The organism is Bacteroides sp. AM23-12 (assembly GCF_003434395.1).
Classification (GTDB): Bacteria; Bacteroidota; Bacteroidia; order Bacteroidales; family Bacteroidaceae; genus Bacteroides; species Bacteroides thetaiotaomicron.
Map to the genome: position 1 here is coordinate 1 of NZ_QTLF01000019.1, position 110,882 is coordinate 110,882.

Below are 110,882 nucleotides of genomic sequence, written 5' to 3' on the forward strand. Positions count from 1 at the left end.
CAGTTATAACAAACGAAGTTGTCAACTAAAACCAGTACACATCAATGGCTTAGAGTTTCCATGAATTTCCTGCTTTGGAAACTGCCGTTTCCCGGTGTGGGAACGATCGTTTCCTTTAAAGGTAACTCTCGTTTCTCGGTGAGGGAACGCCCGTTTCCTAACGGGAAACATATCAAGAGAAGGGACCCAATGAAAATCATCTATTATAATGATAATATTATTTAGGCACGGATTGCACGAATTTCACGGTCTTTAATTGTAGAACCGTGTTAATCCGTGAAATCCGTGCCTAAATGAAAATAAATAGTGTTTTGATTACATATTCGTGCAGTCAATTCTTTATTTATATCCGGCAGCTTTAGCTATCCGTTTCGGAATTTCCGTATTGTCAATCTTCTCACCGAACAGTTGAGAACCGGCACCGATGGCAAATACCGGCACATAACCGGCAGAGTGACCGCCGCTTACCCAGCCTACCATAGATATCTGGTCCATTACTTCTTTAGCGCGTGCAGCCATCGGCTCGCTTTTAGAGTACATGCTTTCGGCAAATACCACCTTATTTCTGACAAAGGATTGTTCGAACTCGTCACGCAGCTTCTTTTCCTGTTCCCAAGAAATAGGGAACTGTTTCCAGAGGCCCATTTCTTCACCCAGGAATTCTTTCATGTCTTCCCAAGTCACTTTGTTGCCTTTTGATTTTCTCAGTTCGCTGATACGTTTGGACAATCCGTCAGCAGAATGTTTCTGATATTGCAGTGCTTTCAGATTCAACGCATATTTGCCTGTACCCAGTACGATACCACCGGTTTCGTGGTCGGCGGTAACAACGATCAGCGTTTCTTTCGGATGTTTCTTGTAGAATTCGTAAGCTACTTTGATAGCGTCATCCATATCCTTTACTTCATTGAATACGGTAGCGGCGTCATTAGCGTGGCAAGCCCAGTCGATCTTTCCACCTTCTACCATTAAGAAGAACCCTTTGTTCTTGCCTTTGGTCAGGAAGTCGATTGCGCTTTCTGTGATTTGGGCGAGAGTCAAGTCGTCGCTTTTACGGTCGATAGCATAAGGCAGGCAGGATGGATCTTTGCCTTCTTCCTGTATCAGGATCATTTTGCCGGCATCCTTGCTTTTGGCTTTATAATCGCTGTAGCCACGTGCTACGGTGTAACCTGCTTCTTCGAAAATAGGGAAGATGTTGGGAGCGTCTTTCTTGTCATACGTCTTGTCCGGTTTCAGAAAACCACCGCCTGCATAGAAGTCAAAGTTTGCTTTTGTCAGGTCGACAGCGATTTCATAATTCATATTACGGTCTGCCTGATGAGCGTAGAAAGCGGCAGGAGTGGCGTGGTCTACGCTGACGGAAGTAGTGACACCTACTTTCTTTCCGGCCTTCTTGGCTTTTTCGGCTACGGTTTCAATCGGGTTTTTGTCTTCTCCTACAGAGATGGCACTGTTGTAGGTCTTCTTTCCGGTAGCCAGTGCAGTACCCGCAGCGGCAGAGTCGGTAACAGAGTTTGTCGCGGAGAAAGTGGTTGCCATCGTTGCTACCGGAAATTGGGTGAACAATAAAGGTTCAACGCCGATGCGCCCGTTTTGCAGTTCTGCCTGATACATCTCTGTACCATTTACCTGATTGACTCCCATTCCGTCTCCGATGAAATAGAATACGTACTTTGCCTGCTGACCGTTGGCTGCAACGGAAATAAGGACAAAGAGCAGTGTGTAAATCAACTTTTTCATTCTTTTGTATCTTAATATTAGGGTTAGTGATGGACAAAGGTAATAAAAAACGGTGGAAGTGCCGAAGCAAATCCACCGTTTCTTTATGTCATTTGTATGACATTTATGCTTTTACGCGTCCTACGTAAGAACCGTCACGAGTGTCGATTTCAATTGTTTCACCTTCGCTGATGAACAAAGGCACACGTACTGTTGCACCTGATTCTACGGTAGCAGGTTTCAGTGTGTTGGTGGCTGTATCACCTTTCATTCCCGGTTCTGTATAAGTAACCTTCATCTGAACTTTGATCGGCATGTCTGCATAAAGTACAGTTTCGGTAGAAGCGTCAGAAACAACGTCCAGCACTGCACCTTCGAGCAAGAAGTCTACACCATTGATCAGGTCGTGAGCGATGGGGTGTTGGTCAAAAGTTTCCTGGTTCATGAAGATATAGTCTTCTCCTTCTTTATACAGGAATTGGTATGGACGACGTTCAACGCGTACATCTTCCAGTTTTTCACCGATATTGAAACGGCGTTCGAGAACATAACCGCTTACTACGTCTTTCAGCTTGGTACGCATAAATGTGTTACCTTTACCTGGTTTTACATGCAGGAATTCTATACAGAAATAGAGCTTTCCGTCCATACGGATACAAGTTCCGTTTTTGATGTCTTGAGCATTAATCATACTGCTGTTTTTCTTATTATATTATTGTTATTTAATTGTCTTCGTCGTAATTCGAGTGCAAAAGTAATCTAAATCAGTAAAAAACACAAAAACTTTTGAGCAAAAATGACTTATCGCTTGGTTAATTTAAAAAAAGTCTCTATTTTTGCAGCCCGATTACGTAGAATAATAACATAAAAACAAGATACAGTAATGAAAAGAACATTTCAACCCTCTAACAGAAAGAGAAAGAACAAACACGGTTTCCGTGAGAGAATGGCATCGGCTAATGGTCGTAGAGTATTAGCTGCTCGCCGTGCGAAAGGCAGAAAGAAACTGACTGTTTCTGATGAGTACAACGGACAGAAGTGGTAATCATCACTCAGAAACAAAAAAGGCGGAGTTTTAAACTCCGCCTTTTTTGTTTGCTTCTATTTTCATTAAAGTTGGTTATAACTTCCTTTTTATGATAAAAAGTACAGGACTCTTGGCACAGTAGTTAAATAGAGTATTAAATAATGTTTAATGGAATGCTCTTTGTCACTTTTTAGCTTTCTTTGTCACAGATCATAGACGGAATATATGCGACAGACGGTTGTGCTCAGAGAATCCGGAAGCCGCATCCTAGAATATTAAGGTTGTTGAAATCTATAGGAGTGGGGAATATAGTTGCAACAATTGTGGTGATGACAGGTGTCCTTGCATTTATGCAGGGACATTTTCATTGCCCACTATTCCGAAATTCAACTAATTTGTAGTATCTTTGGCGCGGATTAACAGCAAAGCGTATGACAATCAAAGAATTCTTTTCTTTTAAAACAAATAAATATTTCTGGGTGAATATCCTTGTCATGATTGTGGCAGTGGTGCTGATTGTGTTCGGCGTGATGAAATGGCTGGATGTTTATACTCGTCACGGTGAGGCGGTGGTTGTGCCCGATGTAAAAGGGATGACTGTGGATGAAGCTTCAAAAATGTTCCGCAATCACGGATTGGTATGTGTCGTTTCCGATTCTAATTATGTGAAGAATATGGCAGCTGGCATTGTACTTGATGTCAACCCGGGAATCGGACAAAAAGTGAAAGAAGGCCGCACCATTTACCTGACTATCAATACACTGAGTATTCCTTTACGTGCTGTTCCCGATGTGGCGGACAACAGTTCTCTGCGCCAGGCACAGGCGAAAGTGCTTGCTGCCGGATTCAAGCTGACCGAGATTCAGTTGATGAACGGTGAGAAGGACTGGGTGTACGGCATTAAATATCAGGGGCGCTCATTGAATGCGGGAGATAAAGTACCTTTGGGAGCTGCATTGACACTGATGGTAGGAAACGGAGAAAACGAACCGTTGGAAAGCGACTCCATGGAAAATGTTGAAGGGGCAGATGAACCTGTTTCCTCAGAATCCCCTTCAAGTCAGGCTGATAGTTGGTTTTAATTGATAAATAACGAAACAGATTCACATGATCGAGGAAGAACTTCCGGATGAACTGGAGAATGATTTGGATGATATAGAACCTGTCGGTGACGAATCCCAGCTTTACGAACATTTTCGGGTGGTCGTAGACAAGGGACAGGCGATGGTCAGAGTCGACAAATATCTGTTCGAACGTATTGTCAATGCTTCGCGCAACCGTATTCAGAAGGCTGCCGAAGATGGATTCGTCATGGCTAACGGTAAGCCGGTGAAGAGCAGCTACAAGGTTAAGCCGCTCGATGTCATTACCGTCATGATGGACCGTCCTCGTTATGAGAACGAGATTATTCCCGAAAATATCCCCCTTAATATCGTTTACGAAGATCCATATGTAATGGTAGTGAACAAGCCTGCGGGACTGGTAGTACATCCGGGACACGGAAACTATCACGGTACGCTTGTCAATGCGTTGGCATGGCACATGAAAGATATTCCTGAATATGATGCCAATGACCCGCACGTCGGCCTGGTCCACCGGATTGATAAAGATACGTCCGGTCTGCTGGTGATTGCCAAGACGCCGGATGCCAAGACCAACCTCGGAATACAATTCTTTAATAAGACGACCAAACGCAGATACCGTGCCCTTGTTTGGGGAAATGTGGAACAGGATGAAGGCACGATTGTAGGCAGTATCGCCCGTAATCCGAAAGACCGGATGCAGATGGCGGTTATGTCCGACCCGTCGATGGGCAAGCACGCGGTCACTCATTATCGGGTGCTTGAACGGCTGGGATATGTCACGCTGGTAGAGTGCATACTCGAAACCGGACGTACTCATCAGATTCGTGTCCACATGAAACATATCGGGCATGTACTTTTCAATGACGAACGCTATGGCGGTCACGAAATTCTGAAAGGTACTCACTTTAGTAAATACAAACAATTTGTAAATAATTGCTTTGACACTTGTCCCCGGCAGGCTCTGCATGCCATGACATTGGGGTTCGTACATCCCGTCACAGGCGAAGAGATGTACTTTACTTCCGAACTTCCGGATGACATGACCCGGCTTATCGAGAAGTGGCGAGGCTATATAAGTAACAGAGAAATAGAATGAAACGCACAATTGCTATCGTAGCCGGAGGTGACACCTCCGAATTTCATGTATCCCTGCGTAGTGCACAGGGAATATATTCCTTCATAGATAAGGAAAAGTACACACTGTACATTGTCGAGATGCAGGGGACCCGTTGGGAAGTACAATTGCCGGATGGTGCAAAAGCACCGGTAGACCGCAATGATTTCAGCTTTATGCTGGGAACGGAAAAGATCAGGTTTGACTTTGCCTATATTACCATTCACGGTACTCCGGGCGAAGACGGCCGTCTTCAGGGATACTTTGACATGATGCACATACCATACTCTTGTTGCGGGGTGCTGGCTGCGGCGATCACCTATGACAAGTTTACCTGCAACCAATACCTGAAAGCCTTCGGAGTGCGTATTGCAGAATCGTTGCTATTGCGTCAGGGACAATCGGTTTCCGACGAAGATGTGATGGAAAAGATCGGTTTGCCTTGTTTCATCAAGCCGAGTCTGGGCGGTTCGAGCTTCGGTGTAACAAAGGTTAAGACGAAAGAACAAATACAGCCGGCCATTGTTAAGGCCTTTGAAGAAGCCCAGGAAGTGCTCGTAGAAGCATTTATGGAAGGAACGGAGCTAACCTGCGGCTGCTATAAAACCAAAGACAAGACCGTCATCTTCCCGCCTACGGAAGTGGTGACACATAATGAGTTCTTTGATTATGATGCAAAATACAATGGTCAGGTAGACGAGATTACTCCTGCACGCATCTCGGACGAACTGACGAATCGCGTGCAAATGCTGACCTCGGCCATTTATGATATATTGGGCTGTTCCGGTATCATCCGTGTGGATTACATTGTGACAGCCGGCGAAAAGATCAATCTGCTGGAAGTGAATACGACTCCGGGGATGACCACTACAAGCTTTATTCCCCAGCAAGTGCGTGCTGCCGGTCTGGATATAAAGGATGTGATGACTGATATAATAGAAAATAAATTTTAAGTAATAGGTAACAGGTAATAAGTAATAGATATTAAATATTAAATTTGTGTGGGCATAGCGCAGCCTATTACCTATTACTTATTACCTATTACCTGCCTCTAAACTTCATAGCTTATGGATACTACAGAGTTTGATGAGATTCGTCCTTACAATGATGAGGAACTTCCTCAAATCTTTGAGGAGCTGATTGCTGATCCTGCTTTTCAGAAGGCGGCTACTGATGCGATACCGAACGTCCCCTTTGAACTTTTGGCGCAGAAAATACGCGCTTGTAAGAGCAAGCTGGATTTTCAGGAAACATTCTGTTATGGTATTTTATGGAAAATAGCGGCGGACCATACGGATGGGCTGACTCTGGATCATACGGCTGTGCCGGATAAAAGCAAGGCTTATACATATCTCTCCAATCATCGGGATATTATATTGGATTCGGGCTTCCTCTCTATCTTGCTGATTGATCAGGGAATGGATACGGTAGAGATAGCGATTGGTGACAATCTGCTGGTTTATCCGTGGATCAAGAAGCTGGTTCGTGTCAACAAATCGTTTATTGTACAACGGGCGCTGACCATGCGGCAGATGCTGGAATCTTCGGCACGGATGTCCCGTTATATGCATTATACCATTAGTGAGAAGAAGCAGTCCATCTGGATTGCCCAGCGCGAAGGGCGTGCCAAAGACTCGAACGACCGTACTCAGGATAGCGTACTGAAGATGCTGGCGATGGGTGGTGAAGGCGACTTGATCGACCGTCTGATGGAGATGAATATCGCTCCTCTTGCCATTTCATACGAATATGATCCCTGTGACTTCCTGAAAGCGCAGGAGTTTCAGTTGAAAAGAGATATAGAAGGATATAAGAAAACCACTCAGGACGATTTGATCAGTATGCAGACTGGTCTTTTCGGATATAAAGGGAAGGTTCATTTTCAGACGGCTCCCTGTATCAATGACAGGTTGGCACAGCTGGACCGTTCATTGCCGAAGCAGGAACTGTTCTCCAGCATATCTGCCTGCATCGACCAGAGGATTCATAGTAACTACCGGATCTATTCGGGTAATTACGTTGCCTATGACTTGCTGAAGGGTACATCCGAGTTTGCCGGTCATTACACCCCCGAAGAGAAACAACGATTTGTTACCTATATCGAGCAACAACTGGGCAAAATAAAGATTCCGAATAAAGACGAAGACTTTTTGCGTGGAAAATTGTTATTAATGTATGCCAATCCGTTGGTGAACTATTTAGCTGCTTGCCAATGAATAAAGTAAAGTTACATACACTCTGGCTTTTGGGTATGCTTTTCCTGATGACTGCCTGCGGGGATGATGATGATTACTATTATCCTTCTGTGAAGTTGGAATTTGTCACAGTGAAGGCTGGGGCGGATGGTCTGATACAGAGTCTGCTTCCTGACAAGGGAGAGCTGTTGACTGTTGCGAGAGACCGTACCGGATCAACCATTTCTCCGAACTCGGCTAGGCGTGTAATCAGTAACTATGAAGTAAATCCGGAGGATGCTACGGCTGTCATATACTCATTGCAGTCGGTGGTGGCACCGGAGCCAAAGGGGGCTGACGACCCGGCTTTTGAAAGCGGACTGAAGTATGATCCGGTAGACGTGACCAGCATTTGGCTGGGGCGTGACTATTTGAATATGATTCTGAACGTGAAGATCAATATCAATAGTGGCAAACAGCACGTGTTTGGTATGATAGAAGAGAGCGTTGAGGCGGAAGGGGATGAGACAGTCGTTACTTTGTCTCTGTTTCATGATGCGAATGGGGATGAGGAGAACTATAATCGTCGTGCTTACATTTCTGTTCCTCTGACGAAATATGTGGATGAAGAAAATCCTCATCAAACCATAAGGATAAAATTCAAGTATCATACCACAGATAAAAATGGTGTGGTGGTAGAATCAAGCAAGTATTGTGATCCGGGATTTGAATATGTTCCGGGCGTGAACTGATTAAGATAGTACATATGTTTAAAATGAATCAATTAGTCGTGGGATTATTTTTATTTCTCTCTTCTCTTTTCTCCTGTCAGCAGAAAGGAGACTTTAAAACGGTGAATGTAGAGGATTTCGATTCTATCATTCAGGATGAAGAAGTGCAGCGTCTGGATGTTCGTACACTGGCTGAATATTCAGAAGGACATATTGCAAAAACGATTAATATTAATGTGATGGATGACTCTTTTGCCTCGATGGCGGATTCATTGTTGCAAAAGAGCAAACCGGTTGCATTGTATTGCCGTAGCGGTAAACGGAGCAAGAAAGCTGCGGCGATCCTTAGTGAAAAAGGATTTAAGGTTGTGGAGCTTGGTAAAGGATTCAATGCCTGGCAGGCGGCAGGAAAGGAGATAGAATACTAAGGTTGTTGCTGTACGGCTTTTTTCTATCTATTCTAGAATAAATGGTTGCGCTTTACATAAAATTCTGAAGGGACGCAATCGTTATCGTGCTAGTATACGGTTAAATAGATGTTGCTATATTCTCAATGTATTCTCATGCTTATGAGAAAAAGTTCTCACCACAATGAGAAAAAATTCTCAAAGGCATGAGAATCTTTTCTCATAGGTGCGAGAATAAAAGCAAGGTTTCATTCACAGATGTTCCGTTTATTCCAATCCCTCAATCAATCTCTTCAAAACCACCGTAGCCGAGATTTCACGGTTGGCAGCTTCGGGGATAACGATAGACTGGGGACTTTCGATTACATCATCCGTGACGATCATATTTCTGCGAACAGGCAGGCAGTGCATAAAGAAAGCATTGTTGGTTACTGCCATCTGTCGGTCGCTGACTGTCCATTCACGGTCTTTGCTTAATATCTGGCCGTAATTGTCGCCTGTATAGGCAGCCCAGTTCTTGGCGTATATAAAGTCTGCTCCTTCGAAAGCCTTCATCTGATCATATTCTACCTTGGCATTTCCTACGAATTGAGGTGCCAGCTCATATCCTTCCGGATGAGTGATAACGAAATCATAGTCAGTGGCATTCATCCACTCTGCAAAGGAGTTGGGAACAGCCTGTGGCAATGGACGGGGATGTGGCGCCCAAGTCATTACGACTTTGGGACGTGCCGTCTTTTTATATTCCTCAATGGTGATTAAATCGGCAAAGCTCTGCAATGGGTGGCGGGTAGCTGCCTCCATCGAGAAGACAGGACGTCCGGAATATTGGATAAATTGATTCAGAATAGTCTCCTGATAATCAAAATCGCGATCTTCGAAACGGGCAAAGGAACGTACTCCGATGATGTCACAATAACAACCCATCACAGGAATCGCTTCCAGCAGATGTTCCGGTTTGTCACCATCCATGATGACGCCACGTTCTGTTTCCAGTTTCCATGCACCTTGGTTGATGTCCAGCACCATTACATTCATTCCCAGATTAAGAGCTGCTTTCTGTGTGCTGAGGCGGGTACGGAGGCTGGAATTAAAGAAGATCATCATCAATGTCTTGTTTCGTCCCAACTCTACATATTTGAAGCGGTCTTTTTGAATTTCAAATGCTTCTGCAAGGGCTGATTTTAAATCGCCGATGTCCTGTACACAAGTAAATTTCTTCATTTTATCTATCATTAATCGTTATTGTCCAATTGATCATTTGTCGTTTCCTCACTTTACCATCTGGTCTGTCCGTCGCCTTCGATCACCCATTTGTAGGAAGTGATTTCCTCTAATCCCATAGGACCGCGGGCATGCAGCTTTTGAGTACTGATGCCTATCTCGGCTCCCAGGCCGAATTGTGCACCGTCGGTGAAAGCGGTAGATACGTTAGTATATACGCATGCCGCATCTACTATCTTAGTAAACAAGGCGGCACGCTCTTTGTTTTCGGTCACGATACATTCGCTGTGCCTTGAACTGTTTTCCTGTATATGCCCCAGTGCGTCTTCAAAACTTTTCACCGTTTTGACAGCCATTTTGTAATCCAGAAACTCTCTTCCGAAGCTTTCCGGGGTGGCAGGTTGCAGCAATTCAGCCGGATAATGTCCTTCCAGTGCCTGATAAGCCTGTGTATCTGCATAGATAGTAACCTTGCTTTCTTTCAGTTGATCGCAGAGCGCAGGCAAATCCCCCAGACGTTTCTCATGAATGATGGTACAGTCGAGCGCATTGCAGACACTGACACGGCGTGTCTTGGCATTATGGATAATATCCGCTCCTTTCCGGGTATCTCCGAACTCATCAAAATAAGTGTGACAGATACCTGCTCCTGTTTCAATGACAGGAATCCGCGCATTCTCGCGCACGAAATTTATCAGATTGCTGCTTCCTCTCGGAATAATCAGGTCTACATAGCCTGTCGCATTCAGTAATGCTGCCGTAGCCTCTCTGTCTGCCGGGAGCAGTTCTACTATATGCGGGTTGACATGAAACTTTTCAAGTACCTTGTGAATGACGCTGATGATGGCACGGTTGGAATCGTCCGCATCACTTCCACCTTTCAGGATGCAGGCATTTCCGCTTTTCAGGCAAAGGGAAAAGACGTCGAAGCTGACATTAGGACGCGCTTCATAGATGATGCCTATTACTCCGAAGGGGACACTGACTTTGGTCAGCTTCATTCCATTGGGGCGGGAGGTTTCCTTTAATATCCTTCCCAGCGGGGAGGGGAGAGTGGCTACATTACGTGTGTCGGCAGCGATGCCTTTCAGCCTCTCTTCCGTCAGTTTTAACCGGTCGTACTTCGGGTTACTCTTGTCCATCCGTGCCAGGTCCTTTTCATTTTCTGACAGGATAAAGGGTGTTTCGGCAATGGCAGCATCAGCGACCGCATTCAGTATCTGATTGATGGTGTCGTCACTCAGCAACGCCAATTCCCGGCTGGCAGCTTGTACAGCAGCGAAAGTTCCGTTTAAATTTGTAGTCATTTGCTCCTTTTTACGTTTTATATTTTTTATTCGATATACAGATAGTCGTAATGTACTACAGGCTTTTTGCCATGTTTGCCCATTGCTTCCCTGGCCTGTGCGGAATCGCAGTTCGCTTTTCCTACACCAACCTGATTGCCCAGGAAGTCCATGATGCGTACAATATCGTCCTTCTCAAATTCGCCTTCGATGTGGGTGATTCCGACCGGAAGAATGCTGGCTGCCTTCTCCGAACTGAGTATATCCGTGGCACATTCGTTAATATGAATTTCCCCTTTGGCGAATCCTTCGCTGTGGGCAATCCATTTCTTTACACTGGATACCGCCTCGGTGGAAGGGATAAAGCGCGTGCAAACCGTATCGTCCGGTTGTTGTAACAAGTCTACGAGAATATTATCCCGTTTTCCGTTGGCGATAATGACTGTAATCCCTTCGTCGGCTACCTTGCGGGCGATATTCGTTTTCGTCAGCATACCGCCACGACCGAAACTCGATTTGGTAGCCTGGATATAGTTGGATAAATCCTTTCCATGCTCGATCTCCCGAATGACAGCGGAGGCAGGATCGGAGGGTGAACCGTTGTAGATTCCGTCTATGTTACTCAGGATAATCAATGCCTGCGCATCCATCATGGAAGCGATCAGTCCGGAAAGCTCGTCATTGTCCGTGAACATAAGCTCGCTGACCGAAATCGTATCATTCTCATTGACGATGGGGATGACGCCGTTTTCGAGCATCACCGTCATACAGTTCTTCTGATTCAGATAATGGCGGCGGGTACTGAAGTTCTCTTTGGTAGTCAGTACCTGACCTACCGCAATGCCGTGTTCACGGAAAAGCTCATAGTAGCGGTTTATTAATTTAGCCTGTCCTACGGCGGAGAATAACTGGCGCTGGTCTACACTGTCGAGCTTTTTCTGCGGGTGTATCTCGCTGCGTCCCGAAGCAACAGCTCCCGAAGAAATAAGAATGATCTCTACTCCGGATTTATTTAATTCTGCTATCTGGTCAACGAGTGCCGACATACGGGTGACGTCCAATGTACCGTCACGGCGTGCCAATACGTTACTGCCTACTTTTACTGCTATTCGTGTAAACTCTTGTTTCATCCTTACTAACGATTTGAAAGTACAAATATAGAGCTTTTTGTCGATATGTTACAAAAACAGGCTGAAAAGAATTATCTTTGCAGCCTGACAGATAAAAGAAAAACAATGAAACATACGAATCCCCAAGTAGAACAAATGACCTCCTTTATCGTGATGGATGTATTGGAGCGTGCAAATGAATTACAGAAACAAGGTGTGGACGTTATCCACCTGGAAGTCGGTGAGCCGGACTTTGACGTTCCGGCTTGTGTGGCGGAAGCTGCTAAGGCTGCCTACGACCGGCACCTCACACATTATACTCACTCTTTGGGGGATCCGGAGTTGCGTCGTGAAATAGCCGCTTTTTATCAGCGTGAATATGGAGTCACTGTCGATCCGGATTGTATTGTCGTCACTTCCGGCTCTTCTCCGTCTATCCTTCTGGTCTTGATGTTGCTTTGTAACTCGGACAGTGAAGTGATTCTCTCCAATCCGGGGTATGCGTGTTATCGTAACTTCGTTTTGGCCGCTCAGGCAAAACCTGTCTTGGTGCCTCTGTCCGAAGAGAATGGTTTGCAATATGATATAGAAGCGATCCGTAAGTGCGTTACTCCGCATACGGCTGGTATTTTTATTAATTCGCCGATGAATCCGACGGGTATGTTGCTGGATGAGAGTTTCCTGAAAAGTGTGGCATCTTTAGGTGTTCCTATTATTTCGGATGAGATTTATCACGGACTTGTATACGAAGGATGTGCGCATAGTATTCTGGAATATACGGATAAGGCTTTTGTCCTGAACGGATTTTCCAAACGATTTGCGATGACAGGGTTGCGTTTAGGTTATCTGATAGCACCGAAATCCTGTATGCGTTCTTTGCAGAAGTTGCAGCAGAATCTGTTTATCTGTGCGTCCAGCATCGCCCAGCAAGCGGGGATTGCCGCATTACGGCAGGCTGACTCGGATGTGGAACGGATGAAGCAGATCTATGATGAACGCCGCCGGTATATGATCAGTCGTCTTCGGGAAATGGGATTCGAGATCAAAGTTGAGCCTCAGGGTGCCTTTTATATTTTCGCTGATGCACGTAAGTTCACTACCGACTCTTATCGCTTTGCATTCGATGTTCTCGAAAATGCGCATGTCGGCATCACTCCCGGTATAGACTTTGGAACGGGAGGCGAAGGATATGTCCGTTTCTCCTATGCGAATTCGCTGGAGAGTATCCGGGAAGGACTGGACCGTATCAGTCAGTATCTTTCTCGTTGCGGCTTCTGATCAGTTCAGTAGCGGCTTCGTACTGGTCTTCAGTGACCAGAACAGATACAGATGGAGCAATATAGGGGGCTAATGTCCCCATGATACCATCTTTAATGACGCAGCGGATGTCATTACTTTCCAACAATCCCTTGATAATTTCTGCTTCCCATGGAGAACCGGAGAATACTTCTATGGCCCTGCTATAATCTTCTTCTTTCATAATCTTATGCTATTTGAGGTTATGTATACAAATATAACAAAAAAGAAGGAAAGATTGATCTGCTTTCCCATATTTATTCGAGAGAAATTCTTTTTACGTCGATTTGCTGGTTCAGGAAGGAAGAGGCCGATTCGACAAACTTCTCTTCCGCTTCTGTGGTGTAAAACAGACAACTGCCGTTTTGGGTACATTTAGCATTCATCTCCGGATGTCTGCTCAGGTAGTCCTTCAGACTTTCGGCTACATATTCTCCTTGTGCGACAATACGGATATGCTTCGGAGTGTATTTTTGTATCTTAGGGAGCAAGATAGGATAATGCGTACAGCCCAGAATCATCGTGTCAATTTCAGGATCTTTGGATAGCAACTGGTCAATGTATTTCCGGATGAAATAATCGGCCCCTTCGTTCTGTGATTCATTATTTTCCACTAGCGGCACCCACATGGGGCATGCCATTCCGCTCACTTGAATATCCGGGAATAGCTTATGTATCTCTAATGGATACGATTCGGACTTGATGGTACCTGCTGTTGCCAGTACTCCGATATGACGGCTTTGAGTAATGTCGCCTATACACTCAACGGTAGGGCGGATAACTCCGAGTACACGGCGTTCAGGGTCAATGCCGGGCAAGTCATTCATTTGTATGCTGCGCAATGCTTTGGCAGAGGCTGTATTGCAGGCCAAGATAACGAGATGACATCCCATTTCAAACAATTTATTGACTGCCTGCAAAGTGAATTCGTATACGATTTCAAAAGAACGTGTGCCGTAAGGAGTGCGTGCATTGTCTCCCAGATAGATATAATCATATTCCGGCAGCGCCTCTCTTATCTTGTTGAGGATAGTCAGCCCACCGTATCCGGAATCGAAAACTCCGATTGGCCCGGGTGTATGAGATAGATGTTGCTTCATGACGAGTGCGGTTTTATATACGCAAAGTTACATGAAAAAAGGGAAAGAGAAAGAAGTATGATCTTCTTTTCTCTTTCCCTTTCGGTATTTTATAGCTTATAGCTTCTTATTTGATGCCGAGCTGTGTCTTTACCTTAGGAGTCAGATTAATACTTTGTGACTCATTAACGTAAGCAACCGGTGTTCTTGCAAGGTCGAAGATGTAGATTACGCCTTCGGCAGCACCTACAGCTTTAATTGCGTCGTCCAACTTTTTGTAGATAGGAGCCATTGCGTCAGCCTGAGCTTTTTGCATCTGCTGTTGAGCTTCCTGTTGGAACTGCTCTTGTCTTTGCATCATATCCTGCAGTTCTTTTTGTCTTCTCTCAGCGATGTTAGCAGGAAGAGAGTCCTTAGCGATAGCTTGCTGGAATTCCTGATATTTCTTGTTGAATTCTTCCTGAGTTCTTTGTAATTCGCTGGTCAGTTGTTTGTCTAGTGCTTCAATATCAGATTGTGCCTTAGCAAATTCAGGCATTGCTGAAACGATTTCTTGGGCATTAATATGACCGAATTTCAGATTTTGTGCAAATACACCCATTGGGAGTGCAAGCATCAATACAAGTGCAATTTTTTTTAGCATAGTTCTATAATTTATTTGAATGATTTTTAGTTATTTTCGATGCAAATGTATGAAATTAATTTGAATATCCTAATTTTCTCAGCACTTCATCACTAATATCAATACGTGGATTGGCAAAAATGATGCCTGCAGCAGAGGCTCTGTCGAGTACAAGGTCGTATCCGTGTAGTTGCGACAGTTCCTTTACAGCACCATATATTTCATCCTGAATAGGATTAATCAGCTTCTCCTGCATCTTAGCCAGTTCGCCTTCCGGACCGAAGTATTTGCGCTTCAGTTCGGCAGCGGATTTCTCTTTCGCTACAATCTCATCTTCCTTCTTAGTCTTCTGAGCCGCAGAGAGAGTAGAGGACTGAGCTTGATAGTCCTGGAACATCTTCTGTGCTTCCTTGGCAATTACCTCCACTTCGCTTTGATATTTCTTTGTAGCTTCCTGCAATTGCTCATTAGCGCTTTGATATGCCGGAATATTTTTCAGAATATATTCCGTATCGATCAATGCAAATTTTTGTGCACTAGCTGCCATACTGATGGCAAACAGTAACATAATGGATAGAACAGACTTTCTCATGACGTTTAGTTTTTAGTTTTTATATTAGAATTCTTGTCCTAAAATAAAGTGGAATTGACTTCCGCCGTAGTCTTTGGTACTGCCTATTCTGTCGAAACCATAACCCCAGTCGATACCCATCATACCAATCATCGGCAAGAAGATACGAACACCGACACCGGCAGAACGTTTCAAATCAAACGGATTGAATTTAGAGATATCATGCCAAGCATTACCGGCTTCCAGGAAACCTAACACATAAATGTTAGTACTTGTTTCCAGCATCAACGGATATCTTAATTCGATACCAAGACGGGCGTAAGCATATCCTTCTTCTCCATACGGTGTCAATGAACTGTTTTCATAACCACGCAAGGCGATACTTTCCGTTGCATAGCTTGAGTAACCTGTCATACCGTCACCACCTACGTCGAATGTACCGAACGGTGATTTCTTGTATTTATTATAGTGACCTAACAAACCGAACTCTGTACGTGTCATCAATACCAGACACTTAGGATGTGCTATATAATCCATCAACGGAGTATATGTTTTGGCTTTAAATTTCCATTTGTGGTACTCAACCCATCTATGAAGTTTATTCATATTATCCTGAGTGATGCCTCTGTCGCTTTCGGGATTATAGAAATAACCTTTATAGTCTTTACCATCAAACAATGAGTACGGAGGAGTAAGCTGAACTGACAGCGAGAAGTCCGAACCTGTACGTGGGAAGATCGGGTTGTCAATAGAGTTACGTGCCAAAGTTAGTGAAAGGCTGAGGTCATTACATTTACCGTTGGTTACCGGGAAATACTGCCAGTCTTTCAGGTTGTAGCGTTGGTAAGCCAGCTCTGCAGACAAAGTAAAGTAGTCATCCGGCCATTTCAGACGCTTACCCCAACCCAGAGAAAGTCCCCACATCTTGATAGACTTGTCGGGGTCATAGTAGTTCTCATAGTTGTTGTAGTTACCGTAGTTGTATGAGCCGTAGCCACCATAGCCTGCATAATAACTATTGTAATAGTTGTTGAAATAGCTTGAGTTGTAGTAACGGCTGCTGATGTCAGTCTGAACTGAGAAGAAAGCCGATACGGAAAGTGAGTTCGGGCGTTTACCTCCAAACCAAGGATCGAAGAATGAGATGCTATATGACTGATAGTATTTAGCATTCGTCTGACCGCTGATGGTCAATGTCTGTCCGTCACCTTGCGGCAGGATACCACGGTAGTTTTCACCCGGACGCAGCAAGTTGGCAACAGAGAAGTTGGTAAATTTCAGACTCAGCTTACCGATGATACCTGTTTGTCCCCAACCGGCAGAGAATTCTACCTGGTCATTGGCTTTAGATGTCAAAGGCAGACCTATATCAACTGTTCCGTTTACAGGGTCCGGCTGAATATCCGGCTGCAGTTTTTCAGGGTCAAAGTGTCCCATCTGCTGGATTTCACGTAATGAACGCATCAGGTCATCCTTGCTGAACAACTGTCCCGGACGAATGCGAAGCTCACGACGAACTACGTTTTCATACAGACGGTCGTTACCGCTGATGTTGATCTTATTAATCGTAGCCTGACGGCCTTCATAAATTCTCATTTCGAGGTCGATGGAGTCACCGACGATATTTACTTCTACCGGATCAAGATTGTAGAACAAATAACCGTTATTGTAATATAAGTTACCGATTGCGTCGTCATCTGTAGAGGTACGTTCTCCCAGCAACTTCTGGTTGTAAACATCACCCTTCTTCATGCGGAGCAGGAAGTTCAGCTGTTCTGAAGGATACAGTGTGTTACCTACCCATGTTACATTACGAAGGTAATATTTCTGACCTTCGTCTATATCCATATATACATCTACCGTCTTTGCATCGTACTGTGCTACACTGTCTTTTACGATCATTGCGTCACGATATCCCAGCTCGTTATACTTATCTATGATCAGCTGCTTATCTGCTTCAAAGTTTTCCGGAACAAATTTCTTGGTGCGGAACAGGTTCAGAAGTTTGCCTTTTTCATTGGTCTTCTTCATCACTTTCTTCAGCTTGGATGTTTTGATGGCCGAGTTTCCGGTGATATGGATAGCGTGCACTTTAATCTTTTCCTTCTTGTCGATATCAATGTCAACAATCACCTGATTTTCGTTAGATGGATCGTCCTTTTGCGCGATAATCACTTCTGCATTCTTAAAGCCTTTATCGTCAAAATAACGTTTGATCAATGTCTTTGCACGGTCAACGGTATTCGGAGTGATCTGCATACCTTTTACCATACCCAGTTTGCTTTCAAGGTCTGTACGTTCTGACTTCTTCACACCATGATAGCGTACATCCGCAATACGGGGACGTTGTGTCAGACTGATTTTTAACCAAATCTTGTTGCCTTCTATCTTTTCGGCAGTAATCTGTACGTTAGAGAACAAACCATGTTTCCAGTAGCGCTTGATTGCTCCGGTAATCTCATCACCCGGCACGGTAATCGTCTGTCCAACGGACAGTCCGGATAATCCGATTAACACATAGTCTTCATAATTCTTCACGCCTTCAACCTTGATGTCTGCTATCTCATACTTTTTAGGCGTTCCTGAGTATAAGATGACTGGCTTAGAGTCTTCGTCAGTGTTGGTATTCTGCGTAAAGCCCGTGGCTGCAAAGCAGAACAGGCCGATAAACGTTACGAATATAAAGGAAATACGATAATGCATTTATGTTATAATTTGAAGTTTCGAATTATGTTAGCTGATTTGTTCACTCGTTTTGCCGAACCGGCGCTCTCTTTGCTGATACTCATAAATGGCTTTACAGAATTCTTCTTTATCGAAGTCCGGCCAGAATGTATCACAAAAATAAAGCTCCGAATAAGCACATTGCCATAGCAGGTAGTTGCTTAGTCGGATTTCTCCTCCCGTGCGGATCAGTAAATCCGGGTCGGGCATAAAGTTTGTGGTCAGATGAGCAGTTATGTATTCATCTGTTATTTGTTCAGGAGATATTTCTCCCGTTTTCGCAAGCGTTGCAATCTGTCGGACTGCTTCAGTCATTTCCCAGCGGGAAGAGTAGCTGAGTGCCAGTACCAGACAGGTTCCTGTATTATTAGCTGTGTGTTCTATACATCTTGACAGACCTTCCTGTACTTCGGCAGGTAATTTCTTTATATCGCCAATAATGCGGAAACGGATATTGTTCTTCATCAGAGTTTCTTCTTCGATAGAATCCAGCAATAGATTCATCAAAGCTGCTACTTCTTCCTGCGGACGGTTCCAGTTCTCAGTGGAGAAGGTATATAAAGTCAGATATTTGACCCCCAGACGTGCAGCATCCTCGATAATTTTATGTACCGTTTCTGCGCCTGCCTGGTGACCGTAAGTTCGTTCTTTTCCCCGCTGTTTAGCCCATCTCCCATTCCCATCCATAATGATGGCTATGTGCTGGGGAATCCGATTTTTGTCTATTTTCTCTATATAGGACATGTTTTGATTATAAGGTTCGTATTTAACTACTTCTTATTATTGTATTAGAAATCCGAGTTTATTAACTCTACCACGCCAGATTTTGTCAATACCTTGACCGCCTACCATCCATATATAATGGTTTCTGTCAACTACCATTGTGTAGTTTGCTTCTTTTCCCTTGAAGCTAAACTCGGAATAAGGATATTGTATTACTCCTCCTTCAAGTTTCACCGGAGGAAGAATTCCGGGAAGCATGAACATTCTGTCTACCCCTTTCCATACAAGTAATGTCGGGGAGGTATAGAATTTCTGGAATCCCTTAGCATCATCTTTTGTCTCTTTTCCGCAAATGTAAAATGCGTCATTATAATGTATAATAGACGGGTCTACTAATTTCGGACAGTTATTATTTGATGGAATCTCCATTGGAATCCAGGCTTTACCATCTTCTGAAGCCCAAACGACTGTAGCTGTGTCATTGTCTAAACCGTCTTCAGTATTACCTACAACGATTGCATTCAACGTTCCGCTTTCAGTTGCATATACATCGGCTGACAGATTGTTTATCGGGAACTCAGCAGGGACAGCTGTTAATTTGTCTATATCTTTCTCCCATGTTGCATCTTTCTTTGCAAAACTGAAATATTTCTTTCCATTAATCTCTACTATACCTGCTATTCCATTTATCTTTTTATGGTTACTGCCATCACTGTCAGAAAAGCTGGTTATCAGATTAGTAACGGAAACACCATCGGAATTGAGTACTTCATCTTTTGTCCAAGTCAAACCGTCATTAGAATTATATACTTCCTTATTCTCAGCAAGTAAATATAACTTGTCAACGAATCGGATAATGGATGTAATATCAGCACCAACAGGAAGTTTTCCTGTCGTTTCTTTATCCCATTTTTGACCATAGTTTAAACGATCAGTAGGAGAGCCTGCCGGTATTGCTGTGCTATAAATATCATCACTGTTTTGAGTGAATAGTAATATCTTATCCCCAAGCGTTACTATCTTTTGTTTTTCAGTAGTGTTGCTCATAGGATTATTCGCTATCGGCTCTTTTCCCCAACTGAGTGAATCGGGAACCATCGTATGCATCCGTATATTAACTTTGTACTCATTCTGAACCTCCATATTCGGTGCCCATACCTTCAGTACCAGAAAGTTGTTTTTCTCGGTTGCATTTACATACTTAGTCAGGTCAATAGAGTCGTTAATATTAACGATTGAATCCTGATCGTTCTGATCTTTCATCGTCACGATACCGGATGCTGTTGTCAGCGTCTTGATCAGAATACTATTAATGATCGTGTCAGCATTGACAGGCAGTGAATCCACATTATATATTAAACGACTAACTTGGTCAATTGTGAATTTATAGTTTACCCCATAACCTATAGTGTCAAGTTCAAATGCGCGTATAGTCGCATCCGGACTATAATTGACTTCGTTATCATTGTCAAGGCAAGACGTAATAACGAATGACACCATGAAAAAACTCGCAATGATTGATAAAAACTTTATTCTCATTTGAAAGATTGTGTTTATTTACAAGTTGCAAAAATAGGAACATTTTTTCCGATATAGAACATTAAGGGGAAGTTTTATATAAAATTATAGATAATAACGCTGTTTTTATCGACGTAGAACCCCTTGAATAGAACTATTTTAGCTATTTCTCGAAAACATAATGCCAAATCTGTCTGTCGAAGTGTTTTTCAGTCGAATAACTAAAATTATCGCTTATTTCAGGTGCTTTAACACCGGAATTCAGCTTGCACGGACATTTCTCAATATATACTTCATCCCATAGTTCGGCATCAATAAATGATTGGAGCAGCTGACTTCCTCCCTCTACCAGTAAGGACTGTATTTTTTGTTGATATAGCACTTTCATGATCTGTGGCAGAATATCCTGTGTGAATTCAATCGTGCGGTATGTGACGTTCTTCTTGTCCGGATGTTTTTCTGCTGTAAATACGATGGTGGGTACTTCTCCGTCAAACAGACGCAGGCTGTGGGGAAGAGACAATGCACGGTCCAAAACGATGCGTTCCGGATTCCGGCCGTACCAGTTGCGGACTGTCAGCGACGGATTGTCCAACAATGCTGTCCGCCTGCCTACCATGATTGCATCAGTTTCCGCTCTCTTTTTATGTACAAGCATGGAAGTAAGAGGGGAGGACAGTACTACGGGATTGCCGTCTGTTCGTTCTACATCAATGAAATGATCAGCCGATTCTGCCCATTTTAGTGTGATAAAGGGGCGGTGCAGCGTATTGAAAGTAATGAAGCGCCGGATCAGATACCTGCATTCTTTCTCCAGTACGCCTACTGTCACTTCTCTTCCGGCGTCCCGCAACTTCTGAATTCCTCGTCCGGCGACCTGTGAGAACGGGTCTTGACAGCCAATTACAATACGGGGAATCTGCTTCTCGATAATCAAGTCGGCACAAGGAGGCGTCTTTCCGTAGTGTGAGCAAGGTTCCAGGCTGACATAAATGGTGGAACGGCTCAATAAAGACTTGTCTTTGACGGAACGAATCGCGTTTACTTCGGCATGCGCCTCTCCGCAGCGGATGTGATATCCTTCGCCGATAATAAGTCCGTCACATACGATAACAGCCCCTACCATCGGGTTTGGAGCGACATTGCACAGTCCGTTTTTTGCCAGTTCAATGCAACGTCTCATGTATTTTTCTTCTTCCATTTTGGTGCTCTTCGCTATATTATTCTTACTTTTGCACTCCGAAATCGTAAAATATGAACCGCATCACTGCTTACATTCGTCAGTCACTACAGGATATTTATCCGCCGGAAGAGGTCAAAGCTCTTTCGATGTTGATCTGTTGCGACATGTTGGGGGTGGATGCGCTTGATATTTACATGGGCAAAGATATAATTTTATCTGCATGCAAACAGCGTGAATTAGAAAACATTATATTCCGTTTGCAGAAAAATGAGCCAATACAGTACATTCGGGGATATGCTGAGTTCTGTGGAAGGAACTTTCGGGTAGCTCCCGGCGTGCTGATCCCTCGTCCGGAGACTGCCGAACTGGTGGACCTGATTGTAAAGGAGAATCCGGATGCTCGTCGCCTATTAGATATAGGTACAGGAAGCGGATGTATCGCCATCTCTCTGGATAAAAATCTGCCGGATGCGAAAGTGGATGCCTGGGATATTTCGGAAGAAGCGTTGGCTATTGCCCGTAAAAATAATGAAGAGTTGGATGCTCAGGTCACCTTCCGTCGACAGGATGTTTTTTCTGCTGACGGAATACAGGGGGCATCTTACGATATAATTGTCAGCAATCCGCCCTATGTGACGGAAACTGAAAAAACAGAGATGGAAGCCAATGTGCTTGACTGGGAGCCGGAACTTGCCCTGTTTGTTCCTGATGAAGACCCTCTGCGTTTCTATCGCCGGATTGCGGAACTGGGACGAGAACTACTTCGTCCGGGTGGCAAACTCTATTTTGAAATCAATCAGGCATACGGACAAGACATGATACGCATGATAGAAATGAACCAATATCGGGACGTTCGTGTTATAAAAGACATATTTGGAAAAGATAGAATACTTACAGCTAACCGATGAGTGCACAATTAACAGATGAAGAGGCGTTGAATCGTGTTGCCTCTTATTGCTCCGCTGCAGAACATTGCCGGGCAGAAGTAAATGAGAAATTACAGCGTTGGGGTATAGCCTATGAGACCATAGCGCGTATCCTTGAACGGCTGGAAACCGAAAAGTATATTGATGACGAGCGCTATTGCCGTGCTTTTGTGAACGATAAGTTTCGTTTTGCCAAATGGGGTAAAATGAAAATAGCACAGGGACTCTACATGAAGAAGATTCCTTCCGATGTGGCATGGCGTCATCTGAACGAAATTGATGAAGAGGAATATCTCTCCATCCTGCGTGACTTGCTGGCTTCCAAACGGAAAAGCATTCATGCGAAAGATGATTATGAACTGAACGGAAAGCTGATGCGATTTGCGGTGAGCCGTGGTTTTGAACTCAAAGATATACGTCGTTGTATCGAAATTCCGGAGGAAGAGGAACAATTCAGTTAAAAAATAAACGGATTCTTCTTTCTATTCTCGTTCAATTTCTGTACTTTTGCGGCAAATAATTAATAGTTAGTTTAGTTATGAAAAACTTAGAGAGACTATTTGGGGAGAAACTTTTGAAGATTAAGGCTATTAAACTTCAACCCGCTAACCCTTTTACATGGGCTTCTGGATGGAAATCCCCCTTTTACTGTGACAACCGTAAAACTCTGTCCTATCCTTCTCTTCGTAATTTTGTGAAGATTGAGATTACACGTCTGATATTGGAACGATTCGGACAGGTGGATGCGATTGCAGGTGTGGCTACAGGTGCTATCCCTCAGGGAGCATTAGTGGCTGACGCGTTGAATCTGCCGTTCGTGTATGTTCGTTCTACCCCGAAAGACCACGGATTGGAAAACCTGATTGAAGGAGAACTTCGTCCGGGTATGAAAGTCGTAGTGGTTGAAGATTTGATTTCTACAGGTGGTAGTAGTTTGAAGGCTGTGGAAGCAATTCGTCGCGATGGTTGTGAAGTGATCGGTATGGTAGCTGCCTATACGTATGGCTTTCCCGTTGCCGAGGAAGCATTCAAGAATGCTAAAGTACCTTTGGTGACGTTGACCAATTACGAAGCAGTACTTGATGTAGCACTTCGTACCGGTTATATCGAAGAAGAAGATATTGCGACATTGAACGATTGGCGTAAAGACCCGGCTCATTGGGATGCAGGGAAATAATATTGTATTATTTGATCGGAAATTTTAGTAAGAAAGAACCATTCGGACAATATCTGTTCGGATAGTTCTTTCTTTGATTTTATACGAATAAAGAATTATGGCTAATTTTGAAAGTAGTGTAAAGGTAATACCTTACAGTCAGGAACGTGTGTATGCCAAGCTGTCGGACTTGAGCAACCTGGAATCAGTGAAAGACCGTTTACCGGAAGATAAAATACAGGACTTGAGTTTTGATTCGGATACACTGAGCTTTAGCGTTTCGCCTATCGGTCAGCTGACGTTGCAGATTGTTGAGCGTGAACCTTGCAAATGTATTAAACTGGCAACTACCAACTCTCCGCTACCTTTTAATATGTGGATGCAGCTAGTCTCAACAGCAGAGGAAGAGTGCAAGTTGAAAGTGACTATCAGTATGGATATCAATCCGTTTATGAAAGCGATGGTACAGAAACCTCTTCAGGATGGTCTGAAGAAGATGGTTGAGATGCTGTCGATGATTAACTATTAAACAGGTAATAAGTAATAAATAATAGGTAATACCCGCGGAGTATCAACGTAACTACGATTATTACTTACTACTTATTACCTAATACTTAAATATTATGGCGCAGAAACTTTGGGAAAAATCCGTGCAGGTAAATAAAGACATCGAACGTTTTACGGTGGGACGTGATCGTGAGATGGATCTTTATCTGGCTAAACATGATGTACTCGGTTCTATGGCTCATATTACGATGCTCGAAAGTATCGGTCTGTTGACCAAGGAAGAACTGGAACAGTTGTTGGCTGAGTTGAAGACTATTTATGCTTCGGCCGAAAGAGGTGAGTTTATAATAGAAGAAGGAGTAGAGGATGTGCATTCGCAGGTAGAATTGATGCTGACCCGCCGTTTGGGAGATGTCGGTAAGAAGATTCACAGTGGTCGTTCACGGAATGATCAGGTTTTGCTGGACCTCAAACTCTTTACCCGTACACAGATTCGCGAGATCGCGGAAGCGGTGGAACAACTCTTTCATGTGTTGATTCTTCAGAGTGAGCGATATAAAAATGTCCTGATGCCGGGATATACCCATTTGCAGATTGCGATGCCTTCATCCTTTGGATTGTGGTTCGGTGCTTATGCCGAAAGCCTGGTGGATGATATGCAGTTCCTACAAGCGGCTTTCAGGATGTGCAATCGCAATCCTTTGGGCTCTGCAGCAGGATATGGCTCCTCTTTCCCGTTGAACCGGACGATGACAACCGATTTGTTAGGTTTTGATTCGCTGAATTATAATGTCGTTTATGCGCAGATGGGACGTGGCAAGTTGGAGCGTAATGTTGCTTTTGCATTGGCTACCATTGCCGGAACGATCTCCAAGCTGGCTTTTGATGCTTGTATGTTCAATAGTCAGAACTTCGGTTTCGTGAAGCTGCCGGATGATTGTACTACCGGTTCGAGCATCATGCCTCATAAGAAGAATCCGGATGTGTTCGAACTGACACGTGCTAAATGTAATAAACTGCAGTCTCTTCCTCAGCAGATAATGATGATAGCAAACAATCTGCCATCCGGTTACTTCCGTGACTTACAGATTATTAAAGAGGTTTTCCTTCCCGCTTTTCAGGAACTGAAGGACTGCTTGCAGATGACGACTTATATCATGAATGAGATTAAGGTGAATGAACATATCCTTGATGATGATAAATATCTGTTTATTTTCAGTGTCGAGGAAGTGAATCGACTGGCTCGTGAAGGTATGCCTTTCCGTGATGCGTATAAGAAAGTCGGTCTTGATATAGAAGCCGGAAAATTTACTCATGACAAACAGGTGCATCATACACACGAAGGAAGTATCGGTAATCTTTGTAATGATGAAATCTCCGCATTAATGCAACAAGTGGTCGATGGCTTCAATTTCTGTGGAATGGAGCAGGCTGAGAAAGCATTATTAGGGCGATAAAATATTTTCTGCCAAACTTTTTTGATCGAAAGTTTGGCAGAAACAAGGAAACTCATTATCTTTGCACCCGTTGAAAAAATGCGGAAATAGCTCAGTTGGTAGAGCATAACCTTGCCAAGGTTAGGGTCGCGAGTTCGAGTCTCGTTTTCCGCTCTCTTTGAAAGGATGCTCGAATGGTGGAATGGTAGACACGAAGGACTTAAAATCCTTTGGCCATTGCGGCTGTGCGGGTTCAAGTCCCGCTTCGAGTACGAGTATTCCTGATTAAAAGCTCTGTAAATCATTGATTTACGGAGCTTTTTGTGTGTTTCTACCGCCATATGCCCTGCTGATAAAGGGGCAATTACAACCTCACCGAATATATTTGATAATTATTGTCATTGAATTTATTTTTAATGTTAAAAAAGTATGTGATAGATCTACTGAGATTTAATTTCATACCTTGATATATTATTTAGATAGTATGTTGATATTTTGTTTGGTGAATACCTTCATATATGCTGGTTGTTTTACAATATTTCTTATGCATTAAATAGATGTTAAATCCAGTCTTTTCCTTCGAACTATCTTTTTTTGTGTGATGTTGTTTATTTTGAGAACGTTTTGATACAATGTAAAAGATATTGCGCAATTGAACAGGGTGAATAGTATCTTATTATAAATCGGGAGTAAACTCTTTTGGGAATGTTTTTGTGTTTTCCATGTTTTTACGTTTTTCTCCCTGCTGTAAGTGTGGAGGAGGATGCAAGGGAGTTTACATAATTCAATATATTATGGACTTACATTCAGGATTGCCCTATTGGGTTGTTAAAAATTCATTGTTAGATTACTTTCATCCCTTGGAGGATGATTTTTCAACAGATATTGTAGTTGTGGGGTCTGGTATAACGGGTGCTTTGATGGTACACGAGCTTTGTAGTGCCGGTTTAAGATGTTGCATGGTTGACAAACGAAGCATTGCAACTGGAAGTTCCATTGCAAGTACCGCTTTACTGCAATATGAAATTGATGTTCCTCTTTGTGAAATGGCAGAAATTATTGGAGAGGATAATGCTGTTTCTGCATATCGCGCATCTTTGGCATCAATTGCTGATATTGAAAAGGTATTAAAGGAAACAGGAGTAGATGCTGATTTTGAAAAACGACCAAGTCTTTTTTATGCTAGTATTCCAAAGGATATAGAATTAATTGAAAAAGAATATGTGATACGAAAGAAGCACAATTTGCCGGTTCGTTTGCTGGGAAAAGAGGAGATAAAAAAACTGTATAATATAGAGGTTCCAGGCAATGCACTGTTAAACCGAGTATCGGCGCAGATGGATGCTTACAAAGCGACTACTGGTCTTTTGCTCTACCATATGAAAAAAGATGGACTGGAAATTTTTACTCATACCGGTGTAACAGAATGTGTTGAAATGCCTGAAGGATATATTATAGAAACAGATAGAGGGCATAAAATAGAGTGTAAATATGTGATCATCGCAGCCGGATTTGAAGCAGGGAAGTTTTTATCTCGGGAAATTATGGATTTGACTTCAACTTATGCACTTGTGTCGCATCCGGTAGATTCTAAAGATTTGTGGCCTGAACAGTGTTTAATTTGGGAAACAGCTGAGCCATATTTGTATATACGGACTACAAGGGGAAATCGTATCATTGTCGGTGGTGAAGATGAAAAGTTCAGTGATCCGGAGCGCCGTGATGCGTTACTCAGAAAGAAAACTCTTGTATTAGAAAAGAAATTTAGGAGATTATTTCCAAGTATTCCTTTTAAAACAGAAATGGCGTGGTGTGGCACTTTTAGTACAACAAAAGATGGGCTACCCTTTATCGGTAATTGTCCAGATAAGGACAGGATGTTTTTTGATTTGGGATATGGTGGCAACGGCATAACCTTTAGTATGATTGGAGCACAGATTATCTGCAAGAAGTTGCAAGGTATAGATGATGAACGCGGTAGGATTTTCGGTTATGAGAGAATTGAAAAATATTGGTAATTTGCAGAGAGTAAAAGTCAATAGTAACTCAAATCTCCTTCTTGAAGGAGGGAAATTTTGGGAGAGTTGCTATTGACTTTTGCTGTACTCTCCCATGTTTAGAATTATATTCATATAAATATTGCTTTCTGATGTAGCTAATATTTTTGAACTCCAGTACCCAGCCATTGCGGCATTCGTGCCTTGCCGTAGAAATAATAGAACAGCAATCCTATCCAGCTGGTAAGAACGATTAAGATAATAGCTATCAGCCGTCTTTCTATTGGTGCATGGATACGCCATATTTCCAGTGCGGCTTTGATAGTCAGTACTAATCCAACAATCCATATTGCAAATCCAACCATAGCTTATTAATATGTAAGAAGTTACTATTTATAGAATGATATACGATTAAGAATTAGTCAAGTTTTTTACTTACATCTTTTTTCACTTCGTTATATCCTTCCTTGATTTCTTTCTTGGTTTTCTCTGCGTTGTTTTGAACGTCTTTTTTGGTGTCTTTCCATGCATCTTTTACGGCATCAGCACCATCTTCGATTTTATCGGATACTTTGTCCACTGCATCATTGACGTTTTCTTTCACTTTTTCAACTTGTTGTTTCGCTTTATCCTGTTCTTTTTTATTACGACAGGACGTGAAGGATATTATAGTTGTAACTACAAAAATCGCAAATAATAATTTTTTCATATTCTTTTAAATTAAAATTGTAAAGTCACTTTGAGAATAAATTGGTGGATTCTTCAGGCAGATTCCTGTCTGCCTGAAGAATGACACAAACTTAACGATTCTGAATGCCTATTTCTTTTCAGTTTTTTTGCTTGAAGTCGAAGACTTGCACTCTTTAGCTTGGGCGGTCTTTTTAGTGCCCTTTGCCTCTTCCTGTTTCTTTTCAGTTTTCTTGTTCATAATTCAAAAGTTTTAGTTAATAATTTAGGTTTATTCAGAAACACTCTAGTGTTCTTAATTGGTTTACTAGAATCTGTTTCATTTTTTTGCATCAGCAGCTATTGTATGCATTTTGCCTTTAAGGTCATCTGCCTTTTCAGCTAGGTCGAAAGTTTTGTCTGCAACTTTATCGGCTACGGCAGCACCTGTATCCAATACTTTTTCCTTTGCAGTATCTAACATTTCTTCGGCTTGCCCACTTATTTTATGAAAGGCATCACATACTTTTTTCTTTAGTTTTTTGGCTTTAGAAGTTCGTGAAAAACGATAAACGAGGGCGCCAATGACCGATCCTATACCAAGACCGAGCCATAAATCAGAAGTTCTATTTTCCATAATTAAGTTGGTTTTAGATAGTTAAAAATAGAGTTTGGTAATAAGTAAGAAACTGTATGTAAGTTAAGTTCTTAAAGTCACATACTTATTAGTGGGTTTATATGTAAATATATAGATATATAATTAGTATTTTATAAAGGAAAAATATTTTGCTTGTTGAATGGAAAAATATTTATTCATATCGCTAGAATATTCTTCTTTACAGTCAGCTTGTTTGCTGTCTCATACTTGATAAACAATAAATTATTGTTCCTATGATAGAACTGACTATTAATCTGATCCATAAATTTGAACTTATACTTTTCATGGCTGTAGATTTTATTGATGAAACAATATTTAAAACTCATTTTTTTAGAAAAATATGTAGGTTTCCTCTATTACACTTCCCCGATTTATTATATTACTTTTGTTATATCATCCGAAATGTACTTAAGCTCCTACTGTATGAAAAAAACACGGGATTAAAAAAAATAGTTCGAAGTTTCAAAATGGAATTAACATCATTTTTTATTTTATGGAAAATTGAAAAGAGGCTTATGGATTTTAAATGCATAATCGAAGGAATAAATATATGATTGAAATTGTCCTAATAATAAGATGATTCCTGTTCGTGTATATTTATGATCTGATGCTGGAAAATCGTACAAAAAATGACTAATATAATTTAGAAAGAACACTTATCTATTTCCGATGTTTTTGTTGGGGAGTATTTGGGGTATTATGCGGTATTTCCGATAGATGAGATAGTTGTGTTTTTTATGTTTCTGTTTTTAACATATAATTATTAATTTATTCAGTTGCTGTTTAAATAATATTTTCATATTTTTGCAAATATATTTTTGAGTGTTTTGTGAAAGGAATGAAGATAATTGTAAAAAATAGAAAACTTTTAGTGTTTATAGTTCTTCTCATTAGTAGTGCTGTGAGCAAGGGGCAAATTTATAAGTACATAGGGTTGGAAGACGGTTTGAACAACCAGAAAATCTACCATATTCAAAAAGACCGACGCGGATATATGTGGTTTTTGACTCAGGAGGGGGTAGATCGTTATGACGGTAAACACATCAAGCATTATACTTTCTCGGATGACAGTATGAAGCTGGACTCACGGATAGCTTTGAACTGGCTTTATATGGATCAGGAAGATGTATTATGGGTAATCGGGCAGAAAGGACGTATTTTCAGGTATGATTCACAACATGATAAATTTGAATTGGCTTATGTACACCCTGAATTGATCCGAAATAAGTTTCAAGCATTTCTTGATTATGGTTATCTGGACAAGAATGATCATATTTGGCTATGTTACAAAGATACAATTACCTGGTATAATATTCGTACTGGAACAACACAACATATGCCAAAGCCTGTCGATGGTGCAATATCTACTATTGAGCAGGCTGATGGCGGTCATTTTTTTATCGGTACGGGAAGCGGTTTGTTTTGTGTCGGGATAGAAAAGGGAGAACTGAAACAAATTCCTGATGAAGTAGTAAAAAGCATCGTTACACCTGTTCACGAACTGTATTACCATACTGTGTCAAAGCAATTATTTGTGGGTAGTTATAAAGAAGGGATACTTATATATGATATTGGTAAAACCCAAAAAATCACTCCTTGTTATGCACCAAACAATGTGGAAGTTAATCAGATTGTTGCTCTGAACGCTGATGAGTTGTTGATAGCTACGGGTGGAAAAGGAGTATATAAGCTGAATGTAAATACTTGTAAGAGTGAACCTTATATAACGGCTGACTATAGCAGTTATAATGGAATGAACGGAAACAATATCAATGATATCTATGTGGATGAGGAGGAGCGTATTTGGCTTGCCAATTATCCTACTGGTATTACCATTCGTAACAATCGTTATGGAAGATATGATTTGATAAAGCATTCTCTTGGCAATAACCGGTCGTTAGTGAATGATCAGGTGCATGATGTGATAGAAGATAGTGACGGTGACCTTTGGTTTGCAACTAGTAATGGAATTAGTTTTTATCAGACCGATACAAGAGAATGGTGTTCTTTTTTTAGTTCTTTTGATCCGGTGCCGGATGATGAGAATCATATCTTCTTGGCGTTGTGTGAAGTCTCTCCTGGTGTGATATGGGCTGGTGGTTTTACGTCTGGAATTTATAAGATAGAAAAGAAGAAAGGGTTTAAAATAAGCTATCTTTCGCCTGCGGCCATTGCAGGAATACGTCCTGACCAATACATTTATGACATTAAAAAGGATTCGGGCGGTGATGTATGGTCCGGTGGATATTATCATTTGAAACGCATTAATCTTGAGACTAAAAATGTTCGTTTGTATCCGGGAGTAAGTTCCATCACCACCATTCTGGAGAAAAATGCCCGTCAAATGTGGATTGGTACAAGAATGGGACTCTATCAGCTTGACAAGCAATCCGGTGTTTACCGGTATATTGACTTGCCTGTTGAATCTCCTTATATATGTGCATTATACCAGAGAGAAGATGGTATCCTGTATATTGGTACTCGTGGAGCAGGTCTTCTTGTTTATGATATCAATAAAAAGAAGTTTATTCATCAGTACCGAACTGATAATTGTGCACTGATTTCTGATAATATTTATACGATTATTCCGCGTCAGGATGAAAATCTCCTGATGGGTACGGAAAATGGTATTACGATTTATTCACCTAAAGATCATTTTTTCCGTAACTGGACACGGGAGCAGGGACTGATGAGCGTAAATTTTAATGCCGGTTCTGCCACAACTTACAGTAACAGTACGCTTGTCTTTGGTGGCAATGATGGTGCTGTTAAGTTTCCGACAGACATAGAAATACCTGAGCCATATTATTCGCGTTTGTTATTACGGGATTTTATGATAGCTTATCATCCTGTCTATCCTGGTGATGACGGATCTCCCTTGAAGAAGGATATTAACGAGACTGATTGTCTGGAATTGGCCTACGGTCAAAATACTTTTTCGCTTGATGTGGCTTCCATAAATTATGATTATCCTTCTAATATTCTTTATTCATGGAAAATCGACGGTTATCATAAAGAGTGGACCCGTCCGAGTCAAGATAATCGGATTGTTGTTAGAAATCTGCCTCCTGGCAGTTATACGTTACAAATTCGTACTGTATCTAATGAGGAGAAGTATAAAACTTATGAAACAAGGAGTATTCAGATCATTATTACCCCTCCGGTGTGGGCCAGTATGTGGGCAATGGTGGGGTATGCAATTCTGGTGGTCTTGATTATGATTATCATATTCCGTGTTATCATGTTGCATAAACAAAAGAAGATTTCTGATGAGAAGACACGTTTTTTTATTAATACTGCTCATGATATACGTACGCCGCTGACATTGATAAAAGCACCGCTGGAAGAAGTTGTTGAAAACCATATGGTGGCAGAGAAGGCATTACCCCATATGAATATGGCCCTAAAGAATGTGAATACATTGCTTCAGCTGACAACCAACTTGATAAACTTTGAACGGATCGACGTATATTCGTCTACTCTTTATGTTTCTGAGTATGAATTGAATTCTTATATGAATGATGTTTGTGCTACTTTCCGCAAATATGCTGAGATGAAGCGTGTCAGATTTGTTTATGAGAGTAATTTTGATTATTTGAATGTGTGGTTTGATAGTGACAAAATGGGGTCTATCTTGAAGAATATTTTGTCAAATGCGTTGAAGTACACGCCAGAGAATGGTAGCGTGTGTATTTGTGCTTGCGAGGAAGGGAATACTTGGAGTATTGAGGTAAAGGATACAGGAATTGGTATTCCTTCATCTGAACAGAAGAAATTATTCAGAAATTGTTTCCGGGGTAGTAATGTAGTCAATTTGAAAGTGACCGGAAGTGGGATTGGATTGATGCTGGTATATAAACTGGTTAAGTTGCATAAAGGAAAGATCCATATTCAAAGTGTTGAACATCAGGGAACATGCGTGCAAATTACTTTCCCGAAGGGAAATACCCATTTGCATAAAGCAAAGTTTATCTCTCCAAAAACGCCGAATGAACGTATGGATGCTGTTGTACTGGGGGGAACTTCTGACTTGCCGGTCTTGGAGGCACCTCAGATAAAAACCTCTTTACAGCGTATTCTGGTAGTGGAAGATAATGATGATTTGCGTAATTATCTTGTGGATATGCTTATGGCAGGGTATAATATCCAGTCCTGTTCCAATGGCAAAGATGCGCTTGTCATTATAAAGGAGTTTAATCCAGATCTTGTTATATCCGATATAATGATGCCTGAGATGAGTGGAGACGAACTGTGCTCAGCTATCAAAACGAGTGTGGAAATGTCTCACATTCCAGTCATATTGCTGACTGCGTTAGGGGATGAGAAAAATATACTCGGAGGACTGGAAATCGGAGCAGATGCCTATATAACCAAGCCATTCAGTGTGGGTATACTAAAGGTTACTATTAAAAACATATTGGCAAATCGTGAATTGCTCCGTCAGGTCTATAATAGTATCGAAAATAAAGAAAAGCATTTACCTGTCAATTGTACTAATACTTTGGACTGGAAATTCATAGCTTCAGTCAAGGAATGTATAGAGAAGAATATGGGAGATTTGGACTTTGGGGTAGATGTACTCAGTAATCAGCATCATATGAGTCGAACAAGTTTCTATAATAAACTGAAAGCGCTGACCGGTTATGCTCCGGCTGACTACATCCGGATGATCCGTTTGCAACGTGCAGCACAATTATTAAAGCAGAAAGAATATACAATAACGGAGATTGCTGAAATTGTCGGGTTTTCGGATGCGAAGTATTTCAGGGAGGTATTTAAGAAGTATTATAATGTCAGTCCAAGTAAGTTTGTGAATTCGGATCAGGAATAGAGTAGACGAGATATCGTTTTATACCATTGTTGTTTCTTATAAACTTTTGGAGAGGATTATAGGACGCTAAATTCGAAAAAGAAGAAGATGTCAAAAGCAAGATAAATGTATCATCCTGCTTTTGACATCTTCTTTTTTTAATAGATTATTTATAATAACTTGTTGGAGCCGAGTATGATCAGCATTGTATATCCCAAGATAAGTCCTATAATTCCCATAATGATACCTACCTTTTCCATATCTTTTTGCTGAATCATTCCTGTGGCATGTGCCAGGGCATTAGGTGGTGTACTAATTGGTAATATCATTGCCAGCGATGATCCGATGGCGACTCCAATTAATAAAGTCTCTACACCTCCCAACGATGACAGGTTTTCACGCATGCTGATTCCGGCAATGGCGAGAATAGGGACGAGTAATGCTGCAGTGGCTGTGTGTGAAATAAAGTTGGCCATAGCATAGCAAATCAGTCCGGAACCGACAATCATCAGTACAGGGGGCCATGTGCTGAATGGGATGGCTTCGATCATATGCTTTGCCAGTCCGGTCTCTTGCAAGGCTACGCCCAATGCGAAGCCGCCGGCTACCATCCAGAGTACACTCCAGCTGATCTCTTCCAGGTCACGTTTGGTAATAACGCCTGTTATACAAAAAACAGCTACCGGAATCATTGCCACTACATTGGAGTTTACTCCTGTAAATTTGTCGAACATCCACAATAGAACCGTTATAGCAAAGGTGATATAAACCACAATGGAGCGCCAGTCTTTCTTTGCTTCACCTTCAATTTGCAGTTCGATGCTCTTTTGTTTGAATGGAAACAGTCGTAAGAGAATAAACCAGGCTATAAACAGTACAATAATAGTGTAAGGCAACATAAAGCTCATCCATTCTCCAAAACCGATATTCAGATTTAATCCTTCCGGATCATTCAAATACTTTAAAGCAATGGCGTTAGGTGGTGTACCGATAGGAGTTCCCATACCACCTACATTGGCAGCAACGGGAATGGCCATAGCCAATCCGATTTTCCCTTTTCCATCTGCCGGGAGTGCTTTTAATACGGGAGTAAGGAAGGTAAGCATCATGGCCGCCGTAGCCGTATTGCTAAGAAACATGGAAAAGACAGCTGTAACGAGGATGAATCCCAATAGCACATATCGTGATTGTGTTCCGAAAGGTCTCAGCATAACTCGTGCCAACAATACATCCAGTCCACTTTTGGTTGCTGCGATGGCAAGAATAAATCCACCTATAAACAGCATGATGATAGGATCGGCAAAGCAATGCAGAATAGACTTATATTTGACTGTCTGTCCCAATTCCTCCGCAGGAGTATTTTGGGTTAAGAACCATAAACTACTGTCGGAAACGGTAAGTAATAATAGTACAACAATAAGAACGGAAGTGGTCCATGCCGGGACAGCTTCGAACACCCACATGAGTGTGGCGAAAATGAAAATGGAAATAAGTCTTTGTTCTATAACGGTCAACCCTTCTATTCCAAAAGTATCAATGGGAAGGAACCATAAAATAAGAGAGAGGGTAATAGCTATGGTTAACTTTATACATCGGGCCACTGTCTGATTCTTTGCTAACCGTTTAGCTTTCTTTAAGTCCTGATAAGCTTCTACTAGGTGGAAGCCGTGAAAAATCTTGTACATAATATTAGAATGAGATAAAATTAAAAAACGTTTGCAAAAATAACTTTTTATTTTGTATTTAGTTAGTCTGACGTTAAAGATTTCTTTTATTCAACATATTTATTAAAATTTTATGCAGATGACTTGCTGTATTGAAAAAAGTAGTATTTTTGCCGCCGCTTTTGGAAAATGCATTTATAAAGTTTCCAATATTCAGTATTATTTTAATCAAAAAAACATGAATTATTCTTGCAGAAAAACCATCGTTCCTATTATAATAGGAACATTACTTTCAGGCGCCTGCTCGAACGATGAACCAACCGGGGGAAAAGGCCATCAACAAACTTATTCAGTGGTATTAAAAGGAATTACGGTAGCAGGAGAAGAATCTTCTGAAGAGCTCAAAGATGTATCGGTTTTCCAGTTTAGTGACGGGAATTTATATAAAGAGGAACAGCTGACTCCCGGGCAAGGCGGACAGTCGGAGATTTCTGCGGTCAGCGGATCTCGACTTTATTTTCTGACCGGACTGGAGATTCCTGCTGGAGAGAAAGCTAAAAGTGAAGAAGAATTTCGTAATACGATTATCGGTGAAGGATTGCATGATAATTCTGCGCCGGATTTCATGGCGGCTGTAGTCGAATTGGAGAGCGGAGTAGTGACACGCAGCAATGCGGAGGTCAATGTAATTATGAAACGCGGTGTGGCGCGCATTGATTTGAACACAACAGCCGACAGCAAAACGCAGATAAAGGAAGTCATCGTAGAGAATGCTCCTGCCGAGACTTTACCATTCCTCGAAAATGTCCGGGCGTCGGATAAAACGGTGAGCTATCGGAAGGAGTTCTCTTCTGCATTCGATGGCAAGCAAGAGGGGGTATTCCGTCTGTTCGAGAGCACACGTCCTGTCAATATCATCTTGCGTGGAACCTATGGTGAAGTCCCTATCAGGTTAAAAGTCGAATTACCAGTTGTCGAACGCAATAAAGTATATGAATTGGCAGTGCTCAATGTGGGAGCTGAAGTGACAGGCGTTTTTGAGATCAAACCGTGGGAAGAAGGGGAAACTATTGTCGGAAAGCCTGATACGAACCAACGTCTTTTGCTTAATGCGTCGAAATCCAGGATTCCGGAAGGGGTGAAGGTAGACTATGAGAATAATATACTGGAAGTGCCTGCTACAGGTGCTGATGACATGACACTGGCGTTCGTTACAGACACTCGTATCGATATTTCTTCTACAGAAGGTGCCGGTAGCGGAACAAGTGTAGGCAATATGTCCGTGTCGGAAGAGGCGGAAGGTATCGTGTCGTCATTTAATGTATCGGTTGCAGCGCAAGGCAGCGGTCGCCTGGGCTATACGGTTTTGGTGCATTTGAAAAATGCCTTGTTGAGTGGAACATATGATTACGTGGAGATACGTGTGGCTCCGAGTGACAAACAGATTGAAACTGTGGAAATCGCAGGAAATGTATGGATGGCATTTAATGCGCGTAGCCGCGATCTGGAAGATCAGATTTATCCGTTGGACGGGGCTACGGTCGAAGATATGTATCATAAAAGTTGGATTAACACGGTGGGTGGTCTGTTCCAGTTTGGACGTTTATATATGTACGTGCCTTGGCAGGGGTATAATCCTTCCAACAATTTAGGTAACCAGACAGCTGATGCACCTTGGGTAAATGATACACATATGCCTTGCCCTGAAGGATACCGGATACCGACTGGTAACGAATGGCAGTCTCTGCTTCCTGCAGACCAAGAGATTCCGGGTAGATATAAGGCAGGAAATGGAGAAACAATTGCCGCTACACTTCACATCGGAGAAGGAACACTGATAACTCCGTCCAGTGGTGTGACGGGAACACAGCATTATGTGAAGTTTACTTCGGAAGACACCGGTCGCAGCCTTATTATTCCTTTGGCTGGCTCGAAGGGAGATAAGTCATCATCCAATAATCCGGCTTTCGGGAAAAGAGCTGTGTTGTGGACAAACGAACGTAACGGTCTTCCGGGCGGTTATGCATGGGCTTACTGGTTGCCGTTCGAAGGAGCCGAGACAGCCGTTATTAAGAAACAGCGGTTACAGATGGAAGCATTTGCATCCGTACGTTGTGTAAAGAAATAGAGGAGGCTGTTTATGAAGATGCTAAGAATCATAATGATATTACTGGGCGCATTATTGCTTGCCAACTGTTCGGGCGATTTTGAACAGGAGACCGGCATTGTTCCTTCCCATTCCGGACAAGTGTCGTTTTTGTTTGGGTTGCAGCAAGACGATGCGTCCGTGGTGCAGACACGCGGAAGCAAACCGGAGCAGATCACTCGTATGTGGTATGCTATTGCCAATGAACGTGGAGAGATTATTAAGCCCTTATATCAGAAGCTGGAAGAAAACTTCTCAAAATTGACTATCGAAGGATTGAGTATGGGGGATTATACAGTCGTTTTTTTGGCTACTACGAGCGAGGAAGAAGATGAGGCTGTCAAAGAACCCGAAAAACTGTCCGATGACTGGTTGATAAATCATGCGGAAAATGCGCCGTTAGATGCGGTTTACTTTTATAAAAAAATAGAATTGCATATCGGCAGAGATCAGGCTTCGGTGTCGCATACAGTGGTCTTGGAGCGTTCTGTAGGGCGAGTGGATATCGATTTGAATGTATCGTCCGATTATATGTGGAGATTCATTCGTAAAATCGATGTAACTTTCGACGATGCCGAAGGAATATATGCCGCTCTTGGTGCAGACGGGAAATATTCCGGAACCAAAAAGATAGAATCTTATGACATTACCGGGAAATACTCGTTTTACTCATTGCCCGGCACAAAAGCATTATCCGGATTTGTGACGATTGAGTCCGATCGCAGTGACGGAACTCAGTTTGTCCGTAAATACCGTTTCACGGATTGTAAGATTGAGGCAGGCCGTGTGTCTCATATTAGTATTGATTATCTGCATCCGGAAAATCAGGATGGTTCACTTTATGTTCGTAAGGAGGACTTCTTTCGGTTTCGCGCGGATACGATGTTTTTGGCCAGTGAGCCACGTGAGGTCTTTTATGACAGTCGCCGTCGTTCTTTTTATGCGAATGCTCCGTTGCAGGTTTCCATTTCAGACGAACATCAGTTGCTTGTCAAGTTCTTTTCTCCTGTAGGTATTCAGGATGTGAAGATTATGTGCCGCTTTAATAAATTTAGCATGGAGTTCTTCGAACTGGCACATTTTGAACAGATTTATCCGTTTATGGAAGCGTCATTCCCCTTGCCGGTTGTAGATTCGGAACGGACATTCACTACAAGTAGTGGACGGAAGATAGTGGTGCCTGCACAGCCCGGACTTTCCAATGACGATGTGACGCTTGTTATTCGTACAGAAGATCCGTTTATGAAGAAAATAGAACAGATAGACAGTCGCTGGTTTATACGTTTTTCTTCTTATTCGGCTGACAATGGTCATGCGTATTGGCGTCATATGAATCCGTTATTGTGCCGTCACGGAGTGGCGTTGGCTGTCAATATGGCTTTCATGTTCTCTTCCGAAGAGTTTAATATGGAAATGAACAAATACGAAGGTTTGTTGAAAGACAATGGAGGAAATCCGATCAATCTGGATGCGTTGCGTCTAAGAATCCGTAATCATGGCGGGCTTGTGCTGGGTTGTGTTGCCGGTGTCGGCGGATTAGGTGGAGGCAATACGTACGGCTTGGCTAATTATTGTTATACCGGTGTTTATTTTGATGCGACTCCTCCGGATGCCCATCCGCATAATTATCCCCGTCAGGCCATGTTTCATGAATACGGGCATTGCCTTGGGTATAGCCATAGCAGTACGATGACATATGGTGACCAATGGACGGTGTTGTGTGCAACGGTTTTTGTGGATATGGGAAAGAATGGCAAATTGCCGGTATGTTCGAAAGAGATAATAGCACAGTTGCCGATGTAATCTGAAATCTTTTTCCTTCTTGCTTATTGCAAGTACAAGAAAAGCCCCGAACCATCACGGTCCAGGGCTTTTTTCATCATTATAAACATGTATATAAGCAATACTAAATTTAAACACGTAAGACATCACGCATACAAACGGCGCTAACTGCCCATTATGGGCTGTCAACATTTGCAAATATATATATTTATAGATTAAGAAAGAATATCGCATCGTCACGAGTGAATATTCTGAGTAAAATGATATTAAATCAGTAGTAATTTCAAATGGTTCCGCCATCACAACGAAACGACATTTGTAATAAATTCAATATTAAACATGTCTAACTTTGTACTTTGACAAACTTTCAATTATGACTAAGACTGTAAAGATACGGCTTTTTTAATAAATATGCAATAATTATAATGTTGTAAATTCACTTCTGTCATTCGTAAGGGGGAGGCTGTTGAGCGGATATTAAATTGGGGAAAGTTTTATTTGACTGTCGTTGATGGATGTGGGATTTATAGGATATAGAATCACGACCTATAAATACTTGTTTTTAGAGTAAATATTGAGAATATATTAAAAATGGAACATATAATACCAAAAATAGCACTTGCGGTAGTGCTTTTTAATAATTAACTTTGCATAATTTTATGTGATAAGAAATATTTAATATTTAACTATGAAGATTATGAAGAAAAGATTGTTGTATTTGTTCATGCTTATTTGTTCCATAAGTTTATTTGTGAGTTGTAGTGATGATGATGATGTGAAATATCCTGTTGATAGTGAACTTGCAGGTGCATATAAGGGAACGATGGATGTATATTATGTGGGAGTATCTACTCCTATTGCTTCTGATATGGTTCAGAAGGTTTATATTTCAAAGGCTTCAGATACTGCCGTTAAATTAGAATTGAGAAACTTTACTATTACCGTGGCGGGTACTGAACTTCTTATTGGTGATATAACAGTGGATAATTGTGCTCTGACAAAAAGTGGTGATACATATAAGTTCTCAGGCAATCAGAAGTTAAGTCTTGTGGTGGGTGTGTGCAATACATCCGTTTCGGGGACAATTGGTAAGGATGCTGTAGATATGGTTATTGATGTAGATGTAGAAGGCGGAATGAAAGTTAAAGTCAATTATAAAGGTGCTAAACTATCGGGAAGTGAAAAATCAGAGGCTAAAATTACTAGTTTTACTATTGATAATGAGGTTGTGACAGTAGCGCCGGTTATTGATGAAGAAAAGGGTACAATCTTGTTTAAAGTGAATGACGAAGCTACTGATGATGATTTGAAATCATTGACTCCGATTATTGAAATATCAGAAAAAGCTACAGTGGCTCCCAAAAGTGGTGTCCCACAGGATTTTTCCGCTGGTAAAACTGTTACCTATACAGTTATAGCAGAAGATGGAACGACTAAAAAATATGTAGCTTCAATAGCGGGTAGTCAGAATTTTTTAAAGTATTCATTTGATACTTGGGTTGTTCAACATGAAGGTTTGAAAAATGAATATTGGAATCCGGCTCCAGTGGATCAATTGAGCACTTCCAATGAAGGAGCAGGGCTTTTAGCTACTTTAGGTTTTAAAGGTGGTTTTCCTGTGGTAGAAGATAAAGATGGTTATAGTGGCTCCTCTGCCAAGTTGATAACTTTATATACAAAAGGAGCTGGTTTTGGATTGGCTCCTGCGATAACTTCGGGCTCTTTATTTACTGGTAGTTTTAAGACCGATGCATCAGATCAGTTAAATTCTACTAAATTTGGTATTCCATATGCAAAAAAGCCTTTGATATTTAAAGGTATTTATAAATATACTCCTGGTGATAACTATGTAGATGGTTCTGATAAAAAGAATGTTCTGGAGCATCTGGAAATTGTGGATGAGTGCTCTATAATGGCTGTTTTGTATGAAGCTGTGGATAGTGAAGGCAAAGAGGTAATACTTACTGGGCATGATATTGCATCTTCGGAGTATCGTGTAGCTGTAGCTGTATTGGAAGATGGTGGAGCAAAAGCTGAGTGGACTACTTTTGAGTTGCCATTCAATAATTTGGACGGAAAATCTTATGATATGTCTAAATCATATAAACTGGCAATTGTATGTTCCTCAAGTAAAGATGGTGCAGCTTTTAAAGGAGCTGTAAATAGTACTTTAATTATCGATGAGTTAGAGGTTATTGGAGAATGATGAGGAGGTTAGATTGAATCAATTAGTTAGAAATATAACTTTGAAAACTATAGTATTTTTGAATAAAAAGGGGGGATTTTAATCTCCCCTTATTTAATGCTCTTTTGTTAGATGTAGTGTAAATATGAACCTTAAAAACTCTATAATAACAGTGTTTTGGGTAATGTAATCTTAAAATCAGATCATAAAATACAAAGAATAGACCTTGTGATAACTAATATAAATATGTTACTTTGTACCCGATTTTGCGATCAAATAGATTATTAATTAAATAACAGAATTATGAAAAAGAGTTTGTTGTATTTGTTTATGCTTATTTGTTCAGTCAGCCTTTTTACGGCTTGTAGTGATGACGACCCAGAAACTATTCGGGATGGTGAAATTGATGGAGTTTATTGGGGTAAGTTAGATGTTGATGCAGCTGGAGTTATTGAAGTTAATGATATAACACAAAAAGTATATATTTCTAAGACTGGTGAAAACCAAATTAAGATGGAGCTGAGAAACTTTAGTTTTCAGACATTGAATCTTGGTACTATTGCAGTAGAACAGATTTCTGTACAAAAAAATGGTAATAGTTATACTTTTGCAGGTAGTCAGAATATTACATTATTAGTTGGTGAATGTGCTGTAACAGTGAATGGAACTATTGAAGGTGATAAACTGGCAATGAATATAGCTGTTGTTGCTGGCGGAACTTTGAATGTGAAGGTTGATTTTGCAGGAACAAAACTGTCTGCAGATCAAAGTTCAGAGGCTGCGATCCAGAGCTTTGTAGTTAAGATAGGAGATGCGAATGTAGAGGGGAAAATAGATGGGAATAATATTAGTTTTATTATTCCAGATGGATTGGAGAACTTGACGTTTGCGCCTACTATTGTTATTTCTGATAAAGCAACAATAACTCCTGCTTCTGGAGTAGAACAAGATTTTTCATCTCCTGTAATATACACAGTGACTTCCGAAGATGGAATTGTAACTACTAAATATACAGTTTCTGTATCAGGTCAAATAAGAGATTTTGGATTCGATGAATGGGAGACTATCAAATCATCTACATCGGGTTCTACAGAACAATATGATGTTCCTAAAGGACTTTATGGTACTAGTAATCCGGGAATTATGACAATTAACGAGATGTTTGGTTCAAATCTTCCAGAGCTGTTCTCATATACAGTTTCTCCTGTAGAAGGACAAAGTGGTAAAGCAGCTAAATTGCAAACAGTTTATACTTACATGTTTTTAAATGGTATGGATTTTAATGCATTATTAGGAGGGTTGGTACCTTATGTAACAGCAGGCTCATTATTTACAGGTATCTTTAAAACTGATATGAATAATACTTTGAATAGTACAAAGTTTGGTGTTCCTTTTGTTGGGGAACCTGCTACTTTTACTGGCTATTATAAATATACTCCAGGGACAACATATTATAATAATAAAAATGAAGTCGTAGCTGATAAAACAGATGAATGTTCAATATATGCAGTTTTGTATGAAGAACTTTTGGATGAAGAGAATAACAACATTCCGTTGAATGGAGACTACAATGATCCTGATCTATATATTGGAAGCTCTAAACGTATTGTAATGAAGGCCGTTTTGGAAGATGGAACAGCGAAGAGTGATTGGACTAAGTTCTCTATCCCATTTAAATTATTGGAAGGGAAAAGTTATGATGCAACTAAAAAATATTATTTAGCTATTGTGTGTTCCTCAAGTGCTGAAGGAGACTACTTTATGGGCGCTCCTGGTAGTACCTTATTTATTGATAGTTTTACGGTAACACCTCAATAGTGTGTTGAGTATAAGAAATATATAACAGAAAAAGCCGTTAATTCCAATTGTATACATTAATGCAATTAAAATTAACGGCTTTTTTAGTTGTTTTTATTTAAATAAATTGTAGTGTTTTCTCTAGAACGCATATCCGAATCCTATATTCAAATAAATAGGATACATAGCGAATGAGATGGTATCAAAATCCTTTTTGAAGATATCGTTCAAGCCCCATGTTAAATCAGCATACACATTTAAATGTTTGAATGCTCTCCACTCACCGCCTAGTTGCAATCCCCATTGGAATTTACGCAGATTGTCAGAGAAATCATAAGTAGCAATGCTTTCACCAGTAAAATCTACTCGCGAACCTGTCTGATCCGGAGTACGCAAGTGACCTTCATATACATGTCCGGAGAAATTTCTTTCAATAAGATAAGATACATACGGACCTGCTGAGACTTTCCAACGTTTGCTTACTTTATAGTTGGCAACTACTGGGATAGTCAGATAAGAGTTTTTGACTTTAGTCTTTACGCCACCGGTCCATAAGCCTTGTAACTCTCCGCCGTTGGTGTTGATAATCTTCATTCCATAGTTCTTTACTGTAGCTTCTGTGGTCATATTCTTGTTTTCAAGTCGTACCCCTACAGTCATTCCCCATTTCGTGTCAAACCATTTAGTTGCGTTTCCTTCAATTGAAATGGCGAGGCCACCAGGGGCATAGCTATCTATTTTACGAATTTCTTCAGGTAGAGGCAATGGAGAAGTTCCTCCAATACTGAAACCCGCCTTGATTCCATATTCCCATCCGTGTAAATACGACCAGATGATACCTTGATTTCTTTCTTCTTGCGCCTGCGCTGAAAGTGTACTTACTAATAGTAGTACAGCTATAATATTGAGTAATTTATATCTTTTCATTTTCTTGTTTTTTTAGTCTTCGCAAATAAGTTCTACTTCATCGACATATAGTGTACTGCCCACTGCCCCTTTAAAATAAGCACCGTCTACACTGGACGAAAACACAATACCTAATTTGTATTCTCCATTCTTTAATTTGGTATCATCAATAACTCGTCCTTTTACCGGTTCGAAAGGAATTTCAAAATCAGTCCATTGATCTGATTCAACAACATCTTCCGGTTTAATTCGCGCTAATGATACTAACTTATCTGAAGTAAATACATCATCACCATTAAGCATGACAGAATTATTCTCAGCTTCATACATAACAGCATAAATATCACATTTGTCTCTTACACCCTCTTGTGGCTTTCCTTCTGCGGAATATACATCTCCTGCTTTAAATTTATAATGTCCTTTGAGCGTTTTAGGGCGTTTATCGAACTGGAAACCGAAATTAGTGGCTTTTCTAGGATTTGCCAACGCATTTCCTACTTCAAATGTTCCGATAAATAAGTTGCCGGCAGCAATATACATTTTTACGGATGCTCCAAAACTACCGGTATCACGAGTTTCCAGTTTAACTCCTTTACCTCTGAAACCATTGGCTATCTGTACAGTCGGGTAATCTGTTTTGGAGTTTGCCATACCTGTCAATTTAAAACCCGGATTACCACTTGACCATTGTAATACTTTAGATATTTCTTGTGAAGTGCCCGGCTGGAATTCATAAAAGATATCGTAGTCATTGGAAGGTAATAACTTTTCAAAGTTGAAAGAAGTAGGTAATTCTGCTAAAACGACCTTGACGGTATAAACAGGTTTCCATTGACCGTCTTCTGATGTGACAGTGAATTTCCGGGAATGTGGCTCTTCACTAAAGTCATATGTGGCTTCTGTATCTCCAGCAGCTTGATCATTTATTTTTATAGTGGCTCCTTCCGGAATTACAAATTCTAACTTTTGTTTGGACAAGTCAGCTCCCTTGTTTACATATACATTAATCAGCTTTGAGTCAGCATTGATGTTTGCTAATTGTACATCATCCCCTGTACAAGCATCAATGGCTGCTTCTGAGTTCAGTGCTTCATCCTGTATGCAGGAAGTTGCAGCACAAGCTAGTATGAAACAGGCTATTAAAGTCTTAATTTTCATGCGGTTTAATCTTTTTAGTTACTAATTCAGTCTCTTTATATAAAACTCGGGTGCAAAGTTAAGTTTCTTTTTGAAATCTAGCGCTCTGTTAGTGAGGTAATTCAATAAAATTAGTGCCTTTTATAAAAATAGTGTGGACTAAAAGATGAAAAAGGCTTTTGCTTAGTTTACTAATAATTCATTCCAAAATACCAAAGTGGGATAGATCGAATGGGTGCTATATTCGTGCTCGTACTCTTTAAATAACTTGTTGAAGTTTTCGTATAAGCAATCCATAGCTGAAGTGCATTTATCTGCAATGATGCGATAATTGCACAACAAAAGTGCAGTATTATGCATATTTCTGCACTTTTGTTGTGCAGAGAATTATCAAGGATTGCTCAATAGTAATTTAGCATCACTTTTGCTCTCATGCTCTAACAAACTGTCTGTATCCCTTTATTCATCGTGGTTTTCGGTGTGGTAGCAACTGTGGTAGCAGGTATGAGAGCAAATGCTTGCCCTCACTTTTCTAAATCCAATCTCTAACCTTTGTAGTATCTTCATTTTATTCCTGTAGTTCCAATGTCAATTTAGGATAAGACAACTAAATTAGTTTCCTCGTCTTGAAACTATAGTTTCAGCGAAGAGAAACCATAGTTCCAAAGGCTTGAAACCATAGTTCCAAAGGCTTGAAACTTTAGTTCCAACAGCTTGGAATCATTAGTTCAAGCGTTTGAAACTTTCTGAAACATCTGTCGATTGGATTCACTTTGACCGTATGTTTGGATTGACTCGACCATGTTAGTTATTTCAATTGACCAGTTCTTTTAGGAGAAGCATTGAATCATTTATTGGCTAATAATGTATGGGGTATCAGTCATTAATAGCTGAGATGTCAGATATTAACATCCTGTAAATCAAAAGATAGCAATGTAGAAACGATACTAGTCAGGACGAAACAGAGTGAGAGCAACCGTTTGCTCTCATACCTGCCACCACAGTTGCTACCACACCGAAAACTACGATGAATAAAGGGATACAGACAGTTTGTTAGGGCATGAGAGCAAAACTGCTGTCAAATTACTATGGAGGCTATTGTGGAAATTCTGATTAATAAATCTACAGATATTCCATACTTATATTTGAAAAATAGTATCTTTGCAGTGACTAACATTTTATAATGGGACGCAGGGAATCCTGCTTTTGATAAGTTGCAGGCATTTTTTGCTTGTAGCTTTCCTCATAGGCGGTTTCGTACCCCCGTGGGGAGTATGTAATGTACCTCCAGCGTCCTAAGATGTGTTAGTCAACGGGAAAGGCGAAACCGTTCTTTTTTGCCCCTTTATTAAACTTTTATCTTATGGATACTGAAAACGCTTTGACTAACGCGAAAGAAAGTCCCAATGAAATTTTTTTTGAAGAAGAAGCCCGTCTATGGGCAGAGGTGTATGGCAAGCAATCTGATAAGCCGGACCTTGAGTCTCTTCAACGTATGCTGGAGAATATGAACCATTTGTTGCTTAGCTTAGAACTTCCGTGGGAACGCTTTATTCCTATCTTATACCGAAGTTTTGCCCTTTATATGCGTCGTCCGGACGAAAATACAAATAATCGGAAAGCCTACCAACTGTCTGCCCAACTTATGGACTCTGTCGTTTACTTGTCACAGAATACTAACTTGATTCATCACATACACCTTTTCTGTAATATGCAGATTGCCGCTCTTGAAAAGCTAAAGAATGAAAAAGTAGAAATTGAGCAAACTGAAGATTAAACAAACAGAAAGTCAACCAATCTAAAGGTTACTTCGTTTTAAAAGAATCATACAAAGACTGAAAAGCCGAGTGCGATCTCCCATCGTACCCGGCTTTAATCTTATATGTTTAACCTAAAACCTATGAAACTTTTCTTTTATTAATCACACGCATTGCTGCTGTATAATATTCGCATGGAACAGAAATGAGTATACTGTTCAATCCATTGTCTTTCATTGATGCCTCGATATACGCTGCTTTCAATAAACTCTTTACGCTGGCTACTTCCCAGGGACTACCAGCAAAAACATTGACCTGAGAAACCTTTCTACTTGTAATCATATTCTTTTTGTGTTTTAATTGTTATGGCTGCAAATATAGGAAGTTGGATTTATAGATTAGAGCAATTTTGAGTCATAATAGTATAGAAATGATGCAATGATCTGATTTTAGCATAAATTGGTCAGTTTTTAGCATTGGAAAAAAGTGGAGAGAAAGGAGTGAAAGCTATATGCTAGTCGTCAGCCTTCTGATGATTTACCGGCTTATGTCCCATTTTCTCTTCAAAAAGTTCTTTTATTCAATTAAAATATATTTCTTTGCAATCATTAAAGACCTTTGGATATACTTAAACTATACGCATAAGCGCCATTAATATAGATCGAAATGACTGCAATTAATTTTAATTCGATATATACTACCTATTATAGGAGAGCATTCCTGTTTACCTTATCATACGTCCATAATGATTTGGTAGCTGAAGATATTGTATCGGAAGCAATCATTTATTTGTGGGAATTAAGTAAAAAACAGGAAATTCCGAGTATCGAAGCTGTATTAATCACTTATATACGTAGCAAGTCACTCAATTACCTGAAACATTTGCAGGTTCAGGAGAACGTCTACCAAAACCTGACAGATAAGGGACAACGGGAATTGGAAATCCGTATTTCAACCTTGGAAGCCTGTGATCCGAAGGAAGTTATGTCCGAAGAATTACGCTCAAAGGTGAAAACATTGTTGGCTGGTATGCCGGAAAAGACGCGCATTGCATTTATATCCGATCGTCTGGATGGAAAATCTCATAAAGAAATAGCTGAAGAATTGGGTATCAGTGTCAAAGGAGTGGAGTATCATATAAGCAAAGCTGTGAAGCTGCTGCGTGATAATCTGAAAGAGTATGCTCCTTTCCTGATATTTTTTATTTGATGATCTTGAAAATATCTTTTTCTCCTCTTTTTTTAATAACAGCAAAAAAAGTTGTATTTCTCACTAGGGATTATTTTTAGTGAGTGGTATTCTATATGAAAGGGGGAGCAAATATACTCCTGTTTATTACTTATAAAGTAACTCAACTTATAATATGAATCAGAATTTACTTTTAAAATATATATCCGGAAAAGCCTCTCAAAGGGAGAAAGAAGAAGTTGCAGCATGGATTGATGCCGATGCCGCTAATCTCAAAGAATTTATGTCACTCCGCAAAAGTTATGATGCACTTGTTTGGCAGGATGCGGATGAGTTGAAAACGGGGCGTGACAAGCTGCTTTCACTACGCACTTTTACGATGAAGGCGATGCGGATTGCGGCTATATTTGTTTTGGCTTTCGGATTAAGTTATATACTGATACAAACTCTGCAAAAGGAAAATGTAGAAATGCAGACCGTATATGTGCCTGCCGGACAACGTACGCAAGTGACGCTTGCTGACGGAACAATGGTATGGGTAAACGGAAAAAGTACGCTGACTTTTCCCAGTCAGTTCGCTTCCCGTACCCGTAAAGTGGAACTGGACGGGGAGGCCTATTTCGAAGTTCAGAAAGACCCGGAGAAACAGTTCATTGTTTCCACAGCCCATCAGTCTGCGATTAAAGTGTTGGGCACAAAGTTCAATGTAAAGGCGTATAGGGATTCCGAAGAGATTACTACCACTCTGATAGAAGGGAAAGTGCATTTCGAATTTAATAATACCGCACAGAAGCCTCAGTACATTACTATGGCACCCGGTCAGAAGCTGATCTATTATTCGCAGAGTGGAAAAACGGAGCTCTATACTACTTCCGGTGAGGGAGAACTGGCATGGAAGGATGGTATTATCGTCTTTAAGCAGACATCTTTGCAGGATGCTCTGGAGATTTTGGCAGACAGATATGATGTGGAATTTATCGTTCGACGCAATGTGCCCGATGATGACCTGTTCTCCGGGACATTCACGAGCAGGAGCCTGGAGCAGATACTGAATTATATAGAAGCTTCTTCGAAAATACGCTGGCGTTATCTGAACAGTGTACAAGGAAGTAAAGAGAAGATGAAGATAGAAATTTTTATTTAGTGTTATTAATAACCTTATTTCAAAAAAGCTTATTGCCATGAAAAACAAAGACCCTTGAAACTAAAAAAGATACGGGATGATATTGGTCGTATCTTCCCGTATTGAGCCCAGTAATCGTGAATCTACTTGTTTCCCGACAAGTATAACTACTAGTTTTTTAATTAAACTCGTTACAAATTTATGCAAAATTATTGTATCGTCCAATTTCTTGGAGGATTAAACCTTCTTAGGCGGTCTTCAAGGAAAATATCACTAACTATGAAGTTACTATTTATACTCATTGTCTGCTCATTCGGACTGGCATATGCGTCCGATGGATATGCGCAAAAGACTTCCATCACATTGAAGGCAAACGATTGTACCATAGAGGAAGTACTTCACAAAATCGAACTTGAGTCCGGATTCGGCTTTTTTGTAAACAGTAAGAATCTTGATTTGAAACGCAAGGTGTCGGTGTCAGTGTCTAATAAGAATATATTCCAGGTTCTGGAGCAAGTTTTTAAAGGTGTGGGCATCGAATATAAAGTTTTGGATAATAAAATAGTACTGGCTGCAAAAGAAAAAGACGTTGCACAACAGAGAAAAGAAAGACTTATTGCCGGCACGGTAAAAGATAAGAATGGAGAGCCGTTGATTGGTGTCTCTATCCGGGAGAAGAGTTCCGGTGAGGGAACCATCACCGATATGGATGGAAACTATAAGCTTTCCACTTCATCGGCGAATCCTGTTCTTGTATTTTCCTATGTAGGTTATCAGTCAAAAGAAGTACCCGTAAAAGGAAATGTTGCCAATGTGGTGCTAGAGGATGCGACGCAGGAACTGAATGAGGTGGTAGTGACGGCATTGGGTATCAAACGCTCGGAGAAGGCATTGTCATACAACGTGCAGCAGCTGAGCGGTGATGAACTGACTACTGTGAAAGATGCGAACTTCATCTCTTCTCTGAATGGTAAGGTGGCCGGTGTTAATATTAATTCGTCCAATACCACGGGAGGTGCTTCGCGTGTCGTGATGCGTGGTGTCAAATCTATCACTTCTTCCAATCTGGCGCTTTATGTGATCGACGGTGTACCGATGTATAACATGATGAATGGAGGTGGCGGTGGTATCTATGACCAGTCGGGTACGGATGGCGCTGCCGACATTAACCCGGAAGACATCGAATCTATCTCTATGCTGACCGGACCTTCTGCCGCAGCTCTGTATGGTAATGCTGCCGCTGCCGGTGTTGTGCTGATAACCACCAAGAAGGGGTCTGCGGACAAGACTTCTGTCACGGTCTCCAATAATACTACTTTCTCGAAGGTGTCAATGATGCCTGAGATGCAGAGCAAATATGGTAACCTGCCCAACAGCCTGGATAGCTGGGGACCGATTGTAAACAGTGACTACGATCCGCGTGACTTCTTCCAGACCGGAGCGAATGTCATTAACTCATTTGCTTTGTCAACCGGTAACAAGAAGAATCAGGCGTATTTGTCGGCTTCTACTACCAACACCACCAATATATTGCCCAACAGTGGATACAACCGCTATAATTTCACTGTCCGTAACACGACCAGTTTCCTGAAAGACAAGATGACACTCGATGCCGGTGCCAGTTATATTCTTCAGAATGACAAGAATATGATGTCGCAGGGTTATTACTATAATCCTCTGCCGGGACTTTACCGTTTCCCTCGTAGTGAGAATTTCGATGATGTACGTATGTTCGAACGTTATAATTCCGGTATGGACCTGATGGAGCAATACTGGCCTTACGGCGGTACTTCAAGTGGTCTTGCCAACCCCTACTGGATACAGAATCGCCAGTTGCGGGAGAATAAGAAGACCCGTTATATGATCAACGCTTCCCTCAAATATCAGTTGTTCGACTGGCTGGATGTGGTAGGACGTGTGAAAATAGATAATTATGATAATCGTAGTACTTATAAGGCATACGCTTCTACCGGCACACTGGTGTCGGGTGACCGTGGAACGTACAGTGACACCTCTACACAATCAAAGAACACGTATGCGGATGCGATTGCTACACTGAATAAGAGTTTTAACGACTGGTCGGTCAATGTCAACCTTGGTGTGTCACTGAGTGACAGTCGTTATGAAATGATCGGATATGAAGGCGGATTGAAACTTATCAATTTCTTTGCCGTCCACAATATCGATTTCAATAAAGCATGGAAAGCAAAACAGTCCGGCTGGCATGATCAGACACGCGCTATCTTTGCCAATGCGGAAATTGGTTGGAAATCGATGATCTATCTGACTGCTACCGGACGTAACGACTGGGATTCAAGACTGGCTTTCTCCGATTACAAGTCTTTCTTCTACCCGTCAATAGGACTTTCCGCCATTCTGACGAGTATGTTTAATGCTCCTGATTGGCTGACATACCTGAAAGTTCGCGGTTCGTACACTGAGGTAGGTAACTCTTACGGCCGCTTCATGACTACCGTTACTTACCCTTACGATGAACAGACACAGAGCTGGACCAGTACCTCTTCTTATCCGAACACGAAACTGAAACCGGAACGTACCAAGTCATGGGAAGTAGGTTTGGACGCACGTATCCTCAATGACATCAGTCTTAACTTGACCTATTATCGTTCCAATACTTATAATCAGACATTCTATGCGGACTTGTCGCTTTCTTCGGGATATTCTAATATTCCTATCCAAAGTGGAAACATCATGAACGAAGGTCTGGAAATGTCATTGGGTTATAACAAGCAGTGGAAAGATTTCTCTTTCAATACGAACTATACATTGACATGGAATAAGAACCGGGTAAAACGTTTGGCCGACGGTGTGTACAACTATGCCACCGGACAGCCTATCCAGATGCCGGAACTGTCTCCGCTTACTTATGGACATACGGATGCCCGTCTGATTTTGCGTGTCGGAGGATCAATGGGAGACGTATACGGACAACGTTTGCTCAAACGTGACTTGAATGGCTACATTCTCAATGAAGAAGGTGTCGGACTGGCTATGGAGAACAAAGAAACCTACTTAGGTTCTATTCTGCCTAAGATGAATATGGGCTGGAGTTTAGGATTCGGTTATAAGGGAGTTAATCTCGGCATGACTTTCACCGGACGTTTCGGAGGTATTGTTATCAGCGAGACGCAGTCCGTACTTGACGCTGCCGGTGTTTCCAAAGTCAGCGCGGACGTACGTGACGCAGGAGGCGTGCAGATTAATCAGAGCAAAGTCTCTGCACAGACTTACTATCAGACCATTCAGGGAACTGCGGCTTACTACACGTATAGCGCTACCAATGTACGACTCGGCGAACTTTCACTTAGCTATACATTGCCTAAAAAATGGTTTGACAATAAGGTCGGAATGACTGTTGGGCTGGTAGGAAAGAATTTATGGATGATTTATTGCAAGGCTCCTTTCGATCCGGAACTGACCACTTCTGCTGCATCTAACTTCTATCAGGGATTTGATGCCTATATGCTTCCGAGTACAAGAAATTTCGGATTCAATGTTAAATTTCAGTTTTAAATAATAAATAGGTATGAACAAGATAATAAAATATATCGGAGCAAGCGCAGTCGTATGTATGATGGCGGGGTGTACTACTAATTTTGACGATTTTAATACCAACCCTTATCAGCCTTCAAAAGTACCGGCAAGTAACTTACTGTCTACGATGTTTAACGTGTATGCTTGTCCGCAACAGAATGCTTGTCAGGAGATTAACTGTATGTGGGCCAGCTTTAGCGGTCAAGTGACTGCGACAGCTAACTGGAGCTTTGGAAAGAATGTCTTTGCTTATTATAATGCGTCCGAAGGGCACAATGACAGCTCATGGGGAAGACTCTACGGCTATATCTATCCTTCTTTCTTTCTGGTCGAGAACTCTACGGAAAAGAAAGGTGTCATTTATGCCATGGCTCAGTTAACCCGTGTTTATGGTATGCAGCTGCTCGCATCTTTGCAAGGTCCCATTCCTTACACACAGATGAAGGCCGGCGAAACGGAAGCCCCTTATGATAATGAGCAGACTGTATGGCATGCCATGTTTGACGATCTGGATAATGCGATTACCATTCTGAAGTCGGCGGCAACGTTCGGCGTAAATCAGGATTTGGCTGTGGTAGACCAGTTCTATAAAGGTGACTGTTCGAAGTGGCTGAAGTTTGCCAATACGCTGAAACTTCGGATGGCTATCCGCATCTCGGGAGTAGAACCGGAATATGCTCAGACCAAGGCGCAGGAAGCTGTACTTGGAGGTGTGATGGAAAGTGTGGGCGACAGTTCTTATGATACGACTAATGGCGGAATCAATGAAAACGGATATGCTATTGTCAGCGGATGGCCCGAAGTAAGAGCCAATGCCTGCCTTGTGTCGTACATGAACGGATATAACGATCCTCGCCGTCCTGCTTATTTTACTCCGCAGACTCAGACTGCTGCCGGTGGGTATGTAGGTGTCCGTTCGGGCTCGGCAGAAATACCCGAACCTACGGTATACGCCAACTATAGCAAACTCTTTATCGCTACCGACAAAACATTGCCACAACCGGTGATGTACGCTGCCGAAGCTGCTTTCCTGCGTGCGGAAGGAGCACTGAAAGGCTGGAATATGGGTGGAGATGCCAAGACTTTCTATGAGAAGGGAGTCCGATTGTCTTTTGAGGAATTTGGAGTATCGGGTGCCGATGATTATTTGGCTGACGCTACATCTGTACCGGGAAATTATGTGGATAATTTAATTGCCGGACATACCGGAAACAATTATACGAACCAGTCGTCCATCACGATCAAGTGGGAGGATGGAGCTGATGACGCGAAGAAACTGGAGAGGGTACTTACCCAGAAATGGATTGCCTGTTATCCCGACCCGATGAACGGATGGGCAGATTTCCGTCGGACAGGCTATCCCAGAATCTTCCCGGCAACTGAATCTATGAATGCCGATTGTAATACGGGGCGCGGACAACGCCGTCTTCATTTTACACGAAGTGAATACAATAACAATAAGGCGAATGTGGAAGCGGCCGTCAGTATGCTTAGCAATGGAAAAGATTCTAATGGAACTGATCTTTGGTGGGCAATGAAAGAAAATGGTACTTATTAATAGCTTAAATTAGGAATGACAATATGAAGAAATTATTATATATCATATTTGGAGTAATGGGTGCACTGATGTTTATACAGTGCAGCGACTGGACTGAAATGGAACCGAAGTTCACCGAACCGGTGAATATCAATGGTGAAGACTATTATAAGGCACTGAGAGAATATAAGAAATCCGATCATCCGATTGTTTTTGGCTGGTACAGTGAATGGACCGGAACCGGAACGAATATGAACAACCAGTTGAGAGGTATTCCCGATTCAATGGATATCGTCTCTCTTTGGGGAGGGGCTTTCAACCTGACTGAAGCACAAAAAAGTGACCTTAAGGAAGTGAGAGAGAAGAAAGGTCTCAGAGTTTTGTATTGTCAGCATATCACAGATATAGGCAGAAGTCATACGCCTGCTTCTGTTGAGAATGATTTCATCGTGGATGGCGTACAGTACAACTCTAAGGATGAAGCGATGGCTGCTTATTGGGGGTGGTATGGCAATTATGGTGACACTTCGGAAGAAGGACAAGAAAAAGCTATCCGTAAATATGCGCGGGTGATTATTGATTCAATCAATAAGTATAACTATGATGGATTCGATATCGACTTTGAACCGAATTTTGGCTATTCCGGAAATCTGAGTGGAAATTCGGACCGTATGCATATTTTTTTGGATGAATTATCGAAAGAATTCGGACCGAAATCGGGAACTGGACGTATATTGATGGTCGACGGAGAACCGCAGACACTGAACAAGGAGTCGGGCCCTTTATTAGATTATTATGTGGTTCAAGCCTATTACTGTAGGTCGGATGAGGGATATAGTGATGCTTTGGATGGTCGTTTTGACAGATTATTAAATAAATTCGGTTCGATAGAGGATGAAGCTACGATTCTTAGTAAAACAGTTTGGTGTGAGGACTTTGAAAAGCATAAAGGGGATGGCGGACCGGAATTTACAACTCGTGATGGTATTGTGACTTATTCATTGAAGGGAATGGCGATGTACTATCGTCCGGGAGTAGATGCCCGCATTGGCGGAGTGGGTGCCTACCGTTTTAATCTTTGTCGTCCGGTGAATGACTATTTCTTTATGCGTGAGGTTATTCAGGTTCTGAATCCCGCTAATCATTAATTGCAAGAACATAACTAAAAAAGGATAATTATGAAGATGATTAAATTTTCAAGATATGTTGTGCTGGGGGCAGCTTTGGCTGTTGTCACCGGATGCAACGATGCAAAACTGTCAACTATCGATAATGGAGTATATATTGCGGAAGCGGCTCCTTCTAATACGTTTAGTCAGCAGATAGAGGCACAATTGGTGGACGAGGGAGATGTGATAAAAACATTGACCGTCCGTTTGGTTCGTGCTATTGATCAAGATGTAACTGTAACACTGGATATTGATCAGCAACTCATTGATGAGTATAATCAACAGCATGAAGCGTCTTACGAACTTTTGCCGGAAGAATTCAGAAGTTTTGAACGCACAGTTACGATTCCCGCAGGTGAAGTGTCTGCACCAGTCATTAATCTTACTATAAAGCCGTTTACCACCCCCAATAACGAGGCTTATGCGATTCCGGTACGGATCACTTCCGTAGCCGGACCGATAGGACTTGTTGGTAACGCAAACCATATTCTTTATCTGCTTACTTCCCCTAATAAACAGAAAGCGGTGGTTTTGAAATCAGCAAATAAAACCAGTCTGAACTTTAAAAACGAAATACCTGTTACTCAGTGGACTATAGAGTATTGGATCAAGTTCGATAATACAACGGGCAGACCGACAGGAGATTGGGTGGGTCCTGCCAATATTGCTTTCAGACGATTAATTTTCGCAGACAATTCGGCTCCTATTTCTTTCAATGGCGTTTTATTGCGTTATTGGGCGGATGGAGCAAAAAAGATTGCGCCATGTTTGCAGTGTCAGTTGGATGGAAACTATTTTGATAGTGAGGAATTTTGGTATCCGGATATATGGTATCACATTGCTTATACTTATGACGGATCTACTATTTCCCTCTATAAAGATGGTACATTGAATAATAGTAAAGCCGATTCAAGAGACTTTACATTCAATAATATTTCTTTAGCACAGAGTTTCGGCTGGAATATGCAGGTAGAATTAGCTCAGATTCGTCTTTGGAGCAAATGCCTGACAGAGAACGCTATTCAGGAAGGAATGTCACGCCAGATATCCGGAGATTCGGATGGTTTGATTGGGTATTGGAAGTGTGATGAAGGAAAAGGAAATGTATTGAAGGATAATAGCCCGAACGGTAATGATATAACGCTTACCGGAATTCCTGCATGGAGTGAACAATACAATTTCTATCATCCTAATGATTAAGCGGATGGTTGGAGCTTTATCAATTGATTAGAGAATCCGATACTTACAGATAGTGAAAAGAAAAGCCGGCTGCAATCCTTTGCAGCCGGCTTTTTTATAAATGGGTTTTATGCCTTATTTCTCATCGTTCTCGCGAATTTCCACGCGACGAATCTTGCCGCTGATAGTCTTGGGCAGTTCGTCAACGAACTCAATCACACGCGGATATTTATAAGGAGCAGTCACCTTCTTGACGTGGTTCTGCAATTCCTTGATCAGTTCTTCTCCGGCACGTGCTTTATAGTCTTTGGACAATACGATAGTAGCTTTAACTACCTGTCCGCGAATCTCATCGGGTACTCCGGTGATAGCACATTCTATGACGGCAGGGTGCGTCATCAAAGCGCTTTCCACTTCGAACGGGCCGATACGGTAACCGGAACTCTTGATTACGTCGTCTGCACGTCCTACAAACCAAAGGTATCCGTCTTCGTCTTTCCATGCTACATCACCTGTGTAGTAAATGCCGTCGTGCCAAGCCTCGTGTGTACGTTCCGCATCCCGATAGTACTCTTTGAAAAGTCCGAGAGGTTTGCCTTTGCTGGTACGGATCACAATTTGTCCTTGCTCTCCGGCTTCCACGGAGCGACCTTCACTGTCGATCAGGTCTACGTCATACTGCGGATTGGGCAGTCCCATGCTTCCCGGTTTCGGTTCCATCCAAGGCATGGTGGCAACTGTCAGTGTCGTTTCCGTCTGTCCGAAACCTTCCATCAGCTTGATGCCTGTCAGTTTCTTGAAGGTTTCGAATACGGCAGGGTTCAGTGCTTCTCCGGCAATGGTGCAATACCGCAGTGAAGACAAGTCATATTTAGTCAGGTCTTCATGAATCAGAAAACGGAAGATGGTTGGAGGTGCGCAAAGGGAAGTCACCTGATACTCCTGTATCTTTTCCAGAATAGCTGCGGGCGTGAACTTTTCGTGGTCATAGACGAAAATGTTGGCTCCGGCGATCCATTGTCCGTAGAGTTTTCCCCATACGGCTTTTCCCCAGCCGGTATCGGCGATGGTGAGGTGGAGGCTGTTCTCATCCAGATTGTGCCAGAAACTACCCGTAACGATATGGCCTAACGGATACGTAAAGTCATGTGCTACCATTTTAGGTTCACCGGTAGTGCCGGAAGTGAAGTACATCAGTGAGATGTCGTCATTCGTATTGGCATGTCTCGGGCGGATGAAAGGGGCAGCGTTATCGATTCCCTGATGGAAATCTTCGAATCCTTCCGGAACTTCCGGACCTACACTGACCAGCTTTTCCACGCTCGGACACTCGGGAAGAGCATCTTTGATGTGTTGCAGTATGATTCCCTCGCCGGCAGCCACAATCATTTTGATGTCGGCAGCGTTGCAGCGATAGATGATATCTTTCTTTGTCAGCAGGTGAGTGGCGGGGATCACCGTTGCTCCCAGCTTATGCAGGGCGATGGTGCTGTACCAGAACTCATAGCGACGCTTTAGAATCAGCATCACCATGTCTCCGCGACCGATGCCGAGGCCCTGGAAGTAAGAGGCCGTCATGTCCGTATAGCGTTTCATATCGGCGAAGGAGAACTGACGGCTTTCGCCCTGGTCATTGGTCCAGAGCAGAGCGTTCTTGTCGGGTTGTTCGGCAGCCCAGGCGTCTACTACATCGTAGCCGAAGTTGAAATTCTCCGGTACGTTTATTTTCAGGTTCTTGATGAAATCCTCTTGTGAGGCAAAGCTAGTCTGTGCTAAAAATCTTTCTACCATAACGTTATTACATAATTACGGCCAGAAAACGTACCGTTTTGCCATCGAGCGCTTTCATGCCATGTGGAAGTTTTGAATTAAAATAAATACTGTCTCCTTGGTTCAGGATGATTTCTTTGCCCTCGATGTTGATCAGCATACGGCCTTCAACCACCAGGTTGAATTCCTGTCCGTTGTGGTGATTATAATGGATCGGCTCATCGTCTCCTTTCGGTTCGACTGTGACGATGAAAGGATCGGCGGTGCGGTTCATGAAGCCCGACGCCAGTGACTGGTATTTGTAAGCCCTGGTACGTTCGATGCTGACTCCTTTGCCGGCACGGGTCACGAAGTAGCTGCTCATTTTCGGCTCTTCGCCAAACATCAAAGCATCCAGTGCGATATTGTAGGTACGGGCTATCTTTTGTAGCATACTAACGGAAATGTCGTATTGTCCTGTCTCTGCGAGCTGGTATTCTTCGGCAGATATGTCGCAGTCGCGGGCGATATCTTCAGACGTTAGTTCCAGTACGTCACGTAATCCGCGAAGGCGTTCTGCGATCTGTTTAATTTGGTCATTCATACAAGTGGTTGTTTTTTGATTATTAATAATTTTGCGGTATTATTTGGATGCTTTCATCGCTTTGATGACGGCGGAGGTAAATCCGTTGTGTTCCAGTTCGTTGATTCCCTTGATCGTAATTCCGCCCGGAGTAGTCACTTTGTCGATTTCTACGCTGGGGTGGGTGTCATTGTTCAGAATTAATGCGGCGGCTCCCTTGACGGACTGGGCCACCATTTCCATCGCATCTTTGGGACGGATGCCCATTTCGATGCCGGCCTGCATGGCTGCCTGGATGTATTTCAATACGTAAGCGATGCCGCAGGAAGTCAGTGCCGTGGTGGCGGCTATCTTATCTTCGGGGATGAGCATGGCCATTCCCATTTCGTTGAACAGACGGAGCATAAACTGGTTCTGTTCATCGTTCGTGTTGCGTGCCGCGATAAGCGTCATACTTTCCAGTTCGCTGATGGCAGTGTTCGGAATCAGGCGGAACATCGGCATCTCCGGAGCTATCACAAAGTGTGCGAGTTCTTCAAAACTGATACCAGCCGCTACGGATACGAGCGTCTGTTTGCTCTTCAGCTTCAGCTCGCGCATGACGGACTCCACAAACCAGGGCTTCACGGCGAGAATGACAACATCCGCTCCCGTTGCCGCTTCTGTATTGCTCAGAGTGGTGGAAATGCCCGGAAATTCTTCTTTCAGTTTCTCCAGTTTGCCTGCGCTGGGGTTGGATACAATGATATCTGAGTCTGCTATCAGACTTCCTTTTGCCAGGCCGCGGGCTATAGAACCACCCATGTTTCCTGCACCGATAATAGCTATTTTCATATGCGCTTCTTTTTTAATGTATTCTTACAGACAAAGGTAACGGTAAATTGCGAAAAAACAAAAAGCAGCCTGAATAAGAACTGTTTTTCTGTTCGAGGCTGCTTTTTGTTCGCTGTTTATTAATCAAATATCAGTTAGAGTACTCTTTTGAAACGGGCAAGGAACTCGTCCGCTTCCTCCATGCTGAGGCAGAGAGGGGGTAATAAACGGAGTACATTCGTTCCGCTGGCTCCCGTAAATACGTGTTCGTCGTAGATGAGGCGGCTGCGCAATTCCTTGATCGGTTCTTCAAATTCGAGTCCGATCATCAGTCCGCGTCCGCGCACTTCTTTGATTTGCGGGAATTTCTTGAGTTCTTCCAGCAGGTAGTCACCGACTGCCTTTGCGTTTTCTACCAGATTGTCCTGTTCGATGACGTCCATTACGGCAAGGGCTGCCGAGCAGGCCAGGTGATTTCCGCCGAATGTAGTTCCCAGTTGTCCGTAGACGGGCTTGAACATCGGGCTGATCAGTACACCTGCCATCGGGAATCCGTTTCCGATGCCTTTGGCTACGGTGATGATGTCTGGCTGGATATGGTTGTATTGATGGGCAAAGAATTTTCCGCTACGGCCGTATCCACTCTGGATTTCGTCCAGAATCAGAATCGTTCCGGTTTCGGTACAAACCTTGCGAAGTTCCTGCATAAATTCGGTAGTCGGTATTTTGATACCGCCCACTCCTTGTATTCCTTCGATGATAACAGCGCATACGTCACCTTTCGCCAGTTCCTGCTTCATCGCTTCGATGTCATTCAGAGGGAGATAGGTCACATGACCGTTGTTGTTGATCGGAGCAATGATGGTGGGGTTGTTCGTAGCCTCCACTGCAAGGGATGTACGTCCGTGGAAGGCTTTGCTGAAAGAAATGACTTTGGTGCGTCCGTTATAGAAAGAAGCCAGCTTCAGCGCGTTTTCATTGGCTTCGGCTCCGCTGTTGATCAGAAACAGCGAGTAGTCTTCATAACCGGAAATCTTTCCCAATCGTTCGGCTACTTGTTGCTGCAGCTTATTGATCACCGAGTTTGAATAGAAACCAAGGGTTGCTACCTGATTGCTGATCATCTCCACATAGTGGGGATGCGCGTGTCCGATGGAGATGACGGCATGGCCTCCGTAGAGGTCCAGATATTCCGTACCGTTCTCATCCCATACCTTACAGCCTTGTCCTTTGACTATATTGATGTCATATAAAGGATATACGTCGAATAATTTCATAATTCTTCTGTTTTTAGAAAGCGGAAGGTTTCAGCCGTAATCCTACGGTTTCTTCCAGGTTGAACATCAGGTTCATGTTATGAACTGCTTGTCCGCTGGCACCCTTCAGCAAGTTGTCGATACAGGAGATAATCAGTAATTTGTCACCATGTTTCTCCAGATGTATCAGACATTTATTGGTATTTACGACTTGTTTCAAGTCTATATTCTTATCTACAATATGCACGAAGGAGTCTTTTGCATAATATTCCTCATACATGCGAACGATTTCTTCGAGTGCAACTTTCGTTTTTACGACAAGAGTGGCAAAGATGCCGCGCGGGAAATCTCCCCGATAAGGAATAAAGTCGATCTCTGAATCGAAGCTGTTCTGCAACTGCTTCAGTGATTGCTTGATTTCCGGCACGTGCTGATGATCGAAGGCCTTGTATATACTGATGTTATTGTTACGCCAGCTGAAATGACTAGTAGCGCCGGGCTTCACGCCGGCACCGGTACTTCCGGTGATGGCATTGACCGAAATATCGCCTGTCAACATCAGATTTTTGGCTAGCGGAAGCAAACCTAACTGGATGCAGGTAGCAAAACAACCGGGGTTGGCTACGTGCTTCGCCGTACAGGTAGCACGACGGTTCAGTTCCGGCAGACCGTAGATGAAGTCATGATCGTCACTCTTGATGCGATAATCCATCGAGAGGTCGATGATTTTCAAATCTTCCGGCACGTTGTGGCTTTCCATGAATTTCTTCGTGTCACCATGAGCGGTACAGAAGAATAGTACATCTATTGCGTCCAGAGGTAACTGGTCGGTAAATCTCAGGTCGGTTTCTCCGTATAGTCCTTCGTGTACGTCGGTGATTCGGTTTCCGGCATTACTGCTGCTGTTGATGAATACGATTTCAGTTTCCGGATGGTTGAGCAGCAGACGGATTAATTCGCCTGCTGTATATCCTGCGCCACCAATGATTCCTGCTTTAATCATATCTCTTCGTCTTTATGGTTATTGTAGTAAACACGCAGCGGAGTAGAAGTTACCTTAATAAAGCCCTTAGCATCTTCGGCTGTCCAGCCCTTCTGCATTTCACCATATTCGCCGAACTTCGTTTTCACGAGGTCGTCTTCCGATTCTACACCGACGGTAGAGAAAGAAAGCGGGCGGAGCTCGAGGATTGCCGTACCGTTAACGTTACGCTGGCTTTCCTGAAGCATGGCTTCGATGTCACGCATCACCGGTTCGAGATACTGGCTTTCGTGGAGGAACATTCCGTACCAGTTGGCCACCTGATCTTTCCAGTATTGCTGCCATTTGCTCAATGTGTATTTTTCGAGGAAGCGGTGAGCACCGATAATCAACATCGGAGCGGCAGCCTCGAAACCCACACGGCCTTTGATGCCGATAATCGTATCGCCCACGTGCATATCACGTCCGATACCGTATGCGGCACCGATCTCTTCTACCTTCTGGATAGCTTGGATCGGATCATCGAATGTTTCGTCATTGACAGCTTTCAGTTCTCCCTTTTCGAAAGTGAGACGGAGTTGTTCGCTGCCTTCTTTTTCCACGTGTTTCAGGTAGGCTGTTTCCGGTAATCCCTGTGCGGAGTCGAGGATTTCGCCACCACAGATGGATGTACCCCACAAACCTACGTTATAAGAGTATTTCAGCTTGGTAAAGTCTGCACTGAAACCATGTTTGTTCAGATAGTCGATTTCTTCCTGACGGCTTAATGCCATATCACGGGTCAGCGTGATGATTTCTACATTCGGAGCCAGTACAAGGAAAGTCATGTCAAAACGAATCTGGTCGTTACCTGCTCCGGTAGAACCGTGGGCAATGGCATCCGCACCGATTTCGTTGGCATAACGTGCGATGGCCAATGCCTGGAAGATACGTTCCGAGCTGACAGAGATCGGGTAAGTACCATTACGCAGCACATTTCCGAAAACCATATATTTCAGACTCTTTTCGTAGTATTCCTGAGTAACGTCCAATGTTACATATTTCACTGCTCCCAGTTTGTAGGCGTTTTCTTCGTTTGTCTTCAGCTGTTCTTCGCTGAAACCGCCCGTATTGGCACAAGCTGCATATACTTCGTAACCTTTTTCTTTAGCGAGGTACATGACGGTGAACGATGTGTCCAGTCCGCCGCTGAATGCCACCACTACTTTTTTCTTCTTTTCTTCCATAGTGCTGTATATATTAAATGTTATTTCTTTCTTGTTCTTTTTTTATGTTCCGCGGGTCTGTCGGATCGTACAGCATGGCTGTGCAGATGCAGAACTTACGGTTTTTAGCTACCAGTATATCGTGGTTGGTGCAGCCTTCGCATCCTTTCCAGAAAGCCTCGTCGTCTGTCAGTTCATTGAAAGTGACGGGGACATATCCTAGTTCGGTGTTCATTTTCATCACTGCGGCTCCGGATGTCAGACTGAAAATCTTAGCTTTCGGCCATCGGAGACGTGCCAGTTGGAAAGATGCTTGTTTGATGCGCTTTGCCAATCCTAATCCGCGAAAATCGGGATGTACAATCAGACCGGAGGTTGCTACGTATTGCTTGTTTCCCCATGATTCGATATAGGTGAAACCTGCGAATGTGTCGCCACAGAGCGCGATTATTGCTTTGCCCTCTTTCATTTTAGTCGCTACGTATTCGTGTGTGCGCTCTGCGATTCCGGTTCCTCGTACGGCAGCAGCATTTCTGATAGTTTCCAAAATAGTGTCAACGTAAACCTCATGTGAGGCGTCGGCTACCATAACATCTATTTGTTGAGTGTCCATTTCTTTATATATAATATAGGTATAGTTATTCGATATTCGGAATGATGAGCGACAAAAGCTGACGTACTTTGCTTGTGGCTACTCCTTCACGCAGAACCAGCATGATGGTATCGTCACCGGCAATGGTTCCCAGAATCTCGCTGAACTCATTGTTGTCGATATCATAAGCCATGCTGCTGGCGTAACCGGGACGGGTACGGATGACAGCTATATTGCCGGAAAACTGTAGGGAGATAAATCCATTGTTGCGCAACATCTCACCGGCACTCTGGTCAGTGGAACGTTTATACATGATGTTATTCGGCAATACATATACATACTTGCCGTTCATACTTGCAGCTTTGGCTACTTTCAGTTGTTTCAAGTCGCGGGAGAGGGTGGCTTGTGTCAGTTCGAAGCCTTCACGGTTCAGCTCTTGCAGTAGTTCTTCCTGCGAGCCTACCTCCTTGCTTGAGATAATCATTTTGATGGCGTCTAACCGATTTGCTTTCTTCTTCATTGTATAATTATTCTAAGAATGGCGCAAAATTATGCATTATTTCGGAGAAAACATGCATAAATCATGCTTTTTTTGCATAAAAAGTAAAATTTATACTGATGTAAGGTTTGGCTATGCAGATTTGTGTCAAAATGCACATCCTTTCTATCAAAATGCGTAAGGAAAAGGAGGAAGGAACCGCCTATCTTTGCAATGTAGGTAAATGGATACCTTAAATATATAGACAAAATACCATGAAACAGAACTTTTTTGCAGTCGACCTGGGCGCAACAAGCGGCCGTACAATCTTAGGCTCTTTTATTGAAGGCGGATTAAATCTGGAGGAGATTAATCGTTTTCCTAACCACTTGATCGAGGTGGGTGGACATTTCTATTGGGATATTTATGCATTATACCGTCACATTATCGACGGATTGAAATTGGTAGCTCACCGTGGCGAATCTATTGCCTCTATCGGTATAGATACATGGGGAGTAGATTTCGTCCTCCTTGGAAAAGATGGAAACCTGCTTCGCCAGCCTTATGCATATCGTGATCCGCATACGGTAGGAGCACCGGAAGCCTTTTTCTCTCGTATCTCTCGTAGCGAGGTATATGGTAAAACTGGTATTCAGGTAATGAATTTTAATTCACTTTTCCAATTAGATACTTTGCGTCGCAATCATGACAGTGCATTGGAGGCAGCAGACAAAGTTCTGTTTATGCCGGATGCGTTGAGCTATATGCTGACCGGGAAGATGGTAACCGAATATACCATTGCTTCCACTGCCCAATTAGTGAATGCACATACGCAACGTCTGGAACCGGAGTTGCTGAAAGCAGTCGGACTGCAAGAAGAGAATTTCGGTCGTTTTGTCTTCCCAGGTGAGAAGATAGGAACATTGACTGAAGAAGTGCAAAAGATAACAGGATTGGGGGCAATTCCTGTGATTGCGGTGGCCGGACATGATACCGGATCTGCTGTAGCAGCTGTTCCCGCACTTGATCGTAATTTCGCATATTTGAGTAGCGGTACTTGGTCGCTGATGGGGGTGGAAACAGATGCACCGGTAATCACTGCTGAAACAGAGGCTTTGAACTTTACGAATGAAGGTGGCGTAGAAGGCACAATTCGCCTTTTGAAGAATATTTGTGGAATGTGGTTGCTGGAACGTTGCCGTCTGAATTGGGGAGATACGAGCTATCCGGAATTAATAACCGAAGCGGATTCGTGTGAACCATTCCGTAGTTTAATCAATCCGGATGACGACTGTTTTGCAAATCCTGCGGATATGGAACAGGCCATTCGTGAATATTGCCGGACTACTGGGCAGCCGGTTCCTGAGCAACGTGGACAAATAGTACGTTGTATCTTTGAGAGTCTGGCTTTGCGTTACCGTCAGGTGTTGGAGAACTTGCGTGCGCTTTCTCCTCGTCCTATCGAAACTCTGCATGTGATCGGTGGAGGTAGCCGTAATGACTTGTTGAATCAGTTTACTGCTAATGCTATCGGCATCCCGGTTGTGGCAGGACCGTCTGAGGCAACAGCTATCGGTAATGTCATGATTCAGGCAATGACGATGGGAGAGGCGACGGATGTTGCCGGTATGCGTCAGTTGATAAGCCGTTCAATTCCGTTGAAGACTTATCACCCACAGGATATGGCAGCCTGGGATGCGGCTTATATCCATTTTAAAAACTGCGTTCGATAAATTCCGGAGAATCAAGAAATAACCGACAGAATAATATTAACTTTTAATAATAGAATATCATGAAAAAAGAAGAAATGATTCAGAAAGCGTATGAGATTGCTGTTGAACGCTATGCAGCAGTAGGTGTAGATACTGAAAAGGTACTGAAAACCATGCAGGACTTCCACTTGTCACTTCATTGCTGGCAGGCTGATGATGTAACGGGATTTGAAGTGCAGGCAGGTGCACTGAGCGGAGGTATTCAGGCAACCGGTAATTATCCGGGCAAAGCTCGCAATATTGATGAACTGCGTGCCGACATTCTGAAAGCCGCTTCTTATATTCCGGGTACACACCGTTTGAACCTGCACGAAATCTACGGGGATTTTCAAGGTAAAGTGGTAGACCGCGATCAGGTAGAGCCTGAACATTTCAAGAGCTGGATTGAATGGGGTAAAGAGCATAACATGAAACTCGATTTCAACTCTACTTCATTCTCACATCCGAAATCTGGTGATTTGTCACTGTCTAATCCGGATGAGGGCATCCGTCAGTTCTGGATTGAGCATACCAAACGTTGTCGTGCCGTTGCCGAAGAAATGGGTAAGGCGCAGGGTGACCCGTGTATCATGAATCTTTGGGTACATGACGGAAGCAAGGATATCACTGTAAACCGCATGAAATATCGTGCATTGTTGAAAGATTCTCTGGATCAGATATTTGCTACTGAATATAAAAACATGAAAGACTGTATTGAATCAAAAGTATTCGGTATCGGTCTGGAAAGCTATACAGTAGGTTCCAATGACTTCTACATCGGTTATGGCGCATCCCGTAATAAGATGGTAACTTTGGATACCGGTCACTTCCATCCGACTGAAAGTGTTGCCGACAAAGTATCTTCTCTTTTGCTTTATGTGCCCGAATTGATGCTGCACGTAAGCCGTCCGGTTCGTTGGGATTCCGACCACGTAACCATTATGGATGATCCTACAATGGAACTGTTCAGTGAAATTGTTCGTTGCGGTGCGTTGGAACGCGTACACTACGGTCTCGACTATTTCGATGCTTCTATCAACCGTATCGGTGCTTACGTTGTCGGTAGCCGTGCTGCTCAGAAATGTATGACACGTGCTTTGCTCGAACCGATTGCCAAGCTGCGTGAATACGAAGCTAACGGACAGGGATTCCAGCGTCTGGCTCTGCTCGAAGAAGAGAAAGCGCTTCCATGGAATGCAGTATGGGATATGTTCTGCTTGAAGAACAACGTTCCGGTAGGCGAAGATTTCATTGCAGAAATCGAAAAGTACGAAGCGGAAGTAACTTCTAAACGATAAGTGATGGATATTCTAATAGGCTTGTTGATTATAGCCATCGGTAGCTTTTGCCAGTCCAGTTCCTATGTACCTATTAAAAAGGTGAAGGAATGGAGCTGGGAAAGCTTCTGGTTAGTACAAGGTGTGTTTGCCTGGTTAGTGTTCCCGTTCCTGGGATCACTGCTGGGGATACCCGCAGGAGGCAGTTTGTTCGACTTGTGGGGAGCCGGAGGTGCTGGAATGAGCATCTTTTATGGTGTATTATGGGGAATAGGCGGATTGACTTTCGGACTCTCCATGCGTTATCTGGGTGTTGCGCTTGGACAAAGTATCGCATTAGGTACTTGTGCCGGATTCGGAACCCTTTTTCCTGCCATCTTCGCCGGAACCAATCTGTTCGAAGGTAACGGACTGATTCTTCTTCTAGGAGTTTGTATTACGCTGGCGGGTATTGCTATCATTGGTTATGCCGGTGGCTTGCGTGCACAGAATATGAGCGAAGAAGAAAAACGGGCTGCCGTAAAAGACTTTGCATTGACAAAAGGTTTGCTGGTAGCACTTCTTGCGGGTGTGATGAGTGCCTGCTTTGCTTTGGGACTGGATGCCGGAACTCCTATCAAGGAAGCTGCTTTGGCAGGTGGTGTGGATGGACTTTATGCAGGTCTTCCTGTTATCTTCCTCGTGACTTTAGGCGGATTCATGACAAATGCCGCTTACTGCCTGCAGCAGAATATAGCTAATAAGTCTGTCGGTGACTATGCCAAAGGAAAGGTATGGGGTAACAATCTCGTCTTCTGTGCGTTGGCAGGTGTGCTGTGGTATATGCAGTTCTTCGGATTGGAAATGGGTAAGAGCTTCCTCACGGAAAGTCCCGTGTTGCTGGCTTTCTCATGGTGTATCCTGATGGCGCTGAACGTAACCTTTAGTAATGTATGGGGAATCATCCTGAAAGAGTGGAAAGGAGTATCTGCCAAAACAATCACAGTGTTGATCTGTGGTTTGGTAGTCTTGATCTTCTCGCTGGTATTCCCGAACTTGTTTTAATAATAAATAGATATGAAATCAATTTTAGAAAATCGTCCGGCACTTGCCAAAGAAGTAAACAAGGTAGCTGAAGTTGCCGGATACTTGTGGCAAAAAGGATGGGCTGAACGTAACGGTGGTAATATCACCGTAAATATCACAGAGTTTGTAGACGATGAAATCCGTCGGATGGAACCGATTAGCGAAGTAAAATCCATTGGCGTTACATTGCCTTATCTGAAAGGATGTTACTTTTATTGCAAAGGAACCAACAAACGCATGCGTGATCTGGCTCGCTGGCCGATGGAAAATGGTTCGGTGATTCGCATTTTAGATGATTGCGCCAGCTATGTGATCATTGCCGACGAAGCGGTGGCGCCGACTTCGGAACTGCCTTCCCACCTGAGCGTACACAATGATTTGCTGAGCAAGAATTCTCCTTATAAAGCATCTGTCCATACTCACCCGATCGAACTGATTGCCATGACTCATTGCGAGAAGTTCCTTCAGAAAGATGTGGCAACCAATCTGTTATGGAGTATGATTCCTGAAACGAAGGCGTTCTGTCCGAGAGGTCTGGGTATCATTCCTTATAAATTGCCTAGTTCGGTAGAGTTGGCGGAAGCCACTATCAAGGAATTGCAGGACTATGATGTAGTCATGTGGGAAAAACACGGTGTTTTTGCCGTAGACTGCGATGCTATGCAGGCTTTTGATCAGATTGACGTGCTGAATAAGTCGGCGCTGATCTATATTGCTGCGAAGAATATGGGCTTCGAACCGGATGGTATGAGTCAGGAACAAATGAAAGAAATGTCCGTTGCTTTCAATCTTCCTAAATAATACTTGTATTAATCACTGAATTTATCTACTTTAGCGACCGCAGCATTTTCTATCGATGGAGAATGTTGCGGTAACTTTAAAATTATGACACAACTATGAATCGCATTATTCTGAATGAGACCTCTTATTTCGGTGCAGGATGCCGGAGTGTAATTGCTGTGGAAGCAGCCAGACGTGGCTTTAAGAAAGCCTTTTTCGTAACAGATAAAGACCTTATCAAATTTGGTGTTGCAGCCGAAATCATTAAAGTATTTGATGACAATCATATTCCGTATGAACTTTATAGTGATGTAAAGGCTAACCCTACCATTGCTAATGTGCAGAATGGTGTGGCTGCCTATAAGGCTTCCGGTGCAGACTTTATCGTAGCTTTGGGTGGTGGTTCTTCTATCGACACGGCAAAGGGGATTGGTATTGTTGTGAATAACCCGGATTTTGCCGATGTGAAATCTCTGGAAGGTGTGGCTGATACCAAACATAAGGCTGTTCCTACCTTTGCATTGCCTACTACTGCCGGAACTGCTGCTGAAGTGACTATCAATTATGTGATTATCGACGAAGATGCACGCAAGAAAATGGTATGTGTAGACCCGAACGATATCCCTGCTGTAGCTATTGTAGATCCGGAACTGATGTATTCCATGCCGAAAGGACTGACTGCCGCTACAGGTATGGACGCGCTGACTCACGCCATCGAAAGTTATATAACTCCGGGTGCATGGGCTATGAGCGATATGTTCGAACTGAAAGCGATTGAAATGATTGCTCAGAACTTGAAAGCGGCGGTAGATAACGGTAAAGACACAGTTGCCCGCGAAGCAATGTCGCAGGCTCAATATATTGCCGGCATGGGATTCTCCAATGTAGGTTTGGGAATCGTACATTCCATGGCTCACCCGTTGGGCGCTTTCTATGATACTCCTCACGGCGTTGCCAATGCGCTGTTGTTACCTTATGTCATGGAGTACAATGCTGAGTCTCCGGCTGCTCCGAAATATATCCATATTGCCAAGGCGATGGGCGTCAATACAGACGGTATGACAGAAACTGAAGGTGTGAAGGCGGCTATCGAGGCAGTGAAAGCGCTTTCTCTGAGTATCGGTATCCCACAGAAATTGCATGAAATCAATGTGAAGGAAGAGGATATTCCGGCATTGGCGGTGGCTGCATTCAATGACGTTTGCACAGGTGGTAATCCGCGTCCTACGTCAGTAGCGGAGATTGAAGTATTATATCGGAAAGCATTCTGATTTTAATTGTATAAGGTTTGTTTTTTATAAGCATCCGGAGGATCTGGACAGGTGCTCCGGATGTTTTTTTTACTGTTTAGCGTGTGTTTTTTGAAAATAATTCCTACTTTTGTTCAATTCAATTGTATGAAAACACGCCTGTATGACTGAGGATAATAATCTGGGATTAGAATTTAAATACTTGATAGTTAATGACATGGACCGCAAATTCGGTCTGTGGGTGAATACGGTTGGCTATCAGTCTATCCCTCCCGATTCTCCTTATCCGCTGAAGGAGCATCCGTCCGGTTACTATTTCAATGCCGAAAAAGGAAGAGTATTGCGGGAATATCAATTGGTCTATATTACAAAAGGGCGCGGTTTGTTTTCTTCCGATTCTACCCCTGAAAGACAAGTTTGTAAAGGTCGGCTGATGGTGTTGTTTCCCGGACAGTGGCATACTTATTATCCATTGCGGCAGACCGGATGGACGGAATATTACATTGGTTTTGAAGGTCCGGCGATTGATACGATTGTGGGCGATGCCTTTCTTTCTCAGGAAAGACAGATATTGGAAGTCGGTATTAATGAAGAACTGGTATCTTTGTTTTCCCGCGCTTTGGAAGTGGCAGAAGCGGATAAAATATCTGCCCAGCAATACCTTTCCGGAATCGTACTTCACATGATTGGTATGATTCTTTCGATTTCCAAGAATAAGGTCTTCGAGATGAGTGATGTCGATCAGAAGATCGAGCAGGCAAAGATACTTATGAATGAAAATGTATCCGGCAATATTGATCCGGAGGAACTGGCGATGAGACTGAATATCAGTTACTCATGGTTCCGCAGGGTTTTTAAGGAATATACCGGCTATGCACCCGCCAAATATTTTCAGGAACTGAAACTTCGTAAAGCCAAGCAAATGTTGGTGGGAACTTCCCAGTCAGTAAAAGAAATTTCTTTTTTTCTGGGCTTCCAGTCTACCGAATATTTTTTCTCCTTTTTCAAAAAACGTACCGGGCTTACTCCGCTTGAATACCGCTCGTTCGGTCGGGAAGAATAAACATAAAGTTATTTATTGTTAATCTCCTCGATGTGATTTAACCTTTCCGTTTTAATCTGGTCAAATATAATATTGCAATGATGCAATCGGTTTATTATCAGATTAACTATAAAAGAAAAAAGAAATGAAAAGAATCGTATTTTGGATGGTAGCTTTGCTACTGATGAGTGGTGTGGCAATGGCACAAGGAAATCGCCAGGGTGGAAGACAACAGATGGATCCGAAAACCCGTGCGGAACGTATGACAGAGCGTATGGTGAAAGAATACTCTTTGAATGAAGATCAAAAGCAACAATTACAGGATGTCAACCTTACATGGGTGCAAAAGATGGCTGCTAATCAGGGCGGACGTTCGAAAGATAATAAAGCTGCCAAGATGACTAAGGAAGAGCGGGAAAAGAAGATGGCGGAAATGAAGAAGTCCCGTGAAGATTATGATGCCCAGTTGAAGAAGATTATGACTAAAGAACAATACGATAGCTATGTGAAAAAACAGGCTGAACGTGAGAAACAGATGAAAGAAGGGCGTCAGAACCGGCAAAAAAGACAAGGGTAATATAGATTGTAATGAATGGATGTACTTCCTTTCGGAAGAAGAATTAAGGAGATACTACTGATTTTTGAGGTAGTATCTTTTTTGTATTCGGGTGATTCTTATTTTGCTTTTTGAGGTTGTGAACAAGTCACATCCTGCTTGTTTAAAAATGAGTCTCTTATATAGTTAATTTGTTTGTTACTAATTAATTAACCTGTTAATAACTTTGTTGATAACGTGGTTAATATAAGATTGGGGTTGTGAATAAAGGAACTGTAATCAGTAGAATCTTACCGGAGAGAGATAAAAAAAGAACCGCTTAAAAAGCGATTCTTTAGTAAGTTGCGGAGATCCGACTCGAACGAATGACCTTTGGGTTATGAGCCCAACGAGCTACCAACTGCTCCACTCCGCGATGTTTAACGGGTGCAAAGGTACGGCTTTTCTTGAATAAAACAAATTATTCTCCAATTATTTTTTAGAAAAAAGATCGAATTATCTATATTGTGCTGAAAATGAGAGAGGTATTGATGGAACTTTTTTTAGTACCTATTAATATACAAATGTTAATATTCTGTGCGTTTTCTTGTGTGGTCTAAAGAAAAGAATTACTTTTGCTCAAAATATTCAGCAATGTGCAATTTGTATAACCTATGACCGTATCAAAAACGAAAGCCAAGTTAGTAGACGTTGCCCGCCAGCTTTTTGCAAAGATGGGGGTGGAGAACACTACGATGAATGATATCGCCCTCGCTTCGAAAAAAGGTAGAAGAACGCTTTATACCTATTTTAAAAGTAAGGATGAAATCTATTTGGCTGTTGTAGAATCGGAATTGGATATCTTGTCGGATATGATGAAGAGGGTGGCTGATAAAAACATTTCGCCGGACGACAAACTGTTGGAACTGATATATACCCGATTGGATGCAGTAAAGGAGGTCGTTTATCGGAATGGAACCCTGCGTGCTTATTTCTTCCGTGATATATGGCGGGTAGAAAAAGTGCGAAAGAAATTTGATGCGAAAGAAATCCAGATTTTTAAAGCTGTGTTGTTGGAGGGACAGGCGAAAGGAGTGTTTCACATTGATGATGTGGAGATGACTGCCGATTTGATACATTACTGTGTGAAGGGAATTGAAGTTCCTTATATCCGTGGGCATATAGGAGCTCATCTGGACGAAGAAACAAGAAATAAATATGTGTCCAACATTGTGTTTGGCGCACTGCATAGAACAGAAATTTAATTAAATAACTTTTAGTATGGGATTATTAGACGGAAAAACAGCCATTGTAACCGGTGCCGCCCGTGGTATTGGCAAGGCTATCGCTCTGAAGTTTGCTGCCGAAGGTGCAAACATTGCATTTACTGACCTGGTCATTGACGAAAATGCAGAAAAAACAAGGGTAGAACTGGAAGCAATGGGTGTGAAAGCCAAAGGTTATGCTTCTAACGCTGCTAACTTTGAAGATACTGCAAAGGTCGTAGAAGAAATCCATAAGGACTTCGGACGTATCGATATTCTGGTGAACAATGCCGGTATCACTCGTGACGGTCTGATGATGCGTATGAGCGAACAACAATGGGATATGGTAATCAATGTGAACCTGAAGTCTGCATTTAACTTCATCCACGCTTGTACACCTGTTATGATGCGTCAGAAAGCTGGTAGCATTATCAACATGGCATCTGTAGTGGGTGTTCACGGTAATGCGGGACAGGCTAACTATGCTGCTTCCAAAGCCGGCATGATTGCATTGGCCAAGTCTATCGCACAAGAACTGGGCTCTCGTGGCATCCGTGCCAACGCCATTGCTCCGGGATTCATCCTGACAGATATGACTGCTGCTCTTTCTGACGAAGTGAGAGCTGAATGGGCAAAGAAAATTCCTTTGCGTCGTGGCGGTACTCCTGAAGATGTGGCAAACATCGCTACCTTCCTGGCATCAGATATGTCTTCTTACGTATCAGGTCAGGTGATTCAGGTAGATGGTGGTATGAATATGTAATCGAACAGTATGACTGTCGTATACGAAGACAACCATATAATTGTAGTCAACAAGACCGCTTCCGAGATTGTCCAGGCAGACAAGACGGGCGATACACCGCTTTCGGAAACTGTGAAGCAGTACCTGAAAGAGAAGTATCAGAAACCCGGAAATGTTTTCATCGGTGTGACACACCGGCTGGACCGCCCCGTAAGCGGCCTTGTTATTTTTGCCAAAACGAGTAAGGCACTCACTCGTCTGAACGAGATGTTCCGTACCAGTGAAGTGAAAAAGACTTACTGGGCAGTAGTAAAGAATGCCCCCAAAGAGCCGGAAGGTGAATTGGTGCATTATCTGGCACGTAACGAGAAGCAGAACAAGAGTTTTGCTTATGACAAAGAAGTGCCGAATAGCAAGAAAGCGATTCTGAATTATCGGCTGATCGGACATTCGGAGAATTACTATCTGCTTGAAGTAGACTTGAAAACCGGACGTCATCATCAGATTCGTTGCCAGTTGGCAAAAATGGGATGTCCCATTAAAGGAGACCTTAAATATGGCGCTCCGCGTTCCAATCCCGATGGCAGTATTTGCCTGCATGCGCGGAAGGTACGATTCATCCATCCCGTCTCAAAAGAGCTGATAGAGCTCGAAGCTCCTCTTCCCGAAGGAAATTTATGGAAAGGATTTGAACTGCTTTAGTCAGTGCAAGTCCTTTTTCTTTTGCCAAAAGAGTAAATATCCCTGCCATCCATTCGGTAAACTCTGGCGACAGCCTGATAGTATCGAAATAGAGTTTATATTTGCATCATGAAAACTATAATTCATGAAGTAAATCCTACCATGAAACAATTTCGAATTAACAAGAAAAATACAGATGAACGCATTTAAACTTTTAATGGCTGCTTCCTGCTTTTTAGGTCTGGCAACGAGCGGAGTGGCAAAACAGGACTATTCAAAGAGTGAGGGATTGTTACAGTATGTCGATCCTTATATCGGCTCCGGTTTTCACGGGCATGTATTTGTCGGAACGAGTGTTCCGTACGGCATGGTGCAACTCGGACCCAACAATATTCATAAAGGCTGGGATTGGTGTTCGGGATATCATTATTCCGACAGTATTCTGATTGGTTTTTCTCATACTCATTTAAGCGGTACGGGATGTACCGATCTGGGGGATATTCTGATTATGCCTCTCAATGAAATCCGTACTCCCAGAGGTAACCAGGATGATATACGTGACGGTTATGCGTCGAAATACTCACATGACAATGAGATAGCCCGTCCGGAATATTATTCTTTAATTCTGGACAGATACAATATCAAGGCCGAACTGACAGCTACTGACCGGGTAGGTTTTCATCGTTATACCTATCCCGAAGGAAAACCGGCCTCTATACTGATTGACCTGCGTGAAGGAAACGGTTCCAATGCATACGACAGCTATATCCGCAAAGTAGATGACTATACAGTGGAAGGTTATCGGTATGTCAGAGGGTGGAGCCCGTCGCGAAAAGTATACTTTGTGCTGAAGAGCGATCAGAAGATCGAGAAATTTACGGCTTATGACGATAATACCCCCAAACTTTGGGATCAACTGAAAGTAGAATCGGTGAAAAGTGTGCTTACTTTCGGCAATGTGAAAGAAGTAAAGATTAAAGTGGCTATTTCTTCCGTAAGTTGTGACAATGCAGCGATGAACCTGCAAGCGGAACTTTCTCACTGGGACTTCGACAAGGTGGTGAAGATGAGCAGTGACCGCTGGAACAAACAGTTGGATAAGATGACCGTAGAATCAGACGATGAGGCTGCCAAACGTGTGTTTTATACCGCACACTATCATACCATGATCGCTCCTACATTGTATTGTGATGTCAATGGTGAGTATCGGGGGATGAATGATATGATTTACACAGACCCGAAGAAAGCGAATTATACCACTCTCTCCCTTTGGGATACTTATCGCGCCTTGAATCCTCTGATGACTATCATTCAGCCCGAAATGGTGGACAATGTAATTAATTCAATGCTTTCCATTTATCGGCAACAGGATAAACTTCCTATCTGGCCTTTGATGAGCGGCGAAACAAATTGTATGCCGGGATATAGCTCTGTTCCGGTGATTGCAGATGCTTATCTGAAAGGATTTACCGGATTTGATGCGGAAGAAGCCTTGACGGCTATGAAAGCGACAGCAACTTATGAAGGGCAGAACGGAGTTCCTTACGTGATGGCCAAAGGATATATCCCTGCTGATAAAATCCACGAAGCTACTTCCATCGCTATGGAATATGCAGTAGATGACTGGGGAATCGCCGCTATGGCACAAAAGATGGGGAAGACGGCTGATTATGAGACATTCTCGAAGCGTGCCCATTACTATAAGAACTATTTCGATTCTTCTATCCATTTCATCCGTCCGAAACTGGAAGACGGTTCATGGCGTACTCCGTACGATCCGGCACGTTCTATTCACGGAGTCGGCGATTTCTGTGAGGGCAACGGATGGCAATATACATTCTTCGCTCCGCAAGATCCGTATGGATTGATCAGCCTGTTTGGCGGTGACAAGCCGTTTACATCGAAGCTCGACAGCTTCTTTACGAACAATGACAGTATGGGTGAAGGTGCTTCCAGTGATATCACCGGTCTGATCGGACAATATGCGCATGGCAATGAGCCGAGCCATCACATAGCCTATCTCTATACCTATGCCGGCGAACAGTGGAAAACAGCGGAAAAGGTTCGTTTCATCATGAGCGACTTCTACACAGATCAGCCGGACGGTATCATCGGTAATGAAGACTGTGGACAAATGTCTGCATGGTATCTCCTTTCTGCTATGGGATTCTATCAGGTGAATCCGTCTGACGGTGTGTTTGCATTCGGCAGTCCTCGTTTTAAAAAGATAGAAGTGAAAGTGCGTGGTGGTAAAGTGTTTACTGTTGAAGCACCGAATAATAGTAAAGATAATATCTATATTCAGAAGGTTTATCTGAATGGCAAACCTTATCATAAAAGTTATATTACGTACGATGATATAATTAACGGCAGTACTTTAAAATTTGAGATGGGCAAAAAGCCTGCCAAGAATTTTGGTAAAGCTTCTGCCAATAGGCCGATCGTTTTGAATAAATAGGTAAAAAATAGTTTTTAGGATAGGTATTGGTTAGGATGATGAACGCCTTCAAGTGTTTGCGGAAGCATATATTTGAAGGCGTTTTCTTATTGTCAATGACAGATATGGAGATGAAAAAAGAAGGCGTATCAAAAGTCAGTAGTAACTAAACTCCCCTCCTACGGGTACTCCTCCTTCCTGAAGGAGGAGGGTTTAGTTACTTTTGACTTTTGATACGCCTTCTTTTTGTTTGTGAGATATTACTTCTGTTTTATTTTCGGTTTATCAATAAACCTCCAACTCGTAGATTCTTGCAGCCTTCAGACTGTTGTTTTGTGTAGACTGTGTAACCAGCAGTCTGACGTAACGTACCGAAGTTGGCTTAAACTGGCGAACTACCGTGTTTTTCTTGTTATCACTCAGTTCATCAATCGTTTTCCATTCTTCGTCCGGACTGTTTCTGCCTTGTAAGAAGCAGGTATGAGTGATAAAGACGCTGCCTTCATTTCCGGCATTTACCAACTTCCATCCACGGATCGTCTGTTCCTTTCCGAAGTCGAAGTCAATGTAGTTGGGAGCCGTGCTTGTATCACACCATTTCGTCTTCACATCACCGTCTACGGCATATCTTGCAACTTCTTTTTCGTTGGTTTCACCGGAACATTTGATTAGTTTGGCTTGTTTCAACAGGTTTGCTTTACTTGTCGCTTCTTCTCCGTTGCCTGCTTTCAAGGCTGTGCGGAACAATTCCGAAGCCGGAGTTACTGCCGGATACTTCTCGTTAACCAGCGTTGCGGCAAATAATACGATATCTGCATGATCCGGTAAAGTAACCGTAGTCGCTCCTTTAGGAATATCCATGCCAAACTTGAACATATACGTAAACTCATAAGCCTCATCTTTGTCAGAAGCATGACGGTGAGTGCCGACATAAGCGATTTCTGCATCTTTCAGGAAGCCTTCCGTATGTCCCAGATGTTCCCACTGACCGATAAATCCGGTATAGGAAGGTACGGTGATTTCCTGTGAGTTGTTACCGGTGCTGAAGGTAGCAACTGCATCTTCACCGGCAGAGGCTGCCAGGAAATAGATACGGTTGTAAGAATGTCCGGTTGGCAACTGAAGTACATTGCCTTTGCAAGTCAAACCATTGGCAATTTCTTTCTCTCCCAAGCGGAAAGGAATGCCGTCGGCTTTCAGGATGGAGTCGGGGAGAAGTTCTGCTGCATAGCTGTTGCCCGATTCGAAGTTCCCTTCTTTGCGGAAAGCATTCCAACTGAAACATCTGCGATCATAGTCCAAAGGAAGATAAGCGCATGCCGGAGCTTGAAGATCAGCTTTTTTCTTCAGTTTCACTTTAAATGTCTGTATGCTGTAGGGAGCGATGGATACATTCAGCTGGTTCTTGTTGAAGTCAGCACTGCCGATCTCTTTTTCCGTACCGTCTGCAAGTACTGCCTTCTCTATTTCACCGGCGAAGGTGATGGCTGCCTGTTGCGGAGCTGCGCCTCCTGTTTCATATACACGTACTACATATTCATCGGATACTTCCGCTTTTTTCAGCGCTTTGATAACGACTTGATCGTTGCTTGAACGTACAAAAGCAAATTCTTTACCTAGTGTTCCGGCATGTTTCGGACTGCTGAAGGCTTTGATCGGCTGATTCAGAATTTCAGCTTTGATGGCGGTGGCGGGTTTGTCAAGTGCTCCGTTATGTCCTGTGAGGCTATAAGTAAATGTATGGAAGCCGAAGTCCTGGTGATCCTGATAAGCGTAATTTCCTTTTGTTTCCGGTGTATGGAGAAGAGTCAGACGGATCGTGTTGTTATCCGGTTTATCCCAGCCATATTTACTGTCATTTAGGATCGATACACCGTAGCTGTTGTTCTTATCGGTCAGGTCTGCCCATTGCTGCGCATATACTTCGTAAGCGGTCTGTACATTATTGCCTCTTTCCACGCTGCCGATTCCCAGATCGTAAGTAGCCTTTTCATTTTCTATATTCAGAGGAAACTCTGCTTTCAGCAGCGTGTTTGTTGACTGCCAGTCTATTTCGTTATAGAAATCTATGCGGTCGGCACGGCTGCCTTCGTAGAGGCGGATGTATTGCTTGAAGAGCGATTTGCCATACTTCTTCTCAATGCAGAGTGCTTTACGGAGTGCGCCGTTTTCCACTAAAGTGATCTTTGCGCCGTCTGTGATGGAGACAGGTTCACGGTCGATGGTCTCTTTCAGGATTTCCCATGCAGGCCATGCGTACGACTTGTTTTCGGTGAAGAGTGCCAGGCGAATCGCTTTTCCATCTTTTACGAGTTCTTTGTTGTTGCGCTTGTCGGTCAGTGAGATGATATCTCCGTTTTTATCCAGTGTGATTTTGTAGACGGAGTTTTCGATGGCTGAGGCGGCTGAAGGAGAGATCGTTTTTTCAGATCCTCCGGTGCGGACATCGTACACTGCATAACTGTTTGCGGGCAGTGACGCTGCAACCAGGATGTGAGCACGTCCGTTCTCGTAACCGATCATTTGCGAAGCGACTTTCTTGCCTTGTGCATTGTATACAGTGAAGCCTTTCGGGGTTTTAGGCTGTTCGAGGATGATCTCTGTCAAGTCCGATACCGGGAAAGCGTTTGCATTATAAAGAACGACAGGCGTTCCTTTCACGCGTGTATCCATCTGTCCGGCAATGGCGTTGACGGAAGAAGTCAGTACTTGTGAGAATTGTTTTAGAGAGATCAGTTCATCGTTCCATGAGAACTCATAGGCACGGGGGATACTCGTTCCCGTCAGGTCATCATGGAATTGATGGAAGATGAAACGTTTCCATGCCTCCGTCAGCGTGTGTTGCGGATAGCTGGCAGTACCCAACCATTCGGCAGCGACCGCCGCTCTTTCTGCTGCATCGCCCAACTGTTCGTTTTGCCGGTTGTACAGCTTCATGGCTGCCTGCGAAGTATAGCAACCTGTTCCGTGAACATCCATCAATAACTCTCCGTCAAATACCGGCAGTTCCGGGTGATTGTTGAACGGCAGATAATCTTTGAACAACTGATCGCTGGTAGCACTGATCACCTCTACCGGACCATCACCTTTGATTCCCTGTTCTACAGAACGTACCGAACCCAGAGTAGGAGAACCACCGATGTCCCCTGTTCCATAATAGCGGTAGACCGTATTGAGCGGAGTACGTTGGGCTAATTTTTCCAGATCTTTATTCTTCGAGAGATCTTCGTTGTTCCATTTGCGTCCGTAGTCATATCCGTGGGCTAGCATTACTTGTTTGCCGTCAATGCCCTTCCAGAGTCCGATGGTAAACGGATGCTTGCTCTTTCCGTAGAAGGGATGATTACGCCAGTCCAGTTTCTGTGAAGAGAAGCCGATCAGTCCGCAGTGTGCGGCAATGGTGGGAAGCGTCCATCCGAATCCGAAGCAGTCCGGCAGGAAGATATCCGTTCCTTCTTTTCCGAACTCTTGCCGGTAGTACGTCTGTCCGAGCATGATGTTACGGATGGAGGCTTCGACGGAAGGAACCAACACATCACTTGCTTCCCAGCTACTTCCGGCGATATGCCAGCGGCCTTCCTCGATGAATTTCTTCATCTCTTCATACTGTTCGGGATAGTATTCCTTCATCCACGCATACTTCACTCCCCCTTCAAAGTTGAAAACGTATTCGGGATATTTCTTTAGCAGAAATAAGTTCTGACTAATGGTATTCCAGACATATTCGTTGATTGTTGTCTGGATGTCCCAGTTCCACTGGGTGTCGAGGTGGGCGTCCGACACCATATAGGCTTTCACCTTTTTCTTCGCGGTGTCATCTTGTGCATAGCTTCCTCCTGCTAAGGCAAGGGCGAGGGCTACGGCAATTACTTTTTTGTTCATCATGGTTTATTTTTAACAAGTTTAGTAGTTTACAAATTTATACAAAACTAATGGAATTAATTCTATTAGGGTTTAGAATAGTACTTCTTTATGGAAATGGCACGGATATTTACCTTTTTGGCACCACTTTACATCTAGAAAGTATTCTTGTCCGGTTCGGGCTGCATCTTGTCAGTCATAAAGAATGATTGCTCAAGAAGCTTTTTGTCATTCAAAACGTGTCCAAATATAGCGGATTTCGAATGATTAGCTGTCCTTTGTAGTGCCAATATGTAGGCAAATATATTTTGTCTGTTCAGAGTACTCTATGGATAATTAGGGTATAAGATAAGTAGCTGATTATCATTCTATAATATATGTTTGTGAACAATGAAAGTACAGCAGGTGTCGGCAATGACAAACCAGTATCAATACTCTCTGACCATTTTATCTTATCATGTTTTTTAGATGTTGCGGTAATAACTCCCATGATATGCTCTCCATTTGTTTCCCGGTCATTACGTTTATTGCAGTTGATGTAGAAAAGAAATTTACAATGATTCTTTTAGTGTTTGTTGATAAAATAGCTTTTCTTGCATAACTTGGTTATATAAACTCAAATTCCCGTTCTCCATGTCCCGGCATGCAGATGAGCTGCATAATCTCCAAAGTGGCATGAGATTTCATTGTGATAAGGTTGCCTGCACCTTTTATCTGTATTTCTTAATAATGTGATGTCTGTATACATTCCATAGTTATCCCAATATGTGTCTGTTAGTAGGCCGGGACCTGTTATGTCTAAAATCTCCTGTTGCGATTTTAAGATTATTGTGGCTCTTTCTGCCATTTCATCCATTATTCTGTGTAAAAAAGGATGTTTAGGGATTCCACCGAACATATAGTTGGCTATTCGAAGTCGATATCTTAAATTCAAGGCTTCTTGCTCTGCCTGGCAGACAATTTTCTCTTCTCCTAAAACCAAATTATACTTTCTCAACTCATCAAGTGGCTTTAAACTTAACATATCTAAATCCATATAGAATCCTCCATAGAGGTATACAAGGGCTAATCTTAAGAAGTCTGCTTTTTGTACATTGTGATAGAATGCATTATAGGCTTCGATGTATTCAGGTAAATCTTGATTTAATATATCCTGTGCATCATCCTTATTATATAGGCGGATATTCCAGTCCGGATGATTGACTTGTATTTCTTGTTTGCATTTCTCGAATAGTTCGGGGAACGGTTCATCTTTGCGTAGAAAGATAAGGTGTATATTCTTTGGGATCATTATTTATTTTATTTTTAAAGGTTACTTACCAAACCAGGTACCAAAGAAATAGTGTATGGCATGAGCCTGATTGATACGCTCTTCCATTTCTTTAGGAATCTGGTTGTTTTTTATTTTCTCTACCTCCCATTGTCCGATAGGATATATTGTCTTTGATTCGAGGATACGTATGTCTTCTTTATGTGGAAATGCGTTGAATGCATGCGTTAGCAAGAAAGGGCCTGTGGAATCCAGTATATCAAATCCGTTATTAACAACTTTCCCTCCGGAATGATTGATTAACCTTTGGCATACAAAGTTGATAAAATCATTATCGGGTGTTGACGCCATGAAAGCGTTGCAAATGATATATTCAAAACCAAAGCGTTTAGCATGCCAGTCGGGTTCCTTACCTACGATAAAATCCGATCCTTCTAGTAAGAACTCAATATTTTCGAGGCACTCGAAATCCATGTCTACGTACAATCCTCCATAAACTTTCAAGAGAAGATAGCGTATAGCGTCTGCTCTTTGTATGTTACAAGGATATGTATCATACTTCTCCAGGAAATCAGGGAAATGTTTGCAGACAAATTCCCTGTTCATTTCATCTGTCCATAGGATATATTCCCAATTCGGGAGATATTCTTTCCATGTTTGTGGCAGTTGGTCAAGAGGAGAAGGTACATCTTTTGTTTTCCATGTTTGGTGGATAATTCGTGGGATTCTTAAACTGTTTTTCATAGTCTTTATTGTTGAAATATTTTCTTTTCTTTAATATTTTCTCTTCTATATCGAATGAGGGTTTCATTGCTCTTCAACATGTCCGGAGTGTAGATTTGCGGTTGATAATATGCCTCTTCCAGTTTTTTAAACTTTCCATCCGGCATTATCTGATATTTAGTATCTATACGTTGCCCTTTCAGGTTATCTAGGTGTATAAAATTTCTTTTTATACTATCGAACTGAATGATGTAATTATTTTCAGGAAAGTTCAACTGTTGAACATTCACCGTAAAATCTTTATTGATTTGTGCTTCCATGGTTCTAGCTTTGCTGCATGTTCCAGGCCATTCACAAATGGGAATGTAGTCAATGATTGCTCCTGCAAAATTGAATGTAACTAACCAATGTTTATCCATATCGTGAAGAGCTGACCAAGTTCTGACTATTCCCATGATATATTTTCCATTAGTATCTTCAATGAGAGAAAGAACTGTTTCAATGGGAGGTCTCTTGTCTCTTTTGTCAAGATTAGCATAGAATGGAGAATTGCTTATTCTATAAGATGTACCTTGAGTTACTGCTCTCGTATGTTCAAAATCATCACGAGAGATACTGTTGTTGTCTTGGTAAACAAAGAATGAAATATCATAATTGATGGGTAGCTTTAGGAACTCATTTTTTGAAAAAACATAGAATACACGTTGCAAGTTCTTTTCTTTTATATCCGATAGCTTCACTAAAGAAGTGACTTTGTAGCTGTTTTGGCCATACATAGATAGTCCGCTTGCCATTATTAATATAATTAAAATTGCTACTTTTTTCATGGTTGATTATTATTTATAGATGATGATAGAGTCCACGGTAAAAGTGGACTCTATCGTTTCGTTCTAGGTTATACATTTTTATATTATAAAGATGTTGTATCATATTTCCCACCGTCGTTGGGTCTTACTTGAGTTACAGTATAATATCTGTTAGCAACCTTTGTGCTTCCCTCTAGCTTTAAATTTTCAGTTTTGTAGTAAAGGCGATTAATGTTGCTACATCCATCATCAGAGTTGGAAGTTGCATTATCCATAAATGTATAGTAATACTGTTGTCGTGAAGTATCATATCCTCTTCCTGTAACTACAATAAAATGGTCTGTACCGTCGATGTTTGGATTTAAATCGAGATCATAATCAACTCCTACTATGATAACTCGTTTTGCATTGAGATGTTTATCGATACATTCAATTGCATTTTTGTAGTTTTGAGCTGGATCATTTCCCCAGTTTGTTAATAATCCATTTGCAGAATCAACTAGCTTAAAAACATTTAAGCTACTTCCGTAATTGGATAATCCATATTTTTTTAGTGTTTCTTTGCAAAGACTTAAGCAATTAGCTCCTTCTCTCCAACCAACAAACCTACTTTTGTCCATTAATTCTATTGGATCTTTGGGAACGGGTTTGTCTCCACCTCCAGGTTTCGGACCATCACCGCTAGTTCCTCCACCGCTAGTTCCTCCACCAGTCCACCCGCTACCACTTCCCCAATCTCCACTTCCCCAGTGTCCGCTTCCCCAATACTCGCCAGAACCACTACCGCTGCCGGAACCACTACCGGAACCGAAACCTGATCCGCTACCGTAGATAGTTACGTCCGGTGTCATCCATCCAATGCCACATACATAGACGGTGGTATCTAAGGCTCCTTGGGCATTAAGCCGTTGATAAACTTCTTCTGTCATGCAATCATTGGGACCTGTACCTGCCCCTGAATTGTAACTGGAGATCAATATGGTTTGGTTGATCCCTCTTAATTTTAATTTCTCCGCTTTACTTTTCTTTTCCATAATACATGATAATTTTAGTGTTTATAAATAAAGTCGTTTCTTTTGGATGCATAGATAAGTTTATACACTTGTTTAAGTTGAAATCAATTGATACATATCACCCCATGATAAAGAAGATATTCTACTTCCGTCAGAATTAATTTGTAAGTTTGTTCTTTATCTTTGCTGATTTCAGATGAAAAACAAGGTAGCAATTCGTTGAACAGACATTCAAATGTCTTCTCTTCTTCTATGAGAATCAGAATATTATAACATAAATCGTTAATAAGCACTTCTTTAAAACCCTCATATAGCAGACATGGAATGCATACTATATCAAAGTGGTCTGAATGGCACTCTTTGTTTATACGTTCTTTAAGCAGTTTTTTTGCTTCTGTCGGCCAGGGTTCCGGAATTTCGTAAATGGATAGGTAGGGATTTCTATTAATAGTAAATATGGCTTGTTCCTCTTTTCCGGCATTTAGAAACATGAAATAGGAAGATGAGCATTTCTCCCAATCATACAGATCGGTATAAGATAGCTTTTCCCATTTTTTGGACAAAGAATGAAGATAATCTTGATAGGATGCAATACACATTTGTACACTCAAATCGGGGAAGGTAGTATTTTTAGCCTTGTTTTGCATTCGCTTATGATTATTCGCGAACAATTCTACTACTCTATTGTAATAGTCAGGATATTTATTTAATAGAGTTTTGCTAAGTAAATCACAAATCCGTTGGTTCTTTTTATGTCCGCCGATGATATGTAATAGTTTGGCTTTGTCGTATAGATAAAAATTACAGAAATCATCATAAATGTATCCATTGTCACGAACGCTGTGATCAAGGACTGTTGCCACAGGTTTGTTATAACTGTTTGACTGGGCATAAAACAATATTTGTTCAAAGAGGATATTGTTATTTATGTGAATATCTTTGCTGTTTATATCATTTAAATGGTTTGATTCGATAAAGTTAAATGCAGTCCGGCAGTATTCAGCTATAAACTCCAAGTCATTTCCTCCGATAATTCCTGCATTATATGACATGATAGAGTCTTTTTCTAATTCTTTTTTTAGGAAGGATGGCATTAATAAATCTTTTTGTAGAATATGATTCATCATACTTTTATAATAACTGCTTCCTATTTCTTTGTTCTGAGCAATCAATTCACTCATCTCTATGGTGTTGTCTAGTTTATTAGGCAAATATACATCTCCGTCTACATGTATGAAGGGTTCTTTTTGGAGTGAATAGGTTAATAACTTGGGATATGCCCAATGAGGTTCAGGGCAAGTTAGATTGTCGTATTGAATGATGATATCTGTATACGGTAGTTTCAATTGTTCGGCAAAGATTTCATATCCATGGGAATCGGTATATAAAACGATATTTTGATAGTTGTCTTTTAAAGAAAGACAACTTAATGCCCATGACATTAAATGGTATTGTGGATTCATCCATCCAAAACTATTGTCTAACAATGAATTATTTCCATGCCAAAAGGTTTGTACTATTTTCATAACTATTGATTTGTTGTGTGTTATTTCTATAGTGATAAAATTAGTAATAATGTGGAGGAAAAGGTCCTTCAGATAGGGCTAATTCGCATGGTTGGCGCAAATGTTTACTTTTTTGGCAGTGAAATATGTTTTTTGTGCATCAATCTTGATAAATATAAGAACTGCAAGGATCAGCACAACCTCTGTTCATTCAGAATTGTGTAATCCTTGCAGTTTTATTTATGTCGGGTAGAAAGAAACAGTTTGTTTAGGGCAGCGGATCTGCGGCAGCAGGTTTCTTCGGATTGTAGATAGCCATACCCACCTTGGAATCTGCGCAACCATAATACAGATACCATTTATCCTTATAATAAACCATCCCTTCGATGAACACCGTTCCGTCTACATACTGCCCGCTCTTTTCGAAACTATCCATCGGGCGGAAGAACGGTTCGTCGAGACGGGTGATGAAACGGGTCGGGTCATTGGCGTCGAAGAGGGCTTGTCCGGCAGCGTAAACATTGGCGGTATAGCGTTTGTCGCCTCTGCTTGCACTGTTTTTACCATTATACAGAAGTACGATTCCCTTTGGAGTATAAATAGCTGGAGGACCGCATTCCGTCAGCTGGCTGTCGAAGTGTCCGTCACGGGGTGAAAACAGTTTTCTCAGCGAGCCGTCCGTATTTACGTATGGAGTCCAGTTGACTAAATCTTCGGAAGTGGCGGCAAACACATGTTCCTCTCCCCAATACATGAAGTATTTTCCGTCGATTTTCTTGATCACCTGTTTCCCATTGACAACTTCGGTCAGAATGGAGCCGGACTTGCATCCTAAATTGAAGAACTTGCCGTCATACGCTTTGGCAAAAGCGGGACCGTGCTTTGTCCAGTCTTTCAGATTGCGGGAAGTGGCTATTGCCAGACGCGGAATGTGGCGGTTCCATTGCGTATAGGTCATCACATACAGTCCTTCTGCTGTGACGGCGATACGCGGGTCTTCGCATCCGCCCGGCCATTCCAGTTCCTTTTGAGTATCGTTATCCGGATAAAATACCGGAGTCTTTTCCCGCTTGAAGTGAATGCCGTCACTCGAAGTGGCGTATCCGAGACGTGAGGTACGGTGACCGATACCGACACCGGATTTATCTTCTGCCCGATACAGCACGACAATCTTGCCGTCATGCAGGGTAGCTGCCGGATTGAAAGTGTCATTGGATTCCCATGCAACGTAATCCTGTGTCATCGGACAATAGAATTTCGTGTTCTCTATAGGAGATATCACCGGATTAGCTCCCTGTGGTCGTTCGAAGCCTCCGAATGCCCAATCGGGTAATACGTTCTTTTTGTCGTTGGAAGGTTGTCCCAAGGCGGTACAAGTCATCATGGTTGTAGTAACCAGAAATAAAAAGGTTGATTTCATATTATATAATTATTATTGGGGGAGTATATACTCTCTACATATAAATTAAAAAATAAAAATTTGCTGTCATCTGTCACATAAATGGGGGCAAATAGATGATTATGTGATTGTTATGAGGTGACGGCAAGGTGTGATAGCAGAGTGACAGTAGTTTTGCTGTCACTGTGGCATCGCGGAGACGCTTACGGCGAAGAAGGTCGGTTTCTGCGCCTTGATACCAAAGTTTCATCGGCGAGAAACTAAAGTTTCAGCGCTGAGAAACTATGGTTTCATCAGTGAGAAACTTTAGTTCCAGCGGCTTGAAACTTTAGTTTCGGAAGCTTGAAACTTTAGTTTCAAAGGCATGGAAACTCTTGTTTCATACAGTGAAACGATTGGTTCCAAAGCATGGAACTATCGGTTTCACCGTATGAAGCAGTTATCTTATAAGTAAAGATGGAGTAGAGACTACTGAATGCTGTTCAATAAGTCCACTTTGCCTTCATTGACCAGTTTGAGGATCAGCTCTCCGAACAACGTATTCTGCCATGCAAACCATGCACGGGTAAAGTTTTTCGGGTCGTTTTTGTTGAATGATTCGTGCATGAAGCCGGTACCTGCATCCGTATCCATCAGCATTTTGATGCAAGTTTTGATTTCTGCGTCATTCTGGCTGGTGAAGGCTTTCATCATGATACTCATGGGCCATATCATGTCATATCCGATATGCGGACCTCCGATACCTTCCCCGGCACTGCCTTTGAAGAAGTAAGGATTGTCTTCGCTCCATACAAACTTGCGGGTATTCTGATAAATCGGATCAGTCACTTTGACGTCACCCAGATAAGGCAAAGCGATGAGACTCGGCACGTTGGCGTCGTCCATCAGTAGCTGATTGCCGAAGCCATCTACCTCGAAAGCATAAATCTTACCGTATTTCGGATGGTTGCAGACAGCATATTTCTTTAATGCTTTTTCTACTTCATCCGCCAGTGCGGTACATTCTTTGGCCAGCGCCGGTTTCCTGTTCACGGTGTTCAGAATTTCGGCAGCTTTGCGCAAGGAAGTAACGGCAAAGAAGTTGGAAGGAACGAGGAACTGGAAAGTCGTAGCGTCATCCGAAGGGCGGAAAGCGGAAGCAATCAGTCCGACAGGTTTCACCGGATTGCCCCAACCGTCATTGGTCATGGTGTCGAGTGCGCGTTCGGTCTTACGCTGGAATCTGTACGGACCTTTCGCGTCGTCCTTACGCTGCTGTTCCTTGAAAGTCTTCAGCACATTTGCAATGGCCTGCAGCCATTCGTCGGAGAATACGCTGGCATCGCCCGTTGTTTTCCAGTAATGGTATGCCAGGCGGATCGGGTAGCAGAGAGAGTCGATTTCCCATTTGCGTTCGTGAAGTTCCGGTTTCATGTCCGTCAGGTCGCTCATCCATTCGCCTCCTTCGGAGTTCATGTTGAAGGCGTTGGCGTACGGGTCGATATTGATACATTTAAACTGGCGGTTGATGACTCCTGCCAGCATCTTTTTCAGTTCGGGGTCTTTATTGGCAAGCTGCACATAGGGCCATACCTGCGCACCGGAGTCGCGGAGCCACATGGCGTGGATGTCTCCGGTGTATACAAAAGTGTCCTCTTTTCCGTCGAAGTGAACGGTAGTGTCCAGTGTGTTCGGAAAACAGTTCTCGAACATCCATGCCAGTTTCGCATTGGTCAGTAGTTGCTTGATGTGGTCAATCTGTCGTTCCACTTCCTGCGATACGAATAAGCGCTTGGAGGCTTCGGGACGGTTGGTCTGGTAATTATTGACCCGGGTATTGTCTTGCTGGGTCACAAATTCGCGGTTTTCCATTGCTTGCACGCCGGCAGCGCCCGAAAGTGCTGCGCAGAGGCAAAGTGTTTTGGTTATATTCATGGTAATTGTTTTCTTTAATTCATGTAAGGGTTAATAATCAATGTTTTATTTCTCGATTTCAGCGAACAGCTCGATCAGGCAGGCATTATCGAGCAGCCATTTATAAGGTTCCTCGTTATGTCCTGACCAGTCTCTGCCCAGTAATCCGTTGGCATCCCGGTAGTTTCTCCATGCGTGGAGCGCGTTCTCTGCCATCGCACGGACATAAGTCGGGTTGTGGTCAATCTTCTCCAGCGCCTTGAAGCCTCTGAACAGAATCACGTTAAACCACGACATATCCTTGTGTACCTTGACTGACGGGTCTTTCTTATCTGCTTTCGAACGGAAAAAGGCATCGGTTCCCGCGGCTGTCTTCTGGGCATCGCGCAAGTAATCCTTGTCTCCTGTCTCTTCGTACAGTAATACACCTGCCTGAATCATTTGTCCACTGTTGTAGGCGTACTTGTCTTTCGAGACTTTCCCTTTCAGGTTGATATTGTCCCAGTAAAGGAAGTCGTCGGGATCACACAAGTGTTTTCTGGTCCATGCGTAAGTTTCCTTGGCCTTGTTCAGATACTTTTTGTCCTTCGTCAGACGGTATAGCTTGACGCCGAGTACTGTTGACGGGGCATTGGAGCAGGTATGCTTCGCTTCTTTCTGCTGTTCGCACCAGAAGATTCCTCCGCCCAGTTCGTCACTCCAGCCGCTGTAGATGTATTCGTACAGGGCAATGGCCTTTTTCAGATAGTCGGCCTTCTTTGTGAGGCGGTAGTAGTCGCAATAATCCAGTGCGATCCAGATGTTGTCATCGTAGTAGCGTCCATGCTGACCGTATTTGACAGGGTACGACTGATAGCATGCCGGAAGGCGTTCTCCGTCCCAGTACTGTTCCAGTCCCGGCAGGATGCGCTTTTCCAGTATCGTCTTGTACTTCTTGTCTCCGGTAGCCTGGTACATGGCTACGCAACCGGACATCATCCCTGAGTAGGGCCACAGAAAGGAGGCCTTCAAGGTTCCGTTCTGCTGTGCTCCGCCTGCCAGATAAGTGATTTTCTGGTCGGGATTCACGGGATATGTTTCGGTAAGCAGCCCGTCTTCCGTCTGATATAAATTCAGAACATTGTCGAGGATAGAGTCGGCAATGGACACGAAAGGATGATTTTTCACCGTTTTTCCGGAAGCGGAAGCGAGGCAAAACAACATACAGGCTACAAAACATATATTTCTCATATGGGTATCAGATTATTAAATGAAGTATTCGGGGTTATTTTTGCTGACGTTGGTCAAACACCAGTTCCACTTTTACAGGGAAATGGTCGGATGGTGTACGTGCTTCATAAGCCTTAATGGTGATCTCTTCCGGACAATCTCTCACGTCCTCCTTTTTACTGTTTTCCCGTACACTCCGATAGGTATCTGTCAGCACACCGTATCTCTTGACGTGGAAAGAAGGTGAAACGAAGATATGGTCGATGCGGCTTTCGGTAAAACTGTTCGGATCGAAGTTGTTGAAAGTTCCGTTGAGCGCATATCGGTAGTCGCACTTCTCGTAAGAATCACAGAGGACGCCTTTGCTGACAAATGCGTCGTAGGACTGGTGGGTCTGGTCGACGTTGAAGTCTCCCGTCAGGATAGCCGGCAGATTCTTGCCTCTTCCCAGCTCTTTCATCTTTTCCTGTACGAGGAAAGCGCTCTCCACACGGGCTTTCTTGCCGATGTGGTCCATGTGGAGATTGAAGAACAGAAACTCGAAACCGGTATCTTTGCATTTGAAGTGCCCCCAGCTGCAAATACGAGGCAATACGGCATCCCAGCCTTTGCTCGGCACGTCCGGAGTTTCCGACAGCCAGAAATCTCCTTTTTCTACGATGTCGAATTTGTCGGTGCGGTAGAAGATAGCGGAGTGTTCGCCTTTGTCTTTACCGTCGTCGCGGCCTACGCCGATATAGTCATAACCGGGAAGGGCTTCTTTCATGTCTTTCAGTTGGTGAAGGAAGCATTCCTGTGTGCCGAAAATATCGAAATCGTGATATTGCACCATCTGGGCAATCACCGGATAACGCTGTCCCCATCCGTCTCCACGGGCGGAGTCGGAACCGTTGGCATTTCTCAGGTTGTAGGAGGCAACGGTGAGCGAAGTAGGCTGATAGCTCTGACAGTTGCAGAAGACTATCGCTGCAAGAACGATAAATAAAAGGTTTCTTAGTTTCATGTTTTCTTTAGTTTGTTTGGATTAGATCATTCATTAAAGCATTCAAAAGTACGACATTTTATTCAAATGAAAGGGAATAGGGAATATCTTTTTCAGTCGTTCCCCGCTGTTTGTTCGGCGTAGGACTCATCTGATACTGGATATTCGCTCCTTTCAGTAATTGGTCGTGCGTCAGATAATTGCGGGTGAATGCCTTGCCATTTACCTTCATATCCTTCACATAACGGTTGTCGGTGTTATTGTTGCTTGCTTTTATTGTGACGGTTTTTCCATTTTCCAGATGCAGCTTGGCTGACTTGAAAAGGGGAGTTCCCAGAATGTACTGATCTGTTCCCGGACAAACGGGGTAGAATCCTAAAGCCGAGAAGACATACCAGGCAGAAGTCTGACCGTTGTCTTCGTCACCGCAATATCCGTCGGGGCCTGCCGTGTAGAGCTTGTCCATGATTTCACGAACCCAATGCTGGGCCTTCCACGGTTCTCCCGAATAGTTGTAAAGATAAACCATGTGCTGGATAGGCTGGTTGCCGTGAGCGTACTGTCCCATGTTCATTACCTGCATTTCACGCATTTCGTGGATCATGCCACGGCTTTCCATACCCTGTTTGCCCGGAATGACAAAGACGGAATCCATCATGTTGTTGAATTCTTTCTTGCCTCCCATCAGGTCGATCAGTCCTTGCGGATCATGGAATACGCAGAAACTCCAGTGCCAGCTGTTGCCTTCGCAGAACTCGCCGCTCCAGTCTACTGCATCAAATTTGGGGTTGAACACACCTTTGTCGTCTTTGCCTACCATCAGTTTGCGTTTCGGGTGGTAGACGTTCTTGTAGTTGAGTGCACGTTGTTTGAAGATGTCGATTTCGCTTGCCGGTTTGCCCAGTTTCTTGCCTAGCGTGTAGATGGTCCAGTCGTTGTACGCATATTCCAGCGTACGGGCAACATTCTGTCCTATACCGATATTGTTGGGGACATAACCCAGTTTGTTGTAGGCGTCGTATGCAAGGCGGCCCGAAGCTGTGCCGCGGAGATGGGCGTTTGCGTCATGTTTCAATGCTTCCCAAAGTGTTTCGATGTCATATCCGCGCAGTCCTTTGATATAGGCGTCGGCTACTACGGAAGCGGAGTTGTTGCCGACCATACAGTCACGGTGTCCGGGACTTGCCCATTCCGGAAGGAATCCGCTTTCAAGGTACGCATTGACCAGTCCTTCCTGCATCTTCTGATTCATGGACGGATACATCAGGTTCAAGAATGGGAACAGACAGCGGAACGTATCCCAGAAGCCGGTATCCGTAAACATATAGCCCGGTAGCACTTTTCCGTTGTAAGGGCTGTAGTGTACGACCTGTCCTTTGGCGTCTATTTCATAAAAGCTGCGTGGGAACAGCATCGAACGATAGAGGCAGGAATAGAAAGTGCGCAGATTGTCGATATTATCGTCTTCCACATCTACTTTGCTCATTTCACGGTTCCAGATGTCTTTTCCTTTAGTGACCAGCTGGTCGAAACTATCCTTGCCCAATTCTTTGAGATTCAGTTCCGCCTGCTCATAACTGATAAAAGAAGAAGCTACACGTGCGTGAACGATCTCCCCTTTCTGGGTAGCGAATCCGATGATCGCTCCGGTATGGTTGCCCTGAACTTCTGTTTCGTTCGGGAGAATGTTGTTCTCTTTCACGCCGGAAGTAAAGGTAAACGGCTTGTCGAACTGGATGACAAAATAATTCTTGAAGTTCTCCGGCACTCCGCCGCTGTTCTTGGTAGAATAACCGATGATCTTGTTTTCTTCCGGAATCACCTTTACATAAGAGCCTTTGTCGAATGCGTCGATAACGACATAAGCGTTCTTGGTTTCCGGATACGTGAAACGGAACATAGCGGCACGCTCCGTCGGAACGAGTTCCGTAGTAACGTCGTGGTCTGCGAGATATACCTTATAATAATAAGGTTTGGCAACCTCCGCCTTGTGCGAGAACCAGCTGGCACGTTGGTCCTGGTCGAATACCAGTCCGCCTGTGATCGGCATGATGGAAAACTGACCGTAGTCGTTCATCCACGGGCTGGGTTGATGTGTTTGTTTGAAGCCCCGGATTTTGTCGGCATTGTAGGTATATGCCCAACCGTCGCCCATTTTACCGGTTTGCGGTGTCCAGAAGTTCATTCCCCACGGCAGTGCCGTAGCCGGATAGGTATTTCCGGTCGATAACTCAAACTTGGACTGCGTTCCTACCAGCGTGCTGACATAGTCTACCGGATTCTTGACGGCAGAAATTTGCATGCTGTACAACACCGCACCTCCAATAAATAACAGGTGTTTAAATGAAAAATGTGTTTTCATGAACAAATGAATTTATGAATAAAATTAGTTTCTGTGACGAAAATAGAGAGAAAAGGAATGCCGCTACCGGAAGTCGAAACACTAAATCGCCCTGTGGCGCTATAATTAACCAAACTGGCACGCATTCTTACATATATTCTGCGCCAAAAAAGTGCTGGAAAGTTTTTTTGTTTACCTTTGTCATATTGCAAATCTAAGGATTCTATGCCATGAAAAAACATTGTATTTTACTTTTCTTCTGCTGCCTTAATCTGCTGATGAATACAGCCGGTGCCTATAATCTGAAGCAGGTTGCTGACAAAGAATATATGTCCAACAGCTCTATTACTTCTCTGTGCCAGGACGACAAAGGACTGATGTGGATCGGCACTTGTGACGGACTCAATATCTATGACGGTCAGGAGATCGAAGAGTTTAAGACCCGTGACAAGGAGGATTACTTATCCGGCAATCAAATTGATAATATTATCTATACCGGCAACGATACTTATTGGTTCCAGACCTATTATAGCCTGATTCGTCTGGACCGTAAAACGAACTCCATTACACGCTTTAATGAGTTTCAGAAACTCTTCTTGATGAATAAGGATAATCATGGCACCTTGTTTATCATTAAAGACACCAACTGCATCTATTATTTTCATAAGAAGGAAGGCATCTTTAAGAAAATCAATGTGACTGGTATCCCGATATCGGATGTCATTACTTTCTTCTTTGATAAAAATAACCGTATGTGGGTGATGATGAAAGGGTATAATCGGTGTTATGACCTGCAACAGGACCCTCTGACGGAGAATATCACTTTAGTATCGCAGAAAAGCGGTTTGGATCATCACACGCCATTGATTTGTAGCTTTTACGATGACGCCGCCGTTTACTATGTGGATAAAGAATACAATCTCTATGCCTTTCATATTGAGAGTAAAAAGAATGAATTTATAGCTAACCTGGGAGCGAACATACAGGCGCATGACAAGATTTCCTCCATTGTTAAATATCATGATAGCTTTTTTGTCGGCTTAATGATGGACGGTGTTCTGACGTTGGAAAAACAAAAGGGCAGCGGTGAATATCAGATTCAGACCTTACCTATAAATAGCGGAACATTCAGCCTGATAAAAGACCGCTTTCAGGATGTTGTCTGGATTGGTACGGATGGGCAGGGCGTTTATCTTTACTCAAATCCTCTTTATTCTATAAAATCGGTGGTACTGAATAACTATACCGAAAAGATAGAACGGCCCGTGCGTGCTTTGCTGCTTGACAAGGAGCGTACTTTTTGGATCGGTACCAAAGGGAATGGAATACTTAAAATTTTTGATTATGAGGTACAAAAGAATATCTCGGACTGCCGCTCGGAGATACTGACAACATCGAACAGTGGTTTAGGCAGTAATGCGGTCTACTGTATCAGAGAAAGTAACCGTAACTTGCTATGGATCGGTGATGAAGAAGGACTGAACTTTTATTCGTATCGTGAACGCCGTATCAAGAAACTTCCTCTCTGGATTGATAATGAGGAATTCAAATACATACATGATATTTATGAAACGGAGGACTCGGAATTGTGGCTGGCCAGTGTGGGGATGGGAGTAGTCAGAGCGCGTATCGGAGGTACACCGGATCATCCGGTTCTTGAAAAGTTACAACGATATGTGGTCAATGGCGGAGAATTCGGCTCTAATTACTTCTTTACGATCTGCAAGGGGGACAGTCTGAACCTGTTGTTCGGCAATATGGGATACGGGGTATACCGCTTCAATGAAACGATCAACGGATTGGAACCGCTGACCACTCATAAGTATGAGAATATGAACTTGAACAAGGTAGTACCTATTATAAAAGATGATGCGGACAATTATTTGATCGGTACTACTTATGGAGTCATCAAGTATGCCTCAGAAAACTCTTATCAACTGTTTAATGCGAAAGACGGTTTTCTGAACAGTACTATTCATGCCATTCTGAGGCATTCGTCCGATAACTTCTGGCTGAGTACGAATCAGGGATTGATTAATTTTGATACCAAAAGAAATGTATTCCGCTCTTACGGCTTTGGCGACGGGCTTAAAGTCGTCGAATTTAGTGACGGAGCTTCCTACAGAGACCCGCAAACGGGTATACTGTTTTTTGGAGGAATCAACGGCTTTGTAGCTATTCAGGCAGACGGACGTCCCGAACAGCTTTATATGCCTCCCATCTACTTTGACAAACTCTCTATCTTTGGAGAACAATACAATCTTGGAGAGTTTATCACCCGTAAAAAAGAGAATGAAGTACTGAATTTGAAATACGACCAGAACTTCTTTGCCGTTTCATTCACCTCTGTCGATTATCTGAACGGAAATAACTGCACCTATTCCTATAAACTGAAAGGATTGAGTGACCAGTGGATTAATAATGGTAAAGAAAGTTCTGTCTCTTTCACGAACATGGCTCCCGGTGAGTATACGTTATTGGTGAAGTACTACAATAGTGTATTCGATAAAGAAAGTGAAGTCTATTCTTTGTTGATACGGATCGGTGACCCGTGGTACGCCTCTTGGTGGGCGTATCTCATTTATTCTTTATGTCTGCTTATGATAGCCGCCATGCTGGTACGTTCATTCATTCTCCGCACCAAACGGAAAAAGCAGGAACTGCTGAATGAAATAGAGAAACGCCATCAAAAGAATGTATTTGAGTCGAAACTTCGTTTCTTCACTAATATAGCTCACGAGTTCTGTACCCCGTTGACTCTTATCTACGGTCCTTGCGGACGTATCCTTTCATCAAAAGGACTCAGTAAATTCGTAGTCGATTATGTTCAGATGATTCAGACGAACGCGGAACGTTTGAATAACCTGATTCACGAACTGATCGAATTCCGCCGTATCGAAACCGGAAACCGGGAAGTGAGGATCGAGGCCCTGAATGTATCTTCCTTAATGAAAAATACGGCAAAGACCTTTGTCGATATGGCTAAATCCCGGAATATCACGTTCCTGAGCAAGATACCCGAGCAAGTTTCCTGGAACTCAGACAAAGGTTTTCTGAATACTATTATTATCAATCTGATATCCAATGCCTTCAAGTATACTCCGGATGGGAAAAGTATCAAAATAGAAGTGGATACCAACGATGAAAACCTGCTGGTTCTCCGGGTTGCCAATGAGGGAAGTACGATTAAAGAAGAAGACTTTCAATATGTTTTCAACCGTTATGCTATCCTGGATAGCTTTGAAAACCAGGATGAAAAGAACTTCTCCCGTAATGGGCTGGGACTTGCCATTTCCTACAATATGGCGAAATTGCTGAATGGTACGCTGAAGGTGGAAAATACGCCTGACGGCTGGGTATTGTTTACTTTGTCATTGCCTCCGCTGGAAGTGACTACCGGCGTATCGTCTTCTAAACGAATCACTTCGGAATACATTCCAAAAATAGAGTCGCAACTGGTGCTGAAACTTCCTCACTATGAATTTGACAAGATGCGGCCTACATTGCTGGTGATTGATGATGAACTGGAAATGTTGTGGTTCATCGGGGAAATCTTCTCTAACGATTTTAATGTGGTCACCCTGCAGGAGCCGGAACGGGTGGAGCAGGTATTGAATGAAGTTTATCCGAATGTGATCATTTGCGATATCATGATGCCGGGAATTGGCGGTATCGAATTGACGAAACGGATTAAGTCGGTGAAGGAAACGTCACATATACCTATTATTATGGTTTCCGGCCGGCATGAAATGGAACAGCAGATGGCTGCACTTTCTGCAGGAGCCGAGATGTATATCACCAAACCGTTTAATGCCGAATATCTCCGTATCTCTGTTTGTCAGATGTTGGAACGTAAGGAAGTACTGAAGGATTATTTCAGTTCAGCAATCAGCTCTTTTGAAAAGACAGATGGTAAACTGACACATAAGGAATCGAAAAAGTTCCAGCAATCTGTTCTGAGGATTATCAATGACCACATTCAGGAGAAGGAACTGACTCCCCGTTTCATAGCCGATCATTTGGCTATCAGCGTTCGCAGCCTTTACCGGAAAATGGAGGAGATGGGGGAAGAAAGTCCTACGATTATGATTAAGGAGTGTCGTTTGTATGTAGCGAAAGATTTGCTGCTGAAAACGAAAAAGACGATTGATGAAATTGTATTCGAAGCCGGATTCTCTAATAAGGTCACTTTCTTTAAAGTATTTCGTGAAAAGTACGGATGCACGCCAAAAGAATTCCGGACCAAACACTTGGAAGAAGTACAATAATTATTGGAGTGGTATGGCAACAATTAGAATTTTTTCGAATTTTCATTCGAAAAAAATAATACTGAGTAATTGGAGGATTTTTCTCTTTATCCCTACCAGTAGCAGTTTTAATTTATGAAATAGAAAGATATGATAGTGTCGCATTTAGTTTATATATGAGTAAATGTCTATGCCAAAGAAGTAAAAAAGGAAGTTCGTTCTCCGGTTATTGTTTTCTTGATTTTTATCTTGATTTTAATAGCGGGGAATTTAACCTTTAAGGAGAAATGGAATACTATTAAATCATGCCAAAATAGTAAATATCCCTGCCGTATAATATAAAACACAAAGAAGGAAAACTAAAAATCTTGGCAAACACATTAATTTTGCTGGTGCATTAAAAAGGTCAGAATAATATAATATGTTTAACTAAATATCTCATGAAACTATGAATCAACAACACGATCCTCCACCTGTTTTTTAAGTATGTAATGATCCCTTTTTACTTTTTATTTTATTTGAATTAAATTTAATATCTTATGAAATCTAATTTATTTATGAAGCGAAAGCTTGAAATCGGACTATCTTTATTAATTGGAACGTCCGTTTTTGGGGGATGCAATAATGACTTGGCTCCGATACGCCAAAGTCAGACTTTTCCTCCCAATTTGAATGCACCAACTGTTTTTGAGAGTTTCTCTCCTGATAGTGGTGGCGTAAAGACTCAATTAATTATTCGTGGACAGAATTTTGGTACGGATACTGCCTATCTGAAAGTGACTGTTAATAATAAGCGTGCTGCTATTGTAGGAGTAGCGGATGATGTAATTTACGCTATTGTTCCTGCGCGTGCTGATACTGGTTATGTTCGTTTATTTGTGGGCAAAGATGATAATGTCGAAGAATATGCTTCCCAAACAAAATTTATTTATCAGTTTAAACGTAATGTAACAACTTTGATGGGTAGACAAGGGCAAAGTGGGCGTGATGACGGACCATATGCTGAATGTAAACTACAACGTCCTTGGTTTGCTTTGGCGGATAAAGATGGTGCCTTGTTTTTTATTGATGAGGGGCGTGGACAAAATAAAAATGGTGCTTTGCGCCGTGCTCAGGAAGGCTGGGTGGAAACTTTGGTGCAAAATTCGAGTGGTCCATTCCAAAGTCCTACCTGTCTTGCGTTTAATCCCAAGCAGGACACTCTTTATATTTCTAATATGTCCTACGGAAGTGATATAAAAACTAGTTTTAACATACTATATGTAACACGTGAAGGTGGTTTTATGGATGTGAAAGGGCTATGTAAGTTTGAAAAAGCAGAAACGCAAGGTTTAGCTGTGCATCCACAGACTGGTGAAATTTTCTTTTGTAATAAATCTGGTGGATATATTTATCGCTTTAATGGTCCCGATTATGAGGATTATGAACCATTATTCCAAATAAACAGAGCAGATAAAATAGATACTCGTATGGTTTTTAATCCCGAAGGTACGGCTTTATTCGTGGTAGTTTGTAACAGACATTGTATCTATAAAGTTCCTTATAATGCATTGACTCATACTTTTGGTGAGCCTGAACTATTCGCAGGTGGCTGGGATGAATCCGGTTATGTCAATGGTAGTGGGGTGACTGCTCGTTTCGATAATCCGAGACAACCTGCTTTTGATCAGGATGGGAATATGTTTGTCCCTGAATATGGACGACATACTATTCGTAAAATTACTCCAACAGGTGAGGTGTCTTTGTATGCTGGATTACCTGGTCAAGCAGGATTTACGGATGGTCTTCCAGAGAAGGCTAGATTTAATAAGCCTGAATGTGTGACAGTTTATTTAGATAATTCACTATATGTAGCCGATAGAGATAACCATCTTATTCGTCGTGTAACAGTGGAATAATAATGTATAAAAAGATATATTCATGAAAAATACACAGAAATATTTCATATTACTTTTGATGTTGATATTACTTGTTCCAAGCAATATATGGGGACAAGAAACAAAAAAGGAAATTATAGTCAAAGGTGTAGTGGAAGATGATTTAGGGCCGATAATTGGTGCGTCAGTCGTTGCTAAAAACCAGGCAGGTGTGGGAGTAATCACAAATACTGAAGGTAAGTTTTCTTTGAAAGTGGGACCTTATGATGTATTGGTAGTGACTTTTGTTGGTTATCAGCCATATGAGCTGCCTGTTCTGAAAATGAATGATCCCAATAATGTAACTATAAAGTTATTGGAAGATGTTGGCAAAATTGATGAAGTGGTAATTACAGCCAGTGGACTTCAACAAAAGAAAACTCTGACTGGGGCAATAACCAATGTTGATGTAAAACAGTTGAATGCTGTAGGAAGTAGTAGTCTTTCTAATTCATTGGCTGGTGTGGTTCCCGGTATTATAGCCATGCAGCGTAGTGGTGAACCGGGTGAAAATACATCTGAATTCTGGATTCGAGGTATTAGTACCTTTGGTGCAAAATCAGGAGCCTTAGTTCTTATCGACGGAGTAGAACGAAATTTTGATGAGATTTTGCCGCAAGACATTGAATCGTTCTCAGTACTGAAAGATGCATCAGCAACTGCAATATATGGTCAGCGCGGTGCAAATGGAGTTATCTTAATTACCACCAAGCGTGGGGAAAAAGGTAAGGTGAAAATTAATGTAAAAGCAGGATTTGACTGGAATACTCCTGTAAAAGTGCCAGAGTATGCAAGTGGTTATGATTGGGCGCGTTTAGCCAATGAGGCTCGGTTAGGACGCTATGATTCCCCGATTTATACTCCTGAAGAATTGGAGATAATTAGATCAGGTTTAGATACTGATTTATATCCTAATATTGATTGGAGGGATTTAATGTTGAAGAGTGGTGCACCTCGCTATTATGCTAATATTAGTTTTTCAGGTGGTAGTGATAATGTACGTTATTATGTCTCTGGACAATATACCAGTGAACAAGGACGTTACAAAACGTTTAGCTCTGAAAATAAGTACAATACCAATACGACTTATGAACGATATAATTATCGTGCTAACGTAGACATGAACATAACTAAGACAACAGTACTGAAAGTTAGTGTAGGTGGATGGTTGGTGAATAGGACTACGCCTACTAGAAGTACTGGTGACATATGGGAGGATTTTGCCAAATTTACTCCTTTGTCTACTCCTCGTAAATGGTCTACAGGACAATGGCCGAGAGTGGATGGGCAAGATACTCCTGAATATCATATGACACAAAGAGGATATCATACGAAATGGGAGAGTAAGGTGGAAACTAGTGTAAAGTTAGAGCAGGATCTTAAGTTTATTACGCCCGGTTTGAAGTTTGAAGGAGTATTTGCTTTTGATACTTATAATGAGAATATAATAAAACGGGAGAAAAAAGAGGAAGTATGGGAAGCCCAAAAATATAGAGATGAAAATGGTAAATTGATTTTGAAAAGAGTGGTCAATAGAAGTCCGATGAATCAAAATAAGGAAGTTAGGGGTGATAAACGATACTATTTTCAGGCGTCATTAGATTATAACCGTTTATTTGCTCATGCACATCGTGTCGGTGTTTTTGGCATGGTATACCAAGAGGAAAAGACGGATGTTAATTTCGACTCCAGTGATTTGATTGGTTCTATTCCTCGTCGTAATTTGGCTTATTCCGGTCGTTTTACTTATGCTTATAAAGATAAATACCTTGCTGAATTTAACTGGGGATGTACTGGTTCAGAGAATTTTGAACATGGAAAACAATTTGGTTTCTTTCCTGCTGTTTCTGCCGGTTATGTAATTTCTGAAGAGGCTTTTATGAAAAAAGCATTGCCATGGATAGATCAATTTAAGATCAGAGCTTCTTATGGTGAGGTAGGTAATGATGTATTGGATGGTCGTCGATTCCCTTATGTGTCTCTTATAGATACTGATGATGGAGGATCATATTCATTTGGGGAATTTGGAACAAATAGAGTGCAAGCCTACCGTATTAAAACTTTGGGGACTCCTAATTTGACTTGGGAGATAGCTAAGAAATATGATGTAGGTGTTGACTTTTCTTTTTTTAATGGGAAAATTAGTGGTGCTTTAGATTGGTTTTTGGATAAACGTGATGACATCTTTATGCAGCGTAAACATATGCCATTGACTACCGGGCTTGCTGATCAGACTCCAATGGCCAATGTCGGAAAGATGAAGTCTTATGGATGGGAAGGAAATATAGGATTTACTCAATCTATTGGTCAGGTGAATCTCCAACTTCGTGCCAACTTTACTTATCAGACTACTGATATCATAGATAAGGATGAAGCAGCCAATGAGTTATGGTATAAAATGGATAAAGGCTTTCAGTTAAATCAATCGCGTGGATTGATTGCTTTAGGATTATTTAAAGATCAAGATGAAATAGACCGTAGTCCGAAACAGACAAGTAACAGACCTATCCTTCCCGGTGATATTAAATACAAAGATGTAAATGGTGATGGAGTTATTAATGATGATGATATTGTGCCTTTAGGATATCGGGAAGTTCCGGGATTACAGTATGGTGTCGGTTTAAGTGCTAATTGGAGAAATTGGAATTTGAGTGTACTTTTCCAAGGAACAGGTAAATGTGATTTCTTTATTGGCGGTAATGGGCCTCATGCTTTCCGTAGTGAACGTTATGGTAATATTTTACAGGCAATGGTCGATGGTAATCGTTGGATACCCAAAGAAATATCAGGCACGACTGCTACTGAAAATCCAAATGCGGATTGGCCGCTTTTGACATATGGCAATAATGATAATAATAATAGAAAATCAACATTTTGGTTGTATGAAAGAAAATATTTGCGATTACGGAATGTTGAAGTCAGCTATGATTTTCCACAAACTTGGACGCGTAAATTTTTTGTAAGTAACTTACGTCTAGGCTTTGTTGGACAAAATTTGTTGACATGGGCTCCTTTTAAAATGTGGGATCCGGAAGGGACTAGAGAGGACGGATCTAACTATCCGATAAATAAAACATTCTCATGTTATCTTCAAATAAGCTTTTAATCTTTTGAAAAAACAGATCATGAAAAAACTAGTATATTATATATTGTTATCCATAAGTGCGTTATCTTTTTCGGCATGTACCGATTATATTAATGTGGATAAATATTTCTACGATCAGGTATCATTGGATTCAGCCTTTTCCAAACGTATTTATGTTGACGGATGGTTATCCAGTGCTTATAGTGTAATGAATAAGCTAGGTGAATACAAGGAACCGTTTCGCTGGGCAAGTGATGATCTTTACCATCCTGATATGAAAGAATATGTGGAAGGAAGTTATAGTGCTGATAAACCAAAGGGTGATGAAAATGCTGGTGAGTCTCGTTTATGGAAATATTATGAAGGTATCCGTAAGGCATCTACTTTCTTGGATAATGTAGACCGTTGTCCGGAACTAACTATGGATGAAATAGCTGATATGAAAGGACAAGCCCGCTTTTTACGTGCTTATTGTTATTGGGCTTTGATACGTGTTTTTGGACCAGTACCTCTTATTCCGCTTGAGGGACTAGATGCTGACCTTTCGTATGAAGAATTGTCTTTGCCACGTGCTCATTTTGATGAGATAGTTAGTTTTATTGATACGGAACTTGCCGAGACAGCCCGCTTGTTACCCATGAGAAGAACTGTCAACAATTTGGGGCGTCCTACACGAGGTGCGGCTTTAGGACTTCGTGCACGTGTATTACTTTATGCTGCAAGTCCTTTATATAATGGAAATCTCGATTTCTTCAACGTAGTAGATAATAAAGGAAACCAGTTGATTTCTCAAACGTATGATGAATCTAAATGGGCAAAAGCAGCAGCTGCTGCCAAAGATGTAATAGAACTGGCTAAAACCTCAGGTTTGTACGAGCTTTACACCATAGCTCCTAAAATTGGGACATTGGATATGTATCGTCCGCCGGTGCATCCCGAATATTCTACAAAAGATTATCCTGATGGTTGGGCGAATATTGATCCGTTACTTTCGTATAAGTCAAATTTTGATGGTTCAGTTCAAGGCTCCAAGAATCCGGAATTGATTTTTACAAGAACCAGTGATGGAACGGGGACTATTAATGATTGGATGTATCAAGCTTTACCCAGAACAATAAGTGGAAATAACCGTTTATGTGTCACACAAAAGCAAGTTAATGCATACGCAATGAATGATGGACGCACGATTTCGGAAGCTGCAAACACGGGTGATTATGTGACGACAGGTTTTACAACTGAAGCATATTCGGAAAATAATCCATTTCTACCGGCTAAAGTTAGTCTTATGTACAATAAACGTGAACCTCGTTTTTATGCATCTATCGCATATAATGGTTCGGTATGGGAAGCAGCCAGTGCTTCGGAACCTCGATATCGTAATCAACAGATCTTTTATTATCGTGGAACTGAAGATGGTAAACAAGGTTTTAAAGAAGAATGTCCTCTTACAGGGATGACTTTGAAGAAGTTTTATAATTCGGAAGATTCCAGAACAGATGGTGGTTATGTTATAGAAAAAACCGAAATGACTATTCGTTATGCTGAAATATTGCTGATTTATGCGGAGGCATTAAATGAATTATCGGAGGGGGAAGTTTATCATTTAAAGACCTACTCTAATGAAGATGTAGAAATAAAGCGTGATGAGGATGAGATGCGTTATGCTATCAAGCGTATTCGTATGCGTGCCGGAGTTCCCGATTATACGAATGAGACTTATAAAAATCAAGCAGATTTTCGTGTAAAACTGAAAAGAGAACGGCAAGTGGAATTGTTAGGAGAAAACAGTATGCGTTATTTTGATCTCCGCCGATGGAAGGATGCTTTGACAGAAGAAAATCAATTATTGCAGGGTTGTAATATTAATATTAGTGATGATGATACTTATATTGCAGACTTTTACAAGGAAACTCCAGTCTCTTCAGTACATAAAGTCTTTGAACAGCGTATGTATTTATTCCCATTCCCGACATACGAATTAAAGCGCAATGTAAATTTGACACAAAACCCGGGTTGGTAATTAAAACAGTATCATGTTATGAAAAAAGTAATGATTAAAAATATAATAAACAGCCTTTTACTCGTTGTCGTTTTGGGAGTATCTTCTTGCAATGATCAATTGGCTGATGAATTGTTTGAAAAAAGAACATATTTAATAGAAAATGGCTGGAAAGATTATCAACTCGAAGTAGATGATGACAATACCGCTATATTACCGGTTTACTTTGGTATAAACGGCACATCTTTGAATGATAAGGATATAACTTTGACTTTAGATGTAGATCCTGATACACTTGAAAGATATAATTGGGAGAAATATAAAAATCAGAAAGAACTTTATTTAAAACTATTACCAGAGGAATCTTATACTTTTGATGCAAGCTCATGGACTATTCCAAGTGGTGAATTAAACACGTCAGCATATATAAAGATTTCATTGGATAAAATAAAAGAAGTTGGTAGTTTATACAATGATTATGTATTGCCTCTCAGAATAAATTCTTCAGTAGGAGAGCCGATAGGGAGAAGTAAGTACACGAAAGTATTGGCACATATTGCTTTTAAAAATGATTTTTCTGGTCAGTACACAGGAAAAGGTGTCATAAAGCAAATAGGGACAAGCTTTACAACGGATATAACCAGCACCAATATCTATGCTATCAATCAGAATACATGTTATATGTTTGTTGGCGACAAGACTCGTGAAAAAACAACGAATTATCTAGATTATGTTGTCGAAATTACCAAAGATGACGAAACAGGTACTTTTGTGTTAACTTCTCCAGTGGAAAGTTTGAAGTTTAAATCTTATTCATCTCAAATAAGTCGTAAATATACATTGAATTATGGTGATGACAGATATTATATAGAAATTACAACTGTTGATTTTTCTTATGAATATCAAGACTCATCTTATAATAATGAGCCTGTGCTAATGAATTTTCAAGGAAGTTTTACGATGACTAAAAACGTATGGAAATATCAATATCCGGATGTGGATGTAGAAGATTAAGCCATGGTTGCTGGAATGAAAATATCAGTGGCTATTCTAACTGTTTGTTTAAACCCTAAATTTTGTATATATGAAAATTGTGAAGTATATAGTTATCGTATCATTATTTAGTATTTCTGCATGTAGTGATGATGATGATAAAAAAAACAATGAGCGACCTGGGAATCTTGTAGAGTTACAGGTTGATGTAAATGAGATTAATATTGCGCAAGGAGATACCCGTACTGTAAACATTACGTCAGGTAATGGGGAATATGTTGCGACTTCGGCTAATGAAGAAGTAGTTGTCGCAGAAATAGATGGAAATGTGGTGAAACTAACCGCTGTTGAGGGGCATAATAATGCTCAAGGAGTTGTTTATGTTAGCGATAAGTATTTCCAACGCACTAAAATTCTAGTTAATACAGCGGCAGAATTTGAATTGAAGTTGAATAAAACTTTGTTTACGCTTTATTCTCAAGTGGAAGGATCTGATGAAGCTCTCATCAAGATCTATACAGGAAATGGAGGTTATTCTCTTGAAGTGATTGATGATAAAAATTGTATTGAAGTTGATCAATCTACGCTTGAAGACACAGAATCATTTATGGTGAAAGGCATTGCTCAAGGTAATGCTGAGATTAAGATTACTGACCAAAAAGGAAAAGAAGCTTTTGTGAATCTGAATGTAATTGCTCCTAAGCAAATTACGACTGATGCTGACGAAAAGGGCGTTCTGATAAATTCTAATCAAGGATCACAACAAGTGAAGATTCTTACAGGTAATGGAGAATATAAGGTTCTTGATGCTGGTGATGCAAAGATCATTCGTTTGGAAGTTTATGGTAATGTGGTAACGGTGACCGGAAGAAAGGCCGGAGAGACTTCATTTACTTTGACTGATGCAAAAGGACAAGTTTCACAGACTATTCATGTAAAGATCGCTCCTGAGAAGCGTTGGTATATGAATTTAGGAAAAGAGTATGCAGTTTGGACTCACTTTGCAGAGATGACTGGTGAGGGACTAGAGGCTGTGAAAGTTGAAACTAACGGCTTTAAACTTAAAAAAATGACTTGGGAGCTAGTTGCTCGTATCGATGGAACTAATTGGCTACAGACCTTTATGGGTAAGGAAGGCTATTTTATTCTTCGCGGTGGTGATTGGGAAAATAATAAGGGTAGACAGATGGAGTTGGTAGGTATAGATGATAAACTAAAACTGAGAACTGGACATGGAGCCTTTGAACTCGGAAAATGGTCTCATATTGCTTTAGTTGTAGATTGTTCGAAAGGTAAGGATGATTACAATGAAAAATACAAGCTTTATGTTAATGGTAAACAAGTAAAGTGGGACGATAGCCGCAAAACCGATATGGACTATTCTGAGATTGATCTTTGTGCAGGTAATGACGGGGGTAGAGTATCAATCGGAAGAGCTAGTGACAACAGACGCTTTCTTGATGGTGCTATACTCGAAGCACGTATCTGGACGGTTTGTCGTACAGAGGAACAACTTAAGGCTAATGCATGGGAGCTTCATGAACAAAATCCCGAAGGGTTATTAGGGCGCTGGGATTTCTCGGCTGGAGCTCCGACATCTTATATTGAGGATGGTACCAATTCGGATCATGAGTTGCTGATGCATATTTCGAAGTATGATAGCTGGAATGCCACAGAATTTCCTATGAGCAGATTTGGGGAAGCTCCCATTGAAGTACCTTTTAAATAACTTTTAAATTCGAAGAAAAATGAAAGCAATATTCAAGCTGTTGATATTGAACTTTTTGACTCTGTTTATCTTTCCGTCTTGCAGTGATGATGATAAGTCAAAGTCTGAATTGAATGACCCCATCAGTGGCAATATTTCTCCGGTAGGTTCATTTGCGGTAGAAGCTACCAATAACGAGAATGAACTTCTGGTGAAATGGACCAATCCCAGTAATCGCGACGTGGATATGGTAGAACTCTCTTACAGGGACGTGGAAGCGAGTTTGTCTCGTGCTACCGACTTCTCGCCGGGACATATCATAATACAAGTAGAGCGTGATGTCACACAGGAATATATGTTGAAGGTTCCTTATTTTGCTACTTACGAAGTTTCTGCCGTAGCTATCAGCAAAGCCGGCAAGCGATCGGTACCCGAAAGCCGTGTGGTGATGCCTTATCATGAAAAGGTGGACGAGCCGGAACTGAAACTGCCGGAAATGCTGGACCGTGCACATTCTTACATGACTTCTGTCATTGGATATTATTTCGGCAAGAGTTCCAGAAGCTGCTGGCGTAGTAATTATCCTTATGATGGAAAAGGTTATTGGGATGGTGATGCGTTGGTCTGGGGACAAGGCGGTGGGCTTTCGGCATTTGTTGCTATGCGTGATGCAACCAAAGAGAGCGAAGTGGAGAATCTTTACGGTGCAATGGATGATATGATGTTCAAAGGAATACAGTATTTCTGTCAGCTGGATCGTGGAATCCTGGCTTATTCCTGCTACCCGGCTGCCGGTAACGAACGTTTTTACGATGATAACGTATGGATCGGGCTCGATATGGTCGACTGGTATACGGAAACGAAAGAGATGCGTTATCTGACACAGGCAAAGGTGGTATGGCGCTACCTGATCGATCACGGTTGGGATGAGACTTGCGGAGGAGGTGTACACTGGAGGGAGTTGAACGAACACACTACCAGCAAGCACTCTTGCTCTACCGGACCTACTGCTGTGATGGGCTGTAAGATGTATCTGGCAACTCAGGAACAGGAATATCTCGACTGGGCGATCAAATGTTACGACTATATGCTGGATGTATTGCAAGACAAGTCCGATCATTTATTCTATGACAATGTACGCCCGAATAAGGATGATCCCAATCTGCCGGGTGATCTTGAAAAGAACAAGTATTCCTACAACTCCGGACAACCATTGCAGGCGGCCTGTCTCTTATATAAGATTACCGGCGAACAGAAATATCTGGATGAAGCGTATGCGATTGCTGAAAGCTGTCATAAGAAATGGTTTATGCCCTATCGTTCCAAAGAGCTGAATCTTACTTTCAATATCCTTGCTCCGGGACACGCTTGGTTCAATACGATCATGTGCCGTGGATTCTTTGAACTTTATTCTATAGACAATGACCGTAAATATATCGATGATATCGAAAAGTCAATGATTCATGCGTGGAGCAGTAGCTGTCATCAGGGTAACAACTTGCTGAATGACGATGATCTGAGAGGGGGAACGACCAAGACCGGTTGGGAAATACTCCATCAGGGGGCATTGGTTGAATTGTATGCCCGGTTGGCAGTACTGGAACGTGAAAACCGATAGTTGAATGATTCCCGTTTAGGGAAAATAAGAAAATAAAAAAGCCATCCCCGGAATAGACGAAGTAGGGATGGCTTTTTTTGTAGTGTGCTTACTATTGTTCGGCAGACTATGTTCCGTGAGTTTTTGGAAAGGTTATTCCTTGACAGGCTCAGCCGGTTTGTCTTTGGATGCAGTGTCAGTAACGACTGTATCGTTGACAATAGCGGTCGGTGCACTCAGTTCTGTCTTAACAGGTTCCTCGCTCTTGGTTACAGTATCTTTTACTACTGTATCATTAACGATAGCTGTTGCATTAACTTCTGCCAGGGCTGTCGCAGCTTCTGCAGAGTTCTGAGCCTTAACAAGGAATGAACCACCACAAACAAACATAAACATTGCTACTACTAATACTAATTTTTTCATAATCGTTTGCTTTAATGATTATTAAACATATATTTTCAATTCTCTCTTATGTGTTAAGGAATCGGTTGTTACATTATCTAACGGCTAATTAAAGATCAAAGTGTGTGCCAAAGACTGATGTGTGCTAACAATGCGTTGATTATAAGTGGGATATGTAGATTATGTACATTATCTATAGTGTGGAAACGTATGGGGAATGTGTGGAAAATGGGGCAGGGAGTGTGGAATTATTCCACAATAGTGTGCTTTGCTATGCAGGTAATAATAAGTAATGAAAGAATGGTTGTGATACAATGAACTTATGTTTAAGTGACAGTGAGTTGAAATGTAGTAAATAAGTGACCGTTCTGCTACTGTTTATTAGTCGGTCATATTGATTCTCTAACCATTATAACCCTGTTTTTATTTCGTTGCACCTAGGTTTGATAGTCGTTGCACGTAGGTTGAATAGTTGAAGCACCTTAGTGCTATATTCGTTGCACCTTGGTGCAACGAAAGAAAACTGCTGACTTTTGACACATTTACATTTGCAGTATTAAATATCACAACAAAA

Annotated in this window: 83 protein-coding genes, 3 tRNA genes and 1 pseudogene; 46 read left to right on the plus strand and 41 right to left on the minus strand. The window is 42.1% G+C overall.

The window, feature by feature from the left end; all coding sequences use genetic code 11:
* Positions 1-339: 339 nt before the first annotated feature.
* Complete coding sequence (locus DW640_RS15270; protein ID WP_117578623.1) at positions 340-1,743, minus strand: alkaline phosphatase; 1,404 nt, start codon at positions 1,741-1,743, stop codon at positions 340-342.
* A 103-nt stretch (positions 1,744-1,846) separates the two neighbouring features.
* Positions 1,847-2,413, minus strand: coding sequence for an elongation factor P (efp, locus tag DW640_RS15275; RefSeq protein ID WP_008766998.1), 567 nt, complete (start codon positions 2,411-2,413; stop codon positions 1,847-1,849).
* Positions 2,414-2,605: 192 nt separating this feature from the next.
* Here efp and rpmH point away from each other — a divergent pair, with 192 nt between their 5' ends.
* The 7 genes from rpmH to DW640_RS15310 all read left to right on the plus strand — a co-directional run bounded on the left by rpmH (position 2,606) and on the right by DW640_RS15310 (position 8,281).
* Positions 2,606-2,767 (plus strand): 50S ribosomal protein L34, encoded by a 162-nt coding sequence (gene rpmH / locus DW640_RS15280; RefSeq protein ID WP_005678985.1) that lies wholly within the window; start codon positions 2,606-2,608, stop codon positions 2,765-2,767.
* Positions 2,768-3,180: 413 nt separating this feature from the next.
* Positions 3,181-3,831, plus strand: a complete 651-nt coding sequence (locus tag DW640_RS15285; protein WP_117578625.1) for a PASTA domain-containing protein — start codon at positions 3,181-3,183, stop codon at positions 3,829-3,831.
* A 25-nt stretch (positions 3,832-3,856) separates the two neighbouring features.
* Positions 3,857-4,930 (plus strand): RluA family pseudouridine synthase, encoded by a 1,074-nt coding sequence (locus tag DW640_RS15290; protein WP_008762648.1) that lies wholly within the window; start codon positions 3,857-3,859, stop codon positions 4,928-4,930.
* Positions 4,927-5,901 (plus strand): D-alanine--D-alanine ligase, encoded by a 975-nt coding sequence (locus DW640_RS15295; protein WP_008762649.1) that lies wholly within the window; start codon positions 4,927-4,929, stop codon positions 5,899-5,901. Before DW640_RS15290 ends, DW640_RS15295 begins: the two co-directional genes overlap by 4 nt.
* 114 nt (positions 5,902-6,015) lie before the next feature.
* Entirely contained in the window at positions 6,016-7,164 is a 1,149-nt protein-coding gene (locus DW640_RS15300) for a hypothetical protein (protein ID WP_008762650.1), read from the plus strand.
* Positions 7,161-7,874, plus strand: coding sequence for a NigD-like protein (locus DW640_RS15305; protein WP_117578627.1), 714 nt, complete (start codon positions 7,161-7,163; stop codon positions 7,872-7,874). Before DW640_RS15300 ends, DW640_RS15305 begins: the two co-directional genes overlap by 4 nt.
* A 14-nt stretch (positions 7,875-7,888) precedes the next feature.
* Positions 7,889-8,281 (plus strand): rhodanese-like domain-containing protein, encoded by a 393-nt coding sequence (locus DW640_RS15310; RefSeq protein ID WP_011108942.1) that lies wholly within the window; start codon positions 7,889-7,891, stop codon positions 8,279-8,281.
* A 246-nt stretch (positions 8,282-8,527) separates the two neighbouring features.
* On the opposite strand, the gene DW640_RS15315 is transcribed toward DW640_RS15310, so the two are convergent.
* The 3 genes from DW640_RS15315 to proB are packed head-to-tail and all read right to left on the minus strand — an operon-like array spanning position 8,528 to position 11,900.
* A complete protein-coding gene (locus DW640_RS15315; protein WP_008762653.1) occupies positions 8,528-9,484 on the minus strand; it encodes an acetylornithine carbamoyltransferase in 957 nt (318 codons plus the stop codon).
* A gap of 53 nt (positions 9,485-9,537) precedes the next feature.
* The gene (locus DW640_RS15320; RefSeq protein WP_117578629.1) at positions 9,538-10,791 is read right to left on the minus strand and encodes a glutamate-5-semialdehyde dehydrogenase; all 1,254 of its coding nucleotides are present in this window, start codon (positions 10,789-10,791) and stop codon (positions 9,538-9,540) included.
* Positions 10,792-10,817: 26 nt separating this feature from the next.
* Positions 10,818-11,900, minus strand: coding sequence for a glutamate 5-kinase (gene proB / locus DW640_RS15325; RefSeq protein ID WP_011108944.1), 1,083 nt, complete (start codon positions 11,898-11,900; stop codon positions 10,818-10,820).
* Between the two features lie 105 nt (positions 11,901-12,005).
* Here proB and DW640_RS15330 point away from each other — a divergent pair, with 105 nt between their 5' ends.
* Positions 12,006-13,157: a pyridoxal phosphate-dependent aminotransferase gene (locus tag DW640_RS15330; RefSeq protein ID WP_113747941.1), complete on the plus strand. Its 1,152-nt coding sequence runs from the start codon at positions 12,006-12,008 to the stop codon at positions 13,155-13,157.
* Here DW640_RS15330 and DW640_RS15335 read toward each other — a convergent pair.
* From DW640_RS15335 to ribD, 8 genes are all read right to left on the minus strand, one after another.
* The gene (locus DW640_RS15335) at positions 13,126-13,359 is read right to left on the minus strand and encodes a DUF2007-related protein (RefSeq protein ID WP_008766993.1); all 234 of its coding nucleotides are present in this window, start codon (positions 13,357-13,359) and stop codon (positions 13,126-13,128) included. The two genes, DW640_RS15330 and DW640_RS15335, sit on opposite strands and share 32 nt — an antisense overlap.
* Positions 13,360-13,432: 73 nt before the next feature.
* Entirely contained in the window at positions 13,433-14,275 is an 843-nt protein-coding gene (gene murI, locus DW640_RS15340) for a glutamate racemase (protein ID WP_048693807.1), read from the minus strand.
* A 106-nt stretch (positions 14,276-14,381) separates the two neighbouring features.
* Complete coding sequence (locus DW640_RS15345) at positions 14,382-14,897, minus strand: OmpH family outer membrane protein (protein ID WP_008762659.1); 516 nt, start codon at positions 14,895-14,897, stop codon at positions 14,382-14,384.
* 55 nt (positions 14,898-14,952) lie between these two features.
* Positions 14,953-15,468, minus strand: coding sequence for an OmpH family outer membrane protein (locus DW640_RS15350; RefSeq protein WP_008766991.1), 516 nt, complete (start codon positions 15,466-15,468; stop codon positions 14,953-14,955).
* A 24-nt stretch (positions 15,469-15,492) separates the two neighbouring features.
* A complete protein-coding gene (locus DW640_RS15355; RefSeq protein WP_117578630.1) occupies positions 15,493-18,150 on the minus strand; it encodes an outer membrane protein assembly factor in 2,658 nt (885 codons plus the stop codon).
* Between the two features lie 30 nt (positions 18,151-18,180).
* Entirely contained in the window at positions 18,181-18,915 is a 735-nt protein-coding gene (locus DW640_RS15360) for an isoprenyl transferase (RefSeq protein ID WP_016269810.1), read from the minus strand.
* A gap of 36 nt (positions 18,916-18,951) precedes the next feature.
* Positions 18,952-20,433: a DUF6242 domain-containing protein gene (locus tag DW640_RS15365; protein ID WP_117578632.1), complete on the minus strand. Its 1,482-nt coding sequence runs from the start codon at positions 20,431-20,433 to the stop codon at positions 18,952-18,954.
* 142 nt (positions 20,434-20,575) lie between these two features.
* Positions 20,576-21,613, minus strand: coding sequence for a bifunctional diaminohydroxyphosphoribosylaminopyrimidine deaminase/5-amino-6-(5-phosphoribosylamino)uracil reductase RibD (gene ribD / locus DW640_RS15370; RefSeq protein WP_199610388.1), 1,038 nt, complete (start codon positions 21,611-21,613; stop codon positions 20,576-20,578).
* Between the two features lie 53 nt (positions 21,614-21,666).
* On the opposite strand from ribD, the gene prmC reads away from it, so the two are divergent.
* The 8 genes from prmC to DW640_RS15410 all read left to right on the plus strand — a co-directional run bounded on the left by prmC (position 21,667) and on the right by DW640_RS15410 (position 27,638).
* Positions 21,667-22,503: a peptide chain release factor N(5)-glutamine methyltransferase gene (gene prmC / locus DW640_RS15375; protein WP_048693819.1), complete on the plus strand. Its 837-nt coding sequence runs from the start codon at positions 21,667-21,669 to the stop codon at positions 22,501-22,503.
* Positions 22,500-22,982 (plus strand): regulatory protein RecX, encoded by a 483-nt coding sequence (locus DW640_RS15380; RefSeq protein ID WP_008762666.1) that lies wholly within the window; start codon positions 22,500-22,502, stop codon positions 22,980-22,982. Before prmC ends, DW640_RS15380 begins: the two co-directional genes overlap by 4 nt.
* Positions 22,983-23,059: 77 nt before the next feature.
* Positions 23,060-23,698 (plus strand): orotate phosphoribosyltransferase, encoded by a 639-nt coding sequence (gene pyrE / locus DW640_RS15385; RefSeq protein ID WP_117578634.1) that lies wholly within the window; start codon positions 23,060-23,062, stop codon positions 23,696-23,698.
* Between the two features lie 97 nt (positions 23,699-23,795).
* Positions 23,796-24,206 (plus strand): SRPBCC family protein, encoded by a 411-nt coding sequence (locus DW640_RS15390; protein WP_117578636.1) that lies wholly within the window; start codon positions 23,796-23,798, stop codon positions 24,204-24,206.
* 94 nt (positions 24,207-24,300) lie between these two features.
* Complete coding sequence (argH, locus tag DW640_RS15395) at positions 24,301-25,641, plus strand: argininosuccinate lyase (RefSeq protein ID WP_072066760.1); 1,341 nt, start codon at positions 24,301-24,303, stop codon at positions 25,639-25,641.
* An 80-nt stretch (positions 25,642-25,721) separates the two neighbouring features.
* Positions 25,722-25,794: transfer RNA gene (locus DW640_RS15400), tRNA-Gly, on the plus strand.
* A 14-nt stretch (positions 25,795-25,808) separates the two neighbouring features.
* Positions 25,809-25,892: transfer RNA gene (locus DW640_RS15405), tRNA-Leu, on the plus strand.
* A gap of 522 nt (positions 25,893-26,414) precedes the next feature.
* Positions 26,415-27,638, plus strand: a complete 1,224-nt coding sequence (locus tag DW640_RS15410; protein ID WP_008766983.1) for an FAD-binding oxidoreductase — start codon at positions 26,415-26,417, stop codon at positions 27,636-27,638.
* Between the two features lie 137 nt (positions 27,639-27,775).
* Here DW640_RS15410 and DW640_RS15415 read toward each other — a convergent pair whose 3' ends face one another.
* The 3 genes from DW640_RS15415 to DW640_RS15425 all read right to left on the minus strand — a co-directional run bounded on the left by DW640_RS15415 (position 27,776) and on the right by DW640_RS15425 (position 28,920).
* Complete coding sequence (locus DW640_RS15415; protein WP_022470887.1) at positions 27,776-27,982, minus strand: hypothetical protein; 207 nt, start codon at positions 27,980-27,982, stop codon at positions 27,776-27,778.
* A 53-nt stretch (positions 27,983-28,035) separates the two neighbouring features.
* Positions 28,036-28,326, minus strand: a complete 291-nt coding sequence (locus DW640_RS15420) for a hypothetical protein (protein ID WP_008762672.1) — start codon at positions 28,324-28,326, stop codon at positions 28,036-28,038.
* A gap of 297 nt (positions 28,327-28,623) precedes the next feature.
* Positions 28,624-28,920, minus strand: a complete 297-nt coding sequence (locus DW640_RS15425) for a YtxH domain-containing protein (RefSeq protein WP_008762673.1) — start codon at positions 28,918-28,920, stop codon at positions 28,624-28,626.
* An 859-nt stretch (positions 28,921-29,779) separates the two neighbouring features.
* Here DW640_RS15425 and DW640_RS15435 point away from each other — a divergent pair.
* The gene (locus DW640_RS15435) at positions 29,780-33,772 is read left to right on the plus strand and encodes a response regulator (protein WP_117578637.1); all 3,993 of its coding nucleotides are present in this window, start codon (positions 29,780-29,782) and stop codon (positions 33,770-33,772) included.
* A 149-nt stretch (positions 33,773-33,921) separates the two neighbouring features.
* Here DW640_RS15435 and DW640_RS15440 read toward each other — a convergent pair whose 3' ends face one another.
* Positions 33,922-35,436 (minus strand): SLC13 family permease, encoded by a 1,515-nt coding sequence (locus DW640_RS15440; RefSeq protein ID WP_008762675.1) that lies wholly within the window; start codon positions 35,434-35,436, stop codon positions 33,922-33,924.
* A gap of 217 nt (positions 35,437-35,653) precedes the next feature.
* On the opposite strand from DW640_RS15440, the gene DW640_RS15445 reads away from it, so the two are divergent.
* The 4 genes from DW640_RS15445 (at position 35,654) to DW640_RS15460 (ending at position 43,346) form a co-directional block, all read left to right on the plus strand.
* The gene (locus tag DW640_RS15445) at positions 35,654-37,543 is read left to right on the plus strand and encodes a fibrobacter succinogenes major paralogous domain-containing protein (RefSeq protein WP_008762676.1); all 1,890 of its coding nucleotides are present in this window, start codon (positions 35,654-35,656) and stop codon (positions 37,541-37,543) included.
* Between the two features lie 12 nt (positions 37,544-37,555).
* Positions 37,556-39,364 (plus strand): hypothetical protein, encoded by a 1,809-nt coding sequence (locus DW640_RS15450; protein WP_117578639.1) that lies wholly within the window; start codon positions 37,556-37,558, stop codon positions 39,362-39,364.
* A gap of 667 nt (positions 39,365-40,031) precedes the next feature.
* Positions 40,032-41,549 (plus strand): PCMD domain-containing protein, encoded by a 1,518-nt coding sequence (locus DW640_RS15455; protein WP_008762679.1) that lies wholly within the window; start codon positions 40,032-40,034, stop codon positions 41,547-41,549.
* Between the two features lie 282 nt (positions 41,550-41,831).
* Positions 41,832-43,346 carry a PCMD domain-containing protein gene (locus DW640_RS15460; protein ID WP_008762680.1) on the plus strand — a complete coding sequence of 505 codons (1,515 nt, stop codon included), beginning with the start codon at positions 41,832-41,834 and terminating at the stop codon, positions 43,344-43,346.
* A 120-nt stretch (positions 43,347-43,466) separates the two neighbouring features.
* On the opposite strand, the gene DW640_RS15465 is transcribed toward DW640_RS15460, so the two are convergent.
* Complete coding sequence (locus DW640_RS15465; protein ID WP_011108954.1) at positions 43,467-44,252, minus strand: porin family protein; 786 nt, start codon at positions 44,250-44,252, stop codon at positions 43,467-43,469.
* A 12-nt stretch (positions 44,253-44,264) separates the two neighbouring features.
* Complete coding sequence (locus DW640_RS15470) at positions 44,265-45,389, minus strand: PCMD domain-containing protein (protein WP_061473586.1); 1,125 nt, start codon at positions 45,387-45,389, stop codon at positions 44,265-44,267.
* A 1,342-nt stretch (positions 45,390-46,731) separates the two neighbouring features.
* Between DW640_RS15470 and DW640_RS15475 the strand changes: the two genes are divergently transcribed.
* On the plus strand, positions 46,732-47,145 hold the full coding sequence (locus tag DW640_RS15475) for a hypothetical protein (protein ID WP_008762684.1): 414 nt from the start codon (positions 46,732-46,734) through the stop codon (positions 47,143-47,145).
* 121 nt (positions 47,146-47,266) lie between these two features.
* Here the strand turns inward: DW640_RS15475 and DW640_RS15480 are convergent, their stop codons facing one another.
* The gene (locus DW640_RS15480) at positions 47,267-47,467 is read right to left on the minus strand and encodes a DUF2007-related protein (protein WP_008762685.1); all 201 of its coding nucleotides are present in this window, start codon (positions 47,465-47,467) and stop codon (positions 47,267-47,269) included.
* A 324-nt stretch (positions 47,468-47,791) separates the two neighbouring features.
* Between DW640_RS15480 and DW640_RS15485 the strand changes: the two genes are divergently transcribed.
* The 6 genes from DW640_RS15485 (at position 47,792) to DW640_RS15510 (ending at position 56,897) form a co-directional block, all read left to right on the plus strand.
* Positions 47,792-48,334: an RNA polymerase sigma-70 factor gene (locus tag DW640_RS15485; protein ID WP_008762686.1), complete on the plus strand. Its 543-nt coding sequence runs from the start codon at positions 47,792-47,794 to the stop codon at positions 48,332-48,334.
* A gap of 154 nt (positions 48,335-48,488) precedes the next feature.
* On the plus strand, positions 48,489-49,457 hold the full coding sequence (locus DW640_RS15490; protein WP_008762687.1) for a FecR family protein: 969 nt from the start codon (positions 48,489-48,491) through the stop codon (positions 49,455-49,457).
* Positions 49,458-49,715: 258 nt separating this feature from the next.
* Positions 49,716-52,970, plus strand: coding sequence for a SusC/RagA family TonB-linked outer membrane protein (locus DW640_RS15495; protein WP_199610396.1), 3,255 nt, complete (start codon positions 49,716-49,718; stop codon positions 52,968-52,970).
* A gap of 13 nt (positions 52,971-52,983) precedes the next feature.
* On the plus strand, positions 52,984-54,549 hold the full coding sequence (locus DW640_RS15500) for a SusD/RagB family nutrient-binding outer membrane lipoprotein (protein ID WP_117578643.1): 1,566 nt from the start codon (positions 52,984-52,986) through the stop codon (positions 54,547-54,549).
* A gap of 23 nt (positions 54,550-54,572) precedes the next feature.
* Entirely contained in the window at positions 54,573-55,676 is a 1,104-nt protein-coding gene (locus DW640_RS15505) for a glycoside hydrolase family 18 (protein ID WP_008762690.1), read from the plus strand.
* A gap of 30 nt (positions 55,677-55,706) precedes the next feature.
* Positions 55,707-56,897: a BT_3987 domain-containing protein gene (locus DW640_RS15510; RefSeq protein ID WP_008762691.1), complete on the plus strand. Its 1,191-nt coding sequence runs from the start codon at positions 55,707-55,709 to the stop codon at positions 56,895-56,897.
* A gap of 114 nt (positions 56,898-57,011) precedes the next feature.
* Here DW640_RS15510 and DW640_RS15515 read toward each other — a convergent pair whose 3' ends face one another.
* The 8 genes from DW640_RS15515 to DW640_RS15550 form a co-directional block, all read right to left on the minus strand.
* A complete protein-coding gene (locus DW640_RS15515) occupies positions 57,012-58,667 on the minus strand; it encodes an AMP-binding protein (protein WP_061473583.1) in 1,656 nt (551 codons plus the stop codon).
* Positions 58,668-58,674: 7 nt separating this feature from the next.
* The gene (locus DW640_RS15520; protein ID WP_048698562.1) at positions 58,675-59,229 is read right to left on the minus strand and encodes a helix-turn-helix domain-containing protein; all 555 of its coding nucleotides are present in this window, start codon (positions 59,227-59,229) and stop codon (positions 58,675-58,677) included.
* A gap of 39 nt (positions 59,230-59,268) precedes the next feature.
* Positions 59,269-60,042, minus strand: a complete 774-nt coding sequence (gene proC / locus DW640_RS15525; RefSeq protein ID WP_016269833.1) for a pyrroline-5-carboxylate reductase — start codon at positions 60,040-60,042, stop codon at positions 59,269-59,271.
* Between the two features lie 134 nt (positions 60,043-60,176).
* Positions 60,177-61,298 carry an aspartate aminotransferase family protein gene (locus DW640_RS15530; protein ID WP_008762695.1) on the minus strand — a complete coding sequence of 374 codons (1,122 nt, stop codon included), beginning with the start codon at positions 61,296-61,298 and terminating at the stop codon, positions 60,177-60,179.
* A 13-nt stretch (positions 61,299-61,311) separates the two neighbouring features.
* Positions 61,312-62,280, minus strand: coding sequence for an N-acetyl-gamma-glutamyl-phosphate reductase (gene argC / locus DW640_RS15535; protein WP_008766963.1), 969 nt, complete (start codon positions 62,278-62,280; stop codon positions 61,312-61,314).
* Complete coding sequence (locus DW640_RS15540) at positions 62,277-63,485, minus strand: argininosuccinate synthase (protein ID WP_008762697.1); 1,209 nt, start codon at positions 63,483-63,485, stop codon at positions 62,277-62,279. Before DW640_RS15540 ends, argC begins: the two co-directional genes overlap by 4 nt.
* Positions 63,486-63,498: 13 nt before the next feature.
* Positions 63,499-64,077, minus strand: a complete 579-nt coding sequence (locus tag DW640_RS15545; RefSeq protein WP_008762698.1) for a GNAT family N-acetyltransferase — start codon at positions 64,075-64,077, stop codon at positions 63,499-63,501.
* Positions 64,078-64,102: 25 nt separating this feature from the next.
* Positions 64,103-64,576: an arginine repressor gene (locus tag DW640_RS15550; RefSeq protein WP_008762699.1), complete on the minus strand. Its 474-nt coding sequence runs from the start codon at positions 64,574-64,576 to the stop codon at positions 64,103-64,105.
* Between the two features lie 233 nt (positions 64,577-64,809).
* Here DW640_RS15550 and rhaB point away from each other — a divergent pair, with 233 nt between their 5' ends.
* From rhaB to DW640_RS15585, 7 genes are all read left to right on the plus strand, one after another.
* Positions 64,810-66,267 (plus strand): rhamnulokinase, encoded by a 1,458-nt coding sequence (rhaB, locus tag DW640_RS15555; RefSeq protein WP_008762700.1) that lies wholly within the window; start codon positions 64,810-64,812, stop codon positions 66,265-66,267.
* 59 nt (positions 66,268-66,326) lie between these two features.
* Positions 66,327-67,583 carry an L-rhamnose isomerase gene (locus DW640_RS15560; RefSeq protein WP_008762701.1) on the plus strand — a complete coding sequence of 419 codons (1,257 nt, stop codon included), beginning with the start codon at positions 66,327-66,329 and terminating at the stop codon, positions 67,581-67,583.
* A 3-nt stretch (positions 67,584-67,586) separates the two neighbouring features.
* Entirely contained in the window at positions 67,587-68,606 is a 1,020-nt protein-coding gene (gene rhaT, locus DW640_RS15565) for an L-rhamnose/proton symporter RhaT (RefSeq protein ID WP_008762702.1), read from the plus strand.
* A 12-nt stretch (positions 68,607-68,618) separates the two neighbouring features.
* On the plus strand, positions 68,619-69,428 hold the full coding sequence (gene rhaD / locus DW640_RS15570; RefSeq protein WP_008766960.1) for a rhamnulose-1-phosphate aldolase: 810 nt from the start codon (positions 68,619-68,621) through the stop codon (positions 69,426-69,428).
* 95 nt (positions 69,429-69,523) lie between these two features.
* Positions 69,524-70,678: a lactaldehyde reductase gene (gene fucO, locus DW640_RS15575; protein WP_008766959.1), complete on the plus strand. Its 1,155-nt coding sequence runs from the start codon at positions 69,524-69,526 to the stop codon at positions 70,676-70,678.
* A gap of 142 nt (positions 70,679-70,820) precedes the next feature.
* Positions 70,821-71,720, plus strand: coding sequence for an AraC family transcriptional regulator (locus DW640_RS15580; RefSeq protein ID WP_008762705.1), 900 nt, complete (start codon positions 70,821-70,823; stop codon positions 71,718-71,720).
* Between the two features lie 124 nt (positions 71,721-71,844).
* Positions 71,845-72,276: a DUF4890 domain-containing protein gene (locus DW640_RS15585; RefSeq protein ID WP_011108962.1), complete on the plus strand. Its 432-nt coding sequence runs from the start codon at positions 71,845-71,847 to the stop codon at positions 72,274-72,276.
* 321 nt (positions 72,277-72,597) lie between these two features.
* On the opposite strand, the gene DW640_RS15590 is transcribed toward DW640_RS15585, so the two are convergent.
* A tRNA-Met gene (locus DW640_RS15590) sits at positions 72,598-72,670 on the minus strand.
* Between the two features lie 238 nt (positions 72,671-72,908).
* Between DW640_RS15590 and DW640_RS15595 the strand changes: the two genes are divergently transcribed.
* The 4 genes from DW640_RS15595 to DW640_RS15610 all read left to right on the plus strand — a co-directional run bounded on the left by DW640_RS15595 (position 72,909) and on the right by DW640_RS15610 (position 77,380).
* The gene (locus tag DW640_RS15595) at positions 72,909-73,499 is read left to right on the plus strand and encodes a TetR/AcrR family transcriptional regulator (RefSeq protein ID WP_048698567.1); all 591 of its coding nucleotides are present in this window, start codon (positions 72,909-72,911) and stop codon (positions 73,497-73,499) included.
* A 16-nt stretch (positions 73,500-73,515) separates the two neighbouring features.
* Positions 73,516-74,262, plus strand: coding sequence for a 3-oxoacyl-[acyl-carrier-protein] reductase (gene fabG / locus DW640_RS15600; protein WP_008762708.1), 747 nt, complete (start codon positions 73,516-73,518; stop codon positions 74,260-74,262).
* Positions 74,263-74,271: 9 nt separating this feature from the next.
* A complete protein-coding gene (locus DW640_RS15605; protein ID WP_008766957.1) occupies positions 74,272-74,943 on the plus strand; it encodes an RluA family pseudouridine synthase in 672 nt (223 codons plus the stop codon).
* 175 nt (positions 74,944-75,118) lie between these two features.
* Positions 75,119-77,380, plus strand: a complete 2,262-nt coding sequence (locus tag DW640_RS15610; protein ID WP_070750582.1) for a GH92 family glycosyl hydrolase — start codon at positions 75,119-75,121, stop codon at positions 77,378-77,380.
* A gap of 264 nt (positions 77,381-77,644) precedes the next feature.
* Here the strand turns inward: DW640_RS15610 and DW640_RS15615 are convergent, their stop codons facing one another.
* The 11 genes and pseudogenes from DW640_RS15615 to DW640_RS15665 form a co-directional block, all read right to left on the minus strand.
* Entirely contained in the window at positions 77,645-81,241 is a 3,597-nt protein-coding gene (locus DW640_RS15615; RefSeq protein ID WP_117578652.1) for a glycoside hydrolase family 38 C-terminal domain-containing protein, read from the minus strand.
* Positions 81,242-81,836: 595 nt separating this feature from the next.
* Positions 81,837-82,511, minus strand: coding sequence for a glycosyltransferase family 32 protein (locus tag DW640_RS15620; protein WP_008766953.1), 675 nt, complete (start codon positions 82,509-82,511; stop codon positions 81,837-81,839).
* A gap of 21 nt (positions 82,512-82,532) precedes the next feature.
* A complete protein-coding gene (locus DW640_RS15625; RefSeq protein ID WP_008766952.1) occupies positions 82,533-83,234 on the minus strand; it encodes a glycosyltransferase family 32 protein in 702 nt (233 codons plus the stop codon).
* A gap of 5 nt (positions 83,235-83,239) precedes the next feature.
* On the minus strand, positions 83,240-84,040 hold the full coding sequence (locus tag DW640_RS15630) for a hypothetical protein (RefSeq protein ID WP_008766951.1): 801 nt from the start codon (positions 84,038-84,040) through the stop codon (positions 83,240-83,242).
* An 83-nt stretch (positions 84,041-84,123) separates the two neighbouring features.
* Complete coding sequence (locus DW640_RS15635; protein ID WP_048698569.1) at positions 84,124-85,053, minus strand: hypothetical protein; 930 nt, start codon at positions 85,051-85,053, stop codon at positions 84,124-84,126.
* An 83-nt stretch (positions 85,054-85,136) separates the two neighbouring features.
* On the minus strand, positions 85,137-86,558 hold the full coding sequence (locus tag DW640_RS15640; protein ID WP_008762716.1) for a DUF6734 family protein: 1,422 nt from the start codon (positions 86,556-86,558) through the stop codon (positions 85,137-85,139).
* Between the two features lie 247 nt (positions 86,559-86,805).
* Entirely contained in the window at positions 86,806-87,957 is a 1,152-nt protein-coding gene (locus tag DW640_RS15645; RefSeq protein WP_103878128.1) for a glycoside hydrolase family 130 protein, read from the minus strand.
* 447 nt (positions 87,958-88,404) lie between these two features.
* A pseudogene (locus DW640_RS15650) lies at positions 88,405-89,727 on the minus strand (glycoside hydrolase family 125 protein); the annotation flags it as partial.
* Between the two features lie 168 nt (positions 89,728-89,895).
* Positions 89,896-91,059: a glycoside hydrolase family 76 protein gene (locus tag DW640_RS15655; RefSeq protein WP_011108967.1), complete on the minus strand. Its 1,164-nt coding sequence runs from the start codon at positions 91,057-91,059 to the stop codon at positions 89,896-89,898.
* A gap of 34 nt (positions 91,060-91,093) precedes the next feature.
* Positions 91,094-92,041 carry an endonuclease/exonuclease/phosphatase family protein gene (locus tag DW640_RS15660; RefSeq protein ID WP_011108968.1) on the minus strand — a complete coding sequence of 316 codons (948 nt, stop codon included), beginning with the start codon at positions 92,039-92,041 and terminating at the stop codon, positions 91,094-91,096.
* Between the two features lie 58 nt (positions 92,042-92,099).
* Positions 92,100-94,382: a GH92 family glycosyl hydrolase gene (locus DW640_RS15665; protein WP_008762721.1), complete on the minus strand. Its 2,283-nt coding sequence runs from the start codon at positions 94,380-94,382 to the stop codon at positions 92,100-92,102.
* 209 nt (positions 94,383-94,591) lie between these two features.
* Between DW640_RS15665 and DW640_RS15675 the strand changes: the two genes are divergently transcribed.
* The 7 genes from DW640_RS15675 to DW640_RS15705 all read left to right on the plus strand — a co-directional run bounded on the left by DW640_RS15675 (position 94,592) and on the right by DW640_RS15705 (position 109,927).
* A complete protein-coding gene (locus DW640_RS15675) occupies positions 94,592-98,629 on the plus strand; it encodes a hybrid sensor histidine kinase/response regulator transcription factor (protein WP_117578645.1) in 4,038 nt (1,345 codons plus the stop codon).
* Positions 98,630-99,147: 518 nt separating this feature from the next.
* Complete coding sequence (locus DW640_RS15680; protein WP_011108971.1) at positions 99,148-100,506, plus strand: IPT/TIG domain-containing protein; 1,359 nt, start codon at positions 99,148-99,150, stop codon at positions 100,504-100,506.
* A 22-nt stretch (positions 100,507-100,528) separates the two neighbouring features.
* Positions 100,529-103,630, plus strand: a complete 3,102-nt coding sequence (locus DW640_RS15685; RefSeq protein ID WP_117578647.1) for a TonB-dependent receptor — start codon at positions 100,529-100,531, stop codon at positions 103,628-103,630.
* A gap of 19 nt (positions 103,631-103,649) precedes the next feature.
* Positions 103,650-105,629 carry a RagB/SusD family nutrient uptake outer membrane protein gene (locus DW640_RS15690; RefSeq protein WP_117578648.1) on the plus strand — a complete coding sequence of 660 codons (1,980 nt, stop codon included), beginning with the start codon at positions 103,650-103,652 and terminating at the stop codon, positions 105,627-105,629.
* A gap of 18 nt (positions 105,630-105,647) precedes the next feature.
* Positions 105,648-106,622, plus strand: coding sequence for a BT_3044 domain-containing protein (locus tag DW640_RS15695; RefSeq protein ID WP_011108974.1), 975 nt, complete (start codon positions 105,648-105,650; stop codon positions 106,620-106,622).
* A gap of 70 nt (positions 106,623-106,692) precedes the next feature.
* Complete coding sequence (locus tag DW640_RS15700) at positions 106,693-108,330, plus strand: LamG-like jellyroll fold domain-containing protein (RefSeq protein ID WP_070750591.1); 1,638 nt, start codon at positions 106,693-106,695, stop codon at positions 108,328-108,330.
* A 19-nt stretch (positions 108,331-108,349) separates the two neighbouring features.
* Entirely contained in the window at positions 108,350-109,927 is a 1,578-nt protein-coding gene (locus DW640_RS15705) for a glycoside hydrolase family 76 protein (protein ID WP_011108976.1), read from the plus strand.
* Positions 109,928-110,059: 132 nt separating this feature from the next.
* Here DW640_RS15705 and DW640_RS23785 read toward each other — a convergent pair whose 3' ends face one another.
* A complete protein-coding gene (locus tag DW640_RS23785; RefSeq protein WP_008762730.1) occupies positions 110,060-110,329 on the minus strand; it encodes a hypothetical protein in 270 nt (89 codons plus the stop codon).
* Positions 110,330-110,882 lie beyond the last annotated feature (553 nt).

Bases quoted from the DNA above. Each gene is read 5' to 3' on its own strand.
- DW640_RS15270 (WP_117578623.1), bottom strand. From the start codon at position 1,743: ATGAAAAAGTTGATTTACACACTGCTCTTTGTCCTTATTTCCGTTGCA.
- efp (WP_008766998.1), bottom strand. From the start codon at position 2,413: ATGATTAATGCTCAAGACATCAAAAACGGAACTTGTATCCGTATGGAC.
- rpmH (WP_005678985.1), top strand. From the start codon at position 2,606: ATGAAAAGAACATTTCAACCCTCTAACAGAAAGAGAAAGAACAAACAC.
- DW640_RS15285 (WP_117578625.1), top strand. From the start codon at position 3,181: ATGACAATCAAAGAATTCTTTTCTTTTAAAACAAATAAATATTTCTGG.
- DW640_RS15290 (WP_008762648.1), top strand. From the start codon at position 3,857: ATGATCGAGGAAGAACTTCCGGATGAACTGGAGAATGATTTGGATGAT.
- DW640_RS15295 (WP_008762649.1), top strand. From the start codon at position 4,927: ATGAAACGCACAATTGCTATCGTAGCCGGAGGTGACACCTCCGAATTT.
- DW640_RS15300 (WP_008762650.1), top strand. From the start codon at position 6,016: ATGGATACTACAGAGTTTGATGAGATTCGTCCTTACAATGATGAGGAA.
- DW640_RS15305 (WP_117578627.1), top strand. From the start codon at position 7,161: ATGAATAAAGTAAAGTTACATACACTCTGGCTTTTGGGTATGCTTTTC.
- DW640_RS15310 (WP_011108942.1), top strand. From the start codon at position 7,889: ATGTTTAAAATGAATCAATTAGTCGTGGGATTATTTTTATTTCTCTCT.
- DW640_RS15315 (WP_008762653.1), bottom strand. From the start codon at position 9,484: ATGAAGAAATTTACTTGTGTACAGGACATCGGCGATTTAAAATCAGCC.
- DW640_RS15320 (WP_117578629.1), bottom strand. From the start codon at position 10,791: ATGACTACAAATTTAAACGGAACTTTCGCTGCTGTACAAGCTGCCAGC.
- proB (WP_011108944.1), bottom strand. From the start codon at position 11,900: ATGAAACAAGAGTTTACACGAATAGCAGTAAAAGTAGGCAGTAACGTA.
- DW640_RS15330 (WP_113747941.1), top strand. From the start codon at position 12,006: ATGAAACATACGAATCCCCAAGTAGAACAAATGACCTCCTTTATCGTG.
- DW640_RS15335 (WP_008766993.1), bottom strand. From the start codon at position 13,359: ATGAAAGAAGAAGATTATAGCAGGGCCATAGAAGTATTCTCCGGTTCT.
- murI (WP_048693807.1), bottom strand. From the start codon at position 14,275: ATGAAGCAACATCTATCTCATACACCCGGGCCAATCGGAGTTTTCGAT.
- DW640_RS15345 (WP_008762659.1), bottom strand. From the start codon at position 14,897: ATGCTAAAAAAAATTGCACTTGTATTGATGCTTGCACTCCCAATGGGT.
- DW640_RS15350 (WP_008766991.1), bottom strand. From the start codon at position 15,468: ATGAGAAAGTCTGTTCTATCCATTATGTTACTGTTTGCCATCAGTATG.
- DW640_RS15355 (WP_117578630.1), bottom strand. From the start codon at position 18,150: ATGCATTATCGTATTTCCTTTATATTCGTAACGTTTATCGGCCTGTTC.
- DW640_RS15360 (WP_016269810.1), bottom strand. From the start codon at position 18,915: ATGTCCTATATAGAGAAAATAGACAAAAATCGGATTCCCCAGCACATA.
- DW640_RS15365 (WP_117578632.1), bottom strand. From the start codon at position 20,433: ATGAGAATAAAGTTTTTATCAATCATTGCGAGTTTTTTCATGGTGTCA.
- ribD (WP_199610388.1), bottom strand. From the start codon at position 21,613: ATGGAAGAAGAAAAATACATGAGACGTTGCATTGAACTGGCAAAAAAC.
- prmC (WP_048693819.1), top strand. From the start codon at position 21,667: ATGAACCGCATCACTGCTTACATTCGTCAGTCACTACAGGATATTTAT.
- DW640_RS15380 (WP_008762666.1), top strand. From the start codon at position 22,500: ATGAGTGCACAATTAACAGATGAAGAGGCGTTGAATCGTGTTGCCTCT.
- pyrE (WP_117578634.1), top strand. From the start codon at position 23,060: ATGAAAAACTTAGAGAGACTATTTGGGGAGAAACTTTTGAAGATTAAG.
- DW640_RS15390 (WP_117578636.1), top strand. From the start codon at position 23,796: ATGGCTAATTTTGAAAGTAGTGTAAAGGTAATACCTTACAGTCAGGAA.
- argH (WP_072066760.1), top strand. From the start codon at position 24,301: ATGGCGCAGAAACTTTGGGAAAAATCCGTGCAGGTAAATAAAGACATC.
- DW640_RS15410 (WP_008766983.1), top strand. From the start codon at position 26,415: ATGGACTTACATTCAGGATTGCCCTATTGGGTTGTTAAAAATTCATTG.
- DW640_RS15415 (WP_022470887.1), bottom strand. From the start codon at position 27,982: ATGGTTGGATTTGCAATATGGATTGTTGGATTAGTACTGACTATCAAA.
- DW640_RS15420 (WP_008762672.1), bottom strand. From the start codon at position 28,326: ATGAAAAAATTATTATTTGCGATTTTTGTAGTTACAACTATAATATCC.
- DW640_RS15425 (WP_008762673.1), bottom strand. From the start codon at position 28,920: ATGGAAAATAGAACTTCTGATTTATGGCTCGGTCTTGGTATAGGATCG.
- DW640_RS15435 (WP_117578637.1), top strand. From the start codon at position 29,780: ATGAAGATAATTGTAAAAAATAGAAAACTTTTAGTGTTTATAGTTCTT.
- DW640_RS15440 (WP_008762675.1), bottom strand. From the start codon at position 35,436: ATGTACAAGATTTTTCACGGCTTCCACCTAGTAGAAGCTTATCAGGAC.
- DW640_RS15445 (WP_008762676.1), top strand. From the start codon at position 35,654: ATGAATTATTCTTGCAGAAAAACCATCGTTCCTATTATAATAGGAACA.
- DW640_RS15450 (WP_117578639.1), top strand. From the start codon at position 37,556: ATGAAGATGCTAAGAATCATAATGATATTACTGGGCGCATTATTGCTT.
- DW640_RS15455 (WP_008762679.1), top strand. From the start codon at position 40,032: ATGAAGATTATGAAGAAAAGATTGTTGTATTTGTTCATGCTTATTTGT.
- DW640_RS15460 (WP_008762680.1), top strand. From the start codon at position 41,832: ATGAAAAAGAGTTTGTTGTATTTGTTTATGCTTATTTGTTCAGTCAGC.
- DW640_RS15465 (WP_011108954.1), bottom strand. From the start codon at position 44,252: ATGAAAAGATATAAATTACTCAATATTATAGCTGTACTACTATTAGTA.
- DW640_RS15470 (WP_061473586.1), bottom strand. From the start codon at position 45,389: ATGAAAATTAAGACTTTAATAGCCTGTTTCATACTAGCTTGTGCTGCA.
- DW640_RS15475 (WP_008762684.1), top strand. From the start codon at position 46,732: ATGGATACTGAAAACGCTTTGACTAACGCGAAAGAAAGTCCCAATGAA.
- DW640_RS15480 (WP_008762685.1), bottom strand. From the start codon at position 47,467: ATGATTACAAGTAGAAAGGTTTCTCAGGTCAATGTTTTTGCTGGTAGT.
- DW640_RS15485 (WP_008762686.1), top strand. From the start codon at position 47,792: ATGACTGCAATTAATTTTAATTCGATATATACTACCTATTATAGGAGA.
- DW640_RS15490 (WP_008762687.1), top strand. From the start codon at position 48,489: ATGAATCAGAATTTACTTTTAAAATATATATCCGGAAAAGCCTCTCAA.
- DW640_RS15495 (WP_199610396.1), top strand. From the start codon at position 49,716: ATGAAGTTACTATTTATACTCATTGTCTGCTCATTCGGACTGGCATAT.
- DW640_RS15500 (WP_117578643.1), top strand. From the start codon at position 52,984: ATGAACAAGATAATAAAATATATCGGAGCAAGCGCAGTCGTATGTATG.
- DW640_RS15505 (WP_008762690.1), top strand. From the start codon at position 54,573: ATGAAGAAATTATTATATATCATATTTGGAGTAATGGGTGCACTGATG.
- DW640_RS15510 (WP_008762691.1), top strand. From the start codon at position 55,707: ATGAAGATGATTAAATTTTCAAGATATGTTGTGCTGGGGGCAGCTTTG.
- DW640_RS15515 (WP_061473583.1), bottom strand. From the start codon at position 58,667: ATGGTAGAAAGATTTTTAGCACAGACTAGCTTTGCCTCACAAGAGGAT.
- DW640_RS15520 (WP_048698562.1), bottom strand. From the start codon at position 59,229: ATGAATGACCAAATTAAACAGATCGCAGAACGCCTTCGCGGATTACGT.
- proC (WP_016269833.1), bottom strand. From the start codon at position 60,042: ATGAAAATAGCTATTATCGGTGCAGGAAACATGGGTGGTTCTATAGCC.
- DW640_RS15530 (WP_008762695.1), bottom strand. From the start codon at position 61,298: ATGAAATTATTCGACGTATATCCTTTATATGACATCAATATAGTCAAA.
- argC (WP_008766963.1), bottom strand. From the start codon at position 62,280: ATGATTAAAGCAGGAATCATTGGTGGCGCAGGATATACAGCAGGCGAA.
- DW640_RS15540 (WP_008762697.1), bottom strand. From the start codon at position 63,485: ATGGAAGAAAAGAAGAAAAAAGTAGTGGTGGCATTCAGCGGCGGACTG.
- DW640_RS15545 (WP_008762698.1), bottom strand. From the start codon at position 64,077: ATGGACACTCAACAAATAGATGTTATGGTAGCCGACGCCTCACATGAG.
- DW640_RS15550 (WP_008762699.1), bottom strand. From the start codon at position 64,576: ATGAAGAAGAAAGCAAATCGGTTAGACGCCATCAAAATGATTATCTCA.
- rhaB (WP_008762700.1), top strand. From the start codon at position 64,810: ATGAAACAGAACTTTTTTGCAGTCGACCTGGGCGCAACAAGCGGCCGT.
- DW640_RS15560 (WP_008762701.1), top strand. From the start codon at position 66,327: ATGAAAAAAGAAGAAATGATTCAGAAAGCGTATGAGATTGCTGTTGAA.
- rhaT (WP_008762702.1), top strand. From the start codon at position 67,587: ATGGATATTCTAATAGGCTTGTTGATTATAGCCATCGGTAGCTTTTGC.
- rhaD (WP_008766960.1), top strand. From the start codon at position 68,619: ATGAAATCAATTTTAGAAAATCGTCCGGCACTTGCCAAAGAAGTAAAC.
- fucO (WP_008766959.1), top strand. From the start codon at position 69,524: ATGAATCGCATTATTCTGAATGAGACCTCTTATTTCGGTGCAGGATGC.
- DW640_RS15580 (WP_008762705.1), top strand. From the start codon at position 70,821: ATGACTGAGGATAATAATCTGGGATTAGAATTTAAATACTTGATAGTT.
- DW640_RS15585 (WP_011108962.1), top strand. From the start codon at position 71,845: ATGAAAAGAATCGTATTTTGGATGGTAGCTTTGCTACTGATGAGTGGT.
- DW640_RS15595 (WP_048698567.1), top strand. From the start codon at position 72,909: ATGACCGTATCAAAAACGAAAGCCAAGTTAGTAGACGTTGCCCGCCAG.
- fabG (WP_008762708.1), top strand. From the start codon at position 73,516: ATGGGATTATTAGACGGAAAAACAGCCATTGTAACCGGTGCCGCCCGT.
- DW640_RS15605 (WP_008766957.1), top strand. From the start codon at position 74,272: ATGACTGTCGTATACGAAGACAACCATATAATTGTAGTCAACAAGACC.
- DW640_RS15610 (WP_070750582.1), top strand. From the start codon at position 75,119: ATGAACGCATTTAAACTTTTAATGGCTGCTTCCTGCTTTTTAGGTCTG.
- DW640_RS15615 (WP_117578652.1), bottom strand. From the start codon at position 81,241: ATGAACAAAAAAGTAATTGCCGTAGCCCTCGCCCTTGCCTTAGCAGGA.
- DW640_RS15620 (WP_008766953.1), bottom strand. From the start codon at position 82,511: ATGATCCCAAAGAATATACACCTTATCTTTCTACGCAAAGATGAACCG.
- DW640_RS15625 (WP_008766952.1), bottom strand. From the start codon at position 83,234: ATGAAAAACAGTTTAAGAATCCCACGAATTATCCACCAAACATGGAAA.
- DW640_RS15630 (WP_008766951.1), bottom strand. From the start codon at position 84,040: ATGAAAAAAGTAGCAATTTTAATTATATTAATAATGGCAAGCGGACTA.
- DW640_RS15635 (WP_048698569.1), bottom strand. From the start codon at position 85,053: ATGGAAAAGAAAAGTAAAGCGGAGAAATTAAAATTAAGAGGGATCAAC.
- DW640_RS15640 (WP_008762716.1), bottom strand. From the start codon at position 86,558: ATGAAAATAGTACAAACCTTTTGGCATGGAAATAATTCATTGTTAGAC.
- DW640_RS15645 (WP_103878128.1), bottom strand. From the start codon at position 87,957: ATGAAATCAACCTTTTTATTTCTGGTTACTACAACCATGATGACTTGT.
- DW640_RS15655 (WP_011108967.1), bottom strand. From the start codon at position 91,059: ATGAGAAATATATGTTTTGTAGCCTGTATGTTGTTTTGCCTCGCTTCC.
- DW640_RS15660 (WP_011108968.1), bottom strand. From the start codon at position 92,041: ATGAAACTAAGAAACCTTTTATTTATCGTTCTTGCAGCGATAGTCTTC.
- DW640_RS15665 (WP_008762721.1), bottom strand. From the start codon at position 94,382: ATGAAAACACATTTTTCATTTAAACACCTGTTATTTATTGGAGGTGCG.
- DW640_RS15675 (WP_117578645.1), top strand. From the start codon at position 94,592: ATGAAAAAACATTGTATTTTACTTTTCTTCTGCTGCCTTAATCTGCTG.
- DW640_RS15680 (WP_011108971.1), top strand. From the start codon at position 99,148: ATGAAATCTAATTTATTTATGAAGCGAAAGCTTGAAATCGGACTATCT.
- DW640_RS15685 (WP_117578647.1), top strand. From the start codon at position 100,529: ATGAAAAATACACAGAAATATTTCATATTACTTTTGATGTTGATATTA.
- DW640_RS15690 (WP_117578648.1), top strand. From the start codon at position 103,650: ATGAAAAAACTAGTATATTATATATTGTTATCCATAAGTGCGTTATCT.
- DW640_RS15695 (WP_011108974.1), top strand. From the start codon at position 105,648: ATGAAAAAAGTAATGATTAAAAATATAATAAACAGCCTTTTACTCGTT.
- DW640_RS15700 (WP_070750591.1), top strand. From the start codon at position 106,693: ATGAAAATTGTGAAGTATATAGTTATCGTATCATTATTTAGTATTTCT.
- DW640_RS15705 (WP_011108976.1), top strand. From the start codon at position 108,350: ATGAAAGCAATATTCAAGCTGTTGATATTGAACTTTTTGACTCTGTTT.
- DW640_RS23785 (WP_008762730.1), bottom strand. From the start codon at position 110,329: ATGAAAAAATTAGTATTAGTAGTAGCAATGTTTATGTTTGTTTGTGGT.